We start from the raw sequence: 115,343 nt of genomic DNA, 5'->3' as shown, positions 1-115,343 counted from the left end.
GGGCTATGGAATTGATTATGCCGAACGTTACCGTCAGTTGCCATATATTGGAATTTTCAATGAAGAGTTTTTAATCAAAGACTAAAAGTAATTTCCGAACAATTATAATAAAAAAAGCCCAGTTTTAAAACTGGTGCTTTTTATTTCCAAACGATAAATGTAAAATAAAGACATGATAAATATTTACTGACAGTTCTGTCAGTTCTTTTATAAGAAAAATATTACTGACAGAATTGTCAGCAGAAAACTTGGAGGAAATCATGTCAAAACGTGCACTTATCAGTGTTTCAGACAAAGAAGGTATTGTAGAATTTGCTAAGGAAATTCGAGAATTAGGTTGGGAAATTATCTCAACGGGTGGAACGAAAGTCGTTTTGGACCAAGAAGAAATTCCGAATATTGCAATCGATGAAGTAACAGGATTTCCAGAAATGATGGATGGGCGCCTTAAAACATTGCATCCACTAATTCATGGAGCCCTTCTTGGACGTAGAGACTTGGAAAGTCACATGAAATCAATGACAGAACATCATATTTCTCCAATTGATTTGGTTGTTGTGAACTTATATCCCTTCAAAGAAACTTTGCTTGCTGGGGGAAGTCAAGCAGAAATGATTGAGAAGATTGATATTGGTGGCCCTTCAATGTTGCGTTCAGCAGCTAAAAATCATGCGTCAGTCACAGTCGTTTGTGACCCAAATGATTATGAAAAAGTACTGACAGAGCTGTCAGTAAAAGGTGAAACAAGTTTAAGTTTTCGTCAGCAACTTGCAGCAAAAGTATTTCGCCACACTGCAAGTTATGATGCTTTAATTGCACAATATTTGACAGAAGAATTTCCGGTAGAAAATGTAAAACCAGAAAAATTAACCTTGACTTATGACCTTAAACAAGGAATGCGTTATGGTGAAAATCCGCAACAAAATGCAGATTTTTATGAGTCAGGAATACCTACGACTTATTCAATTGCCCAAAGTAAGCAAATTCATGGTAAAGAACTAAGCTATAACAATGTTCGTGATGCAGATGCTGCTTTACAAATTGCAAGAGATTTTGAAGAACCCACAGTTGTAGCCCTCAAACATATGAATCCATGTGGGATTGGAACAGCAACGGATATCGAAAAAGCTTGGGATTATGCCTATGAAGCAGACCCAGTTTCAATTTTCGGTGGAATTATCGTTTTAAATCGAGAAGTAACTTTGGCAACTGCGCAAAAAATGAGTAAGATTTTCCTTGAAATTATTATCGCACCCTCTTATAGCAAAGAAGCCTTGGAAGTTTTAAGTAAAAAGAAAAATATTCGACTTTTAACCGTTGATTTTTCTAAAAAAGAAGCCTCAGAAAAAGAAGCGCTTGTAACAGGGGTTCTTGGAGGACTACTTGTTCAAAATCAAGATGTCATTGTTGAAAATCCAAAAGAATGGACAGTGGCGACTAAAGTTCAACCAACTGACAGACAAATGGAGGCCATGAAGTTTGCTTGGAAAGCAGTTAAGTTTGTCAAATCAAATGGGATTATTGTGACCAATGACCACCAGACGCTTGGTGTTGGTCCAGGCCAAACTAACCGTGTGGGTTCAGTAAAAATTGCCTTAGAGGCAACCGCTGATAAATCAGTAGAACTTCAAGAAAATGCGGTTCTTGGTTCGGATGCCTTTTTCCCATTTGCTGACAATATCGATGAAATTGCTAAGGCAGGAATTAAAGCAATCGTTCAACCAGGTGGCTCTGTACGCGACCAAGAAGTGATTGATGCCTGTGATAAATATGGAATTGCGATGGTCTTCACAGGACTTCGTCATTTTAGACATTAATAAAAAAGTCTACCTTTAGGGTAGATTTTTTTCTCTAATTTAATATTAAAATTTCTAATGTAAAATCATCTGTCTATTGTCATTGAAAAAATTTTCAAGTTTCAGAACATTCATCTTTATCTCCTTTTCTGATATAATGTAGGGAATGCAAAGAATACATTAAGCAAAGGAAAAGAAATGACTGTACTACTTTTTGATATTGATAACACCTTACTTGATTTTGATAAAGCAGAATATGATGCTTTGGGAAAAATTTTTACCCACTATCAAATTGAAGATAATCAGGAAAATCGTGCGACTTACTCTCGTGAAAACAAAGCGCTTTGGCGTTTACACGAATCAGAAAAACTTTCACGAGAAGAACTTCTATCTACTCGATTTGACCATGCTTTTAGAGCTTTAAATGTGTCAGTAAATTATAATCCAGTTGCTGTTGATGATGAATATCAACTTTACTTATCACAAGGTCATGAGCTGATTAAACATGCCAAAGAATTACTGACAGAGCTGTCAGCAAAAGGAGCAGAAATGTATGTGGTTAGTAATGGAACATCACGTGTTTCTCGCCCACGAATATTTGAGTCTGGAATCTCTGACCATTTTAGAGAAATCTTTATTAGTGAAGAAGTGGGTCATCATAAGCCTTCCCTTGCTTTCTTCGATTACGTCTTTGACCACATTGAAGCGGCCAATCAAAAAGATTTTGCGATTGTTGGTGACTCGTTGACAACAGACATTTTAGGTGGTAATAAGGCTGGCATTAAAACCATCTGGTATAATCCAAAGCATTTGGAAGTTAGTGGAGAAGCCCAGCCAGATGTGCAAATTCAAGATTTGCTAGAAATTCCAACATTAATAAAAGCTGGTAATTAATACAAAAAACTGTCAAAATATTGACAGTTTTTTTGCATTTTCAATTAGGATAATTAAAGCAAATTCTTCAATATTCAGGAACTTCTTCCTTGCCAGCAGCAACATCAATCATTTCTTTAGAAAGTGGTTTTTCGGGCATAAATAGACCGAGAATCAATGAAAGAATCATTAAGGGAACAATCCAGAAAAAAGTTCTCCCAAAAGAATGGCTATTGGTCAGGATAATGGCAAAGATTGCCGAAGCAAAAGACCCACCAAGACTCTTGAAAAAATTGAGGGCGCCAGTTGCTGCACCAATTTGTTGATAAGGAACTGCATTTTGTCCAGCCACAAGAGCTACTTGAATCATAGCACCTTGCCCAAAGCCCATGATAAATAAAGCCAACAAAATCAGCCAGAGCGCTGTATGAGCAGCTAGTCCAATTAATAAAAGACTTGCTAGACCAATCAATAAACTACCGAGTACAGCTAAATATTTGTAATGTCCCGTGTGAGCAATGACTTCTCCAAAAAGACTGGAAGCAATCATTAAACCAATCAGCATGGGAATGATACTAGAACCAGCCGCCGTTGCTGAATAGCCACGAATTTCGGAAAAATACATGGGCGTAAAAACCATGCCCACAAAGAGTGCTGCTGTTGCCAAGAAAAATTGCAGACTTGAGATAGAAAATATACTAGATTTGAAGAAAGAAATGGGTGTGATTGGTTCTTTAGTATGACTTTCAACAAAAACAAAGGCAATAAGAGATAATAAAGCAACAAGGAATAAGGAGATGATTTGCAAAGAAGCCCAAGCAAAAGTAGAACCAGCAAGCGATAAGGTGAGCAAAAGCGTTGTAGTCCCAACTGTAATCAAAAGACTTCCTGAAATATCAATTTTTACTCCTGAATCATGGTTAGGATTAGCTAATTTCAAATAACTTGCGATTAGAATTAAAGAAAGAATACCAATAGGCAAGTTGATAAAGAAAATCCAGTGCCAACTAAAGATATCCGTGATAAATCCCCCAAGAAATGGTCCAGCAATCAGAGCCACAGCAGGAACAAGCCCAGCAATTCCTAAATAACGAGAACGTTCGCGAGCAGGAACTAAATCAGCAATGACCACCATACAGAGTGTATTTAAACCACCTCCGCCAATTCCTTGAAAGGCGCGAGCAATGATGAGAAACCAGATATTATCAGAAATTCCCGAAAAAAGTGAACCGATAAGAAAAATGCCGAGTGCGATTTGCAATATGGCTTTACGACCAAATAAATCGCCGAGTTTTCCAAAAATTAAGGTAGTTACTGCCGAAGTCAAGAGATAAGCAGTCGTCACCCAGGTGATTTGGTCGCTATTTCCAATCGCCCGAGCAATGGTCGGAAGGCTTGCAGCCACAATCGTTTGGTCAAGGGTAGCAATAAATAAAACGAGCATGAGCGGAATCATAAGAATCCAAAGTTTTTTATTTTTCATATTAAGATGTGATTCATCTAGCTTTAGAGAAGACGAACACAGTTCCTTTCCAAGAAATTAAGTAACTGAGTTACTTTTTATCTTTATGAAAATGATTATACTCGGTTACTTTTTGCTTGTCAAGAGAAAAAGTTACCGAGTTACTAAAAATGTGTTATACTAGAATTATGAGTAAAAGAGAAGATAAAAAGATGGCTAAAAGATTGGAAATTCTCACAAAATCAATGCATCTTTTTGAAGAAAAAGGCTTTGATAACGTAACTGTGCAGGAGATTGCTAATGAATGTGGAATCGCCAAAAAAACACTTTTTCAATACATTTCATCTAAAGAAGAGCTCGTTTTTGATAATGAGGGTGAACTTTTAGAATTGATTATTAAAGTTTTAAAAGAAATTCCAGCTGATAAAATCTGGGAAACTTACAAAAATTGCCTCTTGAATACTTCGGCGAATAATGAAAAAGAAGTTTTTTTTAATCTGCCAGCGATTATTGAAGAAAGTGATATTTTAAGACGCCGTCTACTTGAGATGTGGCATACTTACGAACAAGAGTTGACCAAATTTCTTAATGAGGAAAACACTTTTTCTTTATTATCATCTGAGATTCTTGCGGCTCGCATGGTTTTAGCCTTACGATTACTTTTTGCTGAAAAATATGAAGTCAATGAAATCTTAAATCAGATTTAAAAAACACTGTTTTGATAAACAGTGTTTTTTAATTATGCTTTTGCTTTTTTTCGTAAGAATAGCGTTAAAATGAAACCTACAATAACGAAAAGGAGGAGTAACCAGAAAGTATGGTGGAAGGCAGTTAGATTTGCTTGTAAAGGAGAAAGTCCAGTCTGTTTTTTGATTTGACCACTTAAAAATGCTGTCAAAAAGGCAATGGCAAATGAGTTGACTACTTGCATCATTTCATTTGTTAGTGGAGTAACTCGACTGATATTTTTCATTGGAACAGATTGAAGGGCGTGGTTATTAACTTGCATATTGACCAGACCTTGACTTAAACCAAGTAAAATAATAGCACAAAGTGTGAAAGCTAAAGAAGAACTAGGTTTAATTTGACTAAAAAGACTAAGACTTATAGCTCCCAGAGTAAAACCCGGCAGAACTGCAGCTTTTGTCCCAAATTTATCAAAAATACGCCCACCGATTGTCATTCCTAAAAAACTAGCAATTGCCTGCGGAACCATGATTAGCCCTGTATTTTTAGAAGAAAGTCCAACGACATTTTGTAAGTAAAGTGGGACAAGAAGCATGGCCCCGAAAACAACGATTTGATTGAGCCACATGAGCGAAATTCCTTTTGTAAATTCAGGAATTACAAAAGCTCGAAGGTGTAAAAGAGGATTCTCAACACGTAGTTCAACAATAATGAATAAAAGCAACATGATTATACCAAGGCCTACAAAAGAGAGGGCAGTAGGATTTGACCAGCCTTTATCTGTCCCAACGTGTACACCATAAATTAAAATTGGAAAGGCAAATGGAGAAAGAAGAGCCCCTTTTAAGTCAATTTTACTTGCTTTATTTGCCGGAAAATTTGGGAGAAAGAGGAGAACAAAGATTAGGGCTAGAACTCCAACCGGAAGATTAATCAAAAAGACAGTTGACCAATTGAAGTGTTTAACTAAGAAACCTGAAAGTGCAGGACCTATTGTTGGAGCGAGCAACATTGGTAATCCTAGAAGACCCATCATTGAACCTCGTTTTTCCATTGGAATAATTTTAAATGACATTCCAATTCCGATTGGAGCAACAACGCCACCAGTTAAACCTTGAGCAATTCTCCAAATAATAAGACTTTGCAGTGAGTGAGCATTAGCTGCAAGAAATGAAGCGATAGTGAAAAAAATGATTGCTAAAGCAAAAACTTTTTTATCTGAAAAGCGGTCTCCCAAAAATCCAGCAAATGGAATAACTGTGGCCATAGCTAAAGTATAAGCAGTAATGACCCACTGACTATTTGAGAGATTTTGATGGAAAGCAGACTGGATATGCGGAAGAGTGACATTCATAATGGTTGTATCCATCATTACTAAAAGCATTCCAATTGCAATTGTTAAAACCGCAGGTAAGACTTTTTTTAAATTAAAATCATTAGTATTATTCATAAAGAACCTTCTTTTATATTTTTAGAACACCGTTCGGTAAAAATAATACCATTGTTCTAAAATAAAGTCAAGAAAAAAACTTCCTCAGGAAGTTTTTTATAAATTAATTAATTTTAAGCATTTTTTCAATTCCTGAAATAATAAGCTGTAAACCAAACTCAAAACTTTCAGAGGAGCCAAGACTGGTGAGGCTTTCAGTTCGCCAATATTTGTCGAGAAAAGGAGCCAGTTGTACCAGAGGAATTTTGACAGTAGAAACGGGTTTTTCGGGTTGCTCTACTAAACGATCACTATCTATTTTACTGGTGTAAATAAAATTTAGAAAAAGGTTAATGGTGTAAAATTTGTGATCATCAGAAAGCTTGAGATCATCTACAATCATTAAAAGTTTATCAAAGAGCCGAAGATAGTTCTCAGATTCTGGTGGATAATCCATCATCAATTGTGCGAGGTTTGGATAAGCTTCTAAAACAGCATAAATATTTTTACCATAGACGAAAAGGCGGTCTTGCCACGTTTTCTCATTTGCTGGAAAAATAATTTCAAGGCTTGCTTTATCAATAAGTTCTGCAAAAAGTGCTTCTTTATTTGAAAAATGGTAGTAAAGAGAAGACACTGTCATTCCTAGCCGACTAGCTAACTTACGCATTGAAAATTCTGTGAGAGGAAGTTCTTCTAAAAGTTCCCAGCTGCTACTAATAATTTTATCTTTGGTTGGTTGAGTCGCCATAAGTTTTCGCTTTCTTTTTCTACTTAAATTTATTTTACATGTTTTTAATGAAAATTGCGATAGAAAAGCTGATAAACAAATTTGTCATTTAAAAATTTCAAGAGGAAAACTCTGGCTAGAATTGAGTAAATACCGAACAATCTCTCTTCTTATTTGTTGAAACTTTTGTTCAGGCTTTTTCTTTTATCACAAATCTTTTAAGATAGAATTATAAGATATATAAAGCAAGAAAAGATAGATGAGCTATCGTCACTTTGACTTTTATTATTCGTTCAAGATTTGTTGAATAATAAATAAAATAGCTGAATACACAAGTTTGTGTATATAAAAAGCGTTTGGAATATCGGAGAAATGATGAAAATTTTGGTAATTGGTTCTGGCGGCCGCGAACATGCCTTAGCAAAAAAATTTATGGAAAGTCCTCAAGTTGAAGAAGTCTTTGTAGCTCCAGGCAATTCAGGAATGGAAAAAGATGGAATTCAAATAGTTGATATTTCCGAACTATCTAATGATAAATTAGTTGAATTTGCTCAAAATCAAAACATTGGACTAACGTTTGTTGGCCCAGAAACTGCTTTGATGAATGGCGTCGTCGATGCTTTTATAAAAGCAGAATTACCAATTTTTGGGCCAAATAAAATGGCCGCAGAGCTAGAAGGTTCTAAAGATTTTGCAAAATCAATTATGAAAAAATATGGGGTTCCAACGGCTGATTATGCTACTTTTGATAGCTTAGAGCCTGCTCTTGCATATCTAGATGAAAAAGGAGTTCCTCTTGTTATTAAAGCTGATGGGCTTGCTGCTGGAAAGGGTGTGACGGTTGCCTTTGATATTGAGACCGCTAAGTCAGCTCTGGCCGATATTTTTTCTGGTAGTCAAGGAAAAGTTGTGATTGAGGAATTTCTTGATGGTGAAGAATTTTCTTTATTTAGTTTTGTCCATGACGGGAAAATATATCCGATGCCGATTGCTCAAGACCACAAACGAGCTTTTGATGGAGATAAAGGCCCTAACACAGGGGGAATGGGGGCTTACTCACCGGTCCTACATATTTCTAAGGAGGTTGTAAATGAGGCTCTGGAAAAAGTTGTTAAACCAACAGTAGCTGGAATGATAGAAGAGGGCAAGTCATTTACAGGCGTTCTTTATGCAGGTTTAATTTTGACAGAAGACGGAGTCAAAACAATTGAATTTAATGCACGCTTTGGGGATCCTGAAACCCAAGTTGTTCTCCCCCGTTTAAAAAGTGACTTAGCTCAAGTAATTATTGATATTTTAGCTGGAAATGAGCCAACATTAGAATGGCTTGAGTCTGGTGTGACTTTGGGTGTGGTTGTTGCTGCAGAAGGCTATCCTAGTCAAGCAAAACTGGGACTTATTCTTCCAGAAATTCCTGAAGGTTTAAATGTTTATTATGCAGGAGTTTCCAAAAATGAAAATAATCAATTAATCTCTAGTGGAGGCCGAGTTTATCTTGTTTCTGAAACGGGAGAAGATGTAAAAAGTACACAGAAATTGCTTTATGAAAAACTTGATAAATTGGAAAATGATGGTTTCTTTTATCGTCATGATATTGGTTCACGAGCAATATAAAAATTTTGGTTAAGAAAAAAGAAGAGGAAAAATGGCAGAAGTAGCAATTATCATGGGTTCGAGCTCAGATTGGGCGACAATGAAAGAAACAGCAAAAATTTTAGATGACTTCGGTTTAGCTTATGAAAAAAAGGTCGTATCCGCACACCGAACACCAGCTTTAATGGCTGAATTTTCGAGCCAAGCCCATGAGGCAGGTTATAAAGTTATCATCGCGGGTGCTGGTGGAGCCGCTCATTTGCCAGGAATGGTAGCTGCTCAGACCCTCGTCCCAGTCATTGGTGTTCCAATAAAATCGCGAGCTTTATCTGGTTTGGATTCACTTTATTCGATTGTTCAAATGCCGGCAGGGGTTCCTGTAGCGACAATGGCAATTGGAGAGGCTGGAGCAAAAAATGCTGCTTTATTTGCTTTGCAACTTTTGGCGAATACAAATGAGAATTTATACCAAAAATTGTTGGTCTATCGGGCTGCTGCACAAGAAATGGTTGAGGAATCAAACAAAGCATTACTTTAAAAAGAGTTCAAAAGTTGTAGGATTTCAAATAATGAAGGGTAGGAAGACTTGTGATAAAGAATACAAAGCAAACAATTGGTATTATTGGTGGAGGTCAGCTTGGACAGATGATGGCAATTGCTGCTCAATACATGGGACATAAAGTCATTACACTTGACCCAAATCCAAACTGTTCTGCGGCAAAAGTATCTGATGAACTGATTGTTGCACCTTATGATGACGTTGAAAACTTATTAAGACTCGCCTATGCTTGTGACGTCATTACTTATGAGTTTGAAAATGTATCAGCAAAAGCTTTGCACGAAATTGAAGACTGTGTAAGGATTCCTCAAGGAATACGTCTGTTAGAGATTACGCAAAATCGTCGCTTTGAAAAAGAATTTTTGACCAACGAAGCTAAAGTTAATGTTGCACCTTGGCAACTCGTAGATTCAGCGGAAAAACTCCCAGAAACAGTAACTAGAAAACAAGTTTTAAAAACAACAACTGGAGGCTATGACGGTCATGGACAAGTGGTTTTAAATGCTGATAAAGACTTGTCAGCAGCTAAATCACTGACAGAACTTTCAGAATGTGTTTTAGAAGATTTTATTTCTTTTGAACGTGAAATTTCTGTTATTATTAGTGGAAATGGTCACGAATATGTGGTTTTTCCTCTAGCTGAAAACGAACATAGAGAAAACATCTTACATCAGACGATTTCTCCGGCTCGTATATCTGCTGAAATTACTGAGAATGCTTATAAAATTGCGACCTCAATTGCGGAAAAATTAGAGCTATCTGGCGTGCTTTGTGTGGAAATGTTTTTAACAGCAGATGGTCAAATCTATGTCAATGAACTAGCACCAAGACCACATAATAGTGGCCACTTTACCATTGAAGCTTGTGATTTCAACCAATTTGATTTGCATATTAAAGGGATTTTAGGAGAAGACCTACCAGAACCTAAACTTTTGAAACCTGCCATTATGTTGAACGTTTTAGGGCAACACGTTGAGGCAGTTAAGAATCTTAATCATGAGCATGCCGATTGGCATCAACATGATTATGGAAAAGCAGATGCTAAACATAACCGAAAAATGGGACATGTGACAATCTTAACAAATGATTTTGACCAAACGATTAATGAAATTAAAGCAACTAAAATTTGGGATTAATAAAAATACTTGGTAAAAGCCAAGTATTTTTTTTATTTGATTTAGGTATGATAAAATGACAACATTTCCCCTGAAAAATAGAACAAAACAGTAAGATAAGATTCTTAGAAAGCGATATCATTAACTTGTTAAAAATAAAGAGTCTAAAAATGACTACTTGTTTTTTCAAAGTTTTTTTCTAAATAATATTGCAAAATATCAAAAGAGCCTCTATCAGAATAAAAAACTTGATTATCAATTTTATCTTGATTGAAAGTCATATAGTTGAGATTTGGGAAGAGTACACTATTTTTTCTAAATTCCTTCGGTAGAACACCATAAGATTTAAGAAAAGCGGTGTTGAGCGTTCTGATATCTGAGAAACCACACATGTAAGCAATATTTAATAAATTATCTTTAGAAGAAGAAAGTAATGTTCTTGCTTTTTCAGAACGAATCTTATTTAAATACTCGTTGAAATTAATCCCAAAATTACTTTTAAAGAAATGGGAAAAATACGTTCTGGAAAGTCCTTCATGCGAAGCAATCATTTCTAAAGAAATTTTATGGTCGTAGTTTTCATGAATGTAAGAAGAAATTCTCTCCATTCGTTCTTGGAGATCCATTAATTTATTTTGTTCAGAACTGCTTAAAATACTGTATTCAGAAATACTTAATAAGCGATCTAATAAAAGGGAAGTATATCCGTGAGTACGCAAGGAATTATTCTTATCATCAGCAAAATAACTTAAAGCCGCTTGTAAGAGTAATTTTAAAGTTTCAGGTTGATTTTTTAGATTGAAAGGATGATTTTCAAAATAAATTTTATCCAGCTGAGGGAAGATAATTTTAAAAATTTCTGATGAAAACTGTAGAATCAAAAGTTTCATAGAGTCGCTTGAAGATAGTTCGTGAACTTGGCAACTATTAAAGATAATTGCCTGTCCAGCTTTGATTTCAAAGCATTGCTCTTGCGTTATTACCTGACCAGCCCCTTCTAAGACAAAAGCTAATTCAATGTCAAAATGAAGGTGAGGTTTTCTGTAAGTAATATCGACAAGTAAAAAATTAAGATTATTTATTTTTGAATGATAAATATTCTCTAATTCGTTTTTCATGTTCATTCTCTCCTAATCACTATTATTATGACATATATTACAAGAAATGTATAGTAGTAATTACGAGTTTGAAAATAATATTAATATCATAAAGAGGAGGAGCTATAAAAATGGCTTACTTTAACGACATCGCACCTATCAAATACGAAGGTACAAAAACTAAAAATATGTTTGCCTTTCGCCATTATAATCCAGAAGAAGTAGTTGCTGGTAAAACAATGGAAGAACAACTTCATTTTGCCCTTGCATTTTGGCATACAATTACAATGGATGGGTCAGATCCCTTTGGGGGAGCAACAATGGAACGCCCTTGGGATTTGGAAGGTGGTTCTGAACTTGACCGTGCTCACCGTCGAGTAGATGCTTTCTTTGAAATTGCTGAAAAATTAGGTGTTAAATATTATTGTTTCCATGATATTGATATTGCACCTACTGGAAATTCTTTGAAAGAATTTTATGCTAATTTGGACGAAATTACTGACCACCTTCTTGAAAAACAAAAAGCAACAGGGATTAAATTACTTTGGAATACAGCAAACATGTTTTCAAATCCCCGCTATATGAATGGTGTTTCAACTTCTAATCGTGCTGAAGTCTTTGCTTATGGTGCTGCACAAGTTAAAAAAGGTCTTGAACTTTCTAAAAAACTCGGTGGTGAAAATTACGTCTTCTGGGGTGGTCGTGAAGGTTATGAATCACTTTTGAATACAGATATGGGTCTTGAAATGGATCATATGGCAAAATTCTTCCATTTGGCAATTGATTATGCAAAATCAATCAACCACTTGCCCATTTTCTTGATTGAACCAAAACCAAAAGAACCAATGACTCACCAATATGATTTTGACTCAGCAACAGCTCTTGCTTTCTTGCAAAAATATGATTTGGACAAATATTTCAAACTCAATCTTGAAACAAATCATGCTTGGTTGGCTGGACACACTTTTGAACACGAATTAAATACTGCTCGTACTTTCAATGCTTTGGGTTCTATTGATGCCAATCAAGGAAATTACTTGCTTGGTTGGGATACAGATGAATTCCCAACACTTGTTATTGATATCACACTTGCGATGCACCAAATTCTTTTGAACGGTGGACTTGGCAAAGGTGGAATTAACTTTGATGCGAAAGTACGTCGTACAAGTTTCAAAGCAGAAGATTTAATTCTTGCTCATATTGCAGGGATGGATACTTATGCGCGTGCTTTGAAAGGTGCAGCAGCAATCATTGAAGATAAATTCTTGTCTGATATTGTTGACGAACGTTATAGTTCATACAGAAATACAGAAGTTGGTCAATCCATTGAAAATGGAACAGCAACTTTTGAAAGTCTTGCCGCATTTGCACTTGAATATGGTGATGATATTGAACTTGATTCTAATCACTTGGAATACATCAAATCAGTATTGAATGACTATCTTGTTTAAAACTAAGAACTTAAAAGAGGGCGAGGAATTCCTCCTCGTCCTTCTCTTTTATTATGAGGAATAATAATGACTTACGTGTTAGGAATTGACTTAGGAACATCAAGTCTTAAAGGAATTTTGATGGATGAAGTTGGTAATTTAATTACAACAAAATCTGCTGAATACCAAATTGATACGCCCAAACAAGGCTATTCTGAACAACGTCCAGAATATTGGATTGTGGCACTTGAATCAGTACTGACCGGTTTGTCAGTAGAAATTTCAGATTTTGGTCAGCAACTTGCAGGTATTAGCTTTTCGGGGCAAATGCATTCATTAGTCGTTTTAGATGACAATAATAAACCAGTTTATCCAGCAATTCTTTGGAATGATGTGAGAACAAGCAAACAATGTCAAGAAATTACTGACAGACTTGGTCAGCGACTTTTAGAGATTACAAAAAATATTGCTCTTGAAGGATTTACCTTACCAAAAATTCTTTGGCTCCAAGAAAATGAACCAGAGGTTTGGTCAAGAGTTAAAAAAATAATGTTGCCAAAAGATTACTTGAGCCTTTGGCTGACAGGAAATATTTATACCGAATTTTCTGACGCAGCAGGAACTTTACTTTTAGATATTGAGAAAAAACAATGGTCAGAGGAAATTACTGACGCATTCAATATTGATATGGAAATTCTACCTGAATTGATTGAATCCACTGACCGAACAGGATTTGTCAAAGCAGAAATAGCTGAACGCTATAAACTGACAAATGAAGTAAAAGTATTTGCTGGTGGAGCCGATAATGCTGCCGCCGCTCTGGGTGTTGGTTTAATCAATGAAGAAGTGGGCTTGATTTCAATGGGAACCTCCGGAGTCGTTTCCGCTTATGAACCTAAAATTGCAGATTATAAAGGAAAACTTCATTTCTTTAATCACACGGTTCCGGGTGCTTATTACTCAATGGGAGTAACCTTGGCTGCTGGAAATTCTTTAAACTGGTATAAGGAAACTTTTGGAAAAGGCTTGAGTTTCAATGAACTTTTGTCAGAAGTTTACACAGTTTCTCCTGGTTCAGAAGGATTGCTCTTTACGCCATATATTGTAGGTGAAAGAACACCACATTTTGATTCAAAAATTCGCGGAAGTTTTATAGGAATTTCTGCTCATCATGAACAAAAACATTTTTCAAGAGCAGTGCTTGAAGGAATTACCTTTTCATTGCGTGATTCTAAAGATATCATGGAAAAAACGAAAAACAAGAAGTTTAAACGTTTGATTTCCGTAGGTGGGGGTGCGCAAAATCCCGACATTATGCAAATGCAAGCAGATATTTTTAATTCTGAAATGATTCGCTTAACGGTTGAGCAGGGACCGGGACTTGGTGCTTGTATGATTGCTGCTTTTGGTTGCGGACTTTTTGATAGCTTAGAAGCGGTCACTAAAGCTTTTGTTCATTACAAGGAAGCCAGTTTCATACCAAATCCAAAAAATGTAGCACGTTATGAGCAAATTTATCAAATTTGGAAACAAGTTTATAAAAATACCTCTGAAATTTCTCATCAATTAGTACAATTCAATGACGAAGGTTAATTATGACATTTACCATTTCCAAAGAATCTTTGCCTTTTAGAGCTGACAAATCAATTAGTCAGATTACATTATCAAATGAACGACTCACCATCGTTGTCCATGATTATGGAGCAAGAGTCCATCAACTCCTCACTCCTGACAAAAATGGAACATTTGAAAATATTCTTTTATCCAAAAACAATTCCGAAACCTATGCAAATGATGGAGGATATTATGGTGTAATTTGCGGTCCAGTTGCCGGGCGTATTTCAGGTGCTACTTATGATTCTGTCAGTTTAGAGGCAAATGAAGGAAAAAATAATTTACATTCAGGAAGCCATGGCTGGGAAAGACAGTTTTGGTCTTATGAAACTTTTGAAACAGCATCATCTCTTGGCATTAAACTAAGTTTAAGAGATGAGGAGTCCGGTTTTCCAGGTCAAATCCAAGCAGAAGTCACTTATAAATTAACTGACAATAAGTTAGAAGTGACAATATCAGGTCTGTCAGTAACTGACACAGTCTTTAATCCGGCTTGGCATCCTTATTTTAATCTGTCAGCAGAATTATCAACGACTCATGAGCATTTCATTCAAGCAAATGTTGACTTTCTGGTTGAAACCAATCAAGAGAATATACCAACTGGTCGTCTTCTAAATGTTGACGACAGTTCTTATTCCATTAAAGAAAGCGTTTCAATCAAAAAACTTTTAAAAGATAATCCCGTAGGACTAGATGATTGCTTTGTTTTTAATCCCAAAGGAGATAAAAGTTTAATGCTTTATGACCCTTTATCTGGTCGGAAACTAGTAGCTCAAACTGATAGACAAGCGGTCGTGATTTACACAGCCACAAATCCAGAAATAGAGTCAATGATTAATGACAGACCAATGTCCAAAAATCGCGGAATTGCTATTGAATTTCAAGAAATACCTGACCTTGTTCATCATCCTGAATGGGGAACGATTGAGCTTAAAGCAGGTCAAAAAAAGACTTTTATAACAGAATATCTATTTACAACGGATTAAAAATTTACTGACAGACTCATCAGTAAAAATAATTTTAATAAAATAATAGGAGGGATGTACTCAAAAATGAGTAATAAAATCAAACAAGTTCAACATGATGAATATCATGAACTAACGCTTGGAGAACGTATTGGTTATGGAATGGGGGATTTTGCACAAAACCTTGTCTTTGGGACTGTTGGTGGATTTTTAGCACTCTATATGACAACAGTCAATGCGATTGGTACTGCAACAGCCGGTTTTATTTTTCTGTTCGTGCGAATTATTAATGTATTTTGGGACCCAATGGTTGGGACTTTTATTGATAAAAGAACATCAAAAGCAGGAAAATATCGACCTTGGCTTTTAAGAGCAGGTATTCCTCTAGTGATTTTAGCTGCCTTACTTTTTGCACCTCTACCAGGTGTTAAAGGGTCTGTCCCCTTTGCTTTTATCGTTTATTTTGCCTTAGACTTAGTATATTCAGTTGTTAATATTCCTTATGGTTCACTTAATGCATCATTAACTCGTAATCCGGAATCCGTTGATAAGCTGACAAGTACACGGATGATGTTGGCAAATGGAGCAAATCTCTTAGTCTATACCCTCTTTCCAATGTTTGTTCAAATGGCAGCACCGAAAGAAAGAAGTCTTAAAGATACTGGATTATTTGGCCTTAAACTTCATATGGGGAATTATACTGATCCCTCAGCGGGACATGCTTGGTTTGGAGTTTACTCAGTTTATATGATTATTGGTGCAATAGCTTTATTCCTATGTTATAAATTGACCAAAGAACGTGTGGTTGCAACAGCAGAACAATCGGCAGAAGTTAAAACAACTGACCTCTTCCTTGAATTAAAGAACAATCGTCCACTTGTGATTCTAGGGATTTTCTTCATGTTAGCTTTCACTTTCATGTTTTTCATGAATACTGTAAATGGTTTCTTTAATCAATTTGTTGTTGGACATTCAGAATGGATGGGAGCCATCGGCCTCATCGCTTCAATTCCAGGAATTGTTTTCCCAATCTTTTGGCCTCGTTTAAAGAAAATTTTCGGTAAAAAAGGTTTCTTTCATCTTTTTATCGGAATGTTCATTGTTGGAGAAATTTTGACATATATTTGGTCCCTTAATGGAATGCATGATGCCCTCTGGTTAGCTTATGTTGCAACCTTTATTAAACAATGGGGCTTAACTTCAGCAACAGGATTCATGTGGGCATTAGTTCCTGAAGTTATCGCCTATGGAGAACTCAAATCGGGTAAAAGAAATGCTGCGATTATTAACGCAATCATGGGACTTTTCTTCAAAATTGGTTTTACATTAGGTGGAGCGATTCCACTTTGGTTCTTAGCACCTTATGGTTTCAATGAGACAGCAGCACATCAACATGCTAACGCCCTAGCTGGTATAAATCTCACAGCAATTTGGATTCCAGCCGTTCTTGCTCTTGTATCAATGATTATTATGCAACTCTATCCAATTTCTGATAAAGATGTAACAGAGATTAATCAACAGCTTGATGAAAAACGTGCTCAACTTAAGGAAGCGGAATAATTTATATTAAAAGGAGACAAAATCATGTCACTTATTCAAAACCCAATTCTTCCCGGCTTTAATGCAGACCCAAGCATTATTCGCGTAGAAGATACTTATTACATCGCGAACTCCACTTTTGAATGGTTCCCTGGTGTTCGTTTGCACGAATCAAAAGATTTAGAACATTGGAACCTACTTCCAAGTCCATTGTCAACAACCACTTTGTTGGATATGAGAGGAAACTCAGCTTCAGGTGGAATTTGGGCCCCTGATTTATCCTATGCTGATGGTAAATTTTGGCTTGTTTATACAGATGTTAAGGTTGTCAATGGTGCTTTCAAAGATATGACCAATTATTTAACAACAGCTACAGACATCAAAGGACCATGGACAGATCCAATCAAGCTCAATGGTCTTGGCTTTGACGCTTCACTTTTCCATGATAAAGACGGACGGAAATACTTAGTTCAACAAACATGGGATCATCGTGAATACAAGCATCCATTTGACGGAATCACATTGACTGAGTTTGATGTGACAACAATGAAGTTACAACCTAAAACAGCTAAAACGATTTACAATGGTACAAATGTCAAATTGGTTGAAGGTCCACACCTCTACCAAATTAATGATTATTATTATCTTTTTGCGGCTCAAGGTGGAACAGTCTTTACGCACCAAGAAGTCGTGGCCCGCTCTAAAACATTGGATACTTTATCTTTTGAAACTGAACCCGGCGACCCATTTATTACAAACTTCGATACTCCTGATCATTATATTCAAAAGCAAGGACACGGAGGTCTTGTATCTACACCCAAAGGTGAGTGGTATTATGCTTCCTTATGCGCTCGACCATGGAATCATAAAAATGAATCAAGCACAGACCCTCGTGGTTGGAGCTCTTTAGGTCGTGAAACTTCTATCCAAAAAGTGGAATGGGACGAAGAAGGTTGGCCACGTATTGTTGGTGGTCATGGTGGGACAACTTTTGTTCAAGGACCAAAAGATGCAATTCAAACTAATGCACCTGCTGACCACAGTCAAAAAGACGATTTTGCAAGTTCTACTTTGGATATTAACTGGAATACATTGCGTGTCCCATTTACTGAGAAAATGGGTTCAGTTGGAAATGGCAAGTTAACATTGATTGGTCAGGGCTCTTTGGCAAATAATTTTGATTTATCTTTGATTGCTAGACGTTGGCAAGCTTTCTATTTTGACGCAGAAGTCAAAGTAAAATTTAACCCATTTTCTTACCAACAAATGGCTGGATTAACCAACTATTACAATGACCGTCATTGGTCCTTCGCTTTTATCACATGGAATGAAATCAATGGAGCTGTCATTGAAGTTGCTGAGAATAACAGAGGAAACTATACTTCTTATTTAAAAGATAATGCCATTAAAATTCCTGACGGAACTGCATATGTTTGGTTCCGCACTAAAGTCCGTAAAGAATCATATTCTTATGAATATAGTTTTGACGGCAAAAAATTCATAGAAATTCCTGTAGTCTTAGATGCGGCTGTCCTTTCAGATGATTATGTTTTACAAACTTATGGCGGATTCTTCACTGGAGCATTTGTCGGGCTTGCTGCCGTTGATTATTCTGGATATGATAGAGTTGCAGAATTTTATAACTTTGACTATAAAGAATTAGGAGACAAGATCTTACCAGACGGTTCTTATACTTGGAAAACAAGTGAATCAAGATTTGATTAGTCTACAATCCCTTACCTACATATTTGTAGTAAGGGATTTTTAGTAAAGGAAAAAGTCGATGAGAATGTTAGATGAAGCAGAAAAATTACGTTTAGCAAAGCTATCTATTTTTGATAAAATAAATAATGGTGATTGGTACCAATATAGCAAAGAAGTAGAACTACAAAAAATAGTCAAAAATTCTAGTCAAAAAATTTCTGAAATTAATGATAAGGCAAAAGAAAATATTGATGAAGCAAGAAAACTCTTGGATAATTTTCTTCCAAATTTACCTCAAAGTTCAGAAATATATTTTCCAATAACTGCTTTGGAATATCCCAATCGTTTTAAAGTCGGAGAAAATACTTTTATTAATAGTGGACTTCAGATTATTAGTGCGGGTAAGGTTAAGATTGGGAAAAACTGTTTTATTGGACCAAATTGTCAATTATTTACACCTAATCATCATGCCAAGGATGTGTTTTTAAGACGGGAAGGCTGGCAATATGATGGGCCAATAGTAATTGGTAATGATTGTTGGCTTGGCGGTTTAGTGATTCTTTTGCCTGGAGTTTCTTTAGGAGATGATGTTGTCGTTGGTGCTGGCTCTGTGGTGACCAAATCATTTCCTAGCCACTGCATAATTGCTGGAAATCCGGCACGCTTAATAAAAAATGAATAAACTAATTAAAACTACTCTTACATAAGAGTAGTTTTTAGCTTTATTATGAGCAACATTTCCATTTTAAAATATCAAGGATTACAAGAAAGTAAGCGTGGAAAGCGGTATCATTTGTGGGTAGTAAAAAAGGCAAGAAGACTTGCAAATAAAAATTAAGGAGTTACTATCATGAGAAAACTTTCTCCCACTTTCATCTATTTTTTTGGTGCTTTAGGTGGTTTATTATTTGGATATGACACAGGCGTCATATCGGGAGCGCTACTTTTTATTGAAAAAGAGAGCTGGCAGGTGAGTTCTTGGGCTTGGATGGAAGGATGGATTACAGCGGCAGTTTTAATGGGAGCTGTAATTGGCGCGGTCGTGATTGGACCAATGAGTGACCGTTTTGGTCGGAAACGTCTGTTACTTTTGTCAGCGGTCATCTTTTTTGTTGGAGCTTTAGGTTCAGGACTTTCAAATAGTGCTGAGTTACTAATCATCTCTCGGGTTATTCTCGGGATGGCTGTTGGGTCAGCTTCAGCTTTGGTGCCGACTTATTTATCAGAACTTTCACCCGCTAAAATTCGTGGTGGAGTTTCAACTATGTTTCAATTGATGATTATGACTGGGATTTTATTAGCCTATATCTCAAACTATGCTTTAAAAGGAGTTTCAGGAAATTGGCATTGGATGCTTGGTTTGGCCACTGTTCCAGCAGCCCTTCTTTTCATCGGTGGACTCTTTTTGCCAGAATCTCCAAGATTTCTTGTTCGCCATGATAATGAAGCAGGTGCCCGTGAAATATTAGGGATGATAAATGACGATCCAAACTCGATTGAAGCAGAAATTTCTGATATTCAATTGATGGCTAAGGAAGAAAAACAAGGTGGCTTACAAGAATTATTTGGTCAAATGTCACGTCCAGTTTTGATTATGGCAATTGGTCTGGCAATTTTTCAACAGGTTATGGGCTGTAATACAGTCTTATACTTTGCGCCATCAATTTTTGTTGCGGTAGGATTTGGGGCAAGCGCAGCTTTACTTGCTCATATTGGGATTGGTATTTTCAATGTTATTGTAACTTATATTGCTATGAGAGTAATGGATAAAGTTAATCGTCGGTGGATGCTCAATTTTGGTGCTTGGGGAATGGGAATTTCTCTTGTATTGATGTCAGTAGGGATGATTTTAGCAGAAAATGCTCATATTGGCTTTGGTAAATATTTAGCAGTTATCGCTTTAACGGTATATATTGCCTTCTTCTCAGCAACATGGGGACCAGTAATGTGGGTGATGATTGGTGAATCTTTCCCACTTAAAATCCGTGGTTTGGGGAATTCATTTGGTGCTGCCGTCAACTGGGCTGCTAACTGGGTGGTGTCATTAACGTTCTTACCATTATTATCATTTTTTGGAACAGGTAAAATTTTTCTGATTTATGCGGCTTGTTGTTTCCTCTCAATTTGGTTTACTAGTAAAAAAGTTATTGAAACAAGAGGCAAAACACTCGAACAAATCGAAGCAGAATTACTGCATCGTGTGCATCATTTAGAAGAAGAGTAGCAATGTTTCCTAGTGGATATATGAACAAATTATTAGAATATCAAGCATAATTGACCTATAATGAAGGAAAATCAGGAGGAAATAATGACAGAATATAATTCAGAAGCTTATTTGAAAAAGCTTGATAAATGGTGGCGAGCAGCAACTTATCTTGGATCAGGAATGATCTTCTTGAAAGAAAATCCTTTGTTCTCTGTGACAGGTACTCCAATTAAAGCGGAAAACCTTAAAGCCAATCCTATTGGGCACTGGGGGACGGTTTCAGGACAAACTTTCCTCTATGCTCATGCTAATCGTCTAATCAATAAATATAATCAAAAGATGTTTTACATGGGTGGCCCCGGACATGGTGGACAAGCTATGGTTGTTCCTTCTTATCTTGATGGCTCATATACAGAAGCTTATCCAGAGATTACTCAAGATTTGGAAGGCATGTCACGTTTGTTTAAACGTTTCTCATTTCCTGGAGGAATAGGGTCGCATATGACAGCACAAACCCCTGGTTCACTTCATGAAGGAGGTGAGTTGGGTTATGTGCTATCACATGCAACAGGGGCTATTCTTGATCAACCTGAACAGATTGCTTTTGCTGTTGTTGGGGATGGAGAAGCTGAAACTGGACCGTTGATGACAAGTTGGCACTCTATTAAATTCATTAATCCTAAGAATGACGGGGCAATTTTACCAATTCTTGATTTAAATGGTTTTAAAATTTCAAATCCTACTTTGTTCGCTCGGACTTCAGATGTTGATATTCGTAAATTCTTTGAAGGACTGGGTTACTCACCTCGTTATATTGAAAATGATGATATTCATGATTACATGGCTTATCATAAATTAGCAGCTGAAGTTTTTGATAAAGCGATTGAAGACATTCATCAAATTCAGAAAGATGCGCGTGAAGATAATCGTTATCAAAATGGAGAGATTCCAGCTTGGCCAATTGTTATCGCACGTTTACCAAAAGGTTGGGGTGGTCCACGTTATAATGATTGGTCAGGTCCTAAATTTGACGGTAAGGGAATGCCGATTGAACATAGTTTCCGTGCGCATCAAGTTCCACTTCCGTTATCTTCTAAAAATATGGGAACTTTACCAGAATTTGTAAAATGGATGACTTCTTATCAACCGGAAACTTTATTTAATGCTGATGGAAGTTTGAAAGAAGAGTTGCGTGATTTTGCACCAAAAGGTGAGATGCGAATGGCTTCAAACCCTGTAACAAATGGGGGAGTTGATTCTTCTAATTTGGTCTTACCAGATTGGCAAGAATTTGCAAATCCAATTTCTGAAAATAATCGAGGAAAATTACTCCCTGATACAAATGACAATATGGATATGAATGTTTTGTCAAAATATTTTGCTGAAATAGTCAAACTTAATCCTACGCGTTTCCGTTTGTTTGGTCCTGATGAAACTATGTCTAATCGTTTTTGGGAAATGTTTAAGGTGACGAATCGTCAATGGATGCAAGTCATAAAAAATCCAAATGATGAATTTATCTCACCTGAGGGTCGGATTATTGATTCTCAATTATCAGAACACCAAGCAGAAGGTTGGCTTGAAGGTTATACTTTAACTGGACGCACAGGAGTATTTGCAAGTTATGAATCATTCTTGCGAGTCGTGGATTCAATGTTAACTCAACATTTCAAATGGATTCGTCAAGCAGCAGACCAAAAATGGCGCCATGATTATCCTTCGCTTAATGTTATTTCGACTTCAACTGTTTTCCAACAAGACCATAACGGTTATACTCACCAAGACCCTGGAATGTTGACTCATTTGGCTGAAAAGAAATCTGATTTTATCAGACAATACTTGCCGGCTGATGGGAATACATTGCTTGCCGTATTTGACCGTGCTTTTCAAGATAGAAGTAAAATTAATCATATTGTAGCCTCTAAACAACCTCGTCAACAATGGTTTACTAAAGAAGAAGCTGAAAAATTGGCGACTGACGGAATTGCAACAATTGATTGGGCTTCAACGGCTAAAAATGGAGAAGCAGTAGATTTAGTTTTTGCCTCAGCAGGAGCTGAGACTACAATTGAAACACTGGCAGCTTTACATCTTATAAACGAAGTTTTCCCACAGGCGAAATTCCGTTATGTGAATGTGGTTGAATTAGGGCGGTTGCAAAAGAAAAAAGGCGCTCTAAATCAAGAACGTGAACTCTCAGATGAAGAATTTGAAAAATACTTTGGCCCTTCAGGCACTCCAGTAATTTTTGGATTCCATGGATATGAAGATTTAATCGAATCCATTTTCTATCAAAGAGGACATGATGGTTTGATTGTTCATGGTTACCGTGAAGATGGTGACATCACGACGACTTATGATATGCGGGTTTACTCTGAGCTTGACCGTTTCCACCAAGCGATTGATGCCATGCAAGTTCTTTATGTCAACCGAAAAGTTAATCAAGGTCTAGCGAAAGCTTTCATTGACCGAATGGAACGGACACTAGTTAAACACTTTGAAGTGACAAGAAATGAAGGAGTTGATATTCCTGAGTTTACTGAATGGGTTTGGTCTGATTTAAAGAAATAGGCTTAAATTTATAAAAAAACACGCTGATTTTAATCAATCAAGCGTGTTTTTTTACTGACAGAATGATTATGTCTGGTCTGTCAGTAATTAATTTTCTGTCAGTGAATAAGGAAGTTGTTCGTTCGTATATTTAAGTGGATTTGGTACGATTCCTAAATCAAATTTTAGGGTTCCGCCTTTTATCAATTCTTCGTGCTTGATGAAAGTATCATTGACTTTTTTGTCAGTAAATGTGATTTGGTTGACGAAAACTTGTTGCGGAGCATTTGGTTCTGCAAAAATAGTAAGTTGCTGACCAGAGGAAAGGTTGATTCTAGCTTTGTCCCAAAGTGGAATTCCTAATACATATTGATTAGAAGCAGCCGTGACTGGATAGAATCCTAAACTTGAAAAAATATACCAAGCTGCCATTGTTCCATTATCTTCGTCACCAGGATAGCCCTTTGGACTATCATTAAATTGGACTAATGTCAAATATTTAGACACAAAATGAGCTATATTTTCTTAAAATAATTTTCTTCTTTCTGATTTGGAGTTAAACCATTGTTGGCGGAATGAGGATTATAATTGTTATAAAATTGTTCGATGTATTCAAAGCAAGAGAGTTGAACTTCTTGAATGGAGTGATAAGTTCTGCGATTAATTTCTCGTTGTTTAAGATACTTGAAAAAGACCTCAGTCACGGCATTATCATAAGGATATCCAGGCTTGGAGTAAGAAGCAAGCAATTGATGCTCATCTAATAGCTTTCTAAAGGAAGCTGACTTAAATTGACTGCCTTGATCAGAATGAAAAATGATTGGTTCTTTAGGTTTTCTTTTCTTTATAGCTATCTCTAAGGTATCACAGGCGAGTTTGGCATCAATTCGATCACTTACTTTCCACGCAATACATTTCCTTGAGTAGAGGTCAAGAATAGCACAGAGATAAATATGTCGTTTAGGTCCTATAGAAATATAAGTGAAGTCAGTTGTCCACACTTGATTTGGGGAGTTCGGGTTAAATTCTTGTTTCAGTAGATTATCAGAAGAAAATTCGGGCGATTTGTTTGAATAAAAACGAGGTTTAATGGTTGACATTTTAGGGAGTGTCATAGACTTGAGAAGTCTTAAGATACGCCCTTCAGAAATATTGACGCCATAATCACGCAGGAGAATAATTTTAAAAGCTCTTGTTCCGATTCTTTTCTTGGCTTTCATATAGATTTCAAGAAGTAATTTTCTCAAGCGTTGATTTTCTACTTCACGCTTCGAAGGCCTCTTGTTTATGAAGTTATAGTAGGTGGAACGATTGACATGTAAAACACGACAGAGCATAACTGTCGTGTGTTCAAATCGGAGTCTATAGATGGCTTTCAATCTTACTTGGAGTTTTGCATGAATATGGCACTCGCTTTTTTTAAGATCAGATTTTCTTCCTCTAGTTGGGCATTCCTTTTTTGTAATTTTTGAATCTGTTTAGCAGTCAACACCGTATTATCTTCAAGACGCACTTGAGAGTACTGCTTAATCCATTTTGCAAGTGCAGAAGAAGATACCCCATAATCTTTACAGAGTTCAGTTTGTGTTTTACCAGTTTGATAGAGATTAACGAGCGATTGTTTGAAATCCTCGTCGTAACGTTTAAAACCTGACATAAAAGTCCTTTCATTTTTGTGTCTTAATAGACAGATTATAACACACAATTTTCTGTCCACTTTTATAGTATAGCTCCAATTTCAAAGGATAATCAAAATTGGACAGAAGTTGTCAACGTTAAGAAAAATAAATTGGGAGAAACCAAAGATTCTTTCAAACAGACAGAAGCGCGTTACGTTAGAATCACAGCCACTAAACCAACACAAGGAGCAGATACCGCTGTTCGTTTATATGAAATACAAGTATTAGGACAAAAAAATAGCTGACAAAGGGCTGTAAAAACTTGCCATAAAAGCAAAGAAAAGGCTATCATGAAAACCCTAACATTTCATTGGAAAAGTGTTATAATGAAGTAATAAAAGTTAGAAAGTTATAGAAAAATGATTGGAAAAGCACTAGAAGAATTCTTTATTCGAATTTGGGTCGTTGTTAAATTGACCTTGATATTTTGGCTCTTAGCGCTCACAGGGCTGTTTGTTTTAGGACTTGGTCCTGCCTTTAAAGTGGTAACAGAGTTGTATTTGGAACATGGTTTTGACTATAAGTCAATCTCAGTGAAACAGGCTTATCAAATTTTCAAGCGAGACTTTTTAAGAGCAAATATCATTTTTTGGCTCTATACGTCTTTGAGTCTTTTGCTCGCTTATAATTTATATCTTTCAGTACAAATCCAAGGTTTACTTTTCTTGGTGATTGATTTCATTCTATTCTTTGGTTTAACTTATCTTATGACCGCTTTTGAATATACAATGATTTTTGATAGTCAATTTGAAATTAGTTTTGGAAACTTATTAAAAATGAGCTTTATTTCAAATTTTATTAGTTTTAAAACCTATCTAAAACTTTTATTTGGGATTGTCCTTATCTTTGTTTTGACTTGGCAATTTAAAGGTATGATTCTCTTTGGGTTGATTGGCCTTTTACAAGTTTATTCTTTAAGTGTGACAAAAACTTGGCGTTTGAAAGTCGAAGAACAGTTAGCAGAGTAAAAAAGAAGAGTTACTGAGAGGGGTGGAAAATGGAATTAAAATTCCAAGAAAATTTTTTGTGGGGAGCAGCAACGAGTGGCCCACAAACTGAAGGACGTTTTAAAAAGCAGCATGACAATGTTTTTGATTATGATTTTGACCATTATCAAGAACGTTTTTGGGGCGGAATTGGACCTGATACAGCCAGTAATTTTTTCAATGACTTTCGAGAAGATATAAAATTAATGAAGGCTGCTGGTCTAAAATCAATAAGGACAAGTATTCAATGGTCGCGTTTGATAGATGATTTAGAAAAGAATACGGTAAATGAAAAAGCGGTTGATTTCTATAACGCTGTAATTAATGAATTTATAGCGCAAGGGATTCGTCCGATGATTAATTTAAATCATTTTGATTTACCAGTTGAACTTTTAAAAACATATGGAGGCTGGGAAAGTCGTCATGTTGTTGATTTATATGCAGGTTTTGCAGCAAAATGTTTTGCTGAATTCAGCGACCGAGTGAGTGATTGGTTTACTTTTAATGAGCCTATGGTTGTCGTTGAGTGTGCTTATCTATTAGGTTTCCATTATCCTGATATTGTTGATGGAAAAAAAGCTGTTCAAGTGGCTTATCATTTGCAACTCGCCTCATCTCTTGCGATTGAACAATACCGAAAAATCAATAAAAATCCTGAAGGACGAATTGGAATCATTTTAAATTTAACTCCGTCCTATCCAGCAACTGAAAAAATAGAAGATTTAAAAGCAGCAGAAATGGCAGACCTTTGGCAAAATCGCCTCTTTTTAGATGCATCAATAAAGGGAGAATTTCCAGAAAAATTAGTCAGCCTTTTAAAAGAAGAAAATGTCTTGTGGCAGTCGGAAGCAGAAGATTTGAAACGGAATAGGGACAATAAAATTAATATTTTAGGAGTTAATTACTACCATCCGAGTCGAGTGCAAGAACCCGAATATTCTAGTGATAGTTTGGCTCAAGATTGGCGTCCCGACAAATATTACGCATCGTTCAATAAACGTGGGGTGCGGATGAATGCTGACAGAGGTTGGGAGATACATCCACAAACCATTTATGAAATTGCCAAGCGAATTCAAGAAGATTATGGAAATATTCCTTGGTTTATTTCTGAAAATGGGATGGGCGTAGAAAATGAAGAACGTTTCAAAAATGCTGATGGACAAATCCAAGATGATTATCGAATCATTTTTACAACAGAACATCTTTTTTGGCTCCATAAAGCGATTCAAGAAGGCTCAAATTGTTTTGGTTACCATGTTTGGACACCAATTGATTGCTGGAGTTGGCGTAATTCATACAAAAATCGTTATGGTTTGATTAGTTTGAATATCCATACCCAAGTGAAAACTTTAAAAAAATCAGCTTATTGGTATAAAAATTTAACAGACTCATCACTTTTACAAGTTCCAGATTCAATTTTAGAAAAATACAATCAATGATTTCTGTTAAAATATAAGAAAATTTGGAGGAGAAATATGTCATTATTAACAATAGATATTGGTGGAACAAGCATTAAATATGCAAGATTTGCTGACGGAAAATTAGGAGAAGAAGGTGCTTTCGGAACTCCTGATAATCTGGATCAATTTTATCAATCACTGACAGCAGTCGTTGAACAATTTAAGGAAAATTCTGATGTTTGTGGTGTCGCTATTAGTTCCCCAGGAGCAGTAAATAAAGTGACTGGCGTCATTGAAGGAGCAAGTGCTCTCCCTTATATTCATGATTTTGATATTCATGCTGAATTAGAAAAACGATTTGGTTTACCTGTTTCTATCGAAAATGATGCCAATTGTGCGGCGCTTGCCGAAGTGAAATTTGGTGCGGCAAAAGGTTTGTCTGATGTTTTGCTCCTTGTGCTTGGAACAGGTGTTGGCGGTTCTGTTGTTATGAATGGGAAAGTTCATCATGGGAAACATCTTTTTGGCGGTGAATTTGGCTTTATGCTCATGGATGATGAACATTCGTTTTCAACATTAGGAACAACGATTAGAATGGCTGAGCGCTATAATAAGCGCACAGGAGAAGCTCTTGATGCCATCGAAATCTTTGAAAAAGCCTTTAATGGTGATGAAATAGCTAATGAAGAAAAAGATATTTTTCTATACAATGTCGCAAAAGGGATTTTTAATCTGACTTATTCTTTTGATCCGGAATTAGTGATTATTGGCGGAGGAGTTTCCCAAGCTGAATGGTTAATTCCAGAATTGCAAAAACAACTTCAAAAAATCATGGAAATTATTGAAGTAGCGACTTTTATGCCAGAAATTGTAACTTGTGAATTCAGAAATTCTGCCAACTTAATTGGTGCAGCGGTAGACTTTTCACAAACTTACGCAAATAAGACTGACAAATAAGCTAGAAGTTTTCTGTCAGTAATATTTTTTACTGACAGAAAATTCCTTCACTCATACTATACGAAATAAAACACAAAAAGTAACAAATTATAGGAAAAAATTATGACAAATCATTATGGCTCAATCGAAGCAGGCGGAACAAAATTTGTACTTTCGATTGGTGATGAGCAGTTTAACATTTTAAAAACAAATCAAATTCCAACGACTAGTCCTGAAGAAACAATTACTAGAACCATTGAATTTTTTAAAGAGAATCCTGTTAAATCATTGGCAGTTGGTTCTTTTGGTCCTATTGACATCAAGCCTGAAAGTGCAACTTATGGCTATATAACAACCACGCCAAAAGCTGGTTGGGCAAATGTTGATTTATTAGGAAAACTCAAAGCCGCACTTGATATTCCGATGGTTTTCACTACCGATGTCAATAGCTCGGCTTACGGTGAAATGATTGTGACTGGCGGAAAATCATTGGTTTACTTCACAATTGGAACAGGAATTGGTGGAGGAGCCGTACAAGATGGGAAATTTATTGGAGGATTTTCTCATGCAGAAATGGGTCATCAATATGTGAAGCGTCATCCAGACGATCTTAATTTTGCAGGCGTTTGTCCATTTCATGGTGATTGTCTAGAAGGAGTGGCAGCCGGTCCTTCCCTTGAAGCCCGCTTAGGAATTCGTGGAGAAGATATTCCAGCTGACAGTAAAGTTTGGGATATTCAAGCTTTCTACATTGCACAAATCACCGTTAATACAACCTTGGCACTTGCACCTGAGAAAATTGTTTTTGGTGGTGGCGTTATGACCCAAACGCACATGATTGAGCGCGTGCGCAAAGAATTCACAAAATTAATGGCAGGTTATGTCCACGTTCCCTATTTACTGACAGATTATATTATGACTCCGTCAGTCGCAAATAATGGTTCGGCAACGATTGGAAATTTTGCTTTGGCAAAAGATTTAGATGAAAAAAATTACTGACAGCTTTGTCAGTAGTTTTTCATTTTCGTCAGTAAAAATAAATGTAATCACTATCATACGATTTTTCTAAAATTTATTTTATTTATTCACAAATATCTCTGCAAAAAACAATAAATTATGATAGAATAAATCTAATAAAATAATTGAACAAAAGTTCGAACTTTCCAACAGGAATTCGGACTTTTGCACCTTATTAGAGGAGGGTCCCTTGTCCGACACTACACTTGAAAAAATCATTGTACTCGACTATGGTTCACAATACAATCAACTTATTGCGCGTCGTATCCGAGAAATCGGTGTTTTCTCAGAACTCATGAGTCACAAAGTTACAGCCAAAGAAATTCGTGAGATTAATCCAATCGGTATTATTCTTTCAGGCGGTCCAAATTCAGTTTATGATGAAGGTTCATTCGATATTGATCCTGAAATCTTTGAACTTGGTTTGCCAGTTCTTGGTATTTGCTACGGAATGCAATTGATGAGCTATAAGCTCGGCGGTATGGTAGAAGCAGCAGGCGAACGCGAATACGGTGTTGCCCCACTTCAACTTACTGAAAAATCAGCATTGTTTGCAGGAACTCCCGAAGTTCAAGATGTTTTGATGAGCCATGGTGACCGTGTAACGGCTATTCCTGAAGGTTTCCACGTTGTCGGAACTTCACCAAACAGTCCATTTGCTGCTGTTGAAAATACAGAACGCAACTTGTACGGTATCCAATTCCACCCAGAAGTTCGTCATTCAGTTCATGGGACAGAGATGCTCAGAAACTTTGCGCTTAACATTTGTGGAGCAAAAGGGAACTGGTCAATGGAAAACTTCATTGATATGCAAATCAAAGATATTCGTGAAAAAGTTGGCGATAAAAAAGTTCTTCTTGGACTTTCAGGTGGTGTTGATTCATCAGTTGTAGGTGTACTTTTACAACGTGCCATCGGTGACCAATTGACATCAATCTTTGTTGACCACGGTTTCCTTCGTAAAGGCGAAGCTGACCAAGTCATGGAAACATTGGGCGGGAAATTCGGTCTTAATATTATCAAAGTAGATGCTCAAAAACGTTTCATGGACAAACTTGTTGGCCTTTCAGACCCAGAAACAAAACGTAAAATTATCGGTAACGAATTTGTTTATGTTTTTGATGATGAAGCAAACAAATTAGAAGGTGTTGACTTCCTTGCCCAAGGAACACTCTACACCGACGTCATTGAATCAGGAACAGATACAGCTCAAACAATCAAATCACACCATAACGTTGGTGGACTTCCTGAAGATATGCAATTCCAATTGATTGAACCATTGAACACACTCTTTAAAGATGAAGTTCGTGCGCTTGGAACACAACTTGGAATGCCTGATGAAATCGTTTGGCGTCAACCTTTTCCTGGACCAGGACTTGCCATTCGTGTCCTTGGTGATTTAACAGAAGAAAAACTAGAAACTGTTCGTGAATCAGATGCAATTCTTCGTGAAGAAATTGCTGCTGCAGGCCTTGAACGTGATGTTTGGCAATATTTCACAGTAAATACAGATGTGAAATCAGTCGGTGTCATGGGAGACCAACGAACATATGACTATACACTAGCTATTCGTGCCATCACATCAATTGATGGAATGACAGCTGACTTTGCCCAACTTCCTTGGGATCTTCTCCAAAAAATCTCAAAACGTATTGTTAATGAGGTGGACCACGTCAACCGTATCGTCTACGATATTACGAGCAAACCACCAGCAACTGTTGAGTGGCAATAGAATAAAAAACTGATAACAGTATCTGTTATCAGTTTTTTTATTTTAATAATAAATTTTAAAACTAGCACTCATTGTTCATAGCATTATTTCCTAAAAGATTACGTAATATTAATCAATTTTATCGCTTTGAAAGCGTTATACTTGATTTGCTTGAAATTAATTAGGTGTAACTATGTTTTGCAATATTTAAGAGTAAAAAGTCTTTAATTTGCAACCTAATATAATTGTAACTTTTTACTTTCAAGAAATATATTTAAATTTGGAGAAGGTTATGGTTGACAATGAAAAAATAAATTTTTTTAGGGAATTTTTTAGTTTCAAAACAAACAAAGCAGAAGGAGTAATTGGGTTTCATCGAGCTTTAGGAATTGGTTCATGGGATATGTTTAATGGAGGAACTGGTGGCCTTATTGGTTCGTGGCTCTTATAATTTATGACCTCTTTTGGTGGGGTTAATCCTGGATTAGCTGCACTTTTAATTTCAGCTCGACTCGTTATAGATATGTTCTGGGCTCCTGCCGTTGCTGTTATTTCAGATAATTTTTATCACTTTGCACTCGGCCGAAAATATGGGCGTAGACGCTTCTTTTTGATTTTTGCAATTCCAACTTCGATTGCTTTTGCAGCGATGTGGATTCCAATGGCAGGTGGCCTTTCTTGGCTTTATTATCTTGTGTCATTTATACTTTTTGACTTTTGTTTGGATTTAGTTCTCATTCCTTGGGAAGCTATCCCTGCAGAAATTACCTCTACCTATACACAACGTAATAAAATGGGGTCAATCAGAATGTGGGCTTCAGGTTTAGCTCAACCCTTAATCGCTTTTGTCCCGACTCTCTTTATGAAACTTTTACCTGCTGAACATGGAATGCAAACTTCCGCCTGGGCCTTATTTGCAACAGCTTGTGTTTGGGGTGTGATTGGGATTATATTTACACTCTTTGTTTACTTTTCTTCTTGGGACCCTATTCTGATTTCTAAAGAAAAGACAGAACTTATGTTGCGACATTTAGATGAAGAAAGAAAACGAGCTAAAACTCCTGCTAGGTTATTCTTGGAAAATATTGCTAATTTACTTTTAACCTTAAGGATTAAAACTTTTCGTAAACATCTAGTTCTTTATTTCTCTACTTTTGGGATTATTGATTCTTTTACAGTTATTTTTGTTATCTTTGCGACGATTTCGTTTTTGCCAACTCTAACACTTGATCCAGCGCAAGCAGCTCTTATTTTAGCGACACCCTTATTGATTATGACAATTGCATATACACCATTTGGAGCATGGCTTTTTAATCACCCCAAAATTGGACCACGCCTGCTTTACCTAATTGGTTTTGGCATTGGTATTTTATCATGTATCACTTATGGTATTGTTTATTTCACAAGAGGAAGTTTATCAGAAGCTCAGATCACGGGACTCATCATTTTTACAACTTGTGTTTTCACTGTGGGTCGTAACATCATTGGGGGCCTTCCTTGGGTCGTCTTTCCTTTAATTCCTGATATTGATATGATCATTCATAAAGAACAGCGGGCAGGAGTTTTTGCTGGAGCTATGACTTTTGTACGTAAATTCACTAATATTGTCTTTAATGTTGTCATTGGAGCGGTTATGGGAGCTGCTGGATAAGAACATCAGATTCAAAGTGCTGGCTTTGGAATTGCTATGCTGATGACGTTTTTAGTTGGAGGCTTGATGCTGATTGCTTTATGGAATGCTTTTACTTTTAAACTTAATTCAAAAACACATGCTATTTTGGTTGAAGAAATTTCACGTCTACAAAAGGCTGATTCGATTGGGGGAGAAGTGGCAGTAAAAAATGCCAAAGAGTCAGCTGACCTCAAAACAAAACAAACAATTGAAGCTTTATCAGGCTTAAATTATGATAAATCCGTCTGGACTGGAAAATAATATATAAAAAAACGAGGTCTTAAATTTCCTCGTTTTTAATATATTATTCAGCAACGGCTAATTCAGTTTGATTTTCCATAAGTTTACCCTTGTTTAATTTTAATAAATAAGGGATAAGCATGATGAGACCTGCTACAAAGGCAATTCCTTCTGTTAGGGTCATTGAGCAGATGAGGCCAGTTAATCCGTAAAAATGATGTAAGATAATGACGATTGGGATATAAAGAATCCCTTGGATAGTAGACATTACCCCAGTTTGCGCACCTAGACCAGAAGCTTCAAAAATTCCAGTAAATAAGCCAGAAAAACCATTGAAGACAGATGAAACTAGTTGTGCGGCTAGTACGATTAAGCCCACTTTGATTACTGCACTATCATGAGTAAAGAGTTGCATGACAGGAACTCTAAAAAGATAGACAATTAAAGCAAAGAGAATAGAAATTCCGCCAATCCAAAGAGTTAACTCTTTAAGTGCTTCTTTTAATCGTTGAGTATTATTTGAAGCAAAACTATAGGCAAAGAGTGGAATGGCCCCTAAAAAGAGTCCCATAGTCAAAAATTCAGGCAGCTGAGTGATTCTAAGGGCAATCCCAAAGCTAGCAAGAACATTATCACCATATTGAACAGAAAAATGATTTAACAAAAGTGTTGTGACAATCATAAATACTGATTTGAAAACTTCTGCAATCCCAATTTTATAGATTTCAAATTGGTCTTTTAAACTGATTTTAAAATGTTTTAAAAATCCTTTAAGCGATTCACTTTTATTTTCTAAAAACCAGATATAATAAGCTGTAGAAGCTAGATTTGCAATCACCATTGAAAGTCCAGCCCCAATGACATGAAGATTTAAAACTAGGATAAAGAGGGCATCTAAGACAATACTAGTCGCAACCCCAACAAACATTCCATACATTGATTCTTTTGAGGCACCTTCTGCACGAACTAATTGTTCCAGTCCATAGTTTAAAATCATACTAAAACCACCACCTAATAAAACTCCAGCATATTCTTTAGTATAAGTAAGAGTTGCGGCGTCTGCTCCTAAAATATGAGCGATTGGACTTAAAAAGAAAAGAGAAACAAGCCCAATAAGTAAACCAATGATTAAACTCATATAGAAAGAATAACCAGCGATTTTCTTTCCTTTTTCTTTATCGCCAGAACCTAGCAGGCGAGTGATAAAGGTTCCACCTCCAACACCAAAAAGGTTTCCGATGGCCATAAAAACAATGGTTATTGTTAAACCTAGAGTGATTGTTGACATCATATTTGTGTCATGGACAAGGCCGATAAAGTAGGCATTGATTAAGTTATAGATTGTTGTTGCGGAAATTCCAATCATCATGGGAATTGATAAGTGAGCAATTGCTTTTCTGATGGGTGCTTCCTTAAGATAATAAGAGTTGGATTTTTTACTCATTTTTATTGTTCTTCTTTCTGAATCGAAATGATAGATATTCTAATAGTTAGATATCTAACTATTAGAATATCATAATACTTATTTTTTGTTTTGTCAACCCAAAACTATCGTTTAGAAAAATAATCTTTTTTGACGAAGAAGAGAGTCAGTAAAACTGACAAGAAAAGGGCTAGTAAACAAATGATTTCCCAAGATATTTTTGGGAGATTAGTCAAGGGCAGAGGAACATTCATACCATAAAAACTAAAAATGATGGTAGGAATAGTCAGAATAATTGAATAAGAGGTCAAAAATTTCATGACACTATTTGTATTATTATTAATGATTGAATCATAAGAATCAGTCATCTCATTCAAAATCCTATTTGAAATATTAGACATATCAAAAGCTTGGTCAACTTCAATCATTAAATCATCAAGAAGTTCCTTTTCATCATCATAAAGTTTTAAATATTTACCACTTTTAATTTTAGAAATGACTAAAGAATTTGATTTCAAGGACATAATGAAATAAATTAAACTTCGCTCAATTTTCATCAAATTAATCAAGTCTTCATTTTTCGGTGCCTTACCCAAAGTTTGTTCAATTAATATTCTTTTACGATTGAGAATTCTAATTTTATCGACATAAATTTTGGCAATAGCTAGCATGAAATGAAGGACAAAAGAAGTCTTATGTTTTGGATTTAACTGATGAAGCAGTTTTGAATTTTTTAAGATTGTTGCCATCTTTTTATCCGCTACATTTGTGATGATGACCTCTTTTGTTATAATAAAACTCATAGGCCCCGATGAATAATAAGCCACATCTGTTTGATCTTCAAATGGCATATCAAAAATAATGAGTAGACTTTTAGTTTCATCGTCAATCTCTATTCGAGCACTCTCGTCTTTATCTGTTGCATAAGATAAGAACTCTTCCGGAATGTGATATGTTTTTGAGAGATAACTTTTATCAAACAGTTTTTGGTCTGAGAAATTAATCCATTCTCTTGTTAAATTTTCAGACATTTGATTCTCCTTTTTTAAAAAATAGTTAGAGTTCTAACTAACAAGAATTATCATAAATCAAATAAATGAAAATGTCAAGAACTAACTGTTAGATATCTAATTGTTATAAATTGACAAATGAATAAAAGACCATTATACTAAGAAATAAGAAACAGCAAATCAAATAAGAGGAGTCCTCCAAATGGCTAATACAATCTATTCAAATTTATTTCGTTCTATTTCACAAAAATCAATGATGACCTCTAGTCAAATGATGAAAGATTTAGAAGTGAATCATCAACAAGCTAGAGTAATCGCATATATTGCAGAAAATCAAGATAAAGGTCTCATCCAAAAAGATTTAGCAGAAGTATTTAATAGACGAGGAGCAAGTATTACAAGTATGCTCCAAGGTTTGGAAAAAAAAGGATATATCGAAAGACGAATTCCTAAAGAGAATGAACGTCAAAAAAATATCTATATTTTGCCCAAAGGGCTAAAAATTATTAATCAGATTAATCAAATATTTGAAGCATCTGAAAAGAAATTGATTGAACCCTTGACCGAGAAAGAACAAGCTGAATTCTTGAGACTCTTAGAAAAAATAGATGACAATTTATAAGATAATAGGAAAAAGACTAATAATTACGTTAGTCTTTTTTTATTTCAGTCCAATGCGTTTCTCAAAATAATATTATAGACTTTCTTTAAAAAAGATGACAGATTTCTTGACAAGTAAAATATAAAAAAGTATAATTTCTTTATCGTTTACAAACGTAAACGTTAATGTTATATTAGCTTATTAAAAAATGACCTTATTAAACTTAAATAATATTAAATTTTACTCGCAGCTTTATAATCTAAATAGAACTAGGAAGAAAAAATTATGACAGTATTAGACAAAGTAAATGACCCCAAAGACATCAAGAATCTTACAGCGCTAGAACTAGAAGAGCTCGCTACAAATGTACGTGATGCAATTCTTAATCGTGTCAGTCAATATCCAGGGGGCCATCTCGGACCAAATCTTGGTGTGGTAGAAATGACTGTTGCTTTACATAAAGTCTTTAACTCACCTGTTGATAAATTAATTTGGGACGTTAGTCATCAAAGCTATCCGCATAAAGTTTTAACAGGACGTAAAGAATTTTTTACTGACAAAGACAAATTTTCTGGAACAACAGGCTATACAGACCCTGAAGAAAATGAACATGACTTTATACGAGTAGGTCATACATCTACATCTATTGCAACAGCTATGGGATACGCCTTGGCTCGAGATATGCAAGGAAAAAATGAAAATATTGTAGCCATCATTGGTGATGGCGCGCTCTCAGGAGGACTTGCATTTGAGGGACTTGATGGCGCAGGTACACTTAATGGGAATCTTATTATTATTGTAAATGATAATGAAATGGCCATCACCGAAAATCATGGAGGAATCTATCAACATCTTGCAGATCTGCGAGCAAGTAAAGGAACCTCAGCAAATAATCTTTTTAAATCATTTGGGCTGGATTACCGTTACCTTGAGGAGGGAAATGATATCCAAAGTTTGGTTACTCTTTTTGAATCAGTAAAAGATATCAATCGGCCAATTGTTCTTCATATTCACACAGAGAAAGGACATGGCTATAAACCAGCAGTTGAAAATAAAGAAGGAATGCACCAAGTCTTTGCACCCTTTGATATTGCTACAGGTCAACCAGTCAATAGCTCAACCAATATCGTTCGCAGCTATAATAATATATTTCTTGACTTTATGGAAGAAAAGTTAGCCAAAGGTGACAATCTTATCGCCATTAATGCCGCAATTCCAATGTTCTTTGGCCTGTCACAATTTGCTAAGAATCATCCAAAAAATTATGTTGATGGAGGAATTGCTGAACAATATACAGTGACACTTGGTGGAGCAATCGCAGCAGCAGGAACTCGAGCTATTATTTTCCAAAATGCAACTTTCTTACAACGTGCCTATAACCAACTTAACCATGATTTGGCATTGAATAAAGAACCAGCAATTGTTATTATCAGTAATAGTCAAATTGGCGGAACAAACGATACTCACCAAGGAAGTTTTGTTTATAGTCAAACATCAAATATTCCCAATGTAATTGACCTTGCAGCAACAAGTGAAGAAGACCTTTTTGCAATGCTTAATTGGGCATATAATCAACATGAACATCCAGTATTTATACACTTGCCAGAGCATACTTTGGAAAATCGCCCAACAAAAATTACTGATTTTAGCAAACCTCAGTATGAGGTCGTTAAGTCTGGCGAAAAAGTTGTAATCTTAGGGCTTGGTGCAATGCTTGAAAAAGCTGAAAATGTGGCAGAAGAACTTGAAAAATTAGGATTTAATCCAACGGTTGTAAATCCATTCTTTGCAAATCTTTTGGATGTAGCTGCTTTAGACAAATTATCTGAAACTCATGGACTCTTTGTTACGATTGAAGATGGCACTAAAGATGGGGGATTTGGTCAAAAAGTGGCGACCTATTTGGCAAGTAAAGGGATAAAAACACTTGTATTTGGTGCAGATACTGAGTTTATTGATGCTGTTCCAAAAGAAGAACTTTACAATCGTTATCACATAAGACCAGAACTTATGGCAAATGATATTATTGAAGCAACCAAAGAATCTAAAGGACCTAATTTTTTTAAGAAAATATTTTCTAAATAATAATTTTTGAAGACAGAGCTTATTTGCTAGATAAAATATGAATAAATGCTAAAAAAGATACTAGCGATTAACTAGTATCTTTTTTATCTATGATATTAAATATTAAGCATTTTGATTGGTTGCAGCAATATCAATTTCTCTGATGTTAACCGTTTGAGGCATATCATAAATGAATTTCACAGTTTGAGCAACTCTTTCAGGAGCAAGTGTTGCACCACCCATTGATTCTTTCCAAAGATTATAATCATTTAGGGCACTTTCGTCAGTAACATGTGTCAATAATTCTGTTTCAGCAGCACCAGGTGCAACAAGTGAAATTCGAACATTTTTACCAGAAACTTCCTCTCTGACAGTTTCACTTAAACCATGAACACCAAATTTTGAAGCGACATAAGCGGCGTGGTTGGTAAAAGTTTTTTTACCAGCAAGAGAAGACATGTTAATTACTGTTCCTCCTTGGCGTTCAACCATTTGTGGAAGAACAATTTGCATTCCATTAAGGACACCCAAAACATTAGTATCCATCATTTGTTTCCATTCTGCTGGATTTTGATTAAGAACATTTCCTAATAACATGACACCTGCATTATTGACTAGAAGATCAGTTTTGCCATATTTTTCCTCAGCTTTAGTAATTGCATTTTCAAATGATGTTTTGTCCGTGACATCTACAGATTCCACAAGAACATTCGTAAAATCAAGAGGCAAGGCTTTGATTTTATCTGTACGACGGCCTAAAAGCAACATTGGGAATCCATCAGCATTAAATAATTTTGCAATTTCAGCATCAAATCCTGAACTTGCTCCTGTTATAACAATAAGTGGTTTAGACATTTTATTTCTCCTTAAGAGTATTTTTTTGATATACTGATTATACAACATGGAGTTAACTCCATGTCAAGGAGAAAGAATGACAAAATATACAATTGGCGATATTTCACGTAAATTAAACGTTTCTAACGATGCTGTACGTTATTATGATAAGGAAGGTTTGCTCCCTTTTGCTAAAAGAAATAAAGCTGGTCGAAGAGAATTTACAGATGACGATCTTGGCTATATTGAAGTCATTGATTGTTTAAAAAAATCAGGCATACCCATAAAAGATATTGCTCAATTTATTGATTGGTGTATGGAGGGCGACTCAACACTTGATGAACGTTTAGATTTTATGAAAACACACGAAGAGCAATTAGAAGAAAAAATTAAAGTTTTAGAAATGAATTTGGCCTTTTTAAGATGGAAAATTTGGTACTATCAAACAGCAGCAGAAGCAGGCACTGAAAGTATCCACTTTATTCCGGGAACAACACAAGTTAAACCAGAGATAAGAGATATTTTCAAATAATATTAAAAAAAACAAAACGTATTTTTTACGTTTTGTTTTTTTATTTTTTCTTAGTTGGAAAATTTATGAGAAATAGCGACAGAAAGACGACAAAAATACCTAACTGTTGGAATCCTAAAAATGAAACGCCTAGGAATAAAGTGGAAATTAAAATAGCGGTGACAGGTTCAAGCATTCCAAGCATACCAACAATATGAGGTTCTGTATATTTTAGACTATTGATATAAAGAGAGTAAGCTAAGAGCGTTCCAACAACAACGATGAGGCTGACTAAAAGTAAATCAGTCTGATCAAAATTTTTAGGTAAATTTGTGACTGGATGTAAGAAATTAGAAATGACACCACCAATTAATAAGGCCCAAGCAACAAGGCTTAAAGGAGAGTGTTCTTTGATAAGTGGACATGGAATAAGAGTGTAAGCACAAACACCAAGGGCGGATAAAAGCCCCCAAACAAGAGCAGAAGCTGAAAAACTAAGTTCTCCGATATTTCCATTAGTCACAAGCAGAAAGACACCAATTAAAGAAAGAAAAATGGCAATAATATCAAGACGACGTGGAATTGCTTTACTTTTGATAGCTAAAATAATAATAATGATGGAGGGACCTAGGGATTGTAAAATAGTTGCAATAGCTGCATTTCCGTAATAAACAGATAATAGAAAAGAAGATTGTGCAAAAAGTACTCCGAAAATCCCAAAAGCTACAATTCTTAGACTTGATTTTACAGAAGACCAGACACTAAAGATGTTGTGCTTAGTAATTGCTAACCAAGCAAGTAACAACAAGCCTGAAAAGAGCATGCGCGTGGTAACTAGCCAACCTGGCGCAATAGAACAACGATTAAAGAGGAGTCCAGCAATAATACTACTAATCCCAAAAAAGGCGGCTCCCAAAGAAGCGTAAATAATTCCTTTAAATTTAGTCATGATTAGACCAACACTTGATACTTTTTATTTTTGTCATTTTATCCTCGATTTCTAAGTACTTTATATACTTCGTATTATTAATAGTTTAACATAGATGATTTATGTTTATCAAAGATTTACCGAAAGTTTGAATAGTCTCGAGTCATTAATCCTTTTAAATGAAAAAAGTTCCTAATTGGCTTAGGAACTTTTTTTATAATTTATCTAGAGCCTTTTTGGGGATTGCAGTTTTTTTAACTTCTTCCCAGTTTGTCACTCCTTTTTGCTTATTATAAGTTAATTTCAAATAGGCTTCATGGCGCAAGTTATGCGTGGCAGTAAAGTCTAGTGTTTTTTCTTGTCCTGCATTGTTGTAGGCTTTTTCTTTATAACCATAGCCATGCCAAACCGAACCGCTTTGCGTTTTTTCCTCAAGTTTTTTTCCGTCATTATGGATTTGGACATAATAATTTGTTCCTCCATAATTTATCTTGTACCAAGCGAAAGCGGAACCACCAATAATAAAAACTAAGGCCACAAGTCCAATTAATATTTTTTTCATAAAATCCTATTCCTTTCCTGTTAAACAAATCTATTTTATCAGTATTTTTCAAAAAATAAACTTACTATATTGTAAGATTAAAATTACTTAATTAATAAAATAGAACAAAAAAACACTAATGATTATCATTAGTATTTTTGATAAATTTAATCTTCAACTCCATAAATTTCAACTTTGTAACCAGTAATATTAAGACCGCTAGCTTTTCGAGCAGCCTCTATCAGTGGACGAAAATCAAAATTATCTACATTCATAATCTCACCTGTCGTTTTATTGACAACATGATAATGAGGCTCTCCGTAGTAGTCATATCTTCTTTTACTACCGTCATTTATAGCAATCACTAGCTCACTATCAACCAATTTATCAAGGGTATTATAGACCGTTGCTAAGCTAATATTTTCCAAATCTTCGTGAATTTGCTCTGCCGTTGGGTGAGTTTTATGTTTTATCAGGTATTCTAAGACAATGAGACGCTGTGGCGTGGCTTTTAAACCATGTGATTGTAATAGTTCTTTTAAGTCTTGTTCCAAAATCAGCACTCCTATCTTTATTATTTATTTTATTATATCATCAACAGAAAATCATTTCAATGACTTGACATTTGTTTAGAATCATTCTAAAATATAGTTTAGAATGATTCTAAAAGGGTGAGATAATGAAAGAAAAAAATAACTTAATTCAAAGAAATAATATTGTCAGGGCAAGTATTATGGGAGCAAATGACGGGATTATTTCGATTGCAGGGATTGTCATTGGTGTCTCTGGCGCAACCTCTCATATTGGGACAATTTTACTGGCAGGTTTTGCCGGAACTTTAGCAGGAACGGTCAGTATGGCAATGGGAGAATATGTTTCGGTCAGTTCGCAACGTGATGCTCAGGAAAAAATTATCCAAGAACAAAAAGAAGCACTTGCTACTAATTATCAAAATGAATTTGATTTTGTTTATCAAAAATATAGAGCAGATGGGATTTCTAATGAACTAGCTCATAAAGCAACGGATGAGATGATGAAAAAGGATGCTTTAGCAACAACGGTTCGTGAAAGACACGGTTTTACAATTGGACAAGAATTGAGTGCTAAAGGAGCGGCAATTGCCTCAATGCTCTCATTTCCAACTGGAGCGCTTTTGCCTATGCTAGCCATTTCTTTAATTCCTAAAAGTTGGAGTGCTTTGGCAACATTTATTTCCGTACTAATCGCTCTAGGATTTACAGGTTATGCCGCCGCTTATTTAAATGGTGCTGATAAAAAACATGCAACTTTTAGAAATATTATTGCTGGGATTCTAACGATGCTTGTTACTTATGTAGTGGGTTTGCTCTTTAAACAAGGAGGTTTGTGATGAAAAAACAAACAATGACAATAGATGAAAAATTAAATAGTGTCCGTGCGGGAGTCTTGGGTTCAAATGATGGAATTCTTACAGTTGTTGGTGTGCTCTTTTCGGTTTCCGCAGCTTCTGGAAGTAGCTTTGCTTTACTGATTGCTAGTTTGGCAAATTTAATTTCTGGTGCTTTTTCAATGGCTTCTGGTGAGTATGCAAGTGTCAGTTCTCAATCTGATAGTGAGAAAGTTGTGGTTCAAGAAGAAAAAATATTATTGAAAAAAGATTTTAAAAATCAAAAAGCAGCAGTGAAAGATTTTTATATTGAAAAAGGAATCAGTCCGGAAACTTCAGCAGAAATTGCTAATGAATTACTTGCTCGAAAACCTTTGGAAACTGTTCTGTCAGTAAAATATGATATTGCTTTAGGACATTATATGAATCCTTGGCAAGCAGCAGGTTCATCATTAATTTCATTTACGATTGGTGGACTTTTTCCTTTACTAACCATGATTTTAGTTAAGGGTGCTTGGCAATTTCCAGCAACAATTTTTGCAACAATGCTTGCAATGGCCTTAACTGGAATGATTAGTGCTAAGCTTTCTGATGGCTTGGTAATTAAAGCAATTCTTAGAAATATTATTATTGGTCTACTGACAATTTTTATTCATTATTTTATTGGTCGGATTTTAGGTTAATGAATTTAGGCTTAGTTAAAAGCTTTTGTTATAATTATAGATAGGACTGATAATTATTGAGAAAGAGGCTGACAAATGGATGATAATACTAAAGAATTAGAACAATATTGGGATGAGTTTTCTCAAGAATATGAAGAAATTCAAAATGAAAGCTTGGTTGATATTGGTCAGCAATTAAAGGAATTTTTGGTGGCTGAAAAACTTTTACCAACAAGTCAATTTTTAGATTTAGCTGGTGGGACAGGCAAATATATTCCACACTTTTCAAATTTTACTGACAGCTATCATCTTGTTGATCTGTCAGCAAAAATGTTAGAATTTGCCAAGAATAAGTCAGCTGATTCAAATAAAATCACTTTTACGCATCAAGAACAAAATAAATTTTTAAAGAATACAAAAGAAAATACTTATGATTTTGTATTTTCAGCCATGAATCCTGCATTGGAGTCAAAAGAAGCCTTAGTAGAATTAAATCGGATTGCCAATGGAAATGTTGGAATTTTACGTTTGATTTTTGATGAGGATAATCTCTTTAGTCAGGTCGAACAATTGTATTTGCCTAATCAAGAACAGAATAAAGAAGCGCAGATGTTGCTTTATAAGGTATGGTTAAAGGAATTAGGCTGGGAATTTAAAAGTAAGAAATTTAGATTCTTTTTATCAGAAAAAGTAAGTTCACAGTTTTTCTCTGATTATTTCTCTGATGAGCTTTCAAATGCAGAATTAGCGGCTTTGACGCAATTATTTTTTAGTGAAACAGAAATTCGAGAAATGGAAAGATTAGTGATATTTGAGTTATTATATTGGGAAAAATGCTAGGTTGAATCCTAGTTTTTTATTTCTCAATTCTTTTAGTTGTAATTTATTTATTTTAATACTATAATTGACTAATCAATGATTGACCAATCAATTAAGAAAGGAGAAATAAATTATGAAGCTTGAAAAAGTCAGCCAGTTACTCTATCAGCTCAAAATTGTAAATCAAGAAATGACGGCAAAATTTGAGAAGTCAACGGGTTATAGTATTACTCGTTATCAACTGATGATGATTTTAAAATGTAAAGGTCGTTGCTCTCAAAGTCAATTACAAAATGAATTAAAAATTGATAGTGCTGCTGTAACAAGACATTTAAAATTACTTGAAGAAAAAAATCTTGTCAAAAGAGAGCGCAATAAAGAGAATAATCGAGAAGTATTTGTCGAAATTACCGATAAAGCTAAAAATGATTTAGCACTTTGTGCAAAAAAACATGATGATTTTCTAGAGGAAAGTCAACAAATATTAAATATTGGGCTCAGCGATTTAGAAGAAGAACAACTTTTAGAACTACTCACAAAATTAACAAAATGAAAGAAGAAAAGATGAATAAGAACTTTAAAAATAACGATTTCTCAGATATTACTTTTGGTAGAAAATCTGTCAGACTTTATGATGAAAACTACAAAATTTCTCACGAAGAAATGCTTGAGATGATTCAAGAAGCAACAGCCGCACCTTCATCAGTAAATATGCAACCTTGGCGTTTTGTTATTGTGGAAAGTGAAGAATCAAAAGCAAAATTGAAACCCTTAATTCGCTTTAATACACGTCAAAATGATACCTCATCAGCGATGATTTTGATTTTTGGAGACTTGAAGAATTATGAATTTGGTGAAGAAATCTATGACCAAGCAGTTGCTGAAGGAAAAATGCCTCAGGAAGTTAGAGATCAACAAATTGAAGCGATTATTCCTCATTACAAGAGCTTCTCTAAACAAGAAATGAATGATGTTGTCAAAATTGACTCAAGTTTGGCCGCAATGCAATTGATGTTGGTGGCAAGAGGTCACGGTTATGAAACAAATCCAATTGGTGGTTTTGAAAAAGACCAATTAGCAGAAGCTTTTGATTTAGACAAAGAACGTTTTGTACCCGTTATGATTTTATCCATTGGTAAAGCCGTTGAAGAAGGTTATGAATCTGTCCGCATGAATGCTGATAAAATCACTACTTTTAAATAAAAAGGAGAAGTAATTTGACCATTTTAACAATTATTCTGTCGCTTTTGGTTGCTTTGGAATTTTTCTACATTATGTATTTAGAAACCTTTGCTACAAGCTCAAAAACAACCAGTCGTGTATTTAATATGGGAAAAGAGGAGCTAGAACGTTTTTCAGTTCAAACGCTTTTTAAAAATCAAGGGATTTATAACGGTTTGGTTGGTTTAGGATTAATTTATGCAATATTCTTTTCGTCAGCTCCACTTGAAATTGTTAGATTACTACTTATTTATATTATTTTAGTGGCTTTATATGGCTCTTTGACAAGTAATAAAAAGATTATTCTCACCCAAGGTGGTTTAGCCATTTTAGCTCTAATTTCTTCATTTTTTTAAAAAAATATTTTTAAATCCTTGACAAGTCTCATAAAAAGTTTTACAATTATTTTCAACATCAGAAAAGTAACTCTATATCAGAATTTTTTCAGGAAGTCTGCGGTTGTGCGAGCAGATAAATTCATCAGAGCGAATGGGCTGATTTGAAAGTCGAGAACGATTTTTTTTTCGCAATTTGATTTGAAACAATAAAAATCACGGATGCTCCCGATACCAAGCAACTTGTTGTTAGACGAGGAAAAGAAGAGTTTTTCTAGTATTTTTGTAATACTTTTAGGGACTCTTAAATTACGGTGGCACCGCGTGACATACGCCCGTAGAGTATTTGATACTCTACGGGCTTTTTTGTATTTTTTTGAAAGGATTTCTAAAATGAACCAACGATGGCGAAGCTTAAATTTTAACTAATCAGTATCAATGGAAACGACTTCCTCAAACCTATAGATAGAGAGAAAATATGAGAAAAATTAAAGAGATTTCAGCAGACACCATGACCCCGATTTCGGTTTATCTTCGCCTGAAAGGGAAAAATAAAGTGATTTTAGAATCCATTCCCAGAGAAAATGACCAATCACGTTTTTCAATTATTGCGTTAAATCCTGTGAAGCACATCAAATTTACTGACGGAATTTTAAGCGTAAATGACGAAATCATTAGCGATGAAAATCCAATGGAATTTCTGGAAAAATTAGTTTGTCAGCCAGAAAGTAGTGACGAAATTTTAGACTTGCCTTTTACAAGTGGAGCGATTGGATATGCTGGATTTGATACCTATGGTATTTTTGAAGGCATTCAACCTGAACTGAAAGATTCGATTGGAACACCAGATATGTATTTTATGCTATACGAATCAGCCCAAATTTTTGACCACAAACGTGAAAAACTGATTTTTATTGAAGACAATACTTACAGTCAACGTTCAGAAAAAGAGTTACAAAACGCGCTGTCAGCAAATATTGAGTCATTATCTTTACTGACAGAAGCAGAAAATGAACTGACAGAATTAAGTAAACTGAATTTCGTTAGCAATATGTCTCAAGAACTTTTTGAAGAAAAAGTTTCTAAAGCAAAGGAACTTATCAGAAATGGTGACATGTTCCAAATTGTTTTATCACAACGTTTAACAGCCGATTTTACTGACAACCCCTTTAATTATTACAGAAAGCTTCGGGTTGAAAATCCATCATCGTATATGTACTTTATGGAATTCGATAATTTTCATGTCATTGGCAGCTCACCAGAGCGTTTGGTTGCTGTTCATGGAAATCAAGTTTCAACCAATCCAATTGCCGGAACAAGAAAACGCGGGCAAACTGAATTTGAAGACCAAGCTCTTATTGAAGATTTAGAAAGTGATCCCAAAGAAGTCGCTGAACACAAAATGCTTGTTGATTTAGGACGAAATGATATTGGTAAAATTTCCAAATATGGTTCAATCGAAGTTCCTGTTTTCATGAAAGTTGAGAAATATCGCTACGTCATGCATATTACAAGTGAAGTGACCGGCGAGCTTCGTCCTGAATTTACAGCTATGGATGCCTTACGCGCCACATTGCCAGCGGGGACGCTATCAGGAGCACCGAAACATCGAGCCTACCAAAGAATTTATGAATTTGAAACGCAAAAACGAGGAATTTATGGAGGAGCTATCGGTTATCTAACGAAAAATGGAAATTGCGATTTTGCAATTGCCATTCGGACAATGGTCTTGAAAGACAAGAAAGCACATGTTCAAGCAGGAGCCGGAATTGTTTACGATTCAGTATCCGAACATGAATATCAAGAAACCTTAAACAAAGCCCAAGGCTTATTGAAAGTTGGTCAATAAATAGACCCAAAAAGATGTAGAGATAAAAAATTTAACATCATCAGATAATTTTGTCAGTAATTTTTTACTGACAGAAAATAAAAAATTACTGACAGGCCTTGTCGTTAAAAATAGGAGACAAAATTGATTTTAATAATAGATAATTACGATAGTTTCACTTACAACTTAGTGCAGTATGTAGGTGCTTTGACTGATGTAGCAGTTGTGAAAAATGACGATGATTCTTTGGAAAATATGGCAGAAAAAGCAGACGCCTTAATATTCTCACCAGGCCCTGGTTGGCCTGCGGATGCTGGAAAAATGGAAACACTTATTCAGCAATTTGCAGGTCAAAAACCAATTTTAGGAATATGTCTAGGTTTTCAAGCTATCGTTGAAGTTTTTGGTGGCAAACTTCGATTGGCACATCAAGTCATGCATGGCAAGAATTCACAAGTCCGTCAGACCTCAGGAAATTTACTTTTCAATCATCTTCCCTCAAAATTTCTAGTCATGCGCTATCATTCAATTGTCATGGATGAGGCAGTCGCTTTACCAGATTTTGCAATCACAGCAGTCGCGACAGATGATGGTGAAATTATGGCTATTGAAAATGAAAAAGAACAGATTTATGGATTACAATTTCACCCAGAATCCATTGGCACATTGGATGGTATGACCATGATTGAAAATTTTGTCAACCAAGTAAATGAAAACAAGGAGTCATCAAATGAAAAATGAACTTGAAAAAGTGATGTCAGGCCGTGACATGACCGAAAATGAAATGAACATGCTTGCTAATTCAATTATCCAAGGTGAATTAAGCGAGGTCCAAATTGCCAGCTTTTTAGTAGCATTAAAAATGAAAGGTGAAGCAGCAAGCGAATTGACTGGTTTGGCTCGAGCTTTACAAAAAGCAGCGATTTCTATCCCAACAAATTTGACAAATGCGATGGACAATTGTGGAACAGGAGGCGACCGCTCATTCAGTTTTAATATTTCAACCACAGCCGCTTTTGTTTTAGCAGCTGGTGGAGTCAATATGGCAAAACACGGAAATCGCTCCATTACCAGTAAATCTGGCTCGGCAGACGTTCTTGAGGCCTTAGGAATCAATCTTTATTTACCAGCAGAAAAGTTAGCTCAAGTTTTTGACAAAGTTGGTTTAGTTTTCCTTTTTGCTCAAAATCTCCACCCAGCGATGAAATACTTCACGCCAGTCCGCAGACAACTCGAAATTCCAACAATTATGAATTTGACTGGGCCGCTAATCAATCCAATTCCACTTGATACGCAACTTCTTGGTACCTCACGTCCAGATTTACTTGAATTAACAGCGAATGTTTTGAAAGGCTTGGGCCGTAAGCGAGCATTAGTCATCACAGGTGAAGGCGGAATGGACGAAGCAACTCCCTTTGGACTTAATCATTACGCACTTTTAGAAAATGACAAAGTGACTTTGCATGAATTTAGAGCCTCAGACGTTGGTATTTCAGAAGTTCAACTCAATGATATTCGTGGAGGTGAAGCCCCAGAAAATGCTGAAATTTTAAAAAATGTCCTTGAAAATCAACCGTCAGCCTTTTTAGAAACGACCGTTTTAAATGCCGGACTTGGATTTTATGCCAACGGAAAAGTTGATTCCATCAAATCCGGAGTTGACCTTGCAAGAGAAGTAATTAGTACAGGAGCAGCTCTTACCAAGTTGCATGAATTACAAGCAGAACAAATTGGTTAAAAATCTTGATGGCAAATTTTGAAATAGCAGAAAATGAGAGAAAAATATGAACATAAAAAAAGGAAAATTTCTAGAAACAATCCTAGCAGAAAAAAGACTTGAAATTGCTAAAATGCCAGAAGAACAAGTAGGAAAAGTTCGTCAAACATACAATTTTTATGATTACTTAAAAGAACATTCCGACCAGCTTCAAGTGATTGCCGAAATCAAAAAAGCTTCGCCCAGTCTAGGTGATATTAATTTAGAAGTGGATATCGTTGACCAAGCCAAAAATTACGAACAAGCCGGTGCCGCTATGATTTCCGTCTTAACTGACCCTGTATTTTTTAAAGGAAATATTGAATATCTCTGTGAAATTTCAGAAAATGTCCAAATCCCCACCTTGAACAAGGATTTTATCATCGATAAAAAACAAATCAATCGGGCAGTAAATGCGGGAGCAACAGTTATTTTACTCATTGTCGCAGTTTTTGAAAATCAATACCCCAAACTCCAAAACCTCTACAACTACGCACTTTCACTAGGACTTGAAGTTCTTGTTGAAACACATAATAAAGCAGAACTTGAGATTGCTCATCAGCTTGGGGCTAAAATTATTGGAGTTAATAATCGTAATTTAAAAACCTTTGAAGTGAGCTTGCAAAATTCAGTAGATTTGACTCCCTACTTTAAAGAAGACAATATCTACATTTCCGAATCAGGCATTTTTAGCGCAAACGAAGCCCAAAAAGTTTCCGATGCTTTCAATGGAATATTGGTTGGAACAGCACTCATGCAATCAGAAAATCTAGAAAAATCTTTGAAAGATTTAAAAGTCAAGAGGAAAACGAATGAAAATTAAAATCTGTGGTTTATCTACAAAAGAAGCTGTTGATACAGCCGTAGAATCTGGTGCCACACATCTCGGTTTTATTCTTAGTCCCTCAAAACGTCAAGTTGCACCAGAAAAAATTTTTCAAATCACAAACGATGTCCCAAAAACAGTCAAAAAAGTAGGAGTTTTTGTTGATGAACCTATTAATTTTGTAAAAAAAGCTATTCAAGTTGCTCAACTTGATCTGGTTCAGCTTCACGGAAATGAAGATATGAATTACATTAATCAACTAGATATTTCGGTTATTAAAGCAATAAGGCCAGACCAAGAATTTAAAGAATACGAAGATGTAATTTTATTATTTGATAGTCCACAAGCTGGAAGTGGTCAAGCATTTGATTGGGAATCTTTGGTGACCAGCGGTCTGAAAAATAAATTTTTCATCGCTGGTGGACTTAATCCAGAAAATGTAGCAGCTGCTATTCAACATTTTCCAAATGCCTACGGTGTGGATGTTTCTTCTGGAGTAGAAACTGACGGAATTAAAAACCTTACAAAAATAAAAAACTTTGTTCAAAATGCAAGCCTTGCCTCATCAAAGCAATTATTTATAGAATTTTTAAGAATCACAAAAAAGCTAAATGAAAATAAGATTATCCCTTATTTAATGGGAAGTTTAGCAGTTGAGCAAATAATCAATTTTCCAACAAATCCTGATGACATTGATATTCAACTCAAAAAGCCTGATTTTGAAAATTTTGAGCAATTAACAAGTTTAATGGAAGAATTAGGTTATCAGCTCATTGACTTACATGAGCATAAATTTGAAAAAGCTAGCATTCATGTTGGCTTTGCAAGTGTGGAGACCCTTAAAAACTATGCCGGGGTTGACGATAATGATATTCCCAAAATCAATTTCAAATCTGAGTTACATCAAGAATTTTTCCTCCCTACTTTAAAGCAAAATATTCAAATTTACCAAGCGGCAGTGACAGATAGCTGGCGAGCTAAAAAAACTAAAGATAAGAAGATTTTAAAGAAATTACTTTTTGAAGAAAATGACGCGAACATTAAATGAGATTTACCATGAAACTTACAAAAAAGGAGCAACAACATGACCTACAACCAACCTAACAACAAAGGATTTTACGGCCAATTCGGGGGCCAATTCGTACCTGAGACACTAATGACAGCAGTAAAACAATTAGAAGAAGCCTACGTAGATAGTAAAAAAGACCCTCTCTTTCAAGCAGAACTTAAAGAATTACTTAAAGACTATGTTGGACGAGAAAACCCACTCTATTATGCAAAACGCTTAACAGAATATGCGGGCGGAGCAAAAATTTATCTTAAAAGAGAAGACCTAAACCATACAGGAGCACACAAAATTAACAATGCCCTCGGACAAGTCCTCCTTGCCAAAAAAATGGGAAAAAATAAAGTCATTGCTGAAACAGGGGCAGGCCAACACGGTGTCGCAACCGCAACCGCTGCTGCCCTCTTTGGCATGGAATGTACGATTTATATGGGTGAAGAAGACGTTAAAAGACAATCTCTCAATGTCTTTCGCATGGAATTACTCGGGGCAAAAGTTCATTCAGTAACTGATGGTTCACGCGTACTTAAAGATGCGGTTAATGCAGCACTTAGAGCATGGGTTGCTCAAGTTGAAGATACGCATTATGTAATGGGCTCAGTTCTTGGACCACATCCATTTCCACAAATTGTGCGTGATTATCAAGCTGTTATTGGACAAGAAGCGCGTGCCCAATTTTTAGAAAAAGAAAATAAACTTCCAGATGCTTTAGTAGCTTGTGTCGGTGGAGGTTCAAATTCGATAGGACTTTTTTATCCCTTCGTTAATGATGAATCAGTTGCCATGTATGGTGTTGAAGCTGCTGGTCTTGGAATTGATACGCCACATCATGCGGCAACAATTACTAAAGGGCGCCCCGGTGTTCTTCACGGAACACTCATGGATGTCCTTCAAGATGAAAATGGTCAAATCTTAGAAGCCTTTAGTATTTCAGCCGGTTTAGACTATCCAGGAATCGGACCAGAACACTCTTATTTCAATGCTGTTGGACGAGCAAAATATGTTGATATTACAGATGAAGAAGCACTTGAAGGTTTTAAAATCTTATCTAGAACTGAAGGAATTATTCCAGCACTAGAAAGCTCTCATGCTATCGCCTATGCAGTCAAACTAGCTAAAGAATTAGGAGCAGATAAATCAATGATTGTTTGTCTTTCAGGACGTGGGGATAAGGATGTGGTTCAAGTTAAAGAACGACTTGAAGCAGAAAAAGAGGTGAAAAAATGAAAACTTTACAAATGACTTTAAGCAATAAAAAAAATAATTTTATTCCTTATATCATGGCTGGCGACCATGAAAAAGGCTTAGAAGGTCTTAAAGAAACCATTCAACTGCTTGAACAAGCCGGGAGCTCCGCTATTGAAATTGGCGTTCCATTTTCAGATCCGGTTGCTGATGGTCCAGTCATCGAACAAGCAGGTTTGCGTGCTTTAGCAAGAAATGTATCACTTTCAAGTATTCTTGAAACCTTAAAAACAATTGATACAAAAGTTCCTCTAGTAATTATGACCTATTTCAATCCCGTTTATCAGTTTGGAATTGAAAAGTTTGTTGCAGCTCTTGAAGAAACACCAGTTAAAGGCCTTATCATTCCAGATTTACCTAAAGAGCATGAGAACTATATCAAACCCTTTATCAATGATAAAGATATCTGTTTAGTTCCTCTGGTCTCATTAACCACGCCACTTTCTCGGCAAAAAGAACTTGTAGCCGAGGCTGAAGGATTTATCTATGCCGTTGCAATCAATGGAGTAACTGGGAAAGAAAATGCTTATAGTAACCAGCTTGACCAACATTTAAAAGCGTTGTCTTCATTAACGGATGTTCCTGTTTTGACAGGATTTGGAATTTCTACATTATCTGATGTAGACCGTTTTAATAAAGTGTCCTCAGGAGTTATTGTTGGTTCAAAAATTGTTCGTGATTTACATGAAGGTAAAGAAAACGAAGTTATTAAATTTATTGAAAACGCAATCAATTTTTAAGATAATTGAAAAATTAATAAAACCATATATCCTTGACAGTCCACTTTACAAATGGTATACTTTTTATTAAATAAAACGGTTACAAAAAATTGGATAGTGATTATTAAGTTAAGCTAGACCTTATCAAACCTATAGTCATAGGGGGATAAGGTCTATTTTTGTGAAATGGAGAAGAATGTGAAAATCAAAAAAGTTCTGAACAATAATGTAGTCATTGCTCAAAATGATAATGAAGAAACCATTCTTTTGGGTTTAGGCTTAGGATTTGGGAAAAAAGCAGGTGAAGTTGTTGAAGACAAAAAAATTGAAAAAATTTTTGCATTAAAAGTAACTTCTGAGCAACAGAATTTTTCAGAATTACTTTCGGAAATTCCAAGTGGAATCGTAGAACTTTCGATTTTAACTTTAGCAAAAGCAAAAACAAAATTTGATAAAACAATTTCTGATACCGTATTGGTTGCTTTCGCTGACCATTTAAATGCAGCAATTATTCGTGAAAAAGACAATATAACTATTAAAAATTTTCTTTTGTGGGATATTAAGAGATTTTTTCCAGAAGAATTTGCACTTTGTCTTGAAACACTTCAAAAAGTTCAAGAAAAACTTAATATCTCACTTCCAGAAGATGAAGCAGGTTTTCTGGCCATGCACATTGTTAATGGAACCCTGGGAAGTGGTCATGAATATGCAACGGAATTAACAAAATTAATGGAAGAAATATTAACAACTCTAAAGTATACTTTACAAGTAAACTTTAATGAGCAAGATATTTATTTTCAAAGGTTCATTACTCACCTTAAATTTTTCACCGAAAGAATACTTTCTAATACAAAAAGTGATGAAAGCACCGATGAAGACTTATTCCTTCTAATAACCAGAAAATACCCAAGAGCATACATAGGAACAAAAAAAGTCAGTGAGTTTCTTAAACAGACAAGGTCGTACGAAGTTTCTCAAAATGAACAAATATATATGACCGTTCATCTAGCACGTATTTTAGAAAAAATACAAGATTAATTTTTAAGATGACTTTAGTCATCATCAACTATGGTAACAATTGGATCGTGACATTAAGTTGGCGAAACCTCTAAAAAATATATTATTTTGGAGGTTTGTAATGGGCAAATATGAAGCTCTTGCAAAAGACATTGTAGCAAATGTAGGTGGCAAAGAAAATGTCATCTCAGTGATTAACTGTATTACACGGTTACGTTTTAAACTCAGAGATGAGAAAAAAGCAAATACCGATGTCCTGAAAAATATGGATGGTGTAGTTACAGTAATGCAATCTGGCGGCCAATACCAAGTCGTTATTGGGAATCATGTACCAGAAGTGCGTGCAGATGTAGATGCTGTCCTTGGGGTACTTGATACCTCACCAGCAGACTCTGCACAAAAAGGAAACCTTTTCGATCAATTTGTGGAATTGATCTCAGGAATTTTCCAACCAATATTAGCTCCATTAGCAGCAGCGGGTATGATTAAAGGGGTTAATGCAATTTTATCCTTTGCCTTGGGACAAAGTTTTCAAGCATCTGCAACCTATGCTGTTTTTAATGCAATGGGTGATGGTCTATTTCTCTTCCTACCAATTTTCATTGGATATACTTCAATGAAAAAATTTAATGGTTCACCATTTGTTGGAATGATGATTGCCGCAGCACTTGTTTACCCAGGTTTCGTAGACGGAACAGTTGCAAAAACATTTGCAGAAAGTGGTGGATTAAGCCTCTTTGGAATTCCTTTTTCAGTACCAACTGCTGGCTACGGGTCTTCTGTAATGCCAATTATTGCCATTACAGCATTTGCAGCATTTTTAGAACACCAGTTAAAGAAAATTATTCCTGATGTAGTAAAGCTTTTCTTGACACCATTCTTTACGGCAATCATCTCAATTCCTCTAGGCTTCCTAGTTATTGGACCAGTAATGAATCTTGCTTCAGATGCTTTAGGTAAAGGTTTACTAGCATTACAAGGATTTAATCCTATTATCTTTGGTTTAGTGCTAGGATTTGCTTGGCAAGTCTTAGTCATGTTTGGACTACATTGGGCAATTGTTCCATTTGCAATTATCGCATTAGCAAAAGGAGAACCAACCGCGCTTTTAATTGCCGCAAGTGTTGCATCGTTTGCGCAAACTGGAGCTGTTGGAGCAGTGATGTTAAAAACAAAAGACAAACGACTTCGTGAATTAGCAATACCAGCCTTTATTTCTGGTTGGTTTGGTGTTACAGAACCAGCAATTTACGGAATTACCCTCCCTAAGAAACGTCCATTTTGGGTTTCATGTATCGTAAGTGGAATTTTATCAGCTGTTGCCATGGCCTTGGGAATTAAAGCCTATACAATGGGAGCTTTGGGAATCTTCAGTTTTACATCTAATATTACCCTTACAGGTGAAGTTTCAGGCGCGATTAAAATGATGATTGTATCAGCTGTAGCAGTTATAGCAGGCTTTGTAGTAACCTATCTTGTGGGATTTGAAGATGATGTTATTGAAAATCCAATCCCTGACAAAAAATTTAATAAACAAAAAACGAATAAAGAAATAATTGGAAGCTCTCTTGAAGGAAAAGTTATTCCACTATCACAAGTTAAAGATGCAGCCTTTTCTGCAGGTGTAATGGGCAAAGGAGCAGCGATTGAACCAACACTAGGTGAGGTTCGTGCTCCATTTGATGGAATGGTTATGATTTTGTTCCCAACTAAACATGCAGTAGGTTTAATTTCAAATGAGGGAACTGAACTTCTCATTCATATCGGAATAGATACTGTCCAACTTGAAGGGAAATACTTTGAAACTTTTGTAAAACAAGGACAGAGTGTAAAAAAAGGTGACTTACTCCTCAAGTTTGATATTGAGCGTATTCAAAATGCGGGATACAGTACTCAAGTTCCAATCATTGTAACAAATACTCAGGATTATATGGACATTCTAGTTACAAATCAATCGACGATTCATCAAAATGAAGTGTTACTAACTGCAGTTAATGCACAAACAACTGAATTAGTGGCAAATCCAGTTTAAAATAGCATTGATGAAAAACTTTAAAAATTAGATAGGAAAATTATAAAATGACATTTAAAACAGACTTTTTATGGGGTGGAGCAACGGCAGCAAATCAATTAGAAGGTGCTTATGATATAGATGGTAAAGGGCTCTCAGTAGCAGATGCAATGCCAGGAGGTAAAGAAAGATTGGCAATTCTTGCAAGTCCGGAATTTGATTGGACGATTGACACTGAACATTTCACTTATCCAAATCATGATGGAATTGATCATTATCATCAGTTTAAAGAAGACATTGCATTATTTGCAGAAATGGGATTTAAAGCTTACCGTTTTTCGGTAGCTTGGTCAAGAATTTTTCCAATGGGAGATGAAACAACTCCAAATGAAAAAGGTTTGCTTTTTCATGATCAACTAATTGATGAGTGTTTGAAATATGGAATTGAACCAGTGGTTACAATTTCCCACTATGAAATGCCACTTAATTTAGCTAAAACATATGGAGGATGGAAAAATCGCGAACTAATCGAATTTTATGTCCGTTTTGCAAAAGTTTTGTTAGAACGTTATCAAGACAAAGTGAAATATTGGATGACTTTTAATGAAATCAATTCAGCAACATTCTTTTCAGGTTTAAGTCAAGGACTTGTTCCATCTAATGGTGGAGATGACAAAACTAATGTTTTCAAAGCTTGGCATAATCAATTTGTTGCAAGTGCTCAAGCTGTAAAATTTGGGCATGACTTGAATAAGAGTTTACAAATTGGTTGTATGAGTATTTATTCAACAACTTATTCGTTCGATGCAAACCCAGTAAATCAATTAGCAACACAAGAAAGTATTCAAGAGTTTAATTATTTCTGTAATGATGTACAAGTTCGAGGAGCCTATCCCGCATTTACGAATCGACTTCACCGTAAACACGGAGTAAATGTAGATGCACTTGAAATTTCCGAAGAAGATCTAAAGATAATAAAAGAAGGAACAGTTGATTATATAGGATTTAGTTATTATATGTCGACTGTAGAATCAAAAACAGGGGAAGGCGTTCAAGCTTCAGGAAATATGGTTCTTGGAGGAGTTAAAAATCCCTTTTTAAAAGAAAGCGAATGGGGTTGGGCAGTTGACCCTGACGGACTTCGTTACGCCCTTAATGATTTATACGGTCGCTATCAAGTCCCGCTCTTCATTGTCGAAAATGGCTTAGGTGCAATTGATAAAGTAGAAGAAGACGGAACGATACAAGATGATTATCGTATTGATTATCTCAAAAAACACATTCAATCAATGAATGAAGCAGTTGAAGATGGTGTCGACCTAATGGGTTACACACCTTGGGGCTGTATTGATTTAGTTTCAGCATCTACAGGAGAAATGAGTAAGCGTTATGGATTCATCTACGTTGACTTAGATGACGAAGGAAATGGAACAAAAAAACGTTCTAAGAAAAAATCATTTGATTGGTATAAAGAAGTAATTGCTTCAAACGGTACTAACATGTAAAAGATAGAAACCTCATCAATATGATGAGGTTTTTTTAATTGTTAACTCAAAAGATAATTAAATGAAAGGTAAAATCAAAATGTATTCTATGAAATACTATGTTTATTTAAAATAAAAACAAAAAATCTAAAAGAAATATATTGAAATAAAAGAAAGAAAGTTGTATAATTTATCAAAAGGAATTTGTACATATTCCTGATAAGGTTTTTATTCTTTCATAAAGGCTGAAAATACATCATTTTACATTTATTCATGGAAATAATCATTGAACTAAGTCAAAAGAAAAGAGGCGTGAAGATGAGAATAAGTAATGTTACTATTAGGGGCTTCCCTGTTTATTGAAAGAAGTCACAATGACTTTTAGTAGTTTTAGTTGAAACTTATCATATGTTAAATTATTGGAATATTCACTAGTCATAATAAAAATATTTACTCTAAAAAATATTATGACGAACAAAGGAGAACTGATGAAAAACAATCAATTCAAAATTCCTGAAAATGCGCAAGTTCATGAAAATTTTAGAACTTAGAAATCAGGAAAACAATGGCTCTATGCCTCGTCTATCCTTGCTTTAGTAGTTTCAGGTGGAGCAATTGCTTCCTCTTCCCATGGCGTTTTTGCTGACCAAGTTCTTTCAACTTCAACAGGTAAAACAACTGGAGCAGAAAACACTGCAACTGGTGGACTTGGATCAAATGCTACAGCTGGGGCTGATAATGCTTCTGTAGCAAATTCAGCTAATACAGTGGCAAAATCTTCAGCAAATCCGAGTAGTTATACTGATGCACAAGTAAATTCTTCAAGTGCTGTACTTAAGCAAGATAATAATTCTGGAAATCCAATTGGCGCACCAGAAACGAGTAACTCACAAAACACAAACGGTACTGGCGGAGCAACAACAATTGGTATCAATAGTTCATCTACTGCTTCAAGTGGAGGAACGATTAATACAACCTCTTCGACAAACTTGAATTCAAATGGAGCAGTAACAGCTGGTTCTGGAGCAGCTTCACAAACAACAGTTGATATTAAAGCAACTCAGTCAATTTCAAATTCAGGTTCTACGCTTTCTGATGGTTCTTATTCATGGAGTGTTTCGCCATCGACTGACCAAACACAAGCAGGTTATTCTGTAGCTGCTGTAACAATTACAACTCCTGGTACGGATTCTGGTCAGTCCTCTGCAGGAGGAGCGACAGCTCAACTTGCTGGTGGGACATACACAAAACTTACAAGCGGTCAGCCATCTTCCGGAGGTTTTACAGCAACTTCAACAGCAAATACAATTACAGCTTCTTCAGTAGCAGCAAATAATTCAATGATTGATGCACTTCGTAAATCAAATGCTTCTATCGAATCTGCATATTACTCAGAAACAGCAGTCTTAATTTCTGATGGTGCCACTACAGTATTATCTTCTTTAGCTAGTAATGTTTCATCAGCTTTTGCGCTGGTTTCAGCTGTAGCGACATCTGATAATTTATTAACCTACAGCTCTGCTTATTCTCTACTGAGTGCAACCCTGACATCTATCCAAGCCAGCTATACAGCAAGTTCACTGCTTGCATTACAAAATATGTCATCTGCAGGTTCTTATGCGATAGCTGCATCAAATGCTACAACAACGATTTCTTCTGCAAGTTCAGTAGTTTCATCAGCAACCTCAACAGCATCAGTAGCTTCTTCAAATGCCATTTCGAATTCATCTGAAATGAATAAACAATCTGCTTTTTCAGTAGCAGCAATTGGGGCTAACTCTGCTGGCTTATCAAGCTATACTTCATCAGCTACTAGCACTTTTACTTCTCAAGTAGCCGCAGGTCAATCGGCAGCAAATCTTGCAACAACAAGTAATTATATTTGGGAAAGTTTGGCTTCAAGCTATACATCAAGCGTAGCTTCATCATACGCCCAAAGTGCCTATGATTCCGCTTATAAAGCAGCAGGGGGGACCATTGTTGCTGGTGTATATCTTCCTCCGATTACAGACATCGGTGGAGCAAAAACCTCTACAGCTGCCCAATCAGCTGCTGATTCTGATCCTAACAATATTTCATATGCCTCACTTGCAAGTTCTTATGGTTTGATAGCTAATTCATATAGTACAGCCGCGGTTAATGCCTCTGGAGCCTATGTACAAGCTTCAAATGCATATTCTTCAGCGAATGCCACAATGAAAACTATGAGTTCTATAGTTTCATCTGCAACTTCAGTAGCAACTTCGGCAACTTCACTATTGAATTCAGCTTCGGCAGCACAATCGGCTTTTAATAGTATTGCTAACTCTTATATTACTGTTATTCATTCAGAGTCAGTTTTACTTGATGGAGCACAGTCTGATTACATCTCAATCGCTACTTCAATTACAGATTCCATTGCAACTAATAATTCAGGTACAGCAATTGCGTCATCTGTAGCGGCATATAATGATTTACAAAAATCACAAGCAGATGATTTTGCTAACGCTTCTACATTTGCATCTAATGCGTCTACTGCAAATACTACTTTTGATGAACAGAGTGAGATACTTTCCTCAGCTTCGGTTGTAGCAGCTTCTGCAAGTGCTGGAATTGCAATGCAAAATTCTTTAGCAACTTCTTATTCAATAATTGCATCCTCATATCAAGCACAATCGAATACAAGCTTAGCTTCATCATATGCTAATATTGCTAACTCTTATAGTACAATTGCTTCAAGTTTGGCCACAGTTCAACAAACTGCGCAATCATTATATGATATGGCATCAACAGCGGCAGCTACCGCGTCAACTGCAGTTTTCACTAATAACACGAATTTAGCAAGTCTTTCAGCTTTAATTACTGCTCAAACAGGGTCAACCCTTGAATTTCTTGAATTAGGGAATATTCTTGCGCTATCCTCAGCTGTAGTTGCAAACAATCAAACAATTGCTTCGCTTGGTTCTAACAATGCTTTGACAACAACTTATGGAAATTATCAAACGACCCAAGATTCGCAAGCCTTAGTTTCTGTTCAGTTTACAGGTAATTCATCAGCAACATCACTTGTGAATACAGCCTTTAGTTCAGGAGTTGCTTCTTATGCTGCCGCAGCAGTAGCAGTTGACTCTTTAGCGACGGCAACGAATTCGACATTACTTAGCCTTGCATTACAGCTTTATACAGCTCAACAAGCAGAAAATAACATGCTTAAAATGGTTGGAGCATCAAATCTATTAATTGATACAACCAATACTCAACAACTTATAACTCAATTGAGTGCTTCCCAAGCAAATAAATTGATGAATTCCGCAGCAGTTGTTGCAGCATCTCAAGCAACCACAGCTTTGATTGGAACGCCAACATATTCACTATTAGGAGCAGTAAATAATGCAACCACATTTAATATTGATATTAATGGAAATGTAACGCCAGTAGCTGGAGGAACAGGAACGACTCAAATTACTGTTTATAATAATGGTGCATTATATAATATCTATTCAGAAGATTTGCAAACCTATCAACTTAATGCTTTGATGGATTATGTTGTGAACGTTGGAATCCCAATTACAGGTCCTACTTTTGGCTCTTTTAAAATTTCCGATATCCTAGGACTAAATAACTATCAAGATATTACTCAAGCGACAACAGCAGTGCTTGGAAATTCGATAGCTCAAGCAGCAACTCAAGCACAGCAACCCTTATCTGCTTTAATTAACGCATTACTTTCTTATCAACAAACAGTAAATGCAGCACAAACGACTTTGGATGGTTTAGCAACAAATGCTAAAGCTGTAGTTAAGGGAACAAATGGTATTTATACACAATCTATTTTGGCGCCTGTAACAATGAATACTGATGGTACATTAACGATTAATGCCGATGGGATTTCATATACAACAGCGGTTAGTCAAAATATATCAAATATCATGGCTAACTTAATTAGTCGGGCGACATTGGCAGCCAATACCGTATCTACACTTCCTATCGCTGTTTCTACAGCACAAGCAAGCCAAGCATCAACAAAAGTATCCGCAGCAGCCTTATCTTCATCCAATATTGCTGGATTAATGCCAATCAATCTTTCTGCAGCAGTTTCTAATGCAATTGCAGCAGGTGATTTGCAATCTAACCTTGGATTAAATCTTGCCTATGCAAAATATCTTGCATTATCAGGCGCCCTCGCAATTTACGGTCTATCAACGAATACAGCTTCTGTTGCAGGTAGTTATATTGCAACAGCTCAAGGAAATATTAATACGATTTTCCAAAATATGTTGAATACTGCAAATAATGCAACGGGTTCAGTAGCAGCTGACACGTCCGCCATGAATGTAGTTACTCAATCTAATGGTATTTTATCAGGAGCTTCTAGTGCAATGTCTGTTGCAATGTCTACAGCTGTTCAACAAATTTTAACAAGTTCAGGTTATTCAGCAACTGGACTTGCGACAGTTGCAGTTGGTTTGACATTTAACGATCCAACAGAACAAATTTTAGAGAATTTAAAAACAGATAATTATTATTATGAAGGTCAATCTGCAGCTATAACTGATAGACAATTAGATAACACTTTTGTTCCGGAAACAACAGTAATTACTGCAGACGCTTTAGGAGCAGTACAAGGAGTATCAGCAGCGCCAGGCCAAACCCAATATACTTCAATTGTTTATCAAGTAAATACAGATGATATTCAAGGGGTCATCAATGCTGTAACCTCTGATGGTACATCAATCGGTTCATATACCTATGACAAGTATGATGGAGAAACAGTTTCAGCACCTACAATTTCAGGATATTCACTTGTAGCTGGAACTCCAAGTTCAGCAACGGTTGATGCAGCTGGAAGCCCAATCACATTCACCTACGAATCAAATGATCCATCAACTGGTCAAGAGTTCACAGGTTCTTATGGATATACACTTGCCTATGAACAAGGAGAAATTCTTCCAGCAGGTACAAATCAAACAGTTTATGCTGTTCTTGATGTCTGGGGTGCGGATATGCCAAACTCTACTCAAGATGGAACTGCTACTTTGTACGCAGATGGTAAAGCAATTGCCACTATCAATGTGTCTATCAAAGTTGGAGCTGATGGCGTATCTAAAGAAAATATCTTTAAATTCTCTGGACTTGATTTGAGTCAATATGCAAATGCATTCTTGACTTCTGACTTTTCTGTTGGGGATCCTTTGACTGGTAATTCAGGAAATGGTCTTTATGTCTCACCTCTTTGGGATGAAACACAAAGTACAGCTTCATCTGCAGTAAGTATTGCATCTGAAGTTTCAAATGAAGCCTCATCTGGATCCTCAACAGCAAGTTCTCTTGCAAGTCAATATCCAGATGATACTAACGTCCAAAGCTTTGCCTCAGATGCCTCAACATCAGCAAGCACAGCAAGCTCATTAGCGAGTCAAGCAAGCGATCATGCAAGTCAAGCGCAATCACTTGTTGATAAAGCAAGCTCAGAAGCAAATCAAGCTGGATGTGCAGCTATTAGTAGTGATCCTGACTTTGATTCTTATCGGTCAGAAGTTATGGCAGACTCAATAGCAGCATCAAGTCTTGCTTCACAAGCATTAAGTGAAGCTGAAGCCGCATCATATGCTGCAAGTCAAGCTGAATCAGATGCTTCAGCAGCTTCAAGCTATGTTGCTTCTTCAAATGCTAATTCGGATAGTTCAGGCGGAACAACAAACCCAACATCAAGCACAGATGGCGGCTCAAGTTCAGGTGGAACAACAAACCCAACATCAAGTACAGATGGTAGCTCAAGTTCAGGCGGAACAACAAATCCAACATCAAGTACAGATGGTGGCTCAAGTTCAGGCGGAACAACAAATCCAACATCAAGCACAGATGGTGGATCAAGCTCAGGCAGAACAACAAACCCAACTACTCCTAGTGACGGTAAAACCGTTACCTTACCAGGTAAAGATGGTAAGCCAGGTACAGATGATGATGTTACGGTAACTGGGGATCAACCATTGACACCAGGTTCAGACGGAAGTGTTACACTTCCAAGTGATGGAGGAAAAGTTGATCGTCCTGATGGCTCATACAATGTTCCTGGAGGAACAATAGTAGACCCAGATGGCACGATTCATCTCCCAGGTGGTGATATCGTTAACCCAGATGGTACTGTTACATTACCTGGACAAGACGGTAAAACTGGTACAGGCGATGACGGTAAGGTTAAACCAAACGGCCCAATTATTCCAGGTGATAATGGAAGTGTCACTCTCCCAGACGGAGGAGGTACAGTTACAACACCAGGAGGAACGATTAATGTTCCAGGAGGAAGTGTCGTAGACCCAGATGGCACAGTTCATCTCCCAGGTGGCAATGTCGTTAACCCAGATGGTACTATTACATTACCTGGACAAGACGGTAAAACTGGCACAGGTGATGACGGTAAGGTTAAACCAAATGGTCCATCTATTTCAAACCCAGATGGAAGCATTACGCTCCCTGGCGGTGGTACAGTTCAAACGCCAGGAGGAACGATTAATGTTCCAGGAGGAAGTGTCGTAGACCCAGATGGCACAGTTCATCTCCCAGGTGGCAATGTCGTTAACCCAGATGGTACTATTACATTACCTGGACAAGACGGTAAAACTGGCACAGGTGATGACGGTAAGGTTAAACCAAATGGTCCAACTATTTTAAACCCAGATGGAAGCATTACGCTCCCTGGCGGTGGTACAGTTCAAACGCCTGGAGGAGCTATTGATCTTCCTGAAGGTACTGTTATTGACCCAGATGGCACAGTTCATCTCCCAGGTGGCAATGTCGTTAACCCAGATGGTACTATTACATTACCTGGACAAGACGGTAAAACTGGCACAGGTGATGACGGTAAGGTTAAACCAAATGGTCCAACTATTTTAAACCCAGATGGAAGCATTACGCTCCCTGGCGGTGGTACAGTTCAAACGCCTGGAGGAGCTATTGATCTTCCTGAAGGTACTGTTATTGACCCAGATGGCACAATTCATCTTCCAAACGGTGAAATAATTAATCCAGATAGCACCATTATCGGTAAAAATACTAAATTAAATACTTCTAATAAGACTCAAAATTCAACATTGACTCCTCTTGGAACTCCTGTTGGAATCGGCACAAGTAATACTACATTACCAAAAACTGGCGATGATTCTGTAAGTAGTGCAGAAGCGTTAGTTTTAGGATTTGGTACCTTACTTGGTGTACTCACTCTTACTGAGGTAAAACGTCGTAAAGAAAATTAATTTGCTTATGATTATAGCAGATAGTTTATGAACGCAAATTTAAAATTTAAAAGATTATGCCATTGAAAATCATAAAGGGAAGAAACTAAAAAATATGAAAAAAGTAAGTATTATCATTCCTTTCAAGGGGCAGACGGAATCGGAACTAATGCTTCCGTTAGCATCTATTTATAATCAGATTGGAATTGATCTTTCACAACTGGATGTCCATCTTGTTAATGATGGGGGAAAACCCATTAATTTAAAAAAGTTTGATGTTTTAGCAGACAAACTTGAAATTAATTATCATGAAATACCAAGTAGTGGGCCGGGTATAGCTAGGCAGTACGGTATAGATCATTCTAAGAGTAAATACGTTATGTTTATTGATGCTGATGATATTCTCTATTATGTGGGCGCATTATGGCCGTTTTATAATGCGGCTAATCAAGGCCATCAAATGATATTGGCCGGGTATTGGGAACAAGTTGCCGGAAATCCCTATACTTACATCGTTCATAATAATAAGGATGTTAAAGCTGTTTATGGAAAGTGGTATAAACGTACTTACTTAGAAATGATAAATTTAAGATTTTTGGTTGATTTACCAATTTATGAAGATACTTATTTTGTTGGTTTGGCTTGTATACTATCAACTGATAAATGTTACCTTGAAGAAGTCGTTTACATGTGGTTATGTAATCCTAAATCCATTACAAGAAATTCTGAAAATATGTTTAATTATCAAGCTCATATTTGGGCAAGAGAAAACAGGCATTGGTTTGAAATGATTCGTAAATGGAAGCCTGAAAGGTTACAATCTGATTTTGAAAACTATTTAACAGATATGTATTTGAAATCCCAAAAATTTTCGCCAATAGATGAGGAAAAATGGTTAAAGGAACAGCGTATACTGATCGAAAATGTTTCTGATATTTTCTCTGGCTGGACTCCAGAACTTCAAAAACAGGTTAATGAGAAAAGCGCCGATATTAATAATCAGTGGTATGGAATTAATACTGATGGTTTTAAGGAGTGGATAGCTCAAACTCTTCCCTGGTAACATAAAGGATTTTTAAAAGTTAAGTTAATCTTTTGAAACGAATCCTTTCCAATTTTAGGCGGATAGATAAAAATATCTATCTGCCTAATGTTATTATTTATTATTATTATTTTTTAAACTTTATTTATTAGAGAGGTTGGGTTCGTTAATGAAGAAACAAGGTAGACAACTTAATATTTTGAATAGTTTGTTCTTGAAAAATTCGAAAGAGCAAAAATCGTCGTCAAGGAAGATTCCTGACAGTCAAATTGAATTGAAAGCTAGTAAAGAATTAGGAGTGGCAATACGGCAAAAGAAAGTGAGTAATATGGTGGGAAGGAGTAACTATTCTTCAGAATTGAGAACACACAAACAACTACTTGAAAAATATCTACAACATTCAGAAAAATACTTTAATGATTTAGCTGAATATAAAAAAGGATATCTAGTATTAAATCGTAGTTTAGAAGATTTAAATCAACTTTCTCAAAAGATGACTAATAAAAAAGAAGAATATACTTCTGAAATGGTCAAATACGAAGGAATAAAACAAAAGTATGAACAAAGCCTTAAGGAATATCAAGAAATCACTGAAGAATATGAAAATATTATTCAAGATAGAGAAGTGGTTCAAAGAAAGTTTGAAGAACACTCTATAGCTCTGAAAAAAATTAACGATGAGGTACAAGAGTTAATTGATAAAAAGTCTGAAAAAAACGATATTTTTGTTGAGTTAAAGGGTAAATTGGTGATAGAGAGAGAAGTATTTAAAGCAACACAAAGTCGTTTAAACGGGATTGTCTCTGTCTATGAGTTACTTAAAAAAAATTATCAGGAAAAGAAAGAAACTTTTGAAGAATCCCGTAAGAAATATCACCATGCAAATACCATAAAAAATGATTGGGAGATGCTAGTCAAAGATTTTGAAAAAACTAAAGCTAATAAACAGAAATTCGAGCAAAACCTTCAATCTATTGATAAAAAAATAAAGAATACAGAAGAAGAAGCAAAAACCTCAAAAGAAATTTATAGTTTTGTTGAGCCTTCTTTAGCAGCAATGGAAGAAAAATATAAAGAACACAAAAAAAACTATGAAGCAGTAGCTATAGCTTATAATATTTCCAAAAAAAGCTATGATGCAGAATATGATAAGTATGCTGAGCTTAAAGAAAATCTTGAGGAAATGAATAGTTTAAAAAATCCGAGTAAGACTGTCATTGGTTATATCACCCGTGACAGGGATGTTGCCAAAAGTAGGGTTGATAGTTTAGCGAAAGATTTTTATCCTTTGGAAGAAAAGTTCAAATTACAAAAAAGTGTTTTTGAGCAAATTAATGCTAGCTATGAACTGGTGAAGAAGCTGGTTGATGAGAAAAAGGATAAGTCAAAAGTTTATAATGATTCCTTAAGCCAAACATTGGCTGCTCAGAAAAAAATTACAATGGTTTTAGAAGTTTTAAAATCAAAATATGGGATTCTTAACCACCAACGGGGACAATCTGGACTAATGTCAAATATTTAGACACAAAATGAGCTATATTTTCTTAAAATAATTTTCTTTTTTCTGATTTGGAGTTAAACCATTGTTGGCGGAATGAGGATTATAATTGTTATAAAATTGTTCGATGTATTCAAAGCAAGAGAGTTGAACTTCTTGAATGGAGTGATAAGTTCTGCGATTAATTTCTCGTTGTTTAAGATACTTGAAAAAGACCTCAGTCACGGCATTATCATAAGGATATCCAGGCTTGGAGTAAGAAGCAAGCAATTGATGCTCATCTAATAGCTTTCTAAAGGAAGCTGACTTAAATTGACTGCCTTGATCAGAATGAAAAATGATTGGTTCTTTAGGTTTTCTTTTCTTTATAGCTATCTCTAAGGTATCACAGGCGAGTTTGGCATCAATTCGATCACTTACTTTCCACGCAATACATTTCCTTGAGTAGAGGTCAAGAATAGCACAGAGATAAATATGTCGTTTAGGTCCTATAGAAATATAAGTGAAGTCAGTTGTCCACACTTGATTTGGGGAGTTCGGGTTAAATTCTTGTTTCAGTAGATTATCAGAAGAAAATTCGGGCGATTTGTTTGAATAAAAACGAGGTTTAATGGTTGACATTTTAGGGAGTGTCATAGACTTGAGAAGTCTTAAGATACGCCCTTCAGAAATATTGACGCCATAATCACGCAGGAGAATAATTTTAAAAGCTCTTGTTCCGATTCTTTTCTTGGCTTTCATATAGATTTCAAGAAGTAATTTTCTCAAGCGTTGATTTTCTACTTCACGCTTCGAAGGCCTCTTGTTTATGAAGTTATAGTAGGTGGAACGATTGACATGTAAAACACGACAGAGCATAACTGTCGTGTGTTCAAATCGGAGTCTATAGATGGCTTTCAATCTTACTTGGAGTTTTGCATGAATATGGCACTCGCTTTTTTTAAGATCAGATTTTCTTCCTCTAGTTGGGCATTCCTTTTTTGTAATTTTTGAATCTGTTTAGCAGTCAACACCGTATTATCTTCAAGACGCACTTGAGAGTACTGCTTAATCCATTTTGCAAGTGCAGAAGAAGATACCCCATAATCTTTACAGAGTTCAGTTTGTGTTTTACCAGTTTGATAGAGATTAACGAGCGATTGTTTGAAATCCTCGTCGTAACGTTTAAAACCTGACATAAAAGTCCTTTCATTTTTGTGTCTTAATAGACAGATTATAACACACAATTTTCTGTCCACTTTTATAGTATAGCTCCAATCACAAGAAGCATCTAAAGTTATTTCTCAGGAATACGATAAACTCGAACGAGAATTCATAAAAGAGCAAACGTCCTTCAAAAATATAAAAGATGATTATATAGCTTTTGAAACTCGGTATAACTCCACTAAAGAATCTTATGATACTGCCAAAGAAAAGCTTGCTCAAAGTGAGGAAAATCTTGAAATTGTTAAAAAAGCATATTCTGATGTTGCAGGTCTTCTCAGAATTGCAACGGCAAATAAAGAATCTATTCTAGCAAACTATAAAGAATCTGAAAAAGAACTCAAGAAGTTGACAGGCATAAAAGATGGACTAAAGTTTGAATTAGAAGATAATTTCTCAGCTTTAGAGGAAACATACCAAAATGGTGAGCAACTTTATTTACGACTAAAGGAACAGTCAAAAAATTGGCATGACGAATATCCTCAGTATAATAGTTTATATAAAAAAATATTACCGGAGTACACAAAGGTGAGTAACCAACTCGAAAAGCTAAATCAACAATACAAAGTTATTTATAGTGATTATCAATTTTTAGATAAATCTAGAGAGGCTGCTCAAAAGCAATATCAAGAAGAAATGAAAAAATATAATTCCAATCAGGAATTATATAATCGATTGACTCAAGAATTTAATCATTGTTTAGATTTAAGAAATATTGTTCAAAAAAAAGATAATGACTTTGAAACTGCTTTGCATAATTTGAATCAATTTATCTTTAAAAATGATATGTTTACTTTCCCAATTAATGAAGCAACCGGTTCTAATTTTATAGATGAATTTAATATTCCTGAAATTGAGTTTAATGAATCATCAATAAGATTAACCAGGAAATTCGAACTATCAAAATGGACAGAAACATTTCAAAGATTTTATTCCCAAACTGAGGTAATAGCTAAGGATCTTGTTAAAGCATTGGCGGAATATCAAAAACAGGTTTCAATTTTTATACGACTTGGAGGGAAAAGACTTATCGATTTGGGAAATAGTGATATAGCTTATCGTGGAACAAACATTGAAAACTACTTAAATAGGCTATTAACCAACTTCAAGGAGTGGCAGATAGAATATGAAAATAGAGAGCAGGTTTTCGCCTTATTAGTTAAAGATTATCGTCAATATTTGGATGAATCAATTAAATTAAATGAGAACATTGCTAAAATGTCAGATTCTAAGAATGGTTTGCAAGAAATTGTGAATGCAATTAATTCACTTCCAAATTACATGGATATTTATAGTGCTTCTTACCGCAATGTTGAAGTGTTAGCGAATAGTCTTGGGAGTGAGGTTTCAGACTTAACACATTTACAAAGTGTTGATGAATTAAAAGTGACAATTCATAAAGTTTATCTTGAGCATATTCAAGCTTTGATTGATGAAAACCTAGAAGATACAATTACACATTTTACCAAAATTCGTTCTAGTTACGATCAAAGTATTAGTAATTTAAGAAAACGATTGGATTCAATGGAAAAAATGACAGGTATTCCGACAAGAAAAATTGTAATAGAAAGCTCCCTACCAAATGATCTTGATTTAAAAACCTACTTTAAGAGTGCATTAGATGATAATGTAAAACAATTACTTTCTACAATTACTGGAAGTTCATCATTTATTAATAGCGTGAAAAAAGTTAATCAATTTAAACGAGTTCAAAATCTCTTATCTGTTAATGAAGGAGGAATTGCAATTGTTCTTCCAGAAGTACCAATCAATTTTAATCCAAAGGAACTAGAATTTTCACTTGTAGTAGCTAGCGTAAAAAATATTGAAGCTCCGAATAAGGTAGAAAAGTTGGTTTCTTCTTATCCAACGCCAGAACAACCAGATATTCTCAGTGAGAAACCAAGTTTTATCGAAGATATTCTTGAAATAGAGAAAATAGAAAAGCAACACCAAAACATAGAAAAAAAAGAAGCGCTAAAAGCTCTTGCTTAATATCAGTTTTAATAATATATCTAACTGAAAGGTATTGATAATGAATTATTTTGTAAATGAGAATATTTTTACCCTGAATTCTGGGACAGAATTTTCAGCGATTAAACGATTGAAAATGTTCAAAAATCATCGTGTTGAAGCTAAAATTTTGACAAGAAATTACAATCCTCAACTCTCTGGAGATTTAAAGAGGGTAGGTTTAACTCATGATGATGTCATAAATATGTATGATTATTTTCAAGATGTAATAAATGTTTCTGCAAGAGATGTTGATGTGCGTTACACAAACAAGATTAATAAAAGAAAATATCATATTGAAGGAATTGATGCTAATGAATCACTGATTAAGCATGCTGGAAAAACAATTGCTAAAGTAATGATTGCACCAGCGACAGTTGGATTAGTTGGTTCAATGGAATATAATGATTCGATGAATCATGTAGTAGCTAAAGATATTTGGGATCGTAGAGGTTTTCTTTCTTCTACACAATACTTTCATCCAGACGGAACTCAAGGGCCGCAAATCTTTTTTGATATCAATGGAACTCCTAAGTTGGAAATCATACATATGAATATTCAAGGGATTCTACATCCAACAATGTATAAATTATTGAATTATAAAGGTAAGAATAGACGATTTAATCGAGAAGAAGAACTCTTTACTTTTTTCATGAATGAGATAGCAAGTCAAGAAGCAAGCGTATTTATAAATGATCGACCATCACTCATCCCCGCTGTTGCAGGTGTGGAAGGTGCAGTAGGAAAATGGCAATTTTTACATAATTCTCATTCAAAAAATAATCAGCAAGCAGGAGCTTCAAGATTAGTGGTGGATTATCTTAATGATTTATTTACTGTGTATAAAGATAATTTTGATGGTTTAATTGTTGCTACTAAGCAACAAAAAGATGAAATTACTAAATTTTATGATTTTAAGCAGGTCATAGCTCTCACTGATACTTTTGCTAAAAAAGTTAAAAAATCAGCTTCTCGAAATAAAAATAAGATTATTTATGTTGGGAGTTTATCATCAGAGAAAAAACCAGCTGATGTTGTAGAAATTTTTGCGAATGTTTATCGCAGATTACCGGAAACAAGCCTTGATTTTTATGGCTATTCATCTCCTTCAGAGATTCAAAAAGATTTAGAAAAACTTGTAGAAACTAATAATTTAAAAAATGTTGTTAACTTTAAAGGTTACCAATCAGAGGAAGCGCTAGAAATTGCTTTAAATAATGCAGGACTTTTACTTAACACTTCGGAAGGAGAAGCGTTTGGGATGAATGTTTTAGAAGCTTTAAATCATGGGGTGCCAGTTGTAGCATATAAGGTTAAGTATGGGCTGACTGAACAGATAGAGAATGGGGAGAATGGCTACCTTGTTCCTTATGGAGCAATTCAAACTGCTGCTGACTCTATTGCAGAAATTATTCAATCAAAAGCAAATTGGGATAAGTTTTCTCGCTCTGCTTACGAAAAGGCAAAAGAGTATAGCGAAGAAGCTGTTTGGGGGCAGTGGCTTAACGATAAGATTATTGCTGATAATTTATTCATAAGATAATCAAATATAGGAATGAGGAATCATGTTATTTTTTATTAACTCAACATTTAATCAAAAAAATTCTGGAATAGAGCATGCACAGCTTAAACGTGCGGCATTATTTCGAAAAAATAATGAGGCTTTTAAACTTGTTTTTCGAGAATGGAATCCTAATATTCATCGATTTTTAGGTGAAGTAGGCATCTCTAATTCAGAAACTTTATGTATGTTTGATTATTTTCAGAAAGCAGAACTTGTAGAGGAAAAAGTCCTCCATGTTGAAGATTTAGATTTTGGAGTCGATTCTTTAACTTATAATAAGGAACCTAATCAATTTAGATATCTTGTCTTTCAAGGACAACAACTTATTGCTCGTGTTCGATATTTTGGCGAAGATCCTCTTGAACGAGTAAGTGCTGTAGAATTTTTCGATGGGTTTGGAAATCTTTATCGAGTTGACTTTTATGATATTCGAGGTTTTTTGAGTTTAAGTCAATGGTATACACCTGATAACAAGATTGGCACAGAAGTTTGGATGGATATCAAAGGCAAGCCAGTATTGGAAACTTTTAATAAATATGATGGAAATCACAAGTATACCAAAAGTGGTTGGCGTCTGAATGGTGCTGATGGAGCAATTTATAATTTTACTAATATTGATGAGTTAACGCTCCATTTTCTTAATTTATTAAACGAAGAGTATTGGCAAGATGATAAAGCAAATATTTTTATCATGGATCGAACACATTTGGCGGATTGGGCTTTATTGAACTTGGATCGTCCTGCTTATACGGTACTTCATTTGCATAATTCACATGCTGGAAATGCCCAAGAGCCCATGCATTCGGTCATGAATAACTTTTATGAGTTTGGATTGATGAATTCAAATGGTTACGATGCTATTGTTTCAGCAACAGAAAAACAAACACTTGATGTTTCAAAACGATTTAATCCTCAAAGCAAATTATTTACTATTCCTGTTGGAGTTGTTCCAAATGAAGTTTTTTCAGAAAAGCGAATTGATATGAAGGAGCGTAAAGTGCATAGCGTTTTGGTGACTGCACGTGTTGCACCTGAAAAACGAATTGATCATATCATTAGGGCGATAGGGATTGCAAGACAAACTGTTCCAGATATTACGCTAGATTTTTATGGTTATGTTGATCATCGAGATGATGATTCTGCACAAAAGGCCATTAATGCTGCGATAAAAGAATACCATATGGAAGAAGCAGTGCATCAATTTGAGTATGCTAATAATGTTGGGGAGCTGCAAAAAGAGTTCCAAGTCTATGCCCTAGCTTCAATCATGGAAGGTTTTAATTTATCTCTCATGGAGGCAATAAGCCATGGGATGGTTGGGGTCACTTATGATGTAAACTATGGACCAAATGAGTTGATAGTGGATGGAGAAAATGGTTTTGTTGTTCCTTATGAGGGAATTCAAGAAATGGCTGACCGTTTAGTTGAACTGTTTACTCAGGAAGATAAACTACAAAAAATGTCTACTCAGTCTTATGAATTATCTAGACGTTATTCTGAAGAAAATGTCTGGAAAGCTTGGCAAGCTCTCATTAACGATGCAAACAAAAAGAATATTGCTTATCGTTCACCGATTACAGAGGGAATAGGGGATCAAAGGATTTACTCTACAAAAAAATCTAAGTAGAAAAGGAAAAGTTATAACAATTGTTGTTATAGCTTCTTTTTGTTAAAAATTTCAGCAAAAAAAGATTATTAAAAATATATTTGGCTTAGGAGTTTGAGAAAACTTACTAAATGGTATAGATTGAAAAATAAATGATAAAGCGCTATAATATGAAAGAATTTCATTTTGTTCAGGTAAAAATAGATTTTTAATGACTTGTGATGAGGAGAATTAGATGCGCATAGCGAGACAACCAAGATATCAGCAGATTGCATTACAAATTGCTGAAAGAATTGTACGTAATGAACTTAAAGTTGGACAAAAAATATACGCTCGTTCAACTCTTGCAACAACTTTTGCTGTCTCACCCGAAACGGCACGTAAAGCAATCAATGTTCTAAGTGACTTGGGAATAGTTGACCCTGTTCATGGGAGCGGTGTGAATATTGCTTCAAAGCAAAAGGCACAGGAATATCTGGCTCAATATCAAGAAGTGGAAACAATGCAAGATTTACGAACACAAATCATGCAGAGTGTGGAGAGTCAGAGAAGAGAATTAGCTAATTTTTCATCCATCTTGGATAAATTGGTTGACCAAACTGAGCATTTTCAAAAAACAAATCCTTTAACTCCTATTGAATTTGAATTGGAAAAAGACTCTGAAAAGTTTGGACTGAGCCTAGGAGAAATGAATCTTTGGCAAAATACAGGGGCGACAGTTGTTGCCATTTTGCAAAATGCAGAATTAATTGTTTCGCCAGGACCGTACGCAACTTTAAATCAAGGAGATACCTTATATTTTGTGGGTGCTTCTGATACAGGACAAATTGTCCAAAATTTCTTTTATGGCAACTAAGACATCGTTTACAAAATGATGCCTTTTTTTTAAGCTTAAGTTTAGTTATTTGACATAGTGACTACATATTGTTATTATTGAGTGGTCACTTTAAATGAGAAAATCACTTGCGTAACTTAAAACTTCTAATTATTAATTAACCTATTTATTTAGAATTTATACTTCTAAAAATGTTTTAAGCTTCCCTGTGTTAGAGTAAAGGAGAGTTATTTTGCCAGTAAAAATAAAAATTGAACATTTAACTAAAATTTTTGGCAAGCGGATAAAAACCGCATTAACAATGGTTGAAAAAGGTGAGCCCAAAAATGAAATTTTGAAAAAAACCGGTGCAACTGTAGGGGTTTATAATACAAATTTTGAAATCAATGAGGGTGAGATTTTTGTAATCATGGGTCTATCTGGTTCAGGTAAATCAACTTTGTTGCGTTTGCTTAATCGGTTGATTGAACCAACGAGCGGAAAAATATTTATTGACAACCAAGATGTTGCTACATTAAATAAAGAAGATTTGCTTCAAGTTCGCCGTAAAACAATGAGTATGGTTTTCCAAAATTTTGGTCTATTTCCACATCGAACAATTTTAGAAAATACCGAGTATGGTTTGGAAGTTCAAAATGTACCAAAAGAAGAGCGGCGCAAACGTGCGGAGAAGGCCTTGGATAATGCAAACTTATTAGACTTTAAAGATCAGTATCCTAAGCAACTATCTGGTGGAATGCAACAACGGGTAGGACTTGCGCGTGCCTTAGCTAATGACCCAGAGATTCTGCTTATGGATGAAGCGTTCTCTGCTCTTGATCCTTTGATTCGTCGTGAAATGCAAGATGAGCTACTTGAACTTCAAGCAAAATTTCAAAAAACAATTATCTTTGTTTCTCATGATTTGAACGAAGCCCTCCGTATTGGTGACCGCATCGCAATCATGAAAGATGGTAAAATCATGCAAATTGGTACTGGTGAGGAAATCTTGACCAATCCAGCAAATGATTATGTTAAAACTTTCGTAGAAGATGTGGATCGTGCAAAAGTTATTACAGCAGAAAACATCATGATTCCAGCTTTAACTACTAACATTGATGTTGATGGACCTAGCGTTGCCTTGAAGAAGATGAAGACTGAAGAAGTCAGCTCTCTAATGGCTGTTGACAAAAAACGTCAATTCCGTGGTGTTGTTACGAGTGAACAAGCTATTGCTGCTAGAAAAAATAATCAACCATTAAAAGATGTGATGACTACAGATGTTGGAACAGTTTCTAAAGAAATGCTTGTAAGAGATATCTTGCCAATTATCTATGATGCCCCAACGCCTTTAGCAGTTGTTGATGATAATGGATTCCTTAAAGGTGTATTGATTCGAGGAAGTGTTTTAGAGGCCTTAGCTGATATTCCTGATGAGGACGAAGTAGAGGAGATTGAAAAAGAGGAGGAGAATAAATGATTGATTTAGCTATTGGACAAGTACCCATAGCAAACTGGGTGTCATCGGCAACAGATTGGATTACTAGTACTTTTAGTTCAGGATTTGATGTGATTCAAAAATCAGGAACGGTATTGATGAACGGTATTACAGGTGCTTTAACTGCTGTTCCATTCTGGTTGATGATTGCTGTTGTTACTATCCTTGCCATTTTGGTTTCAGGTAAAAAAATTGCCTTTCCTTTATTCACTTTCATCGGTCTTTCTTTAATTGCTAACCAGGGCTTATGGTCAGATTTGATGAGTACAATCACACTTGTCTTACTTTCAAGTTTATTGTCAATCATCATTGGAGTTCCTTTAGGGATTTGGATGGCCAAATCTGATTTAGTGGCTAAGATCGTTCAACCGATTTTGGACTTTATGCAAACAATGCCTGGTTTCGTTTATTTGATTCCAGCGGTTGCATTCTTTGGAATTGGAGTTGTTCCTGGGGTATTTGCCTCTGTTATCTTTGCACTTCCACCAACAGTCAGAATGACTAACTTGGGAATTCGTCAAGTTTCAACAGAATTAGTTGAAGCGGCAGATTCATTTGGTTCAACTGCCCGTCAAAAGCTCTTTAAATTGGAATTTCCTTTGGCTAAAGGAACAATTATGGCCGGTGTTAACCAAACGATTATGTTAGCTCTTTCTATGGTTGTTATCGCTTCTATGATTGGGGCGCCTGGCTTAGGTCGTGGGGTACTTGCAGCTGTTCAATCAGCTGATATTGGTAAAGGGTTTGTAAGTGGGATTTCATTAGTTATTTTGGCTATTATTATTGACCGCTTTACACAAAAACTTAATGTTTCTCCTCTTGAAAAACAGGGAAATCCTACAGTTAAAAAATGGAAACGTGGAATTGCCTTAGTTTCATTGTTAGCTTTAATTGTTGGTGCCTTTTCAGGAATGTCTTTTGGAAAAACAGCCTCTGATAAAAAAGTTGACTTAGTTTATATGAACTGGGATTCAGAAGTTGCATCAATCAATGTTTTGACTCAAGCGATGAAAGAACATGGCTTTGATGTAAAAACGACAGCTTTAGATAATGCAGTGGCTTGGCAAACGGTAGCCAATGGTCAAGCAGATGGAATGGTTTCTGCTTGGTTACCAAATACTCATAAAACACAATGGCAAAAATATGGTAAATCTGTTGATTTGTTAGGTCCTAACCTTAAAGGGGCTAAAGTTGGGTTTGTTGTTCCAAGTTATATGAATGTTAATTCAATTGAAGATTTAACAAATCAAGCGAATAAGACAATCACAGGTATTGAACCAGGTGCAGGTGTAATGGCTGCTAGTGAAAAAACGCTTAATAGCTATGATAATCTTAAAGATTGGAAACTTGTTCCTTCATCATCAGGTGCTATGACTGTAGCTCTTGGTGAAGCAATCAAACAACATAAAGATATTGTCATTACTGGTTGGTCACCTCATTGGATGTTTAACAAATATGATTTGAAATATTTGGCTGATCCAAAAGGAACAATGGGAACTTCAGAAAATATTAATACGATTGTTCGTAAAGGTTTGAAGAAAGAAAATCCAGAAGCTTATAAAGTTTTAGATAAATTTAATTGGACAACTAAGGATATGGAAGCTGTCATGCTTGATATTCAAAATGGTAAAACGCCAGAAGAAGCTGCCAAAAATTGGATTAAAGATCATCAAAAAGAAGTTGATAAATGGTTTAAATAATCAACGAAGATTTAAATTTAATGAAAACTTTCTAGCATTATAGTTAGAAGGTTTTTTATTATTTCATTCTAAGTTTATTATTTTTAGATTTATAACATTTATGTTAAAATGATTTTGTAGAGTCGAATGAGGAAATTTTACTAAAGTTTTATTATTTGACTGTTAATCTATAAAACTAGGAGGAGAGACAAATGAATCGTACATTTATTAAAGGCTTTTTGGCGGGGAATGCACTTTTGATAGCTGGACTTGCTGCCACTGCTATTGGCATTAAAACAAAAGTTATCAATCCTATCAAGAAAAAAGAAGAACAAATTGAAATGGGTAGAAAACGAGCAGCCAGAAAACGGATTGCCCCTTAAGTTAACAAACATAATAAGAAAAACGTAAATCGAAAGATTTACGTTTTTTATTTTGTTCCTTTAAAAATAAGCTCATTGATTGAAGTGCTCATAAAAAAGATAAATTTTGGACGGAATTTTTCATATGCAATGGGAATATCGGCTTCTAACCAAAGAGTGAGAACTGTAATAAGTTGAGCGTTAAAGTATCTTAGGAGTTCTTGAGCTGTAAAATAATTTGCTAAACCATGTTTTTTATAAGAGAGTTAAAGTGTTTTTCAGCCCACTTCCAAGTTCTATCACTGATTGGACCGATTAACCGGAAAGGAAGTTGAGAACCAAAAATAATATGAGCTTCTTCTTTATGTTGCCAAAGGACCGGAAGTAGAAGGTCAGAAAGGAGTTCAATAGTAACATCTTCACAGTTATATTGAAGTAAACGCTCATTAACTTCATCTACAATATTCAGATAGATGTATTCGACAATTCCGGGAACGCCCGTTTTAAAATTATTTTTAATCGTTGTGCGGGTAATGTGTGACCTTTTAGAAATTTCTTCAATGGTCACTTTTTGGGATTCGGAGGCGATATTTAAGAGAGTGCGAATAATAATTTCTTTCGTATCTTTTGTCATGATGCTTTTATTTTATACTTCAAGGAGTATAAAAACCTTTCTTTTTTTAAGTTATCTACTTAATAGGCAATAATTAAAAATAATCTATTATAGATAATTTTTTTAGTATTCTGAAATAGTATATCATTGTTTTAGTAAGAAATTAATTGTTTTGATTATTTTTTAGTTTGATAAAAACTTTTACAAAGTCTTTGCTTTTTCGTAATATATAATTGTTGATAGTTTTGACATAGCGCTGTGAAAAATAAAATCAATAATGGAAAGGAAAGATGAGGTGAAAATTTATCAAAAAGAAAGTGTTTATGAAGCATTTAATCATCGACTAGAATATATTTGTAGTTATTTTGACCATCTGATTATTTCTTTTTCTGGTGGTAAGGATTCGGGTTTGATGTTGGAATTGGTTCATCTTTATTATGAAAGTCATGAATGGATGAAAAAAGGGATAAAAGTTTCTGTTTTTTATTTGGATTATGAGGGAAATTATCAAGAAACTAAAGATTATATCGAACGTTCAATGGGAAAGTATCCAGAATTTGATTATTATCACGTCTGTCTTCCTGTATCGGCTTCTTGTGGAATTTCGATGTCACAATCGACTTGGTTGCCTTGGGACCCAGAACATCAAGAACTTTGGTTGAATTCAATTCCTCCAAAAGCTATTTGTTTAGAAAATCAAGTATTTCCATTTTTTAAAGTTGGAATGTCTGATTATGAGTTTCAAAGTAAGTTTTGCCAGTGGCTTCATCGAGAAAAAGAGGCTGTACGAACGGCTGTTTTGGTGGGGATTCGTGCTCAGGAAAGTTTAAATCGTTATAATGCGGTAACGCGCGAGGAAACTTTTTCTCGTTTTGGAACGACTAATTATAGCCATCGTATTAGTCAAGATGTCTTTAATTTTTATCCAATGTATGATTGGCTATTTGAAGATATCTGGCGAGCTAATGCTAAGTTTGAGCTTGATTATAATCATCTTTATGATTTGTACTATCAGGCGGGAGTTCCTTATAAATCAATGAGGGTTGCTAATCCTTTCCATCAGTGTGGGGTGCATTCATTAAAGCTTTATCAGGCGTTAGAGCCAGCGACTTGGGGAAAATTAGTTGGTCGTGTTAATGGAGCAAATTTTGCAGCGCTTTATGGTGGAACTGCAGCAATGGGCTACCGTGGAGCTGTGCTACCTAAAGGACATACTTGGAAATCTTACGTTGAATTTTTACTTGAGACATTGCCAGAGGAAACTCGAAAGGTTTATCGTAAAAAATTTAAATCTTCAATGGATTATTGGATGAAAACTGGTGGAGCTTTACCAGAAAATGTGGTTGATGAGTTAGAGGAGCTTGGCTCGGACTTTGAACGTTTGGGTCCACCAACAAATAAGCGCAAATATAAGCAAAGATATGAAGTGATTCGCTTTAAAGATTATCCGGACGATGTGCCAATTAAAAATTTTAGGTTGGTTCCTTCATATAAACGCATGTGTATCACGATTTTAAAGAATGATACTTATTGTCAGTATATGGGGTTTGGTCAAACGAAGGATGAATTACAGAAAAAACAAGAGGCAATGGAAAAATGGGAGACATTTTTATAAGTCCAGCTTATGATATCAGGCGAGTGCCAATTGAGAAGATTAGAGCAAATGCTTATAATCCAAATCGAACAGCACCTCCTGAATTTCAATTACTTGAACGGTCGATTTTGGAAGATGGTTATACAATGCCTATCGTTTGTTATTACGATAAAGAACAGGATTTTTATGAAATTGTGGATGGTTTTCATCGTTATCTTGTCATGAAAAATTCTGAAGAAATTGCTAAACGAGAAGGAAATTGTTTACCTGTGTCGATTATTGATCGTCCACTTGAAGATAGAATTGCTAGTACCATTCGACATAATCGTGCTAGGGGGACACATTCAATCGAATTGATGACAGAAATTGTTCAACAATTGGTAGAATCGGGGTTGAGTGACCAGTGGATTATGAAACATATTGGAATGGATAAAGAAGAGTTGCTTCGTTTAAAACAGTTGAGTGGTTTGGCTTCACTTTTCCAAAATCAGGAATTTTCTCGGGCTTGGAATTGGGAAGAGGATGAAGAAATCAGTGAAGAGTGAATTTGAATGTTTCTTTGAATTTATTTTATTCACTTATTGAAAAGTTATCTATAAAAAACTAAAAAAGAAGGATTATTATTATGGAACATGAATATTTGTTTGTTTACTCAAGATTAAAGTTGTTGATTAAAGATGCTCATAAATCTTTTAATCAAGTTGAGCGGGAACTTGGTTATCCTCGGAATACTTTGAAAAATTATAAGTATAAGAAAAAACCGAGTGTTGGTCGTGTTTTTGAAATGGCAAACTATTTTAATGTGTCAATTGAATTTTTGTTAGGAATGGAAGAAAAAGACAATAAAAATAGTTTAGCTTATCGTTTAGAAAAATTGAATCGTGAGAAAAAAGAACTTGAAATCTTGATTTTAGAAGGTCAAAAATAATAAGAAACGTTTAGATTAATTTTTCACTAAAATATTTACGTTAAGGGATTGACACTTTTTTGTAAATGTTGTATTATTGTTTTAGTTAAATGAAGTTTCATTAGTGGAATTCATTTGACTTCTTTTCTTACATAGTATTGAGGATAGGTTTTGATGATTTATTCTCTTGAAGGTTCTTTCTTTGTAGGAAGAGCCTTTTAGTTTTCTTTATTTTTGGCTTAAAAGTTACAAATTAAATCTTAAATAAGGGCTTATGTTATAATTAAGATATATTGAATAGGAAATGAGAGAGTTATGGAAGAGAAAAAAACTTCAGGGATGTTTGCGGTTTTTGCGGCACTTGGGGCTAATGTTCTGGTTGCAATCAGTAAGTTTATTGGATTTGGTTTATCTGGCTCAGCTGCGATGCTTAACGAAAGTATTCACTCAGTGGTGGATTGTGGGAATCAGATTTTACTTTTGTTTGGTGACCGTCGTTCAAGACAAGCGAGCACTAATCTCCATCAATTTGGCGAAGCTAGGGCAAAATATTTCTTTAGTATGATAGTGGCAACATTCCTCTTTTTTGGTGGGGGTGTCATTGGTGTAATGGAGGCCTATGATAAGTTGGTTCACCCAGCACACAGTGTTGAAAATGCGGGCATTGTTATTGGAATCTTGTTGATTGGCATGGCAATTGAAGGTTCATCATTAAGAGTGGCTTTTAAAGAAATTAGCGAATTGAATACAGAAAAATTACCGATCTTTAAGTTTTTACATGAAAGTCGCCATAGCGAAATTTTAGTTATTTTTGCTGAGGATTTATGCGCAATTATTGGTTTACTTTTAGCGCTTTTAGGAACTGTCTTGACGATGGTGACGGGCAATCCTGTTTTTGATGCAATTAGTGGGTTATTGATTGGTTTCTTGCTTATGGCAGCAGCGATTTTCTTAACAAGAGAATTTTATAGTTTAATTGTTGGTGAACGTGTGACAGATAGCGATTTAGAAAAGATTTTGACAGCTTTTGATCGTCCTGAAGTAGAACGAGTAATTAATGTTAAAACGGTTCACCTTGGCCCAACAGAGATTTTGATTGCAGCAAAAATTGATTTGGTGAGTCAACTTGTTTTAGAAGATTATGAAATTATTAATCAAATTGAAGCGGAAATCAGAAAAAAAATTAGTGATAAGAAGTGCTATATTTATATTGAAATTGACGAATTCGTTCAGGGCTATGTCCAATCTTCAGATTTATAAGCCTAATTTACTGACAGAAATATTTTAAAGATGAGACAAGAAGGAGAGCGCCTATGAAAAATTTTTTTAATCATATTGAACTGAAATTTGCTAATCTATTATCGAAAATTAGTTTTATGTTGCTTATGGTAGTAGGGCTTTTGATGGTTTATTTTCTATTTAGAGAAGTTTATAATCTTGTTTTACTTGCTTTTCTTTCTGAGAGTGAGGTTCATTATTATGATATTTTGGAAAGTATTCTCTCCTTCTTTATCTTCTTTGAATTTTTAACTTTGATTATCACTTCATTGAGAAATAAAGGACATGTGTCATTAATTTTCCTCTTATCACTCGGGATTACTTCACTGATTCGACTTTTGTTAACCTATCATGAACGATTGGTTGGAGTATTATTGATTGCTAGTGCTATTCTGATATTAATTATTGGTGTCTTTGTCTTAAAGAAATTTGTTTTTCCAAATGATGATACAGCAGACTATTTCTAATCTTGTCTGACAGTTCTGTCAGTAAAATTGAAGACAAAAAATACTGACAGATTTGTCAGTATTTTTTTTAGAATTTTTTCAGGTAAATTTTGTCAATATAGTGATTTTCTGTTTTGTGAAGAATAATTTCTGCCCGATTTCTTGTGGGCTCAATATATTCTCTGAGATTGACACGATTGACACGTGCCCATGTTTCACGGGCTAGATTGATTACTTTATCTTCTGGCATTTTTGTAAATTGATGATAGAAGTTTGTCTGGTCATATTTAGCTAGTTTTAAAAGGCTGTCAAAACGTTCGAGGTACCATTTTTCAATGAGTTTTTCGTCAGCATCGACATAAATTGAAAAATCGTAAAAATCACTGATATAAAGCAGTTGATTTTGTGGATTTTGAAGCACATTAATTCCTTCTACAATAAGAATATCAGGGCTGTCAATGATTTGACTTTGGTTAGGTAAAATATCGTAAGTTTCATGTGAGTAAATCGGAACTTCAAATTTTTCACCATTTTTGACGTGATAAAGAAAACTTGTTAATTTTTCCATATCATAGCTTTCAGGAAAACCTTTGCGGTCGAGAATCCCCATATTTTTTAAATCATTAGTCGTGTACAAAAATCCGTCGGTTGTCACTAAATCAACGGTTAATTTTGGAAAGGCACGTGAAAGGAGAAGCTGGAGAAGTCTTGCGGTCGTTGATTTTCCAACGGCGACTGAGCCAGAAATCCCAATGATGAGTGGGGGAGTTTTGACAATTTTTTGTAGGAAAAGTCCCTTAGAGTAACTCATGTCTTCTAAATTTTTTTTATATAAGCGAAGAAGATGAATCAGTGGTAAATAGACGTCCTCCACATCTTGTAAACTGATTTCATCATTGAGTGAGCGGATTGATTCTAACTCATCATGAGTTAAGGGAGCAATCGAAGTATTATAAAGATTTTGCCATGTTTTTCGGCTAATTTCGTCAAAATTAATGAATTCATTCATGACAAATATTTTATCATATTTTTGGCTTATCAAGGTAAAAAAACTAATAAATCTGTAAGCGTATTAAATAAGTTACTGACAAGATTTTTACACTTCTGTCAGTAAAAGTGTAAGAGATTACAAAATAAGTAGAAGTTCTAAAAATTTTTTTAAGATAAAAAAGGGCTTTTATGTTAAAATAAAATTAATGGTTAAAACAAATATGTATTATGAAGACAATCAAGATTTATCGCATGACTTCCAGACCTTAACAGTTGAATTGTTAGGTCAGTCAATGCGTTTTAAAACAGATCGTGGTGTCTTTTCAAAAAATGGAATTGATTATGGTTCTCGTGTTTTATTAGAAAACTATCAACCTGAAAGTGCAAAAAGTCTTTTAGATGTTGGGTGTGGTTATGGAACATTAGGGTTAACCTTAGCTAAAAAGTTTGATTTAGATGTGACAATGGTTGATGTCAATAGTCGGGCACTTGATTTATGCCGTCAAAACGCGATTGACAATGCTGTCAGTAATAGTAAAATTGAACTTTCAAATATTTATGAGTCTGTCAGTGAAAAATATGATGCGATTATCTCAAATCCGCCAATTAGGGCCGGTAAAGAAGTGGTCCATGAAATTTTAGCTGGTGCTTTTGGTCACTTAAATGATGGAGGGCATTTGACGATTGTTATCCAAAAGAAACAGGGTGCCCCGTCTGCTCAAAAGAAAATGGAAGAAGTATTTGGTAATTGTCAGCTTGTAGCTAGAGATAAAGGATACTTTATTTTAAGAAGTTATAAAAATATATAATTATTGATAAGATAAAACGAGGGGGAGCCTATGACCTATCGGATGGTTGATCTCATTCAAAAGAAAAGAGATGGTGGTGAATTTAGCCAAGCTGAAATCGATTGGATGATTGAAAATTATGTCAAAGGAATCGTGCCAGACTATCAAATGTCAGCACTTGCGATGGCAATTTATTTTAAAGGGATGACTACAGAAGAAACTGCTCATCTCACGATGGCAATGGTTCATTCAGGAAAAGAATTCGATTTGACTGATATTGCCGGAATCAAGGTTGATAAACATTCTACTGGTGGAGTGGGTGATAAAGTAACACTTATTTTAGCTCCGCTTGTAGCGTCATTTGGGGTTCCTGTTGCGAAAATGTCTGGTCGTGGGCTTGGACATACGGGAGGAACTTTGGACAAATTGGAGTCAATTCCTGGCTTCAAATTTGAAAAAACGGAAAAAGAATTTATTGATCAGGTCAAAGAAACAGGAATTGCCATAATTGGGCAATCCGATGAACTTGTTAAAGCCGATAAATTACTCTATGCTCTTCGAGATGTCACAGCAACTGTTGATATTATTCCTCTAATTGCTAGTTCTGTCATGTCCAAAAAAATTGCCGCAGGCTCTGACGCCATTCTACTAGATGTAACTGTAGGAGATGGGGCTTTTATGAAGTCAGTTGAAGATGCTCGCCTTCTCGCTCAAACAATGGTTGACCTTGGTAAATCTGTAGGACGAGAAACCGTCGCTGTCATCACAAATATGAGTCAGCCTCTTGGTTTTGCTATCGGAAATCGAAATGAAATGACTGAAGCAGTTCATACTCTACAAGGAAAAGCGCCAAAGGAATTCCAAGAATTTATTGCGGAACTTGCCCAAATTATGCTGCAACTTGCGGGACTTGAAAAATCAATTCCTGAAATTTTAGAGCATTTTACTAATGGTTTAGCTTACGGAAAATTTGTTGAAATGGTCAAGGCCCAAGGTGGTGACCCGACTGCCTTTGACTATTTGACAGCTCCTCTTCAAGTAAAATATCAAGTGGAAATTAAAGCAGATAAATCAGGATTTATTAGTGAAGAAAAAGCCTTAGGAATTGGTCTTCTTGCTATGAAATTAGGAGCAGGACGTGCAACTAAGACTGATGATATTGATTTTGAAGCAGGTGTTACTCTGACGAAAAAGGTAGGAGATAAGGTGAGTGCCGGTGAAGTCATTGCTCAGCTTTATTCTAACCGCGAAATTACTGACGAATTAGTTGCTGAATTTAATGACAGTTTGGTCATTAGTGATCAACAAGTTCATCAAAAAGAAATTCTAGAAATTATCAGATAAGATGAAAAATGATTTAAAAATCCCAACACCTGTCATGGCCCTGCAAGTCATCTTGTCAGCTTTGGCTGGAGCAGCGACCAAATTGTACTTACAAAATTTTGGTTGGCTTATTCAACTTATTGCTTTTATCATTATCTTCGTTGTAGTCTACCTCATCGTTGGAATGATTTACTTAAGATTAAAAAAATAGAAAGAACATAAAATGCAAATTAATAAATATATTGACCATACTATTCTTAAAGCCGATGCTCCCAAATCTAAAGTTCAACAAATAATTGATGAAGCAAAAAAATATGATTTTATGAGCGTTTGTATTAACCCAACATGGGTAAATTATGCCAGCCAAGAACTTAAAGACTCAGACGTTAAAGTATGTACAGTTATTGGTTTTCCTTTAGGTGCTAATACTTCTGAACTCAAAGCTTTTGAAGCTAAAAACGCTATTGAAAACGGTGCTGATGAAATTGACATGGTCATTAATATTGGTGCAGCCAAATCTAAGGATTGGGATCTTGTTGAGTCAGATATTGCAGCTGTCAACGCAGTAAAAGGTGATAAACTTCTTAAAGTCATCATTGAAACAAGCCTCTTGACTGACGATGAAAAGATTAAAGCTTGCCAAATTGCTAAAGCAGTTGGTGCTGATTTTGTCAAAACTTCAACAGGCTTCTCAACAGGTGGAGCAACTGTTCATGATGTAAAATTAATGCGTCAAACGGTTGGTCCAGATATGGGAGTTAAGGCTTCTGGTGGAGTTCATAATCTTGAAGAAGCAAAAGCAATGATTGATGCTGGTGCAACACGTCTTGGTGTTTCGGCCGGCGTTGCAATTATGGAAGGTCTGACTTCAAATGACAACTACTAAAAAAATGATTGCTGCCGCACGCGAAGCGGCGAGTTTGGCATATGTTCCTTACTCTCATTTTCCTGTAGGAGCAGCTTTTCATACAACTGATGGTCAAATTATCACAGGTTGTAATATTGAAAATGCTAGTTTTGGACTTTCTAATTGTGCTGAACGAACAGCTATTTTTAAAGCAATATCAGAAGGCCTGAAAGATTTTGATGCTCTTTATGTATTCGGAGAAACAGAAGAACCAATTAGTCCTTGTGGTGCTTGTAGACAAGTTATTGCAGAATTTTGTCCAGCAGATATGCCAGTTTTTTTGATTTCTAAAAATGAAGATGTAAAAGAAACTTCAGTTGAGGAACTTTTACCATATTCTTTCAAAAATCTTGATTAAAATAAAATTGATATGCTATCAATAGGTAGCATATTATTTTGTAACTAAAGTAAGCGCTTTAACTTTTTTCTTTTAAAAAATGTAAAAATGGTAATTACTGATAAATATGAATAATTCTTAGTAATTGATAGGTTATTTCCGAACATTTAGCGAGAAAAAGGGATATTCAGCTTATTTGGACTTGCAAAAAGGCTAAATATATCTTAAAATAGTCTTAAGCTATATTTAGCCAAACAAAACTCGGAGGATACCCTTTCCATGAAAAAACGTGTAATCGCAGTTAGTGCTCTCGCACTTGCATCAGTCGCAGTCCTTGCAGGATGCCGTTCACATGACGCAGCCGGATCAGGTAAAGCAAAAACTGACCTTAAAGCAGCAATCGTCACCGATACTGGTGGTGTAAACGACCGTTCATTTAACCAATCCGCTTGGGAAGGTCTTCAAAGCTGGGGGAAAGAAAATAACCTGAAAAAAGGTACAGGATACACTTATTTCCAATCTAACTCTGCTTCAGATTATACAACTAACTATAACTCTGCGGAACAACAAGGCTACAAACTTTTGTTTGGTATCGGATTCTCTTTACAAGATGCAACATCAGCTGCAGCAAAAAATAATCCTAAATCTAACTTTGTAATCGTTGACTCAGTCATCAAAGACCAAAAAAATGTGGCATCAGCAACTTTTGCTGATAACGAAAGTGCCTACCTTGCCGGTGTAGCTGCCGCAAAAGCAACTAAGACTAACAAAATTGGTTTCATCGGTGGAATGCAATCAGATGTTATTACACGTTTTGAAAAAGGTTATGAAGCTGGAGCTAAATCTGTAAACCCAGATATTAAAGTTGATGTTCAATATGCGGGATCTTTCTCTGACGCGGCCAAGGGTAAAACAATTGCTGCGGCTATGTACGGTGCTGGTGATGACGTAGTTTATCAATGTGCTGGTGGTGTAGGAACTGGTGTCTTCAGTGAAGCTAAAGCATTGAACTCAACTAAAAATGAGGCTGACAAAGTTTGGGTTATCGGTGTTGACCAAGACCAAGAATATCTTGGAAAATACAAATCTAAAGACGGTAAAGATTCTAACTTTGTACTTGTATCAACAATCAAAGAAGTTGGTAATGTTGTAAAAGATATCGCTGACAAGACTAAAGATGGTAAATTCCCTGGTGGAACAATCGTTACTTATGACCTTAAAAATGGTGGGGTTAACTTAGGACTTGACAGTGCAAATTCAGAAATCAAAGATGCAGTTGCTAAAGCAAAAGCAGATATTATTGATGGAAAAATCACTGTTCCTTCAAAATAATTGAATACTGATAAAAGATAAAAAAGAGTTAGTTATATTAACTAATTCTTTTTTTATAAATTAAAAGCTAATAGAAGATAAGATTTGCGATTATTTTAAATGTTCTTTATTTGTAAGTCATATGAACTGTGATATAATGGTAGACAGATATTAAAGTGGTATATATTGTTATTATTTAGTTAGGGGGAACTATGGCAAGAAAATCAGTACCGAATTATGTAAAAATACATGATGCCTTAAAAGATGAAGTTGAAAAAGGCATCTGGAAAATTGGACAACGTCTTCCAAGCGAACGTGATTTGGCTGAGCGCTTTACTGTCAGTCGAATGACAGCAAGACAAGCGGTAACAGCTTTGGTTGATGAAGGAATTCTTGACCGTCGTGTGGGTTCTGGAACTTATGTTGCTAGCCGACGTGTTCGTGAAAAAATGCGTGGAACAACTTCCTTTACAGAAATTATCAGCTCACAAGGTAAAGTTCCTTCAACAGAAGTTTTGAGTTATATTAGAACGGCGCCAAATGAGGTTGAATGTGAAAAACTAAATATCACCAAAAAGGATTCAATCATCCGAATGGAGCGGATTCGTTATGCGGATAATGTTCCAATTTGTTATGAAGTGGCAAGTATTCCTTTCAAATTGGTCAAATCTTTTGATAAAAAAGAAATTACGAGTAACTTCTTTAAAACTTTAGAAAATCACGGACATGTGATTGGTCGTAGTGAACAGATTGTTTCAGCTAAAAGAGTCAGTACAGAGGTTTCAGAGTATTTAAAAACAAGAGTTGGAGCTGCTATTCTTGGCTTAACTCAGGTTTCTTATTTAACAGATGGTACAGCTTTTGAATATGTCTTATCTCAATATGTTGGTGACCGTTTTGAGTTTTATTTGGAAAGATAAAAAGGACTTAGTGAAGTCCTTTTTTTACTTGCCGACGATATTTGTACTGACGAAGTTGAAAATGAATCCAACATCCTATACAAAAACCACTTAAAGCAATAGAAGCGGCTAAAAAGACAAAAGCTGCAAAGATTATTGCTAAGATAGGATGATTAGTGATTGAGGAAATCAAACTAGCACTTAATAGAGCAGTAGCGATAATTTGATTGAAGCGAAGGTCTGATTTATCTTCGAGCACATATTCTGAAGCTTTCTTCTTTAGAAAGCTTTTGGCGATTAAAATAATAAAATTTTTCTCGAAAAGAATGCCAGATAGTCCAGCGAGAATAGGAAGTAGTAGAATCCAATAGAAATGAGTGATGACTGCCAAAATGACACTGAGAACAATAAAAGTTTGGTTAGTACGAACGAGTGGGCGAGGAATGCCCTGAAATGTATATTTAGCCATAAAAACTCTCCAATCTTGATAAATTGATTTTATCTTAATTGGAGAGTTTTGGTTATAAGATTTTTTTAATTTGATAAGTAAATTTGTTGAAGGCTTCAATTAGAGATTTACGGTGAAAGTTGTCCCTTTTCCAAGAATGGATACAACGTCAATTGTTCCGTGAAGCTCTTGAACATTTTTCTCAACGATAGCAAGTCCTAAACCTGTTCCATTAACTTCTGCACGACTTTCATCAACCCGGTAGAAGCGGTCGAAAATTCGCTCTTTTTGAATTTCACTAAGACCAGGACCATTGTCAGTTACACTGAAAATGACTTTATTTTGTTCAAGATGTAAGCTGACAAAAATTTGTCCATTTGCTGGAGTGTATTTAATTGCATTTTCAATCAAATTCTCAAAAATGCTATGAACCATTTGTTCATTGGTTTTAAAAGTGATTTCTTCAATTTGGGATTCTAAATGAAGTGATTTTTCATTAATTTGTGGTCCTGAGCTTTGGAGAATATTTTGTATCAAAGCTGAAAGATTAATTTTCTTTTTATCAATTCGATGATTTTGTTTGGTCAAAAGCAGTGTATCCTGAACTAAATTCATCAGGCGTGAACTTTCTTTATTGATAATAGATGCGAAATTTTTTGTGTCAGAACTTGAAATTGAATCTGTTTCCAGAAGTTCAGCGAAGCCTTTGATAGAAGTAAGGGGAGTTTTTAATTCATGAGAAACGTTAGCAATAAAAGCATTGTGGGCATCCACTGTTCGACGATAAGAGCTAACATCCATCATAGTCACCATAAATCGACTATCCAAATCAGGTAAAGGAGTGATACGGACTTGATAATAAGCCCCAAGTTTTTCAAAATAGAAAAGTTTTTCTTGAATATCAGGATGTAAAATTTTATCAACAAGAAAATTTAAGAAATCAGCATAGGGGCTGAAAATATCTAGATTTTCAGTATCTGAAAATTCATTTTTGAAAGAAGCATTGGTCCGACGAATTTTTCCTTTATTATTATAAATGAAAATTGGAAATTGGAAAAATTCAATAAATTCGTAGAGATTTTCTTTCTTTTCAGTATGAGAGAGCGCTTGTTTCTGAATTTTTTCGCCCAATTTATTGAGCTCAGTTGTAATTTTATCGTCGTTCTCATTCATCAAATAGCTTTGAGTTAATGGACTACGCTCGATATTTTTAATTTTAGCAACGGTATTTTCTCGAAAAACATAAGCTCTCTGAGCAGAACGTAAAACTTGGATGGCGACAGCCAAGTAAAATAAAATTGCAAAAATGATAATGGCAAAATCTGTAAAGAAAGTAGAGGTACGATTTTCTGTAACCTTTAGATAACCGTTAATTTGACCCTCGCTAAATATGGGACTGGTCACGGTTATTTCTTGAGAATCTAAACTACGTGCGTAAGTCGCACCCTTTTTAATTTTTTTAGTATCCGAATTTACTGTATTCTTTGGAAGATGTTCAAAATTATCTGGCAGAGGATTATCAGGATGTTTTTCTAAAAAGAGTTGTATTTTATCTATTGTTTTTAATACTCGATTTGTATCATTTTCTAAGATATTTTGGTTCGATAGAATCACCAAACTTAAGGTCGCAATAATATATAGGACCGTCATAAGCATGATGTGTTTAAGTTTCATTTTCTTCAAAATAGTATCCGAATCCTCGTTTTGTTTTGATATAATGATTATTTAATTTTTTACGAATTTTAGAAATGAGCACATCAATGGTGCGGGTTTCAGCAGTGTCTGAAATTCCCCAAAAATGTTGTAGGAGTTCTTCACGACTGACAATTTTCCCCTCTCTTTTAGCTAAGAGCTCAAGGATTTCAAATTCTCGTTTGGTTAAATCTAAAACTTTTTCGTCAAAAGTGACTTCTTTTTTTATAAAATCAATGACCAATCTGTCAGTAACTAATGATGAAGGACTTTCATCTAAAGATTCACTGACAGTTTCGGAGGGTGCTTGGTTATACATTTGATTTCTGCGAATGAGCGCATCGGCTCTGACAATGATTTCTTTCATTGGAGTCGTTTTATCTAAATACTCATCAGAACCTGCTGACAGCCCTGTCAGTTTCATTTCATCATCATCTCGAGCAGTTAAAATTAAAATTGGTGTAAAATTACCTTCTTTACGAAGTTTTTGGGTGACTTCAATTCCGGAATATTCGGGCATCATTAAATCAAGTAGAAGTAAATCAAAGGGATTTTTACGAGCTTTGTCATAAGCTTTTTTCCCGTCTGATACAATAGTTACTTCGTAATCATTTTGCCGAAAATTATAAGATAAAAGGGTCAAAATTGCCCGATCATCATCAGCAATTAAAATTTTTTTCATACTTTTAATTATAACGAAAACAGGGAGTTTTGTATAGAATAAATTATTAATTTTAGCTAAAAAAAATAATGGATACTTAGACTTTGATAAAGATAAAAAAATTACATTTTATTATTTTAAATCAACAATTAGAAAATAATGAATAAACATAAAAAATGATATAAATTTTGTTATAATAGAGCTTATGGAAATCGAAAAAACGAATCGAATGAATACTCTTTTTGAGTTTTATGCGACACTCTTGACTGATAAACAAATGAATTATATTGAACTTTATTATGCCGATGATTATAGTTTGGCGGAGATTGCTGAAGAATTTAATATCAGTCGTCAAGCTGTTTATGACAATATCAAAAGAACAGAAAAAGTACTTGAAAGCTATGAAGAAAAATTACATCTTTTTAGTAATTATGTAGTTCGTAATCAATTATTAGAAGAGCTAATGAAAAAATATTCTACTGACCAATATTTAATCACTAAACTACAAGAAATTCAACAAATTGATGAAGAAGAGTTTTAAAGAATTTACTGACAGATATTTTTTTATTACTGACAGCTTTGAATCAACTGATAAAGGAATCTGTCAGCTCACCTTTCTCATATAAAATACAAACTTTAATGAAATTTTACTGACAGAAAAGTTAAAATATGCTATAATTAGACTTCAAGGTTCAAAGAATTACTGACAGAATAATCAGTAGGTCTCTCCCTAAATTTGGGGGCGTTACGGATTCGACAGGCATTGTCGCGCATGAACTGCAACTGCTGAGGGATCAGGATAATCATCCGCAGATAAATATAACTGCTAAAAATAATACACAAACTTACGCAATGGCAGCCTAAACAGCACCATGCGTGCCTGATTTTTGCTCACTGATGGCAATTTGACGGCCTAAACTTTTAGTCAGATACGTTGTTGTGGAGGCTTGACGCAGCAAAAGAGATTTAAAGCCCCGCAAAATGTCGCTGTTTGAGACTGGCTTTGGCATTTTGTTAAATTTGAGAAAGTCCTATGGTTGTAGACGTTGATGTAGCAAGGTGTTTGGACAGGGGTTCGACTCCCCTCGCCTCCATTGAATGGATTTTATAGAATCCAAAAGTATTAGAAATCGCTCAACAGAGCGTTTTTTATTTTTTATAATCCGATATGATACGATACAATCTGATAAAAGGGAGGGAGAAAAAGAGGGAGAAAAAATAAAAAAACCAGTTTATTAATACTGGTTAAAAATCAATATAATCGGAAAATTGTTGCCCTATTTTATCTTTAGCAAATTTAGTGATATGAGTATAAATGTTCATTGTTGTTTTTAAATCTGCATGTCCTAAACGATATTGAACTTGTTTTAAACTCATGCCTGATTCAAAAAGCAAGCTTGCGTGAGTATGTCTAAATGCATGAATTCTGATTGGTTCAATGTCTTTTTCTTTGGTTATCTCTAAAAGCCATTTTCTAGGTTTTGAAGGTGATAGCATCCCTCCATTTTCAGATTCAAAAATTCGTGTAGATTCAGGATAGGTTTGGTGCAATTCATCAAGGATTTTACAAGTTTTTTCATCAAGGCTTAACAATCTGTTTGAATTAGCTTTAGGGGGAAGTATTTCATATCCTACAGGAGAATGAGAAATAGCCTTGTTGATGTCAAGAGTTGATTTTCTATAATCTTTCCATTCAAGAGCGAGAAGTTCACCTTTACGAATTCCAGTAAAAGCAAGGATACGAAATAAAGCTATTTTCTTAATATCATTCGTTTTTTCTACTAAAGCCATAAAATCTCTTAACTCATCAGTATCATAAAAATCTTTCTTTTCTTCAACCTTTTTCTTAATTCCTTGAGAGGTTACAGGAGCGGCTGGATTGGCTTGTATGTAACTTAGTAGAGCAGCGTGATTAAATACCTTGCGAACCATTCCGAATAGTTTACGAGCGAATTTAAGCTTCCCAGATAAATCATTTCTAAAAGTTTGTAGATCCATAGGCGTAAAATCTGATAGTTTAGTACTCCCTATGACGGGTAAGACATGTTTTTTAAATGCTCTAGTAGTTTTGTAGTAAGTACTGTTCTGTACTTCCTTTTCATAAACCAATAGCCATTCATCATAAAGTTCTTTAAACGTCATAGCACTTTTTGGCGTAGGATTATCAATTTCTTCTTGGATACTATGCAAAGCTGCTCGTGCATCAGCTTTGGTTTTAAAGCCACTTTTTTCAGCGTACTGGCTTTTACCGTTCTTTTTTCCAATATATGCTTTGAATTTATAAGCAGTAGTGCCATTTTTCTTTTTATATGCTTTTATTTCCAAAGTTGCTTTTTATACCTCATTTCTGATAAAATGGTATAGTAAAAAGCTTATTAAAAGCTTTTGTACTACTTCATACTTTAAATCCGCCCCTCGTCGCCAAACTTGGGCGGATTTTTTATTTATTAATAAAATACAGCTATTAATGCGGGTACTGTAATTTTCCCTCCTAAAGTAGAGGTATAACTATATAGACCATAAACATTTCCATAAATTGTTATTTGATCATCTTCAAGTAGACGATGTTTATTCCAATTATCTGAATCTATTTGTACCATGTATATATCATCGTATCCGTCTGCTCCAGTAGCGACACGAAGCATTGCCCCTCCGCTATCCATGTCTTGAACTTGGATTACTTTACCTGTAATTTGTAATTTTTCTCCTTCATGACTATTACCGTTTCTAGCCATTTCATCATATGTAGAAGTTGGATAAGTAGCTGGGTTTGTTTTATCAGCTTCCTCTTTAGCCTTAGCGTCAGCTGCAGCTTTAGCCTTAGCTTCTTCATCAGCTTTAGCTTTAGCTTCAGCATCAGCCTTTGCTTTAGCATCGGCTTCTTTTTTCTTAATTACTTCAGGGTTCTGTTTGATAGTAATTTCTTTAGTGGTTTTACCACCATCATTTTTTGCAGTTACTTCAATTGTATCTTGGTCGTTGGCTTCATCAATCTCATATTTTAGAGTGAAATTGCCCTCTTTATCAGAAGTCACTTTGTCACCAATAATACCATATCCAATTTGGACTTTTGTATTTGGTGTTGTTTTACCAGTAATTGCAGCAGTTTTTGAGCCGTCTGCAACAACTGACACAGGGATTTCAAGCGTAGGTTTATTACTTGATTCAGTTGTGCTTTTTTCGCCACTATTCTTTGAACCCGAATTACTACTCGGAGAACATGCAGCTAATGAAATAGCAGTAAGCATAGTTACTCCAATAAGTGCTATTTTTTTCATAATGTTTATGTTCCTAATCTAGCTTTTTATGAGGATCAAGACATTGCTCGTTTTTATATTTGCATTAAGCATCAAAAATTTCAGTCACTTATTTTATTTATGGTTTTCTATAGCTTGCTTAATTTCGTTTTGGTATAAAGCGATATCAATAGTGGTATCTATCTCAAATGTACCAGCGTCACGAATTTCTATTAGGTTTTTTGTCGCTTTTTGATAAAATCTAAAAACCCATTTTCTGTTATTGTCATCAATTAAAATTCCAAAATAACTCTTTGTATCACGATAGTATAAGCGTGAAGGATCTATGAAATCTTTGGAAGCAACTTTAAATACGGTGAAAGCTTCAAGCTCTTCAGGAGTCGTAATGATTCCGTTGTTAGGAGTATTTTCTGATAATTCTTCAGATTCATCAATTGTCTTTGTTTCTACACTTGTATTCAAAGCTGCCGAAAGTTTTTCGTTTACTCTTTCAGTAATAAATTGATTGAAGCCTTTTTTAATGATCGGAGAAAATTTTTCAAGAGTACTCTTTGTTTTTATTCCGTCGTATATTTGTGATACCAAATAAGCTACAAACCCTTCAGTTGGGTCATTTAAGTTATCAGATAGGAAATTTTTCAAGTTATTAAGATATTTTAACTCGGCGGCAGAAGAAGTAATTTTATCTACATCAAAATTTTCTTTATGAAATTTTGCTAATTCTAAAAATTGATTGTCTTTAATATTTGTAAGGTCAATGGTCAAAAAAGGAGTGGAGTCCATTTTGTTTTGTTCGTCAAGATCTGTATAAAAGCGATTGGACTAATGTCAAATATTTAGACACAAAATGAGCTATATTTTCTTAAAATAGTTTTCTTCTTTCTGATTTGGAGTTAAACCATTATTAGCAGAATGAGGATTATAGTTGTTATAAAATTGTTCGATATATTCAAAACAAGAGAGTTGGACTTCCTGAATTGAGTGATAAGTTCTGCGATTAATTTCTCGTTGTTTAAGGTACTTGAAAAAGACCTCAGTCACGGCATTATCATAAGGATATCCAGGTTTAGAATAAGAAGCAAGCAACTGATGCTCATCTAATAGCTTTCTAAAAGAAGTTGATTTAAATTGGCTTCCTTGATCAGAATGAAAAATAATGGGTTCCTTAGGTTTTCTCTTATTCAAAGCTATTTCAAGAGTGTCACAGGCGAGTTGAGCATCAATCTTATCACTTACTTTCCACGCAATACATTTTCTTGAGTAGAGGTCAAGAATAGCACAGAGATAAATATGTCGTTTAGGTCCTATAGAAATATAAGTGAAGTCAGTTGTCCACACTTGATTTGGGGAGTTCGGGTTAAATTCTTGTTTCAGTAGATTATCAGAAGAAAATTCGGGCGATTTGTTTGAATAAAAACGAGGTTTAATGGTTGACATTTTAGGGAGTGTCATAGACTTGAGAAGTCTTAAGATACGCCCTTCAGAAATATTGACGCCATAATCACGCAGGAGAATAATTTTAAAAGCTCTTGTTCCGATTCTTTTCTTGGCTTTCATATAGATTTCAAGAAGTAATTTTCTCAAGCGTTGATTTTCTACTTCACGCTTCGAAGGCCTCTTGTTTATGAAGTTATAGTAGGTGGAACGATTGACATGTAAAACACGACAGAGCATAACTGTCGTGTGTTCAAATCGGAGTCTATAGATGGCTTTCAATCTTACTTGGAGTTTTGCATGAATATGGCACTCGCTTTTTTTAAGATCAGATTTTCTTCCTCTAGTTGGGCATTCCTTTTTTGTAATTTTTGAATCTGTTTAGCAGTCAACACCGTATTATCTTCAAGACGCACTTGAGAGTACTGCTTAATCCATTTTGCAAGTGCAGAAGAAGATACCCCATAATCTTTACAGAGTTCAGTTTGTGTTTTACCAGTTTGATAGAGATTAACGAGCGATTGTTTGAAATCCTCGTCGTAACGTTTAAAACCTGACATAAAAGTCCTTTCATTTTTGTGTCTTAATAGACAGATTATAACACACAATTTTCTGTCCACTTTTATAGTATAGCTCCAAACGTTTTCCTCAACTTGACATGCAAAGAAATTATGATTTAAGCCTGGATGAGCGTAAAGAAAAAGAACGTAGAAAGCACGAAACAAAAGAAGAGCGTAGATTGCGAAGAAATATCAGAGCACAAATGGCAATCGAAAACTCAAGAAAAGACGACAGTGTCTTTAAATAAAGGAAAAACAATGAATAAAAAATTAATCACAACAGCAGTAGTCGCAGCAGGAATCTTTGGTTCAGCAACTTTTGGAGCTTATGCAGCTAATGCGTGGGCAGGACATCAAAATATGGTCGCTGTGCAACAGAACATCTCTATCTTGAAACAACGCTTGCTAGACCGAAACGAACAGCTTAAACAGGCTAATAATAGCTCACAGCAATATGCAGACCGATTGAATCAATTGAACAATCAAATTAACCAGTTGAAAGACCAAATCAATCAAGATAACTCAAACTTGCAAAATCAAGCTGCTAGCTATCAAAATCAACTGAATGCACTCAATCAGCAAAAAGAAGAAGTTGTTAGACAATTAAATCAAGCGAACCAAGATAAGGCGAGCATGGCGCAACAGATTAATGATTTGAACTCAAAGCTAGTTGCTGCTCAACAAAAGACTGATGAGCTATCTCAGGCTGTAACGGATGCACAACAGACTAAAGACTTGTCAGACGACGCTGTTAATGCTACGAAATGAGGTGGAAAATGACAGTTGAAAGTTTACTAAAAGTAATTGAAGAAGGAATGACAGTTATTTTAAAAACTGAAAAAAATCGAATCATAGTCCAATTTGAATGTGGTAATGATATTGAAGCTTTCAGTTGCGGTTTCCTTTACAGAAAAATAAAAATTATCAAAATAAAAAATGGTAGCGAACTAATCGCAATATTGGAGGACACGAAAAATGACTAAAGAAATGAAAAGACCAACTAGCCATATCAGCGGAAATAGTATTAAACCAGCACTAAGCAAAGCTGTGGAATTTTACACCGATAATAACAGACAGGCTTATGATTGTATTCATGAACGAGATGAATATATTGATTATCTTGAAAGTCAACTAAGTAACGCAAAGCCACAGCAATCCCTGCCAGTCGTGCCTGAGTGTGTGGGGGAGTTTGTAAGTGGCGATGAAACTGAATTGTCTAAAGCTGATAGGATTGCATATTTGCTGAAATCTGTAGAAGGCGATAATTATTATCTTGAAGAATATCTAACTAATGCAGGTATTATCTCTCAAGAGCAAGGCGAACATCTTTATGCCTGGGCTACCAATCAAACTCATGAAACTATTCTGGAATTATGGAACGGCTACACAGTCGAAAAACCGCAGCTGTTCTATTTGCGTGAGAAGAATACGGGATATTATTTGCGCAAAACAGGAAATAACGAGTATGAAATCACTCCTCATTATTCAAACGATTACGACAAAAAACACATGCATTACAAATTCACCCAATCCGAAATAGACAGCATGGAAACTGGGAGCTATGAGCTTGTGCCTGTGGAGGACGGAGAATGAAAAGACAATTTGTAAAACTAAATAAAAATGCGACACTTCCAGAAAGAGCGACAAAACACAGCGCAGGTTATGATATTTCAGCAAGCGAAACAGTTACGATTCAACCTGATGAAATAAAAATGGTAAGTACAGGTCTAGCTGTTCAACTCGGACATGACGAAGTACTGAAATTATATGACCGCTCAAGCAATCCAGTTAAGCGTGGCATTGCATTGATTAATTCAGTAGGAATTATCGATTCAGATTATTATCCTAATGAATTCAAAGGCTTGTTTATGAATATCTCAAAAGAGCCTGTAACGATTGCTAAAGGACAACGAATTATGCAAGGTGTATTTGTCAAATACCTTACAACAGACGATGACAACGCAAACGGAGAGCGCACAGGCGGATTTGGTAGCACTGGGGAGGTGTGAAAAAATGATGAAGCAAACAAGATGTTATGGCTGTGATAAACCAATCGAACCCGAATGGCTTCCAGTAGGAGAATTTATTGTATGTGATGAATGCTCTTCAGACACTGACAAACTTTCGGTTGAAAAACTACAAGAACAGCTTAACACTGCGAAAAAGTATATCGAGCATGTTATTGGAACGATTAAACATGACGGGCATTTAGGAACTATTCAAACAGACTGGATTTTGCCTGATTTAGAAAAAGCACTCGCAGCGATTGGAGGGGATGATGAATGATTTAGTGAAAGTGGTGGAGGGATGAAAATTGAATTAGAAACAAGACCCTGATTAGTAACTTTTAGTAATAAAAAGCAGGTTCAGGGAACTTTTATGGAATTATTTCAGCATTCGCATACTCATGGAGATTCATTAATAGCTGGTGGTTTTAAAGCAGGAACTGTTGCTTATCCTATTGCTATTGTAGAAATCAATGGAAAAATGTCAGAAGTACGAATTAGTCAGATTGAATTTCTTGATGTTGCGAAAAGCGACGTCTCAGAATGACCGACAAACTAATATCGCTGGTCAATGACTGGTGGGGAGGGATTGAATGAAAATAAGAAACGATGTTGCAGATTGGCTAGAATCAAGTGATGAACAGACTTTATGTGATGATTTTTTGACAGAAGAACACGAATTTGACAACTATCTAGGAAAACTTGCTTTAAATTTAGGATACAACTTTGGGACTGATTTTATTGTTGATTTAAAGCGAAATGGATTTGTACGAGAAAGCCAGACGAATACTGGTATGAGGATAGTTAAATGAAACTTTTGTGTAAGCTGTTCGGGCATAAGTGGACGTTTGAAGATAAAAAATTGCTTCTATTGCCATATGGAAAGCATCACTGTGAGCGTTGCGGATTGCTATATAAATATAACGAATCAGAGCCTGATACATATGTTAAATGGCTTGATAAACACATGGATTGAACACAAAAAAACTCCTGCTAGACAACAAATAGCAAGAGTTAAGTATGAACTGGCCGAGTTCTAATTTAATGTAAAATAAATCGAAAATCTAGATTAATTTGACCAAGATTATTGTAGCACTATTAACATTATTTTGTCGTTAACAAATGGCAACAAAAAAGTCTCGGTTGGCCAGTCGAGACATGGATAGTTATTTTAAATTCGCTAGTTATATTTTATCCGATTTTATTATAACACTATTATAAAACAACTATTGTTAACAAAAGATAATAAAAAAGCCCGAATTGACCAAGTTCGAGCAAAATAAAAGAACAATATTACGGATGTTTATTTTTGGTCAGTTATATTATATCACATCTAAATTAAGGAGGCTATAAGTGAAAAAAAACAGAATAAAAGAACTAAGGGAATCATCAAACCCAAAGATCACTCTAAAGGAGTTATCAGAGAAGCTAAAAGAAAAATGGCTTGATAAACATATGGATTGAGGTGGAGAATGGAATTTTAAAATTATGAAATAGTAAATACGCACTTAGGATATGAAGATCATGGAATTTTCACAGTATATCTAACATTAAAAGGTGGCGGATTTGGTGTAAGTGTAGGTGGATATGCACTTGATGAGCCAATTGATGGGAAAAGGGTTATAGCTAGAAAAGGAGCAGAACTTATCCCTAAAATTTTAGATGTTGTTGGTGTTGAAACGTGGGAACAACTCAAAGGGCAGTATATTCGAGTTGAGGATAACGTACTTGGAACTAAGGTTTCAAAAATTGGTCATTTGATGGATAATAAATGGTTAGATTTTGAAAGTTTTTTCAAAGAAGTTGATAATTAAGCACAAAAAAAGCCCAAATCATAGATAAGGGCTTCGGGGGATTAACAAAAATTAACGTGAGGATGTGTCCATGCAAGATAAACAAGGTCTAACCTGGAGTGATGGATATATTTCTTTAACATATTCCATGGCATCAAGGTCATTTTCAAATTGTTTATTAATAAGATACGAATCAGTGACTGTCGGACGATTGGGGCAAGCACCTTTGTGTACTTCATGATAACCGCTAAAGTCGCCAGTTTTATTTACAACATAACTCATGATTAAATCCTCCTTCAAATAGTTATATTCTATTATTTTAAAACTTTTATTAGTCTAGCACAAGGAATATGACTTGAATAAGGGAGATAATAAAAAGCCCAAGCTGACCAAGCTTGAGCGATTGTTGTAAAAATTATTAGTTACTATTGAATGGTCACATTCATTATACCACTGATTAATTGATAACTATAAAATTTGATTTATTAAAAAATCTTTAACTATAACAAAAAAAGCCCGAACTGACCAGGCTCGAGTTATATGTTCTAGGTTTAAATTTTATTCTTAAAATTTAGGTCTACTACATTATATCATAATAAAAATAAGTTATAACAAAAAAGCCCGAGTTGACCAAGTTCGAGCTTCGCATGTAAAAAATAACACTTTTTTATTTTATTTTGTGGTCACACATATTATATCATACTGAGCTAGGAACTCGCTAAACTCAACTGGAGGAGAAAAATGAAGCAATGGACAGAAGAGTTATCTCAAAAACTTAGATATAAACGTTCTGATTTAAAACTGAATCGCGGTGAGCTTTGTAAAATATTAAAAATAGGTAGCCATACATTAAAAAATTTAGAGGAAGGTTCTTGCGAAATTAAACAATCAACTTATATTAAATTGCTTGAATGGTTAGTTGATTAATTAAACATAAAAAGCCCACGGCAATGGGCTTCGGCATGATTGTATCTAATACTATTATACCACAGACGGAGGAATCTTTTAAATGGCGGATAGATTAGATTTGTTATTAAGTGACTACATGACTGGAATGCTTCAAGTTAAAATTAATTCAAGAGAACGCTGGATCACTCGTGAGAAACATGAGGAAAGAATCGGAAGTGGTGGAAGCAGCTCAAACACTGCACCACAAGAGCGCAACTATTTGATTAAAGAAGCTGACAAAGAACTTGGTAGACTTAATGACCAGAAACAAACGCTTGATGAATTAATGGAAGTTATACATGGAACAATTGCAAAGGATATTATTATTGCTAGATTTAAGCACAGAATGTCTTGGCATAACGTGGCTATCAGAGTTTGCTTAGAAGAGAGTGTTGCGAGGAAACAGTATATATCATTTAAAAATACTTTGAGAAGTGGGTTATGGGCTGAAACTTTGAAGTGATTTGCTTGCACGTTTTTTGCACATAATTTGCACGTTTATTGCACGAAACAATGTGCGATAATGGTAGCATGAAGTTATCAGCGAAAGCAAACAAATACAATTAGTTCGGTTGGATACACTTCATAATTAGTGGCTACTTTACGTAGCGAGACGTTGCTGGACGATAAAACCAGCGTAGCAAGTGAGTGGCGGATATTAGATATAATATCTTTGCGAGGTTCGACTCCTCGTCTTGCTATTATATTTTATTACAGGTTGTCCAATGGGCAGCCTTTTAATGTTGATGAGAGGAGATGCTATCTTGCCAATGACTGGACGTTGTCGTGAGACTAACTGCCACGCTATGGTTATTAGACCACTACACTATTGTACTAAGCATGCTGATAAAGAAGCAGCATATCAAGCAAGCAGAGAGCGATGGGCTAATCGTACTGATAATACTAAAAGATATAAGGACTATAATAAGCGCAAGCGTGAGTATAGCGACATTAAAGTAGAGCAGAATAAGTTCTATCAAAGCAAGCAATGGAAGTCTATACGTGATGTAGTAAGACGTAGAGATAACTTCCTTTGTCAGTACTGTAAAGCACATAACAGAGTAAGAACTGGTAAGATTGTGGACCACATCGTGCCTGTTGAGTTTGACTTGAATGGTAAGACCGTCATGGATAACTTGGCTTTCTGTTGTAGCAAATGCCACACAAGGAAAACTAAGTGGGAACAAATTTATTATGGAACTGGTTACGGAAATCAAATTAAAAATGTAATCCCCATAAAAAATGTAAAAGATGTCCCTGATTTTCAAAAAAATGAACGATAATTTTTAACAACCCTCCCCCCTATCTTTTCACAGGGAAAGCACACACATAGGTCTCATCTTATATCAAAACCAAATTTTGAAAATTTTTATATAGGGGGGGTCAAAATACTAAAAGAAAGGAGAAAAAATGACAGCTAAGAAGTTCAAAGACAGTAATGACGGGAAGTTGTCCTATCGTGCACCTAAGCACCTTTCTCCTCTCGCAAGTGCTTGTTGGCGTAAAACTGTTCCCTTTCTTGAGGAACAAAAGCCAGTTGATAAGATTGATTCGTTTTTAGTTGAAATGTACTGTACTCAGTATGAAATTTATAGAAATTCATATGAACATCTAAAAAAACATGGTGAGGTTCAAGAAATTTATAAACCAGTTCAAGATATGACTGGTGAAATTATTGACAGACAATTTCAAGGTTTCAAACGTAATCCAATGACTCAAATTTACTCAGATGCAATAAAAAATCTTACAAAAATTGGTTCTGAGTTAGGTTTATCTCCAAAATTGGACTAATGTCAAATATTTAGACACAAAATGAGCTATATTTTCTTAAAATAATTTTCTTCTTTCTGATTTGGAGTTAAACCATTGTTGGCGGAATGAGGATTATAATTGTTATAAAATTGTTCGATGTATTCAAAGCAAGAGAGTTGAACTTCTTGAATGGAGTGATAAGTTCTGCGATTAATTTCTCGTTGTTTAAGATACTTGAAAAAGACCTCAGTCACGGCATTATCATAAGGATATCCAGGCTTGGAGTAAGAAGCAAGCAATTGATGCTCATCTAATAGCTTTCTAAAGGAAGCTGACTTAAATTGACTGCCTTGATCAGAATGAAAAATGATTGGTTCTTTAGGTTTTCTTTTCTTTATAGCTATCTCTAAGGTATCACAGGCGAGTTTGGCATCAATTCGATCACTTACTTTCCACGCAATACATTTCCTTGAGTAGAGGTCAAGAATAGCACAGAGATAAATATGTCGTTTAGGTCCTATAGAAATATAAGTGAAGTCAGTTGTCCACACTTGATTTGGGGAGTTCGGGTTAAATTCTTGTTTCAGTAGATTATCAGAAGAAAATTCGGGCGATTTGTTTGAATAAAAACGAGGTTTAATGGTTGACATTTTAGGGAGTGTCATAGACTTGAGAAGTCTTAAGATACGCCCTTCAGAAATATTGACGCCATAATCACGCAGGAGAATAATTTTAAAAGCTCTTGTTCCGATTCTTTTCTTGGCTTTCATATAGATTTCAAGAAGTAATTTTCTCAAGCGTTGATTTTCTACTTCACGCTTCGAAGGCCTCTTGTTTATGAAGTTATAGTAGGTGGAACGATTGACATGTAAAACACGACAGAGCATAACTGTCGTGTGTTCAAATCGGAGTCTATAGATGGCTTTCAATCTTACTTGGAGTTTTGCATGAATATGGCACTCGCTTTTTTTAAGATCAGATTTTCTTCCTCTAGTTGGGCATTCCTTTTTTGTAATTTTTGAATCTGTTTAGCAGTCAACACCGTATTATCTTCAAGACGCACTTGAGAGTACTGCTTAATCCATTTTGCAAGTGCAGAAGAAGATACCCCATAATCTTTACAGAGTTCAGTTTGTGTTTTACCAGTTTGATAGAGATTAACGAGCGATTGTTTGAAATCCTCGTCGTAACGTTTAAAACCTGACATAAAAGTCCTTTCATTTTTGTGTCTTAATAGACAGATTATAACACACAATTTTCTGTCCACTTTTATAGTATAGCTCCAACCATATGTTTCTGTGACACCAACAGGTATAGTGAATTTTGTAGATGTCTCTTGGACAACAATCGGAAGTTATGCAGCTTATCGAAGAGATGGGAGAGTAGTAACTATTCGAGTAGTAGGAGCTAAAACAAGTGCAATAGGTAATATCTATATTGGAACTATTCCGCTTAAAGATTGTCCTGCTGCAAGCATTATGGGTACTGCATTAGCTTGGTCTGCTAGTGTTGCAAACGATAAACATATACAAATAAACGGTTTAAATCAACAAAATAGTGGAGGGGTTACAATTCTTTCTGCAGCAGCTAATCAAGAATATACATTTCAATTCACATATCAAATATATAAAAGAGAGATAAAGTATGGCAATTCAACAAAAAAATAGTAGAAATATTTTAGCGAATATCACAATAGGAGAGCTACCAGCTGCATTCGTTTCATCAGAAATACAAGAAGACGGAACTATGATTTTAACTTGCAATGTCAATAATCCCGGATTATTTTTTTCATCAGAAGATGGTAAAAATGATGCTCTGAAAGTATTTGATGAGGCTATTGATGTCGCTAAAGACTTATCGGTTAAGTATTCTGAAAGCAACTTAATAAATTAGAAAGCAGGGGTTATGGAGGTACTAATTCATGATGCTCTCTATTTTATAAGAGACATTATTAATTATTGGCCTGCTATCGTTTCAGCAAGTGGAATTGTAGCTCTAGGTTATCGAAAGCTTAATAAAAGGCAAGATGAGCGAGATAAGGCGCAAGAAGAGCAAATGCTAGTTATGCGACAAGAAATTAAGCGAATTGAATTTATGCAAGCCGTAACTTTAGATTATGGATTGCAAATTGTTGGAAGTATTTTTGACGAATACGAAGAAATGGGAGGAAATCATTACCTCCATAGTATTTATGAAAAATATAGAAAAGAAAAAGAGGAAAAATAAAATGGATCAAAATTTAATGACAATCTTTAGCGGTGTTTTAACTTTAGTAGGAACAGTAGTGTCTTACTTCATCTCACAGGCAGCTAAAAAGCATAGCAATGTAAAAAATATCGATGCTTTAGCCAAATTGGCTAATCAAGCGGTAAGTTGGGCACAGAAAAACTTCAATGAGAATCCTGAAAAGTTATCTGAAGCCATTAACTATGTGACAGAAGAAGCTAAGAATCTTAAAATCAAAACGAATCCAGCACAGATTGAAGCTCAAATTGAAGCTTCTTTGGCTCAATTGAAAAAGAATTTTACTGCTGACCCAGTTAAAACTGTTAAAGAGGTTACTGAAAAAGCAGTCGAAGCTACTAGTCAAGTTGCTCAAGCAACGCAGAAAGCGGCTGACATTGTTTTTCCAATTATTGAAGAAGTAGAAAAATCAGAACCAACAGAACAAGGAGAATGATATGAACGGAATTGACATTTCCAGCTATCAAGCAGAATTAAACGCTGGAATTGTTCCCTCAGATTTCGTCATTATAAAGGCTACAGAGGGAACTAACTATATAAATCCAACTTGGGAAGAGCAAGCTGGACAAGTAATTCAAACAAATAAACTTCTGGGTTTCTACCATTTTGCCAGTGTAGGAAATCCAATCGCAGAAGCTGATTTCTTTATCAGCGTTGTCAAAGATTATATTGGTAAAGCAGTTCTTGTTTTAGATTTTGAAGCTGGTGCAATCAATGCATGGGGAAATGTTGGCGCTCGTCAATTTTTGAACCGAGTAAAAGAAAAAACAGGCGTTTATCCAATGATTTACATGTCAGCAGAGGTTACTCGCCAGTTTAACTGGAGTACGATTTCAAATACTAACCCTTTATGGGTTGCGCAGTACGCTTCTATGAACCCTACAGGTTATCAATCTGAACCATGGACTGACGGGAAAGGATATGGTGCTTGGAGTTCAGCGGCTATCCACCAGTATAGTTCAGCAGGCTCACTTGCCAATTGGAACGGTAATCTTGATATAAATCTAGCTTACATCAATGCCAATCAATGGAAAGCACTTGCGAGTCCAAGTGGAGCAGACAATTCATCAATCACTAATGAAACAAATTTAAATAACACAATAGAATATGAGGAAGAAGAAATGCACTTTATTCAAACAGTTGATACAAAACGAATCTATATGATTAATGCTGGTATGTATTCATGGATTGCAGACCCAGGGATGTGGACTAATTATCAAAAAGCATTCCCTAAAGCACCAGTTATTCCACTATATCAAGCACAGATGGAAAAACTATATCGTAAAAATGTGTAAATTAAAACCCTGACTTCGGTCAGGGTATAGTAATACGAGGTAAATATAATTAAAGAATTTTTTCAAAGAATTATTGAGTTGCCTAATGTAAAAATATTTTTAGACTACTGGTGGATATGGCTGATTATAGTTGTAGGTCTGATTATCTTGGCTGAATTAAATAGCAAATAATAAGTTAACCCTGACTCCGGTCAGGGCTTTTTTGTTATGGTAAATCATAAATTAAGGTATAATATATTAAGAAAATTTAGTAAGGGAATATATTATGAGAAAAATTTACTTTCTTTGTACTGGGAACTCTTGCCGCTCACAAATTGCGGAAGGATATGGACATAAATTATTAAAAGATTGGGAAGTGAAATCTGCAGGTATAGAAACTCATGGATTAAATCCAAGAGCTGTACAAGTTATGGCAGAAGAAGATATTGATATTTCTCAACAGAAATCTGAACTTATTGATATAGATTACTTTAATAGTTGTGATTTAATTATTACTCTATGTGGAGATGCATTAGATAAATGCCCAATGATTCCTAAAGGAGTAAACCACGAACATTGGGATTTACAAGATCCAGCTCGAGCAAAAGGAACAAATGAAGAAATTTTAGAAGAGTTTAGAAAAACTAGAGATTTAATAAAAGAGCGAGTTGAAAAATTAACAAAAGTGTAAAATTAAACCCCGCCTCGGCGGGTATTTTTTGTTATAGATTCAAGAAGTAAAGATAAAATATGATATAATAGCTTTATTAAATTCAAAGAAATGACTGAATAAGTTGTGCAACATGTGTATTTTTATTTTGACGATTCGGGAGTTCTTCACCCAAATGCTCCAGAGAGATACTTCGTTTATGCTGGTTATGTTTTTATTGGAAAAGAATCAAAAGATGATGCCATAAGGAAATACAGGGCAGTTTGTCAAAAAATAAGAGATGAAATAAAAAGCGACGGGGAAATAAAAGCATTTGGCTTGTCAAATCGTAATAAAAATAGACTATATCAAATTTTAGCAAAAGAAGAGAGTGTAGGTTTAACGGTTGACATCGAGCATGTTTATAGTAGTATTTTAGATAACAAAAAATCAATCCACCGTTATAAAGATTATGTATTGAAAATGTTAGTTAAAGAAAAATTAAAAGAATTGATTTTTGAGCAAAAAATTAATCCTAATGGTTCGGTTGCTCTTCATATTTTTGTTGATGAACAACCTACTTCAACAGATGGATTTTATAAATTAAGAGATACTATATACGAAGAAGTAAAAGTAGGAATAACTAATTTTCAATATAATAAGAGGCATGCTCCGCTGTTTAATTCATCGGTTAAATGTGACGTTACTTTTGTTGATTCTTCAAAATATCCATTGGTACAAGCAAGTGATATTTTAGCCAATAGAATTTGGAACTCTTTTAGATTAAAGAAGCCTAACTTGCGTGAATTTGTCAATCATAAATGTTTACATATGCCTTGACAAAACTCTTGACAATTTCGTATACTAATGATAAGATTATTTTGCAGGTGATATTATTCATCACACTGAGTACAAAAGAAACCAGCGATAGTTGATATTAAGCGTATGAAAAGTACGTCGCTTTCTTTTGGGGGCCCTACGGGTTCTTTTTTTCTAATAAAATAACCCCTCGCCCTCCGGGGCGTTTTTCTTTTGCAAAAAAATCCTACTAGCAGCGGACTAGTAGGATGATTTTAATAATGAAGGAGGTGGGAATTGAACCCACTAAATAAAAATATTCTCCCAACCATTTCGGGTTTCCTTCTTAATTGATAGTTTAAGAATACCAATAAAAGAGAGCGTTGTCAAAAGAAATGCTCTAAGCGTTATTGGCATATTTTTCTTTTGTTTGATTTAAGAATTAAGTGCTATAATATAACTATTCCAAAAAAACTTTTCATAAGTTTATCCTAAGCGTCCATCTCCTAACTGGGGCGCTTTTTTCTTGACAAAAAATAATGATAGCGCTATAATAAATCATCCTGATATTTTATTTCCTTGAGCTTTCTTCATCCATGAGAAGTTCGTTATAAAATTTTTCTTAAATGCCTCTTCCCCCTTATGAGGCATTTTTTATATCAAAAAAGCACTAGCATAAGCCAGTGCCGAAACGTGATTAGAGCAAGGTATGAATAATATAGTATAGTATAAAACTAGATTAACTTGCACTAACTGTTATAATATTAACAATTTTATGAACAATTGTCAATGATATTGTGTTATAATGTAGACGGGATGATTGTGGGATTTCATCCTATTTCTAAAATTAAGCTGCTCTTCGGAGTGGCTTTTTTCAAATAAAAAAAGCTCTAGCTGGATGACTTCAAGGAGTCCAACTAGAGGATGATGAGGGTTAGTACAAATTCAGAAAAAGTTTAGTTTATGCAAAAAATAAGAAGTACTAACAATTTAAATATTATCAATTTTTCAGACAATTGTCAATTATTTATAGTAGTATGTTATAATATATTTAGTGGATGAGAAATTAATTTCTTTTACAGTATCTTTGATAATCTGCAGTTCCATCCACATATATCTAATATAATAACCAAGATATGTGCTGCAGATTATTATTTGGTTCTTTAGCTCAGTTGGTAGCTAACCGTTCGGTCGCTGGTTCGAGTCCAGCAAGAACCATAAATAAATGGAGAGTGAAAAAAAGAGGGGTAAATCTTGCTAACTCTTTTATAATAGCGTTTTAAAAACTCCCCTCGCCTCCATTGAATGGATTTTATAGAATCCTATAGTATTAGAAATCGCTCAATAGAGTGATTTTTGTTTTTCTTAATCCAATATAATCGGATAAAAAGCAGAACCATACCCAAAAAAGTATAGAAAAACTAGCGCTTTTTAGCTCGTTAAAAGTCGATGTATGCAGAGAATTTATCTTCGATATTATCTTTAGTGAATTCTGTGATATGCGTATAAACATTAATAGTAGTTTTTTAATCAGAATATCCTAATCTATATTAAACTTGTTTAAAAGTCATACCTGAATCAAAAAGGAAGCTAGCATGAATGTGTCTAAATGCGTCAATTCTGATAGGTTTAATCTCTTTTACTTTGAATATCTTAAACTGAAATTTGATGAATTAAAACAAATGGAAAATATCACGATAAAAATAACGAGTATAGTTTTTATCGTGATATTAGTTTGGTTCTTATGAGCTTAGTGCTTTTTATAGCAAATAAAATCTATTGATAAACTAATACCTGTCCTCTGAGCATTCTCCTTTTGTAAAAAATTTATTTCAGTAATGAGCTTAAAAAAGGTATAATAATTATAGTAAAAAAATCTTTTTATAGATTCATTCTTAAGTACCTCTAGCCCAGGTACTTTTTTTATTATTCATTTAATAAAAAAACTTTTTAAATAATTTTTTCCAAAAGAAATTCTTTAATAAATACTTTCAATCACCACCTATGGCGCTTTTTATGTACGCATTTTTAGTTGTTGTATTGTCTTGGTTACGAAATTGGTTTATTTTTGTAATGTTTAGCTTAAAGTGATATACTCTAATCGTTGAATTATTAAAAGACACACAATATATTTGAGGATTCTTGTTTAATATATATAAATGTGATGTCTAGGAGAATATCTAGGAGGATATTATGAAAAAAATTGGTTTAGTAATTTTAGCAGCAATGGCATTGATAACAGGAGGGGTTATTAATGCACATCAAGTTTCCGCTGATACAGCACAACAGCCTTCCGAAGAAAAATTTGATACTAGAATTTTTAGAATTTACAATCCTAACACAGGTGAACACTTACTCACGCCTTCTGGTTGGGAAATAGTTGTTTTAGAGAAAGAGGGATGGAAAGCTGAAGGAGTCGCATTTTATGCTTCTCAGGTCAAACCTCCATATAGTGGCTATCCAATTGTACAACGTTTATATAATCCAAATGCAGGAGATCATCATTATACAACAAGTAATTTTGAAGTCATGAGCCTTGTTTCGGTTGGCTGGAGCAATGATGGGGAAAACTTTACATTCCCAGTTGCTAAGGCCAATACTGGTGTACCTGTTTACCGCTTATATAATCCAAATGCAAAAGTAGGTTCGCATCACTTTACAATGAGTTCTTATGAGAGAAATTATCTAATAAAAGCCGGATGGAAAAATGAGGGTATCGCATTTAACGCATATTCTGAACCGAATTATTAAAAATAACCCTGACTTCGGTCAGGGTTTTATTTTATTTTTTTATAACAATGTGGCGAAAGCAATAACTAATATACAAATGATTGTGCAAGATAAGTTATCTAGCGATTTATTAGATATCATCGTGTAAACAAAAAGTATGAGAATAATTGGGATTATACTTGCTATAATCAAATATAGCTGCTGTACTTCACCAATATTTCTGTGCAGTTTATTCCGTGTTACCTATGAAATACACTAATTCATATTAAAACAACGATAAATAAGTAAAAATGAACAGATAAAGTTCTACTTACAAAGTTTGATTTAATCTAAATAAAACTAAAACTATAAATATAATGTCAGTCATCTGCTGCCATTTTTATTTTTATAATCGACCATTTTACTTGAAAATATCTATACAACTTCATATAATTGAATTATCTATGCACCAATTTCTGTCTTATAAAGTAATTTATTCTATAAGTTTTTTATTCTATAAGATATTTCAGTGTGTAGCAAGACGTTTAAATTTATTAGACGTCTTTTTATTATTCATTAAGAAAAGAAGTGTGTAATGAATTTATTCCAGTCGTCTATCACTTTAGACGCTTTTTTATAAGAAAAACCGCTAGAATTTTAAAAACTAGTGGAATTGATGTGTACCAGATCTTTTAAGTTAAAAATAAATCATGATTTCTATATTTTAGAATGGTACATTATAATTCTATCAATTCTAGCTTAAACGAATAATAAGTTTCATAAAATTAGTATGATACGATGCATGTTCTTAGACACTGTTTCTAATTTATTGATTGAGATTTTTTAAGCATTGTGATTACAAAATAATTGGAATTATAAGAAGGATAGGGAAATTCAAATACTAGTCATCAAAATATAAATTTAGTTCACAATATATTGATGAAGAAAATAAAAAACCTCTACTAGACAACAAAATAGTAGAAGAAATTATTTCAAAATTGGCCGGATTCTGATTATAAAAAGATAATGTGTAAATAGCAAATATGGTCAATAAAATAGTTTTCTTTGGCCATGATTATTATAACACTAGATAAAATATCTTGTCGTTAACAAAAGCTAACAAAAGACTCAAACTTGCTAAGAATGAGAGCCCTGTAAATGAGTAACAATAAAACTAACTCGACTAGCTTTATTAAACTAAAAATATTTTATCACTAATATTATTACCTATTACTATTACCTATTATTAACTAATGATAGTATTCCTTAATGATATACTTTATCAATCAATGGAGGATTACCCAAGCCTGGCTGAAGGGAACGGTCTTGAAAACCGTCAGGCGTGTAAGAGCGTGCGTGGGTTCGAACCCCACATCCTCCTTAGGCAGCCAATGTATATTGGTTGTCTTATTCATCATCTTCCTATTTGAAGATTTCTTTATATGGCCCACCAATGGTGGTTTTTTCATGTTATTACTGTCCCTCAACTTCTCATCGTTGAAAGGTGGAATAGTCAACTAAGAGAAAAAATATAAATTATTATATAATATGTTAATAAAAATAAGTGGAGCATTATTATGAAAAAAGTATATTTTCTTTGTACAGGTAACTCTTGTCGTTCTCAAATTGCCGAAGGTTATGGGCATAAAATTTTGGAAGGGTGGGAGGTTCGGTCCGCAGGGATAGAAATGCATGGTTTAAACCCCCGTGCAGTTAAAGTAATGGCAGAAGAGGGAATAGATATTTCTTCTCAGAAATCTGAGCTAATTGATTTAGATTATTTTAATGAATGTGATTTGATAATTACTTTATGTGGAGATGCTCTTGATAAATGTCCGATGATTCCTAAAGGAGTTAATCACGAACACTGGGACTTACAAGACCCTGCTCGTGCGACAGGGACAGAATCAGAAATTTTGGCTGAGTTTAGAAAAACAAGAGATTTAATAAAAGGACAAGTTAAAATGATTGAAAAATGATTTATTTTATCTATTAAAAAGGAGTAAAAATGAAGTATAAAATCGGACAATTAGTAAATTTACCAGATACAAGATATAAAGGAATTATCGGTACAGTAATCGCTGAAAATAAAGCAGGAATCTTAGTTAGGTTTAACGGAAGTCAACAATTGTATTTTAAAGAAGAAGAACTTAAAGCATATAAAAAATAAATAAGTTTTAACTGATTTCGGTCAGCTTTTTATTTTCATTTATTATATAATGTTTATCGCTTTCATTTTGTTAGTGATAGTATTATAATAAAATTATAAGAATAGGTGGAGGTATTATTATGGCGAAACAGTATAAAAAAATATTAGTTCCTGTCGATGGTTCTGACCAAGCTTATAATGCGGTTCGAGAAGGAGTGATGTTAGCGCAATGGTCTGAAGCGGAGTTAATTGTATTGACCGTTAAAGATTTAGTGCGATATTATGGCATTGCTAACTACGGTATTGTTGAGACTCCAGGATTGGATAAGTTGGCAAATGATATTTTACTCAAAGTAGGCTCTATTATTCCAGCAGAATCTAAATTCAAAACGCAAATTTTATCGGGTTCTCCAAAACGAGAAATTGTTCAATATGCTAAGGAAAACGATATTGATTTAATTGTCATGGGGGCAACAGGAGCAGGAGCGTTTGATAGATTACTTGCAGGATCTACGACGAATTATGTTGTCAATCATGCACCTTGTGGTGTAACTATCGTTCAAGGATAAGAATCAGTTTATAATAAAAAGGCCTATCATTAGTGATAGTTCTTTTTATTTTTTATATCTAATTTATACTGATATAATCTAGTTGAGGAGAAATTTATGATATCACTTATTTTAATAATTATTGTAGGAATAGAGCATTTATTGTTTGGATTTATTGAGATGTTTGGAGGAACAAAGTTACAAGCTGACGCTTTTGGTTTTGATGAATCTGAATTAAAAAATAAGACATTGCAGGTTGCGCTCTCCAATCAAGGGATTTATAATCTTGGTTTTGGTTTGATGATTATAGTACTAGCCATAATGAATGCAGCTACTTCCGTTTTTATTATTGCGATGCTTTTTGTCACCTTAGTTGGAATCTATGGTGCTTTGACAGTGACGAAAAAAATATTATTTGTTCAAGCTTTACCGGCACTTGTAACTTTAATAATTCTTTTGCTATCGCTTTGAACCTAAAATTAACTTCTTTAAGGATAAAAAAGCGCTGCGATTAGCGTTTTTTTATTTCAAATTTATTTAATGGTTTAGTAAGTGACCAATAATAAATAAAATCCAGATATGAATTGGATAAAAACCATAGAAAAAATATTTTTCAAAGGCTGAAGAGCGACCACCCTTTTTGCCATTGTATAGGTAAATAAAAGGAAGAACGGTGATGATTAGGAATTCTGGGTTAAGAGAAATACTTTGCCAAAGCGACATGGAAGTCTCAAAAGAAAAGGCCTGTAGAAGAAATAAGATTGATAAAAGTAGTGTACCAATATAAAGAATCCAATCTTTTCCACTTTTACGTGATGCGTACATTAAATATGGAAGGATTAGAGCAACTAAACTTGCTTCAGTAAATATTGAGAGAGCTGAAACGAAAATGAGCGGAAAAATCAGCAATATTTTCTTCTTTTCTATAATAGTATCAAGGAGCCATACAGCACCAAAACCACAGGCTAAACTCAGAAAGATATTTGGATTAAGGATGGTAAAAAAGCTTATGGAGACATTCATGAGATAATGTATGACTAAATTTCCGAGAGCCATGACTGCTCCAGCAACTAGAAGGCGTGTTAGATATTTTTTTCGACTTCGGGTATAAAAGAACCCTTCAATCATTAGAAAAAAGAAGAGAGGGGAGACGAATCGGGATGTCATATCTAAGATAGAAAAATCGGGTATCCCAGGAAGTCCTAGAAGAACTTCTAGGTAAATATGGTCAAGTAGCATGAATATGATTGCTATTATTTTAAGTTGATAGCCAGATAAACC

The 115,343-nt window shown here is 35.0% G+C and carries 111 protein-coding genes, 2 tRNA genes, 1 other RNA gene and 6 pseudogenes (2 of these 120 cut by a window edge); 94 read left to right on the top strand and 26 right to left on the bottom strand.

Features of this window, described 5'->3' with window-relative positions; all coding sequences use genetic code 11:
• From hpt to MKX45_RS08485, 3 genes are all read left to right on the top strand, one after another.
• Positions 1-85, top strand: the 3' end of a protein-coding gene (hpt, locus tag MKX45_RS08495) for a hypoxanthine phosphoribosyltransferase (RefSeq protein ID WP_003130055.1). It extends 458 nt beyond the left edge of the window; 85 of the gene's 543 nt are visible here — the last part of the coding sequence; the start codon falls outside the window, past its left edge; its stop codon occupies positions 83-85.
• A gap of 175 nt (positions 86-260) precedes the next feature.
• Entirely contained in the window at positions 261-1,817 is a 1,557-nt protein-coding gene (purH, locus tag MKX45_RS08490; RefSeq protein ID WP_057720795.1) for a bifunctional phosphoribosylaminoimidazolecarboxamide formyltransferase/IMP cyclohydrolase, read from the top strand.
• Positions 1,818-1,994: 177 nt separating this feature from the next.
• On the top strand, positions 1,995-2,690 hold the full coding sequence (locus MKX45_RS08485; protein WP_057720794.1) for a YjjG family noncanonical pyrimidine nucleotidase: 696 nt from the start codon (positions 1,995-1,997) through the stop codon (positions 2,688-2,690).
• A 67-nt stretch (positions 2,691-2,757) separates the two neighbouring features.
• On the opposite strand, the gene MKX45_RS08480 is transcribed toward MKX45_RS08485, so the two are convergent.
• A complete protein-coding gene (locus tag MKX45_RS08480) occupies positions 2,758-4,152 on the bottom strand; it encodes an MDR family MFS transporter (protein ID WP_057720793.1) in 1,395 nt (464 codons plus the stop codon).
• A 191-nt stretch (positions 4,153-4,343) separates the two neighbouring features.
• Between MKX45_RS08480 and MKX45_RS08475 the strand changes: the two genes are divergently transcribed.
• Positions 4,344-4,838: a TetR/AcrR family transcriptional regulator gene (locus MKX45_RS08475; RefSeq protein WP_340817024.1), complete on the top strand. Its 495-nt coding sequence runs from the start codon at positions 4,344-4,346 to the stop codon at positions 4,836-4,838.
• A gap of 32 nt (positions 4,839-4,870) precedes the next feature.
• Here MKX45_RS08475 and MKX45_RS08470 read toward each other — a convergent pair whose 3' ends face one another.
• Entirely contained in the window at positions 4,871-6,268 is a 1,398-nt protein-coding gene (locus MKX45_RS08470) for an MDR family MFS transporter (protein ID WP_057720791.1), read from the bottom strand.
• A gap of 103 nt (positions 6,269-6,371) precedes the next feature.
• A complete protein-coding gene (locus MKX45_RS08465) occupies positions 6,372-6,998 on the bottom strand; it encodes a TetR/AcrR family transcriptional regulator (RefSeq protein WP_057720790.1) in 627 nt (208 codons plus the stop codon).
• Between the two features lie 354 nt (positions 6,999-7,352).
• On the opposite strand from MKX45_RS08465, the gene purD reads away from it, so the two are divergent.
• From purD to purK, 3 genes are read left to right on the top strand one after another with little or no spacing between them, the layout of a single operon-like run.
• Complete coding sequence (gene purD / locus MKX45_RS08460; protein ID WP_057720789.1) at positions 7,353-8,591, top strand: phosphoribosylamine--glycine ligase; 1,239 nt, start codon at positions 7,353-7,355, stop codon at positions 8,589-8,591.
• Positions 8,592-8,622: 31 nt separating this feature from the next.
• A complete protein-coding gene (purE, locus tag MKX45_RS08455) occupies positions 8,623-9,108 on the top strand; it encodes a 5-(carboxyamino)imidazole ribonucleotide mutase (RefSeq protein ID WP_029344063.1) in 486 nt (161 codons plus the stop codon).
• Positions 9,109-9,158: 50 nt separating this feature from the next.
• Positions 9,159-10,265 (top strand): 5-(carboxyamino)imidazole ribonucleotide synthase, encoded by a 1,107-nt coding sequence (gene purK / locus MKX45_RS08450; protein WP_081037492.1) that lies wholly within the window; start codon positions 9,159-9,161, stop codon positions 10,263-10,265.
• A gap of 143 nt (positions 10,266-10,408) precedes the next feature.
• Here the strand turns inward: purK and MKX45_RS08445 are convergent, their stop codons facing one another.
• A complete protein-coding gene (locus MKX45_RS08445; RefSeq protein ID WP_042230458.1) occupies positions 10,409-11,362 on the bottom strand; it encodes an AraC family transcriptional regulator in 954 nt (317 codons plus the stop codon).
• Positions 11,363-11,472: 110 nt separating this feature from the next.
• On the opposite strand from MKX45_RS08445, the gene xylA reads away from it, so the two are divergent.
• From xylA to MKX45_RS08405, 8 genes are all read left to right on the top strand, one after another.
• On the top strand, positions 11,473-12,792 hold the full coding sequence (gene xylA, locus MKX45_RS08440; RefSeq protein WP_057720788.1) for a xylose isomerase: 1,320 nt from the start codon (positions 11,473-11,475) through the stop codon (positions 12,790-12,792).
• Between the two features lie 66 nt (positions 12,793-12,858).
• Positions 12,859-14,364, top strand: a complete 1,506-nt coding sequence (xylB, locus tag MKX45_RS08435; protein ID WP_254255801.1) for a xylulokinase — start codon at positions 12,859-12,861, stop codon at positions 14,362-14,364.
• Between the two features lie 2 nt (positions 14,365-14,366).
• Complete coding sequence (locus MKX45_RS08430) at positions 14,367-15,371, top strand: aldose epimerase family protein (RefSeq protein ID WP_057720786.1); 1,005 nt, start codon at positions 14,367-14,369, stop codon at positions 15,369-15,371.
• A gap of 54 nt (positions 15,372-15,425) precedes the next feature.
• Positions 15,426-16,910 carry an MFS transporter gene (locus MKX45_RS08425; protein ID WP_340817022.1) on the top strand — a complete coding sequence of 495 codons (1,485 nt, stop codon included), beginning with the start codon at positions 15,426-15,428 and terminating at the stop codon, positions 16,908-16,910.
• A gap of 24 nt (positions 16,911-16,934) precedes the next feature.
• Positions 16,935-18,614 carry a glycoside hydrolase family 43 protein gene (locus MKX45_RS08420; RefSeq protein ID WP_340817021.1) on the top strand — a complete coding sequence of 560 codons (1,680 nt, stop codon included), beginning with the start codon at positions 16,935-16,937 and terminating at the stop codon, positions 18,612-18,614.
• 58 nt (positions 18,615-18,672) lie between these two features.
• Positions 18,673-19,275, top strand: coding sequence for a sugar O-acetyltransferase (locus tag MKX45_RS08415; protein ID WP_340817020.1), 603 nt, complete (start codon positions 18,673-18,675; stop codon positions 19,273-19,275).
• A 168-nt stretch (positions 19,276-19,443) separates the two neighbouring features.
• On the top strand, positions 19,444-20,817 hold the full coding sequence (locus MKX45_RS08410) for a sugar porter family MFS transporter (protein WP_015426662.1): 1,374 nt from the start codon (positions 19,444-19,446) through the stop codon (positions 20,815-20,817).
• An 84-nt stretch (positions 20,818-20,901) separates the two neighbouring features.
• The gene (locus MKX45_RS08405) at positions 20,902-23,370 is read left to right on the top strand and encodes a phosphoketolase family protein (RefSeq protein ID WP_340817019.1); all 2,469 of its coding nucleotides are present in this window, start codon (positions 20,902-20,904) and stop codon (positions 23,368-23,370) included.
• Positions 23,371-23,457: 87 nt separating this feature from the next.
• Here the strand turns inward: MKX45_RS08405 and MKX45_RS08400 are convergent, their stop codons facing one another.
• Positions 23,458-23,856: a glycoside hydrolase domain-containing protein gene (locus MKX45_RS08400; RefSeq protein WP_057720782.1), complete on the bottom strand. Its 399-nt coding sequence runs from the start codon at positions 23,854-23,856 to the stop codon at positions 23,458-23,460.
• Positions 23,849-25,006: pseudogene (locus MKX45_RS08395) on the bottom strand (IS3 family transposase). The gene MKX45_RS08400 and the pseudogene MKX45_RS08395 overlap by 8 nt, the downstream one beginning before the upstream one ends.
• A gap of 69 nt (positions 25,007-25,075) precedes the next feature.
• Here MKX45_RS08395 and MKX45_RS08390 point away from each other — a divergent pair.
• The 9 genes from MKX45_RS08390 to MKX45_RS08350 all read left to right on the top strand — a co-directional run bounded on the left by MKX45_RS08390 (position 25,076) and on the right by MKX45_RS08350 (position 33,011).
• Positions 25,076-25,273: a discoidin domain-containing protein gene (locus tag MKX45_RS08390; RefSeq protein ID WP_338400351.1), complete on the top strand. Its 198-nt coding sequence runs from the start codon at positions 25,076-25,078 to the stop codon at positions 25,271-25,273.
• Positions 25,274-25,387: 114 nt separating this feature from the next.
• Positions 25,388-25,996: a YesL family protein gene (locus MKX45_RS08385; protein WP_012898106.1), complete on the top strand. Its 609-nt coding sequence runs from the start codon at positions 25,388-25,390 to the stop codon at positions 25,994-25,996.
• A 29-nt stretch (positions 25,997-26,025) separates the two neighbouring features.
• Entirely contained in the window at positions 26,026-27,453 is a 1,428-nt protein-coding gene (locus MKX45_RS08380) for a glycoside hydrolase family 1 protein (protein WP_340817018.1), read from the top strand.
• 36 nt (positions 27,454-27,489) lie between these two features.
• Positions 27,490-28,371, top strand: coding sequence for an ROK family protein (locus tag MKX45_RS08375; protein WP_057720566.1), 882 nt, complete (start codon positions 27,490-27,492; stop codon positions 28,369-28,371).
• Positions 28,372-28,473: 102 nt separating this feature from the next.
• Positions 28,474-29,349, top strand: a complete 876-nt coding sequence (gene scrK, locus MKX45_RS08370; protein ID WP_340817017.1) for a fructokinase ScrK — start codon at positions 28,474-28,476, stop codon at positions 29,347-29,349.
• Positions 29,350-29,557: 208 nt separating this feature from the next.
• On the top strand, positions 29,558-31,099 hold the full coding sequence (guaA, locus tag MKX45_RS08365; RefSeq protein ID WP_017864699.1) for a glutamine-hydrolyzing GMP synthase: 1,542 nt from the start codon (positions 29,558-29,560) through the stop codon (positions 31,097-31,099).
• Between the two features lie 271 nt (positions 31,100-31,370).
• Positions 31,371-31,529, top strand: coding sequence for a hypothetical protein (locus MKX45_RS08360; protein ID WP_340817016.1), 159 nt, complete (start codon positions 31,371-31,373; stop codon positions 31,527-31,529).
• Positions 31,530-31,532: 3 nt separating this feature from the next.
• Positions 31,533-32,729, top strand: a complete 1,197-nt coding sequence (locus MKX45_RS08355; protein ID WP_340817015.1) for an MFS transporter — start codon at positions 31,533-31,535, stop codon at positions 32,727-32,729.
• A 36-nt stretch (positions 32,730-32,765) separates the two neighbouring features.
• The gene (locus MKX45_RS08350) at positions 32,766-33,011 is read left to right on the top strand and encodes a hypothetical protein (protein ID WP_240664888.1); all 246 of its coding nucleotides are present in this window, start codon (positions 32,766-32,768) and stop codon (positions 33,009-33,011) included.
• 43 nt (positions 33,012-33,054) lie between these two features.
• Here MKX45_RS08350 and MKX45_RS08345 read toward each other — a convergent pair whose 3' ends face one another.
• Both MKX45_RS08345 and MKX45_RS08340 read right to left on the bottom strand, forming a co-directional pair.
• Positions 33,055-34,434, bottom strand: coding sequence for an MATE family efflux transporter (locus tag MKX45_RS08345; RefSeq protein WP_340817014.1), 1,380 nt, complete (start codon positions 34,432-34,434; stop codon positions 33,055-33,057).
• 104 nt (positions 34,435-34,538) lie between these two features.
• Positions 34,539-35,444, bottom strand: coding sequence for a magnesium transporter CorA family protein (locus MKX45_RS08340; protein ID WP_340817013.1), 906 nt, complete (start codon positions 35,442-35,444; stop codon positions 34,539-34,541).
• A 181-nt stretch (positions 35,445-35,625) separates the two neighbouring features.
• Between MKX45_RS08340 and MKX45_RS08335 the strand changes: the two genes are divergently transcribed.
• Positions 35,626-36,045 carry a MarR family winged helix-turn-helix transcriptional regulator gene (locus MKX45_RS08335; RefSeq protein WP_003130113.1) on the top strand — a complete coding sequence of 140 codons (420 nt, stop codon included), beginning with the start codon at positions 35,626-35,628 and terminating at the stop codon, positions 36,043-36,045.
• Positions 36,046-36,309: 264 nt separating this feature from the next.
• The gene (locus MKX45_RS08330; protein WP_340817011.1) at positions 36,310-38,109 is read left to right on the top strand and encodes a 1-deoxy-D-xylulose-5-phosphate synthase; all 1,800 of its coding nucleotides are present in this window, start codon (positions 36,310-36,312) and stop codon (positions 38,107-38,109) included.
• Positions 38,110-38,211: 102 nt separating this feature from the next.
• Here MKX45_RS08330 and MKX45_RS08325 read toward each other — a convergent pair whose 3' ends face one another.
• Positions 38,212-38,943 carry an SDR family oxidoreductase gene (locus MKX45_RS08325; protein WP_128267975.1) on the bottom strand — a complete coding sequence of 244 codons (732 nt, stop codon included), beginning with the start codon at positions 38,941-38,943 and terminating at the stop codon, positions 38,212-38,214.
• Positions 38,944-39,019: 76 nt separating this feature from the next.
• Between MKX45_RS08325 and MKX45_RS08320 the strand changes: the two genes are divergently transcribed.
• The gene (locus MKX45_RS08320) at positions 39,020-39,454 is read left to right on the top strand and encodes a MerR family transcriptional regulator (RefSeq protein WP_010905994.1); all 435 of its coding nucleotides are present in this window, start codon (positions 39,020-39,022) and stop codon (positions 39,452-39,454) included.
• Between the two features lie 40 nt (positions 39,455-39,494).
• Here MKX45_RS08320 and MKX45_RS08315 read toward each other — a convergent pair whose 3' ends face one another.
• The 3 genes from MKX45_RS08315 to MKX45_RS08305 form a co-directional block, all read right to left on the bottom strand.
• Positions 39,495-40,382, bottom strand: coding sequence for a DMT family transporter (locus MKX45_RS08315; protein ID WP_015426646.1), 888 nt, complete (start codon positions 40,380-40,382; stop codon positions 39,495-39,497).
• 193 nt (positions 40,383-40,575) lie between these two features.
• Positions 40,576-40,923, bottom strand: a complete 348-nt coding sequence (locus MKX45_RS08310; protein ID WP_003130414.1) for a YxeA family protein — start codon at positions 40,921-40,923, stop codon at positions 40,576-40,578.
• Positions 40,924-41,069: 146 nt separating this feature from the next.
• A complete protein-coding gene (locus MKX45_RS08305; RefSeq protein ID WP_081037469.1) occupies positions 41,070-41,456 on the bottom strand; it encodes a Fur family transcriptional regulator in 387 nt (128 codons plus the stop codon).
• Between the two features lie 125 nt (positions 41,457-41,581).
• Here MKX45_RS08305 and MKX45_RS08300 point away from each other — a divergent pair, with 125 nt between their 5' ends.
• The 16 genes from MKX45_RS08300 to MKX45_RS08225 all read left to right on the top strand — a co-directional run bounded on the left by MKX45_RS08300 (position 41,582) and on the right by MKX45_RS08225 (position 57,278).
• Complete coding sequence (locus MKX45_RS08300) at positions 41,582-42,271, top strand: VIT1/CCC1 transporter family protein (RefSeq protein ID WP_057720571.1); 690 nt, start codon at positions 41,582-41,584, stop codon at positions 42,269-42,271.
• A complete protein-coding gene (locus MKX45_RS08295; protein ID WP_003130418.1) occupies positions 42,271-42,951 on the top strand; it encodes a VIT1/CCC1 transporter family protein in 681 nt (226 codons plus the stop codon). Before MKX45_RS08300 ends, MKX45_RS08295 begins: the two co-directional genes overlap by 1 nt.
• A 75-nt stretch (positions 42,952-43,026) precedes the next feature.
• Positions 43,027-43,770: a methyltransferase domain-containing protein gene (locus MKX45_RS08290; RefSeq protein ID WP_128267976.1), complete on the top strand. Its 744-nt coding sequence runs from the start codon at positions 43,027-43,029 to the stop codon at positions 43,768-43,770.
• A gap of 112 nt (positions 43,771-43,882) precedes the next feature.
• Positions 43,883-44,302, top strand: coding sequence for a MarR family winged helix-turn-helix transcriptional regulator (locus MKX45_RS08285; RefSeq protein WP_042230446.1), 420 nt, complete (start codon positions 43,883-43,885; stop codon positions 44,300-44,302).
• Between the two features lie 11 nt (positions 44,303-44,313).
• A complete protein-coding gene (locus tag MKX45_RS08280; RefSeq protein WP_340817007.1) occupies positions 44,314-44,952 on the top strand; it encodes a nitroreductase family protein in 639 nt (212 codons plus the stop codon).
• 14 nt (positions 44,953-44,966) lie between these two features.
• Positions 44,967-45,326, top strand: a complete 360-nt coding sequence (locus MKX45_RS08275; RefSeq protein ID WP_057720573.1) for a DUF1304 domain-containing protein — start codon at positions 44,967-44,969, stop codon at positions 45,324-45,326.
• Positions 45,327-45,783: 457 nt separating this feature from the next.
• Positions 45,784-47,154 carry an anthranilate synthase component I gene (gene trpE, locus MKX45_RS08270; protein WP_340817006.1) on the top strand — a complete coding sequence of 457 codons (1,371 nt, stop codon included), beginning with the start codon at positions 45,784-45,786 and terminating at the stop codon, positions 47,152-47,154.
• A gap of 123 nt (positions 47,155-47,277) precedes the next feature.
• On the top strand, positions 47,278-47,874 hold the full coding sequence (locus MKX45_RS08265) for an aminodeoxychorismate/anthranilate synthase component II (protein ID WP_012898079.1): 597 nt from the start codon (positions 47,278-47,280) through the stop codon (positions 47,872-47,874).
• Entirely contained in the window at positions 47,864-48,871 is a 1,008-nt protein-coding gene (gene trpD, locus MKX45_RS08260; protein ID WP_057720575.1) for an anthranilate phosphoribosyltransferase, read from the top strand. Before MKX45_RS08265 ends, trpD begins: the two co-directional genes overlap by 11 nt.
• Before the next feature lie 46 nt (positions 48,872-48,917).
• Positions 48,918-49,712, top strand: coding sequence for an indole-3-glycerol phosphate synthase TrpC (gene trpC / locus MKX45_RS08255; RefSeq protein ID WP_057720576.1), 795 nt, complete (start codon positions 48,918-48,920; stop codon positions 49,710-49,712).
• Positions 49,702-50,763, top strand: coding sequence for a phosphoribosylanthranilate isomerase (locus MKX45_RS08250; protein ID WP_057720577.1), 1,062 nt, complete (start codon positions 49,702-49,704; stop codon positions 50,761-50,763). Before trpC ends, MKX45_RS08250 begins: the two co-directional genes overlap by 11 nt.
• A 36-nt stretch (positions 50,764-50,799) precedes the next feature.
• Positions 50,800-52,008: a tryptophan synthase subunit beta gene (gene trpB / locus MKX45_RS08245; protein ID WP_128267979.1), complete on the top strand. Its 1,209-nt coding sequence runs from the start codon at positions 50,800-50,802 to the stop codon at positions 52,006-52,008.
• Positions 52,005-52,766: a tryptophan synthase subunit alpha gene (trpA, locus tag MKX45_RS08240; protein ID WP_057720579.1), complete on the top strand. Its 762-nt coding sequence runs from the start codon at positions 52,005-52,007 to the stop codon at positions 52,764-52,766. The genes trpB and trpA overlap by 4 nt, the downstream gene beginning before the upstream one ends.
• Before the next feature lie 177 nt (positions 52,767-52,943).
• Positions 52,944-53,783, top strand: coding sequence for a BglG family transcription antiterminator LicT (gene licT, locus MKX45_RS08235; RefSeq protein ID WP_340817004.1), 840 nt, complete (start codon positions 52,944-52,946; stop codon positions 53,781-53,783).
• Between the two features lie 100 nt (positions 53,784-53,883).
• Positions 53,884-55,794, top strand: a complete 1,911-nt coding sequence (locus MKX45_RS08230; protein WP_227150072.1) for a beta-glucoside-specific PTS transporter subunit IIABC — start codon at positions 53,884-53,886, stop codon at positions 55,792-55,794.
• A 47-nt stretch (positions 55,795-55,841) separates the two neighbouring features.
• On the top strand, positions 55,842-57,278 hold the full coding sequence (locus MKX45_RS08225; protein ID WP_128267981.1) for a glycoside hydrolase family 1 protein: 1,437 nt from the start codon (positions 55,842-55,844) through the stop codon (positions 57,276-57,278).
• 550 nt (positions 57,279-57,828) lie between these two features.
• Here the strand turns inward: MKX45_RS08225 and MKX45_RS08220 are convergent.
• The gene (locus MKX45_RS08220) at positions 57,829-57,951 is read right to left on the bottom strand and encodes a hypothetical protein (RefSeq protein ID WP_340817003.1); all 123 of its coding nucleotides are present in this window, start codon (positions 57,949-57,951) and stop codon (positions 57,829-57,831) included.
• A gap of 73 nt (positions 57,952-58,024) precedes the next feature.
• On the opposite strand from MKX45_RS08220, the gene MKX45_RS08215 reads away from it, so the two are divergent.
• The 3 genes from MKX45_RS08215 (at position 58,025) to MKX45_RS08205 (ending at position 67,032) form a co-directional block, all read left to right on the top strand.
• Entirely contained in the window at positions 58,025-64,489 is a 6,465-nt protein-coding gene (locus MKX45_RS08215; RefSeq protein ID WP_340817002.1) for a hypothetical protein, read from the top strand.
• Positions 64,490-64,583: 94 nt separating this feature from the next.
• Complete coding sequence (locus MKX45_RS08210) at positions 64,584-65,531, top strand: glycosyltransferase family A protein (protein ID WP_336270190.1); 948 nt, start codon at positions 64,584-64,586, stop codon at positions 65,529-65,531.
• A 148-nt stretch (positions 65,532-65,679) separates the two neighbouring features.
• The gene (locus tag MKX45_RS08205) at positions 65,680-67,032 is read left to right on the top strand and encodes a hypothetical protein (RefSeq protein WP_340817001.1); all 1,353 of its coding nucleotides are present in this window, start codon (positions 65,680-65,682) and stop codon (positions 67,030-67,032) included.
• Here MKX45_RS08205 and MKX45_RS08200 read toward each other — a convergent pair.
• Positions 67,029-68,186: pseudogene (locus MKX45_RS08200) on the bottom strand (IS3 family transposase). The gene MKX45_RS08205 and the pseudogene MKX45_RS08200 overlap by 4 nt on opposite strands.
• A gap of 373 nt (positions 68,187-68,559) precedes the next feature.
• On the opposite strand from MKX45_RS08200, the gene MKX45_RS08195 reads away from it, so the two are divergent.
• The 7 genes from MKX45_RS08195 to MKX45_RS08165 all read left to right on the top strand — a co-directional run bounded on the left by MKX45_RS08195 (position 68,560) and on the right by MKX45_RS08165 (position 77,768).
• On the top strand, positions 68,560-70,206 hold the full coding sequence (locus MKX45_RS08195) for a hypothetical protein (RefSeq protein ID WP_240758593.1): 1,647 nt from the start codon (positions 68,560-68,562) through the stop codon (positions 70,204-70,206).
• Positions 70,207-70,246: 40 nt separating this feature from the next.
• Positions 70,247-71,767 carry an accessory Sec system glycosyltransferase Asp1 gene (asp1, locus tag MKX45_RS08190; protein ID WP_340816999.1) on the top strand — a complete coding sequence of 507 codons (1,521 nt, stop codon included), beginning with the start codon at positions 70,247-70,249 and terminating at the stop codon, positions 71,765-71,767.
• A gap of 22 nt (positions 71,768-71,789) precedes the next feature.
• Positions 71,790-73,415: an accessory Sec system glycosyltransferase Asp1 gene (gene asp1 / locus MKX45_RS08185; RefSeq protein ID WP_340816998.1), complete on the top strand. Its 1,626-nt coding sequence runs from the start codon at positions 71,790-71,792 to the stop codon at positions 73,413-73,415.
• 214 nt (positions 73,416-73,629) lie between these two features.
• On the top strand, positions 73,630-74,250 hold the full coding sequence (locus tag MKX45_RS08180) for a GntR family transcriptional regulator (RefSeq protein ID WP_012898067.1): 621 nt from the start codon (positions 73,630-73,632) through the stop codon (positions 74,248-74,250).
• Positions 74,251-74,461: 211 nt separating this feature from the next.
• Entirely contained in the window at positions 74,462-75,688 is a 1,227-nt protein-coding gene (locus MKX45_RS08175; protein WP_340816997.1) for a quaternary amine ABC transporter ATP-binding protein, read from the top strand.
• Positions 75,685-77,406 (top strand): ABC transporter permease/substrate binding protein, encoded by a 1,722-nt coding sequence (locus MKX45_RS08170; RefSeq protein WP_012898065.1) that lies wholly within the window; start codon positions 75,685-75,687, stop codon positions 77,404-77,406. Before MKX45_RS08175 ends, MKX45_RS08170 begins: the two co-directional genes overlap by 4 nt.
• A 191-nt stretch (positions 77,407-77,597) precedes the next feature.
• Complete coding sequence (locus MKX45_RS08165; RefSeq protein ID WP_021722758.1) at positions 77,598-77,768, top strand: DUF3042 family protein; 171 nt, start codon at positions 77,598-77,600, stop codon at positions 77,766-77,768.
• A 220-nt stretch (positions 77,769-77,988) separates the two neighbouring features.
• Here the strand turns inward: MKX45_RS08165 and MKX45_RS08160 are convergent, their stop codons facing one another.
• Positions 77,989-78,381, bottom strand: a complete 393-nt coding sequence (locus MKX45_RS08160; protein WP_240758594.1) for a hypothetical protein — start codon at positions 78,379-78,381, stop codon at positions 77,989-77,991.
• A gap of 274 nt (positions 78,382-78,655) precedes the next feature.
• Here MKX45_RS08160 and MKX45_RS08155 point away from each other — a divergent pair, with 274 nt between their 5' ends.
• The 5 genes from MKX45_RS08155 to psiE all read left to right on the top strand — a co-directional run bounded on the left by MKX45_RS08155 (position 78,656) and on the right by psiE (position 82,606).
• Positions 78,656-79,975: a DUF3440 domain-containing protein gene (locus tag MKX45_RS08155; protein WP_340816996.1), complete on the top strand. Its 1,320-nt coding sequence runs from the start codon at positions 78,656-78,658 to the stop codon at positions 79,973-79,975.
• Positions 79,957-80,499, top strand: coding sequence for an IbrB-like domain-containing protein (locus MKX45_RS08150; RefSeq protein WP_003130454.1), 543 nt, complete (start codon positions 79,957-79,959; stop codon positions 80,497-80,499). The genes MKX45_RS08155 and MKX45_RS08150 overlap by 19 nt, the downstream gene beginning before the upstream one ends.
• 80 nt (positions 80,500-80,579) lie before the next feature.
• On the top strand, positions 80,580-80,882 hold the full coding sequence (locus MKX45_RS08145; RefSeq protein WP_015426619.1) for a helix-turn-helix domain-containing protein: 303 nt from the start codon (positions 80,580-80,582) through the stop codon (positions 80,880-80,882).
• A gap of 294 nt (positions 80,883-81,176) precedes the next feature.
• Positions 81,177-82,121: a cation diffusion facilitator family transporter gene (locus MKX45_RS08140; protein ID WP_057720587.1), complete on the top strand. Its 945-nt coding sequence runs from the start codon at positions 81,177-81,179 to the stop codon at positions 82,119-82,121.
• A gap of 53 nt (positions 82,122-82,174) precedes the next feature.
• Entirely contained in the window at positions 82,175-82,606 is a 432-nt protein-coding gene (gene psiE, locus MKX45_RS08135) for a phosphate-starvation-inducible protein PsiE (protein ID WP_010905975.1), read from the top strand.
• Between the two features lie 67 nt (positions 82,607-82,673).
• On the opposite strand, the gene coaA is transcribed toward psiE, so the two are convergent.
• A complete protein-coding gene (coaA, locus tag MKX45_RS08130; protein WP_017864671.1) occupies positions 82,674-83,594 on the bottom strand; it encodes a type I pantothenate kinase in 921 nt (306 codons plus the stop codon).
• Between the two features lie 187 nt (positions 83,595-83,781).
• On the opposite strand from coaA, the gene MKX45_RS08125 reads away from it, so the two are divergent.
• The 7 genes from MKX45_RS08125 to MKX45_RS08095 all read left to right on the top strand — a co-directional run bounded on the left by MKX45_RS08125 (position 83,782) and on the right by MKX45_RS08095 (position 89,161).
• Positions 83,782-84,384 (top strand): class I SAM-dependent methyltransferase, encoded by a 603-nt coding sequence (locus MKX45_RS08125; protein ID WP_015426615.1) that lies wholly within the window; start codon positions 83,782-83,784, stop codon positions 84,382-84,384.
• A gap of 30 nt (positions 84,385-84,414) precedes the next feature.
• Positions 84,415-85,707: a pyrimidine-nucleoside phosphorylase gene (locus MKX45_RS08120; RefSeq protein ID WP_023188809.1), complete on the top strand. Its 1,293-nt coding sequence runs from the start codon at positions 84,415-84,417 to the stop codon at positions 85,705-85,707.
• Position 85,708: 1 nt separating this feature from the next.
• Entirely contained in the window at positions 85,709-85,897 is a 189-nt protein-coding gene (locus MKX45_RS08115) for a hypothetical protein (RefSeq protein WP_015426613.1), read from the top strand.
• Between the two features lie 12 nt (positions 85,898-85,909).
• Positions 85,910-86,572 carry a deoxyribose-phosphate aldolase gene (deoC, locus tag MKX45_RS08110; RefSeq protein ID WP_057720588.1) on the top strand — a complete coding sequence of 221 codons (663 nt, stop codon included), beginning with the start codon at positions 85,910-85,912 and terminating at the stop codon, positions 86,570-86,572.
• A complete protein-coding gene (locus tag MKX45_RS08105; protein WP_057720589.1) occupies positions 86,559-86,951 on the top strand; it encodes a cytidine deaminase in 393 nt (130 codons plus the stop codon). Before deoC ends, MKX45_RS08105 begins: the two co-directional genes overlap by 14 nt.
• 258 nt (positions 86,952-87,209) lie before the next feature.
• On the top strand, positions 87,210-88,262 hold the full coding sequence (locus MKX45_RS08100) for a BMP family lipoprotein (protein WP_012898057.1): 1,053 nt from the start codon (positions 87,210-87,212) through the stop codon (positions 88,260-88,262).
• A gap of 191 nt (positions 88,263-88,453) precedes the next feature.
• Positions 88,454-89,161, top strand: a complete 708-nt coding sequence (locus tag MKX45_RS08095; protein WP_057720590.1) for a GntR family transcriptional regulator — start codon at positions 88,454-88,456, stop codon at positions 89,159-89,161.
• Between the two features lie 7 nt (positions 89,162-89,168).
• On the opposite strand, the gene MKX45_RS08090 is transcribed toward MKX45_RS08095, so the two are convergent.
• The 3 genes from MKX45_RS08090 to MKX45_RS08080 all read right to left on the bottom strand — a co-directional run bounded on the left by MKX45_RS08090 (position 89,169) and on the right by MKX45_RS08080 (position 91,962).
• Positions 89,169-89,609 carry a DUF4395 domain-containing protein gene (locus MKX45_RS08090; protein WP_015426610.1) on the bottom strand — a complete coding sequence of 147 codons (441 nt, stop codon included), beginning with the start codon at positions 89,607-89,609 and terminating at the stop codon, positions 89,169-89,171.
• A gap of 99 nt (positions 89,610-89,708) precedes the next feature.
• Positions 89,709-91,262 carry a sensor histidine kinase gene (locus tag MKX45_RS08085; protein ID WP_057720591.1) on the bottom strand — a complete coding sequence of 518 codons (1,554 nt, stop codon included), beginning with the start codon at positions 91,260-91,262 and terminating at the stop codon, positions 89,709-89,711.
• Complete coding sequence (locus MKX45_RS08080; protein ID WP_021465848.1) at positions 91,252-91,962, bottom strand: response regulator transcription factor; 711 nt, start codon at positions 91,960-91,962, stop codon at positions 91,252-91,254. The genes MKX45_RS08085 and MKX45_RS08080 overlap by 11 nt, the downstream gene beginning before the upstream one ends.
• 184 nt (positions 91,963-92,146) lie before the next feature.
• Here MKX45_RS08080 and MKX45_RS08075 point away from each other — a divergent pair, with 184 nt between their 5' ends.
• Positions 92,147-92,482, top strand: a complete 336-nt coding sequence (locus MKX45_RS08075; protein WP_003130477.1) for a putative DNA-binding protein — start codon at positions 92,147-92,149, stop codon at positions 92,480-92,482.
• Between the two features lie 197 nt (positions 92,483-92,679).
• Positions 92,680-93,038, top strand: a transfer-messenger RNA (tmRNA) gene (ssrA, locus tag MKX45_RS08070).
• A gap of 148 nt (positions 93,039-93,186) precedes the next feature.
• Here the strand turns inward: ssrA and MKX45_RS08065 are convergent.
• From MKX45_RS08065 to MKX45_RS08050, 4 genes and pseudogenes are all read right to left on the bottom strand, one after another.
• On the bottom strand, positions 93,187-94,266 hold the full coding sequence (locus tag MKX45_RS08065) for a tyrosine-type recombinase/integrase (RefSeq protein WP_340816995.1): 1,080 nt from the start codon (positions 94,264-94,266) through the stop codon (positions 93,187-93,189).
• Between the two features lie 122 nt (positions 94,267-94,388).
• Positions 94,389-95,219 (bottom strand): hypothetical protein, encoded by an 831-nt coding sequence (locus MKX45_RS08060; protein WP_227150114.1) that lies wholly within the window; start codon positions 95,217-95,219, stop codon positions 94,389-94,391.
• A gap of 93 nt (positions 95,220-95,312) precedes the next feature.
• Positions 95,313-95,963 carry a hypothetical protein gene (locus MKX45_RS08055; protein WP_128268037.1) on the bottom strand — a complete coding sequence of 217 codons (651 nt, stop codon included), beginning with the start codon at positions 95,961-95,963 and terminating at the stop codon, positions 95,313-95,315.
• 71 nt (positions 95,964-96,034) lie between these two features.
• Positions 96,035-97,192 (bottom strand): annotated as a pseudogene (locus tag MKX45_RS08050) (IS3 family transposase).
• A gap of 86 nt (positions 97,193-97,278) precedes the next feature.
• Here MKX45_RS08050 and MKX45_RS08045 point away from each other — a divergent pair.
• From MKX45_RS08045 to MKX45_RS08005, 9 genes and pseudogenes are all read left to right on the top strand, one after another.
• Positions 97,279-97,440, top strand: a pseudogene (locus tag MKX45_RS08045) (DUF658 family protein); the annotation flags it as partial.
• Positions 97,441-97,450: 10 nt separating this feature from the next.
• Positions 97,451-97,960, top strand: a complete 510-nt coding sequence (locus MKX45_RS08040; RefSeq protein WP_340816994.1) for a hypothetical protein — start codon at positions 97,451-97,453, stop codon at positions 97,958-97,960.
• A gap of 8 nt (positions 97,961-97,968) precedes the next feature.
• Entirely contained in the window at positions 97,969-98,175 is a 207-nt protein-coding gene (locus MKX45_RS08035) for a DUF1125 domain-containing protein (RefSeq protein WP_010905356.1), read from the top strand.
• The gene (locus MKX45_RS08030) at positions 98,168-98,785 is read left to right on the top strand and encodes a DUF1642 domain-containing protein (protein WP_288625335.1); all 618 of its coding nucleotides are present in this window, start codon (positions 98,168-98,170) and stop codon (positions 98,783-98,785) included. Before MKX45_RS08035 ends, MKX45_RS08030 begins: the two co-directional genes overlap by 8 nt.
• The gene (gene dut / locus MKX45_RS08025) at positions 98,782-99,201 is read left to right on the top strand and encodes a dUTP diphosphatase (RefSeq protein WP_021722227.1); all 420 of its coding nucleotides are present in this window, start codon (positions 98,782-98,784) and stop codon (positions 99,199-99,201) included. The genes MKX45_RS08030 and dut overlap by 4 nt, the downstream gene beginning before the upstream one ends.
• A gap of 4 nt (positions 99,202-99,205) precedes the next feature.
• Complete coding sequence (locus MKX45_RS08020; RefSeq protein WP_128268186.1) at positions 99,206-99,478, top strand: hypothetical protein; 273 nt, start codon at positions 99,206-99,208, stop codon at positions 99,476-99,478.
• 93 nt (positions 99,479-99,571) lie between these two features.
• Positions 99,572-99,745, top strand: a complete 174-nt coding sequence (locus MKX45_RS08015; protein ID WP_171052499.1) for a hypothetical protein — start codon at positions 99,572-99,574, stop codon at positions 99,743-99,745.
• A gap of 46 nt (positions 99,746-99,791) precedes the next feature.
• Positions 99,792-100,010: a hypothetical protein gene (locus MKX45_RS08010; protein ID WP_128268185.1), complete on the top strand. Its 219-nt coding sequence runs from the start codon at positions 99,792-99,794 to the stop codon at positions 100,008-100,010.
• Positions 100,007-100,174 carry a DUF1660 family phage protein gene (locus MKX45_RS08005; RefSeq protein WP_081037482.1) on the top strand — a complete coding sequence of 56 codons (168 nt, stop codon included), beginning with the start codon at positions 100,007-100,009 and terminating at the stop codon, positions 100,172-100,174. Before MKX45_RS08010 ends, MKX45_RS08005 begins: the two co-directional genes overlap by 4 nt.
• A gap of 889 nt (positions 100,175-101,063) precedes the next feature.
• Here the strand turns inward: MKX45_RS08005 and MKX45_RS08000 are convergent.
• Entirely contained in the window at positions 101,064-101,273 is a 210-nt protein-coding gene (locus tag MKX45_RS08000; protein ID WP_021722221.1) for a hypothetical protein, read from the bottom strand.
• Between the two features lie 459 nt (positions 101,274-101,732).
• On the opposite strand from MKX45_RS08000, the gene MKX45_RS07995 reads away from it, so the two are divergent.
• From MKX45_RS07995 to MKX45_RS07980, 4 genes and pseudogenes are all read left to right on the top strand, one after another.
• Positions 101,733-101,918, top strand: a complete 186-nt coding sequence (locus tag MKX45_RS07995) for an XRE family transcriptional regulator (RefSeq protein WP_139008960.1) — start codon at positions 101,733-101,735, stop codon at positions 101,916-101,918.
• Positions 101,919-102,000: 82 nt separating this feature from the next.
• Entirely contained in the window at positions 102,001-102,402 is a 402-nt protein-coding gene (locus MKX45_RS07990) for a DUF722 domain-containing protein (protein ID WP_058208106.1), read from the top strand.
• Positions 102,403-102,703: 301 nt separating this feature from the next.
• Positions 102,704-103,222: an HNH endonuclease gene (locus tag MKX45_RS07985; RefSeq protein WP_340817274.1), complete on the top strand. Its 519-nt coding sequence runs from the start codon at positions 102,704-102,706 to the stop codon at positions 103,220-103,222.
• Between the two features lie 127 nt (positions 103,223-103,349).
• A pseudogene (locus MKX45_RS07980) lies at positions 103,350-103,721 on the top strand (phage terminase small subunit P27 family); the annotation flags it as partial.
• 19 nt (positions 103,722-103,740) lie between these two features.
• Here MKX45_RS07980 and MKX45_RS07975 read toward each other — a convergent pair.
• Positions 103,741-104,898: pseudogene (locus tag MKX45_RS07975) on the bottom strand (IS3 family transposase).
• Positions 104,899-105,007: 109 nt separating this feature from the next.
• On the opposite strand from MKX45_RS07975, the gene MKX45_RS07970 reads away from it, so the two are divergent.
• The 14 genes from MKX45_RS07970 (at position 105,008) to MKX45_RS07905 (ending at position 114,533) form a co-directional block, all read left to right on the top strand.
• A complete protein-coding gene (locus tag MKX45_RS07970; protein WP_340816993.1) occupies positions 105,008-105,358 on the top strand; it encodes a hypothetical protein in 351 nt (116 codons plus the stop codon).
• The gene (locus MKX45_RS07965; protein WP_075070451.1) at positions 105,336-105,584 is read left to right on the top strand and encodes a hypothetical protein; all 249 of its coding nucleotides are present in this window, start codon (positions 105,336-105,338) and stop codon (positions 105,582-105,584) included. The genes MKX45_RS07970 and MKX45_RS07965 overlap by 23 nt, the downstream gene beginning before the upstream one ends.
• 12 nt (positions 105,585-105,596) lie before the next feature.
• Positions 105,597-105,917 (top strand): hypothetical protein, encoded by a 321-nt coding sequence (locus MKX45_RS07960; protein ID WP_128268072.1) that lies wholly within the window; start codon positions 105,597-105,599, stop codon positions 105,915-105,917.
• Between the two features lies 1 nt (position 105,918).
• On the top strand, positions 105,919-106,371 hold the full coding sequence (locus MKX45_RS07955; RefSeq protein WP_128268073.1) for a phage holin: 453 nt from the start codon (positions 105,919-105,921) through the stop codon (positions 106,369-106,371).
• A 1-nt stretch (position 106,372) separates the two neighbouring features.
• A complete protein-coding gene (locus tag MKX45_RS07950; protein ID WP_340816992.1) occupies positions 106,373-107,230 on the top strand; it encodes a GH25 family lysozyme in 858 nt (285 codons plus the stop codon).
• A 265-nt stretch (positions 107,231-107,495) separates the two neighbouring features.
• Positions 107,496-107,900, top strand: a complete 405-nt coding sequence (gene arsC, locus MKX45_RS07945; protein ID WP_012897990.1) for an arsenate reductase (thioredoxin) — start codon at positions 107,496-107,498, stop codon at positions 107,898-107,900.
• 105 nt (positions 107,901-108,005) lie between these two features.
• Positions 108,006-108,698 (top strand): DUF3800 domain-containing protein, encoded by a 693-nt coding sequence (locus MKX45_RS07940; RefSeq protein WP_340816991.1) that lies wholly within the window; start codon positions 108,006-108,008, stop codon positions 108,696-108,698.
• Between the two features lie 1,115 nt (positions 108,699-109,813).
• Positions 109,814-109,874: transfer RNA gene (locus MKX45_RS07935), tRNA-OTHER, on the top strand.
• A gap of 975 nt (positions 109,875-110,849) precedes the next feature.
• Positions 110,850-111,407: a hypothetical protein gene (locus tag MKX45_RS07930; RefSeq protein ID WP_057720592.1), complete on the top strand. Its 558-nt coding sequence runs from the start codon at positions 110,850-110,852 to the stop codon at positions 111,405-111,407.
• Between the two features lie 1,249 nt (positions 111,408-112,656).
• Positions 112,657-112,746, top strand: a tRNA-Ser gene (locus MKX45_RS07925).
• 196 nt (positions 112,747-112,942) lie between these two features.
• Entirely contained in the window at positions 112,943-113,344 is a 402-nt protein-coding gene (gene arsC / locus MKX45_RS07920) for an arsenate reductase (thioredoxin) (RefSeq protein ID WP_057720593.1), read from the top strand.
• Between the two features lie 29 nt (positions 113,345-113,373).
• The gene (locus MKX45_RS07915) at positions 113,374-113,535 is read left to right on the top strand and encodes a hypothetical protein (RefSeq protein ID WP_163647155.1); all 162 of its coding nucleotides are present in this window, start codon (positions 113,374-113,376) and stop codon (positions 113,533-113,535) included.
• Positions 113,536-113,654: 119 nt separating this feature from the next.
• Positions 113,655-114,083 carry a universal stress protein gene (locus tag MKX45_RS07910; protein ID WP_003130484.1) on the top strand — a complete coding sequence of 143 codons (429 nt, stop codon included), beginning with the start codon at positions 113,655-113,657 and terminating at the stop codon, positions 114,081-114,083.
• Positions 114,084-114,179: 96 nt separating this feature from the next.
• Positions 114,180-114,533 carry a DUF1304 domain-containing protein gene (locus MKX45_RS07905; RefSeq protein ID WP_057720594.1) on the top strand — a complete coding sequence of 118 codons (354 nt, stop codon included), beginning with the start codon at positions 114,180-114,182 and terminating at the stop codon, positions 114,531-114,533.
• Positions 114,534-114,599: 66 nt separating this feature from the next.
• Here the strand turns inward: MKX45_RS07905 and MKX45_RS07900 are convergent, their stop codons facing one another.
• Positions 114,600-115,343, bottom strand: the 3' portion of a protein-coding gene (locus MKX45_RS07900) for a TraX family protein (RefSeq protein WP_057720595.1). 15 nt of this gene lie beyond the right edge of the window; only the last 744 of its 759 coding nucleotides appear in the window; its start codon lies beyond the right edge, outside the window — the gene reads right to left on this strand; its stop codon occupies positions 114,600-114,602.

The sequence above is a fragment of the Lactococcus sp. FSL W8-0209 genome (genome assembly GCF_038006585.1).
In the GTDB taxonomy this organism is placed as follows: domain Bacteria; phylum Bacillota; class Bacilli; order Lactobacillales; family Streptococcaceae; genus Lactococcus; species Lactococcus lactis.
This window is presented reverse-complemented; position numbering and strand designations above follow the sequence as displayed.

Coding starts and splice junctions, on each gene's coding strand:
- MKX45_RS08120 (WP_023188809.1), top strand. CDS start 84,415: ATGACCTATCGGATGGTTGATCTCATTCAAAAGAAAAGAGATGGTGGT.
- MKX45_RS08335 (WP_003130113.1), top strand. CDS start 35,626: ATGGCTAATACAATCTATTCAAATTTATTTCGTTCTATTTCACAAAAA.
- MKX45_RS08315 (WP_015426646.1), bottom strand. CDS start 40,382: ATGACTAAATTTAAAGGAATTATTTACGCTTCTTTGGGAGCCGCCTTT.
- coaA (WP_017864671.1), bottom strand. CDS start 83,594: ATGAATGAATTCATTAATTTTGACGAAATTAGCCGAAAAACATGGCAA.
- MKX45_RS08475 (WP_340817024.1), top strand. CDS start 4,344: ATGGCTAAAAGATTGGAAATTCTCACAAAATCAATGCATCTTTTTGAA.
- MKX45_RS08430 (WP_057720786.1), top strand. CDS start 14,367: ATGACATTTACCATTTCCAAAGAATCTTTGCCTTTTAGAGCTGACAAA.
- MKX45_RS08000 (WP_021722221.1), bottom strand. CDS start 101,273: ATGAGTTATGTTGTAAATAAAACTGGCGACTTTAGCGGTTATCATGAA.
- MKX45_RS08225 (WP_128267981.1), top strand. CDS start 55,842: ATGACATTTAAAACAGACTTTTTATGGGGTGGAGCAACGGCAGCAAAT.
- scrK (WP_340817017.1), top strand. CDS start 28,474: ATGACAAATCATTATGGCTCAATCGAAGCAGGCGGAACAAAATTTGTA.
- MKX45_RS08360 (WP_340817016.1), top strand. CDS start 31,371: ATGGTTGACAATGAAAAAATAAATTTTTTTAGGGAATTTTTTAGTTTC.
- MKX45_RS08165 (WP_021722758.1), top strand. CDS start 77,598: ATGAATCGTACATTTATTAAAGGCTTTTTGGCGGGGAATGCACTTTTG.
- MKX45_RS08480 (WP_057720793.1), bottom strand. CDS start 4,152: ATGAAAAATAAAAAACTTTGGATTCTTATGATTCCGCTCATGCTCGTT.
- MKX45_RS08465 (WP_057720790.1), bottom strand. CDS start 6,998: ATGGCGACTCAACCAACCAAAGATAAAATTATTAGTAGCAGCTGGGAA.
- trpC (WP_057720576.1), top strand. CDS start 48,918: ATGAACATAAAAAAAGGAAAATTTCTAGAAACAATCCTAGCAGAAAAA.
- MKX45_RS08150 (WP_003130454.1), top strand. CDS start 79,957: ATGGGAGACATTTTTATAAGTCCAGCTTATGATATCAGGCGAGTGCCA.
- MKX45_RS08095 (WP_057720590.1), top strand. CDS start 88,454: ATGGCAAGAAAATCAGTACCGAATTATGTAAAAATACATGATGCCTTA.
- MKX45_RS08100 (WP_012898057.1), top strand. CDS start 87,210: ATGAAAAAACGTGTAATCGCAGTTAGTGCTCTCGCACTTGCATCAGTC.
- MKX45_RS07905 (WP_057720594.1), top strand. CDS start 114,180: ATGATATCACTTATTTTAATAATTATTGTAGGAATAGAGCATTTATTG.
- MKX45_RS08345 (WP_340817014.1), bottom strand. CDS start 34,434: ATGAGTAAAAAATCCAACTCTTATTATCTTAAGGAAGCACCCATCAGA.
- MKX45_RS08015 (WP_171052499.1), top strand. CDS start 99,572: ATGGAATTATTTCAGCATTCGCATACTCATGGAGATTCATTAATAGCT.
- MKX45_RS07910 (WP_003130484.1), top strand. CDS start 113,655: ATGGCGAAACAGTATAAAAAAATATTAGTTCCTGTCGATGGTTCTGAC.
- MKX45_RS08285 (WP_042230446.1), top strand. CDS start 43,883: ATGAAGCTTGAAAAAGTCAGCCAGTTACTCTATCAGCTCAAAATTGTA.
- MKX45_RS08410 (WP_015426662.1), top strand. CDS start 19,444: ATGAGAAAACTTTCTCCCACTTTCATCTATTTTTTTGGTGCTTTAGGT.
- MKX45_RS08445 (WP_042230458.1), bottom strand. CDS start 11,362: ATGAAAAACGAATTAGAGAATATTTATCATTCAAAAATAAATAATCTT.
- MKX45_RS08145 (WP_015426619.1), top strand. CDS start 80,580: ATGGAACATGAATATTTGTTTGTTTACTCAAGATTAAAGTTGTTGATT.
- MKX45_RS08160 (WP_240758594.1), bottom strand. CDS start 78,381: ATGACAAAAGATACGAAAGAAATTATTATTCGCACTCTCTTAAATATC.
- deoC (WP_057720588.1), top strand. CDS start 85,910: ATGCAAATTAATAAATATATTGACCATACTATTCTTAAAGCCGATGCT.
- MKX45_RS08415 (WP_340817020.1), top strand. CDS start 18,673: ATGAGAATGTTAGATGAAGCAGAAAAATTACGTTTAGCAAAGCTATCT.
- MKX45_RS07965 (WP_075070451.1), top strand. CDS start 105,336: ATGGCAATTCAACAAAAAAATAGTAGAAATATTTTAGCGAATATCACA.
- MKX45_RS08320 (WP_010905994.1), top strand. CDS start 39,020: ATGACAAAATATACAATTGGCGATATTTCACGTAAATTAAACGTTTCT.
- MKX45_RS08040 (WP_340816994.1), top strand. CDS start 97,451: ATGAATAAAAAATTAATCACAACAGCAGTAGTCGCAGCAGGAATCTTT.
- MKX45_RS07950 (WP_340816992.1), top strand. CDS start 106,373: ATGAACGGAATTGACATTTCCAGCTATCAAGCAGAATTAAACGCTGGA.
- MKX45_RS08470 (WP_057720791.1), bottom strand. CDS start 6,268: ATGAATAATACTAATGATTTTAATTTAAAAAAAGTCTTACCTGCGGTT.
- MKX45_RS07995 (WP_139008960.1), top strand. CDS start 101,733: ATGAAGCAATGGACAGAAGAGTTATCTCAAAAACTTAGATATAAACGT.
- MKX45_RS08485 (WP_057720794.1), top strand. CDS start 1,995: ATGACTGTACTACTTTTTGATATTGATAACACCTTACTTGATTTTGAT.
- asp1 (WP_340816998.1), top strand. CDS start 71,790: ATGTTATTTTTTATTAACTCAACATTTAATCAAAAAAATTCTGGAATA.
- MKX45_RS08080 (WP_021465848.1), bottom strand. CDS start 91,962: ATGAAAAAAATTTTAATTGCTGATGATGATCGGGCAATTTTGACCCTT.
- MKX45_RS08340 (WP_340817013.1), bottom strand. CDS start 35,444: ATGTCTGAAAATTTAACAAGAGAATGGATTAATTTCTCAGACCAAAAA.
- xylB (WP_254255801.1), top strand. CDS start 12,859: ATGACTTACGTGTTAGGAATTGACTTAGGAACATCAAGTCTTAAAGGA.
- MKX45_RS07930 (WP_057720592.1), top strand. CDS start 110,850: ATGAAAAAAATTGGTTTAGTAATTTTAGCAGCAATGGCATTGATAACA.
- trpB (WP_128267979.1), top strand. CDS start 50,800: ATGACCTACAACCAACCTAACAACAAAGGATTTTACGGCCAATTCGGG.
- purE (WP_029344063.1), top strand. CDS start 8,623: ATGGCAGAAGTAGCAATTATCATGGGTTCGAGCTCAGATTGGGCGACA.
- arsC (WP_057720593.1), top strand. CDS start 112,943: ATGAAAAAAGTATATTTTCTTTGTACAGGTAACTCTTGTCGTTCTCAA.
- MKX45_RS08355 (WP_340817015.1), top strand. CDS start 31,533: ATGACCTCTTTTGGTGGGGTTAATCCTGGATTAGCTGCACTTTTAATT.
- MKX45_RS08325 (WP_128267975.1), bottom strand. CDS start 38,943: ATGTCTAAACCACTTATTGTTATAACAGGAGCAAGTTCAGGATTTGAT.
- MKX45_RS08010 (WP_128268185.1), top strand. CDS start 99,792: ATGAAAATAAGAAACGATGTTGCAGATTGGCTAGAATCAAGTGATGAA.
- MKX45_RS08060 (WP_227150114.1), bottom strand. CDS start 95,219: ATGAAAAAAATAGCACTTATTGGAGTAACTATGCTTACTGCTATTTCA.
- MKX45_RS08170 (WP_012898065.1), top strand. CDS start 75,685: ATGATTGATTTAGCTATTGGACAAGTACCCATAGCAAACTGGGTGTCA.
- trpA (WP_057720579.1), top strand. CDS start 52,005: ATGAAAACTTTACAAATGACTTTAAGCAATAAAAAAAATAATTTTATT.
- MKX45_RS08140 (WP_057720587.1), top strand. CDS start 81,177: ATGGAAGAGAAAAAAACTTCAGGGATGTTTGCGGTTTTTGCGGCACTT.
- MKX45_RS08075 (WP_003130477.1), top strand. CDS start 92,147: ATGGAAATCGAAAAAACGAATCGAATGAATACTCTTTTTGAGTTTTAT.
- MKX45_RS08405 (WP_340817019.1), top strand. CDS start 20,902: ATGACAGAATATAATTCAGAAGCTTATTTGAAAAAGCTTGATAAATGG.
- purH (WP_057720795.1), top strand. CDS start 261: ATGTCAAAACGTGCACTTATCAGTGTTTCAGACAAAGAAGGTATTGTA.
- MKX45_RS08330 (WP_340817011.1), top strand. CDS start 36,310: ATGACAGTATTAGACAAAGTAAATGACCCCAAAGACATCAAGAATCTT.
- MKX45_RS08085 (WP_057720591.1), bottom strand. CDS start 91,262: ATGAAACTTAAACACATCATGCTTATGACGGTCCTATATATTATTGCG.
- MKX45_RS08115 (WP_015426613.1), top strand. CDS start 85,709: ATGAAAAATGATTTAAAAATCCCAACACCTGTCATGGCCCTGCAAGTC.
- trpD (WP_057720575.1), top strand. CDS start 47,864: ATGAAAAATGAACTTGAAAAAGTGATGTCAGGCCGTGACATGACCGAA.
- MKX45_RS08290 (WP_128267976.1), top strand. CDS start 43,027: ATGGATGATAATACTAAAGAATTAGAACAATATTGGGATGAGTTTTCT.
- psiE (WP_010905975.1), top strand. CDS start 82,175: ATGAAAAATTTTTTTAATCATATTGAACTGAAATTTGCTAATCTATTA.
- MKX45_RS08230 (WP_227150072.1), top strand. CDS start 53,884: ATGGGCAAATATGAAGCTCTTGCAAAAGACATTGTAGCAAATGTAGGT.
- MKX45_RS07960 (WP_128268072.1), top strand. CDS start 105,597: ATGGAGGTACTAATTCATGATGCTCTCTATTTTATAAGAGACATTATT.
- xylA (WP_057720788.1), top strand. CDS start 11,473: ATGGCTTACTTTAACGACATCGCACCTATCAAATACGAAGGTACAAAA.
- MKX45_RS08385 (WP_012898106.1), top strand. CDS start 25,388: ATGATTGGAAAAGCACTAGAAGAATTCTTTATTCGAATTTGGGTCGTT.
- MKX45_RS07955 (WP_128268073.1), top strand. CDS start 105,919: ATGGATCAAAATTTAATGACAATCTTTAGCGGTGTTTTAACTTTAGTA.
- MKX45_RS08375 (WP_057720566.1), top strand. CDS start 27,490: ATGTCATTATTAACAATAGATATTGGTGGAACAAGCATTAAATATGCA.
- trpE (WP_340817006.1), top strand. CDS start 45,784: ATGAGAAAAATTAAAGAGATTTCAGCAGACACCATGACCCCGATTTCG.
- MKX45_RS08125 (WP_015426615.1), top strand. CDS start 83,782: ATGGTTAAAACAAATATGTATTATGAAGACAATCAAGATTTATCGCAT.
- MKX45_RS08105 (WP_057720589.1), top strand. CDS start 86,559: ATGACAACTACTAAAAAAATGATTGCTGCCGCACGCGAAGCGGCGAGT.
- MKX45_RS08280 (WP_340817007.1), top strand. CDS start 44,314: ATGAATAAGAACTTTAAAAATAACGATTTCTCAGATATTACTTTTGGT.
- MKX45_RS08425 (WP_340817022.1), top strand. CDS start 15,426: ATGTACTCAAAAATGAGTAATAAAATCAAACAAGTTCAACATGATGAA.
- MKX45_RS08420 (WP_340817021.1), top strand. CDS start 16,935: ATGTCACTTATTCAAAACCCAATTCTTCCCGGCTTTAATGCAGACCCA.
- MKX45_RS08310 (WP_003130414.1), bottom strand. CDS start 40,923: ATGAAAAAAATATTAATTGGACTTGTGGCCTTAGTTTTTATTATTGGT.
- MKX45_RS08250 (WP_057720577.1), top strand. CDS start 49,702: ATGAAAATTAAAATCTGTGGTTTATCTACAAAAGAAGCTGTTGATACA.
- MKX45_RS08380 (WP_340817018.1), top strand. CDS start 26,026: ATGGAATTAAAATTCCAAGAAAATTTTTTGTGGGGAGCAGCAACGAGT.
- purD (WP_057720789.1), top strand. CDS start 7,353: ATGAAAATTTTGGTAATTGGTTCTGGCGGCCGCGAACATGCCTTAGCA.
- arsC (WP_012897990.1), top strand. CDS start 107,496: ATGAGAAAAATTTACTTTCTTTGTACTGGGAACTCTTGCCGCTCACAA.
- MKX45_RS08005 (WP_081037482.1), top strand. CDS start 100,007: ATGAAACTTTTGTGTAAGCTGTTCGGGCATAAGTGGACGTTTGAAGAT.
- asp1 (WP_340816999.1), top strand. CDS start 70,247: ATGAATTATTTTGTAAATGAGAATATTTTTACCCTGAATTCTGGGACA.
- MKX45_RS08210 (WP_336270190.1), top strand. CDS start 64,584: ATGAAAAAAGTAAGTATTATCATTCCTTTCAAGGGGCAGACGGAATCG.
- dut (WP_021722227.1), top strand. CDS start 98,782: ATGAAAAGACAATTTGTAAAACTAAATAAAAATGCGACACTTCCAGAA.
- MKX45_RS08350 (WP_240664888.1), top strand. CDS start 32,766: ATGCTGATGACGTTTTTAGTTGGAGGCTTGATGCTGATTGCTTTATGG.
- MKX45_RS08180 (WP_012898067.1), top strand. CDS start 73,630: ATGCGCATAGCGAGACAACCAAGATATCAGCAGATTGCATTACAAATT.
- MKX45_RS08300 (WP_057720571.1), top strand. CDS start 41,582: ATGAAAGAAAAAAATAACTTAATTCAAAGAAATAATATTGTCAGGGCA.
- MKX45_RS07990 (WP_058208106.1), top strand. CDS start 102,001: ATGGCGGATAGATTAGATTTGTTATTAAGTGACTACATGACTGGAATG.
- MKX45_RS08035 (WP_010905356.1), top strand. CDS start 97,969: ATGACAGTTGAAAGTTTACTAAAAGTAATTGAAGAAGGAATGACAGTT.
- MKX45_RS08295 (WP_003130418.1), top strand. CDS start 42,271: ATGAAAAAACAAACAATGACAATAGATGAAAAATTAAATAGTGTCCGT.
- MKX45_RS08030 (WP_288625335.1), top strand. CDS start 98,168: ATGACTAAAGAAATGAAAAGACCAACTAGCCATATCAGCGGAAATAGT.
- MKX45_RS07915 (WP_163647155.1), top strand. CDS start 113,374: ATGAAGTATAAAATCGGACAATTAGTAAATTTACCAGATACAAGATAT.
- MKX45_RS08090 (WP_015426610.1), bottom strand. CDS start 89,609: ATGGCTAAATATACATTTCAGGGCATTCCTCGCCCACTCGTTCGTACT.
- MKX45_RS08205 (WP_340817001.1), top strand. CDS start 65,680: ATGAAGAAACAAGGTAGACAACTTAATATTTTGAATAGTTTGTTCTTG.
- MKX45_RS08020 (WP_128268186.1), top strand. CDS start 99,206: ATGATGAAGCAAACAAGATGTTATGGCTGTGATAAACCAATCGAACCC.